Source organism: Dactylosporangium sp. NPDC049140 (assembly GCF_040648435.1).
The window spans coordinates 1-111,548 of record NZ_JBEZDS010000020.1 but is presented as its reverse complement, the minus strand read 5'-3'; the positions used below and the strand labels follow the sequence as shown (position 1 = coordinate 111,548).

Sequence of the window (111,548 nt, the reverse complement as noted above, 5' to 3'; positions counted from 1 at the left end):
CCGCGGACCACGTCGCCGACCGTCTCCCCGGTCGCGCCGCGCAGGATGGCGCCGAGAATGTTGCCGTACGTCAGCGCGTGCTCGCCCACCGCCGTGCCCGGCTCCCACTCCAGCGGCGAGGCGGCGATCGCGGCCGTGAACCGCGGCCAGTCCAGGCCCGCCGCGGCGTCGAGCGGCTCGGCGACCGCGGGCAGGCCGAGCTGGTGCGCCAGGGCGTGGCGGACGGTGCCGCGCTCGTGCCGGAACGCCGGCCAGTACGTCGCGACCGGCTCGTCGAGCCCGATCCGGCCGTCGGCGACGCGCGCGAGCACGGCCAGGGCCGCGACCGGCTTGCCGGCCGAGAACACCGTGGCCAGGGTGTCGGCCCGCCACGGCCGGGTGCGGGCGGCGTCGGCCCAGCCGCCCCACAGGTCCACGACGAGCGCGCCGCCGGCGTAGGCGGCGACCGAGGCGCCCGTCTCCGCGCCGGACCCGAGCAGTTCGCCGAAGACCTCGGCGACCGGCTCGAAACCCTTCGCGACGGTACCGCTGACCAGTTCGTGCATTCGCCCCGCCTCTTCGGCTCGCCTTCTCGGTGCGTTCATCCGCACTGTGCATGCTCCACGCGTGCGAATCGTGATCGTCGGCGGGGGCGTGCTCGGGACCATGCACGCGTGGCACGCGGTACGCCGCGGCCACGAGGTGGTGCAGCTGGAGCGCGAGGCCGAGGCCCGCGGCGCGTCGGTGCGCAACTTCGGGCTCGTCTGGGTCTCCGGGCGCGCCGGTGGGGCCGAGCTGGCGACCGCGCAGCGCGCCCGCACGCTGTGGGAGCAGATCGGCGCCGAGGTGCCCGGGGTCGGCTTCCGCGCCAACGGCTCCCTGACCCTGATCCGCACCGAGGCCGAGTGGGCGGTCGCCGCGGCGGCCGCGGCCGCTCCCGACGCGGCCGGGCGCGGGTGGCGGCTGGTCGAGGCTCGTGAGGTACAACTGCTGAATCCGGCGCTGCGCGGGGACTTCCTCGGGGCGCTGCACTGCGCCCGCGACGGTGCCGTCGAATCCCGCGTGGCGCTGCCGGCGCTGCGGGCCGCCCTGGCCCCGACCGGCCGCTACACGTGGCTGCCCGGGCGCGAGGTGCGCGCCGTCGCCGAGGGGTCGGTGCGCGACGACACCGGCGCGGTACACGGCGCCGACCACGTGGTCCTGGCCACCGGGGCGGCGCTGGGCGGGCTGGTGCGGGAGCTTGCGGCGGCGGTACCGGTCCGGCGCGTGTGGCTGCAGATGGCGCAGACGGCGCCGCTGGGGGAGCCGCTGACCACGTCCGTCGCGGACGCCGACAGCTTCCGGTACTACCCGGCCTACGACCCGGCGCCACTCGCGGCCCAGCCGCAGCCGCCGGTCGCCGCCGAGCACAAGATGCAGCTGCTCATGGTGCAGCGCCTCGACGGCGGGCTCACCATCGGCGACACCCACGCGTACGCCGAGCCGTTCCCGTTCGACGAGGTCGAGGCGCCCTACGACCACCTGACCGAGGTCGCGTCCGCGCTGCTGGGCCGGGCGCTGCCGCGCATCGAGCGGCGCTGGAACGGCGTGTACGCGCAGTGCCTCGACCCGGCCGCCGTCGCCTTCCGCTCGGCCGTCGCGCCCGGGGTCTGGCTCGTGACCGGGCCGGGCGGGCGCGGCATGACCTGTTCCCCCGCCATCGCCGAGCAGACCGCCGAGGAGCTGTCGTGGTAGCCGTCGACCTCGTGGTGCTGGACATGGCCGGCACCACCGTGCAGGACGGCGGGCTCGTCGAGCGCGCCTTCACCGCGGCCATCGGGGAGCAGGGCGTACACCCCGGCGACCCGGTCTACGCCGACATGCTCGCCCACGTGCGCGCCACCATGGGCGAGTCGAAGATCAGCGTCTTCCGGCACCTGCTCGGCGGCGACGAGGCCCGCGCCCAGGCCGGCAACGCGGCGTTCGAGCGCGCCTACGGTGAGCTGGTCGCCGAGGGCCACTGCGCCCCGATCCCCGGCGCCGCCGACGTCATCGAGCGGCTGCGCACCGCGGGCGTGAAGGTCGCGCTCACCACCGGCTTCTCGCGCGCCACGGCCGGCCGCATCCTCGCCGCGCTCGGGTGGCAGGACATCGCCGACCTCACGCTGGTACCGGCCGAGGCGGGCCGCGGCCGCCCGTACCCGGACCTCGTGCTCACGGCCGTCATGCGCCTCGGCCTCGACGACGTGCGCGCGGTGGCGACGGCGGGGGACACGACGTACGACGTGCAGTGCGGCCTGCGCGCGGGCGCCCGCATCGTCACCGGCGTGCTGACCGGCGCCCACGACGCCGAGGCCCTGCACGCGGCGGGCGCGACCCACGTCCTGGACTCCGTGCGCGACCTGCCCGACATAATTCTTTCGGCACGCCGATGAGTCCGGTGCGGCGCCGGCGTTACACGGGCATGACGAACACAGTGATCGCCGACATGACGATGTCCCTCGACGGCTTCATCGCGGACCCGCAGGACGGATGCGAGGAGCTCTTCGGCTGGTTCTCCAACGGCCCCGTCGCCGTACCCGCCCCGGGCTCGCCGGGCTTCGCCTTCCAGACGTCCGAGGCGAGCGCCCGCCACCTGCGCACCGGCATCGAGAACGTCGGCGCACTGGTCTGCGGCCGGCGCCTCTTCGACTACACCAACGGCTGGGACGGGTCCCATCCGATGGGCGTGCCGGTCGTGGTGGTGTCGCACCGCCCGGCCGCGCCCGGCTCCCCGTTCACCTTCACCGGCTCGGTCGAGTCCGCGATCGCGGCGGCGAAGGAGCTCGCGGGCCCGTCGAGGTGGGTGGGGGTGGCGAGCGCGTCGATCGCCCGGCAGTGCCTCGAGCTGGGGCTGCTCGACGAGATCCGGGTGTCGCTGGCGCCGGTACTGCTGGGGAAGGGCATCCCGTGGTTCGCGGACGTGGCTTCGGCGCCGGTGCGGCTGTCCGACCCGGAGATCGTCGCCGGTACCGGGGTGACGCACCTCTACTACACGGTGCTGCGCTGACGGGCAACCGTCGCACCGCGGTCGGCGGTTCTGCGCTCTTGGCCGGGCATGCTGTGGCCTGGTCCCGGCATGTCGGGTGCTTCGCGCCACCGCGCGTGGCCCTGCGCTCTTGGCCCGGCATGCTGTGGCCTGGTCCCGACATGTCGGGCGCTCCGCGCCACGACATGTCGGATTTATAGGTCGTCAGGCGATAAATGAGATAAGTCGCGGCGCGGAGCGCCCGACTTATCGGAAACGCCACCGCGAACCACCCGGCACCGGCTCAGTTCCAGGACGCCGTGGACCAGTCGTCGCTGGACCAGTAGTGCCCGGACCACGTGCCGTTCGACCAGTAGTGCCCCGACCAGTAGTGGCCGGACCAGTAGTGGCCGGACCAGTCCGGGTCGCTCCATGTCGACGCGCCGCCCCACGGGGAGCCCGTCCACGACGCCGCGGCCCACGTCTTCGAGGCCCACGACTTCCCGGTCCAGCCGTCGCCGGCCAGGCGGTAGCCCATCCAGAGCCCGCCGCTCCAGGCGTCCAGCGACGCGCTCTTCGGCGCCCAGGTCGCGCTCGACAGCGGGCCCCAGACCGTGGCCTCACCGCTCAGGGTGACGTTGTCGCGCACCACGTGGCTGCCGCCGCGGGCGTCCTCGATGCTGCCGGTGCCGCAGTGCCGACCTTCACCGAGGTGAGCTTGGCCTTCGGGGCCAGCCCGACGGTGCCGGTCGCGGTGTCGTTGCCGACGATGATGCCGGCCATGTGCGTGCCGTGGCCGTACGTGTCGAGGTACCGCAGATCCGCCGACTGCGACTCGAACGACAGGTCGGGGCCGTTCACGACCTGCGCCGCGGGCAGCCCGGCGACGGGGGCGACGCCGAACCATGTCTTCCGTAACATGATCACTACGGTGCGTCCCGGCGGGGCCGCCGTCATCGGTGCGCGGGCAACGCTCACTGAACCGCACCCGCCCCCTGTCAGCCGGTGCTGCGCGACATCATCCGTTCGCCCGGCACGACGGGCGCGTCGAAGTCGATCGGGTGGTCGAACTGCCAGGCGAACTTCTCCGGATCGCCGAACGCCTTCATCGCCACGGGCATGATCAGGTCGCGCAGGACGCGGGCGATCGGGCCGGCCGCCTTGTCGGCGTTGGTGCGCGCGGCCATCTTGATGATCCGCTCGACGCGCGCCCGGCGCAGCTGCTCGTAGGTGGCGAAGGCGCGCTCGACGGGCAGGTCGCGCAGGCACCGGGCCAGCTGTACCGCGCTCTCGATGGCCAGCGACACGCCCTGGCCCGAGCTCGGGGACGTGGCGTGGGCGGCGTCGCCGACCAGTACCACCCGGCCCCGGTGCCACACGGGAACGCTCGGCATGTCCTCCAGCCCGCCGGTGATGACGAGATCCTCCGGGCGCGTGCGGCGGACCATCTCCACGGCGGGGGTGCGGTCGTCGCGGAAGAGCTCGGCGATGCGGCGCAGCCACTCCTCGGCCGGGGTTGAGCGGGCCTCCGCGGCGCTCATCGGCGCCGGGTGCGGAAGGTTCGCGAACCAGCCGGCCTCGTCGGGCTCGATCTGGTACCCGAAGAACGCCCGCTTGCCGAAGACCATGTGCATCTTCGGGCCGGTCGGGGCCAGCCCGTCGCCCGGGCACCGTGCGCCGAAGCCGAGCAGCCCGGCGTACCGCGGCGACGGCGCCCCGGGGTCGATGGCGGCCCGCACGGTGGAGCGGATGCCGTCGGCGCCGATGAGGATGTCCCCGGCCGCCGTGCTGCCGTCGGCGAACGTGGCGGTCGCGTCCTGCAGCGAGACCAGGCGCTTGCCGTGCTCGATGCGGATCCCGCGCCGCCCGGCCTCGGTGTAGAGGGCGCGGTACAGGTCGGAGCGCCAGATCAGCAGCTGCTCGGGCAGCCGCTCGGGGGCGGCGAACTCGGCCAGGCGCTTGCCTGTCCAGCTCTGCATGACCATCGCGCGCATCGGCCGCCCGGCCGCGGCCACCGCCGCGTCGGCGCCGATCGCCGCGAGCGCCTGCCGCCCGTTCGGCGCGAGGCCGAGCGCACCGCCGACGCCGGTCGCCGTCCCGTCGTACGCCTCGTAGACCGTCGCCTCGATGCCGGCCTTCTGCAGCGCCATGGCCGCAACCGGTCCTCCGATGCCGCCACCGATGACGATCGCCCGCATGACGAACCCCCGCTCCTAGATTGGTTGGTACCAACTATCCAGGAGCGACTAGTCAGTGTCAACTATTCGGGCTTGAACTCCACGCCGTGCGCGCCGGCCCACATCGGGCCCCACTCGTTGATCCGGGCGAGGAACTCGTGCACGAAGGCGATCTCGGCGTCGAGCAGGCGCAGGCGGTACACCTCCTCGATCAGGAACAATGCGGGCACCCCCTCGGCCTCGGACTGCTCGATCTGCCGGCTCGTCTCCGCGCGCTGCGTCGCGAGCCCGTCCAGCCGGGCCCGCAGCAGCGGGATGACCTCGTTCGGGGTGAGGGCCGAGACCATCGACAGGGCCGAGACGAACGCCGGGTACTCGTGCTGGGGCTCCCCGACCAGCTCGCGCAGCCAGTCGTGCAGCTCGGCGCGGCCGGCGTCGGTGATCTGGTACACGGTGCGCTCGGGGCGCGCGCCCTCGCGGTTGACCTCCTGCTCGGCCACGAAGCCGGCCTTGGCCAGCTGCTGCACCACCATGTACAGCGAGCCGTGGTTGAACTTGATGCTGCGCTCGTCGCCGTGGCTGCGCAGCGTCTTGGCCAGTTCGTAGGGGTGCATCGCGGCCTGGCTCAGATAGCTCAGCACCGCGAGCGCGAGAAGGTTCCCGACCTTCCGTCGTTTCACGCGGGTGTACCCGTGACGCCCAGCGCGGCCCGCGCCTGCTCGTCGAGCTTCAGGTGTCCGGCCGCCATGTTCTCCTCCAGGTGCTCCAGCGACGCGGTGCCGGGGATGAGCAGCGTGTTCGGCGCCACGGCGAGCACCCACGCGAGCGCGACCTGCGCCGGGGTGGCGTCCAGGCGCGCCGCGACCGCCTTGACCTGCGGGTGGCCGAGCACCCGCTCGCGGCCGAAGGCGGCGCCGAGCGGGAAGAACGGCACGAAGGCGATCCCGCGCTCGGTACACAGCTCCAGTACCGGCCGCGACTGCTGGTCGACGAGGTTGAACGGGTTCTGCACGCAGACGATCTCGGTCCGGCCGAGGCCCTGGCGCAGCTGCTCCTCGTCGACGTTGCTCATCCCGATGCCCTCGATCAGCCCCTCGTCGCGAAGGGCGATCATGGCGTCGAGCTGCTCGTCCAGTACCGCCGGATCGCCCTTCGCGTGCAGCCGCAGGTTCACCGCGGCCAGCCGCTCGACGCCCAGGGAGCGCAGGTTCTCCAGCACGCCGGCGCGCAGCTCCTCCGGCCGGTCGGCCGGCAGCCACGCGCCCTTCGCGTCCCGCCGCGCCCCGACCTTGCTGACCAGGGCGAGCCGCTCCGGGAACGGGTGCAGGGCGCTGCGGAGGACCTCGTTGGCGACGTCGGGGCCGTAGTACTGGGCGGTGTCGATGTGGTCGACGCCCAGGTCGACGGCCCGGCGCACCACCGCGAGGGCCTCGGCGCGGTCCCGGGGCGGCCCGAAGGCGCCGCGGCCCGGCAGCTGCATGGCGCCGAACCCGACGCGGTGGACGGTGCGCTTGCCCAGCGGGTACGTTCTCACGCTCCTTAGCGTTTCACACGACCAGGTTCAGCCGCCGCTGCGCTACACCGATGCTCACCCGCTGCCCCCACGCCAGCTCGAGCCGGTCCGCCTCCAGCCCGTCGGCGAACACCACGAGCCGCTCGCCCTCGCAGGCCAGCTCCAGCCGCTCGTCGCGGGTGAGGCGCCCGGCGGTGAGCGTCGCGCCGGTGGCCGGGGACGGCCAGGCCTCGCGCACGAACCAGCACACCTCGGCCGCCTGGGGCTCGGGCAGCTCGGGCGGGTCGGCGCGCTCCAGCGCGATCGACGAGCACCAGCCGGTGGCGCCGGTGCCGGTGCCGACCACCACGCCCGACGACGACTGGCGTTCGCCCTGCCCGTCCGGAGTTGTGATGGTGTACCGCGCGGACTGGTGGCCGACGTGCCCGAAGTACACCTCGTTCAGGCCCAGCAGCTCCTGCCCGTCGTCGAGCCGGGCCGACACCATGGTGCGCTCCTGCGTGGCCCGGCTCCGCAGCGCCCGGCCGAGCGAGCTTGCCTCGTGCCGCACCAGTACCCCGGGATTGCGGCCGGGCTCCGGATCGACCCCGATCACGGGCTGGCCGTCGAGGTACTTGGCCACGTTCGCCACCAGCCCGTCCTGCCCCACCGCGATCACGACGTCCTCGGGCCCGAACAGGAACCGCGGCAGGTCCTCCCGGTCGATGTGGCCGCGGCGCCAGTCGGCCGGGACGGCCGCGCCCACCGTGGTGAGCGCGGCCTGCAGCGCCGCGTGCCGCCGCGCCACCTCGTCGAGGTCCCGCCCGCGCTGGCGCAGGTAGTAGTCGGCGGCGGCGCGGGTGCCGTGCCGGGCGAGCAGCTCGTCGAGCTCGCTGCGCCGCGACACGACGACGGCCCGGGGCGCGAGCGTGCTCATGCGCTACTTCCCCAGCCGGTTCAGCAGCCCGGTGACCACATCGGGCGTGACCGTGAGCTGCCCGATCTCCGGCAGCTGCCCGGCGAGCTCGCGAAGGGCCAGCGCCTGCAGCACCGCGGGCGGCAGATCCCGGTACGCCGCGAGCCGCGCCGCCTCGGCCTCGCCCTCGGCCAGCCCGACCGCCCGCACCCCGTCGGCACGCGCCAGGCTGCGCAGCCGGTCCGCCTCCGCCTCGGCCGCCGCGGCGACCCGCGCCCGCTCCGCCTCGGCCTCCGCCGCGAGCCGGGCCCGCTCGGCCTCGGCGACGGCCGCGACCTTGGCCCGGTCCGCCTCCGCCTGCGCCGCCACGAGCGCCGCGGCCGCGTCGAGCTCGGCCTGCCGCTGCGTGTTCGCGCCGTGCTGCTCGACGAGCTGCTGCTCCCGCCGCGCGAGCTCGATCTTGCTCTGCAGCTCGTTCTCGGCGATGGCCCGCTCCTGCTCGACGGCCCGCGCCCGGCGCGCGTACGTGGCCCGGTCGGCCTCCTGCTGTACCGCCTCCCGGGTCGGCGTCTGCAGCGCCCGCTCGAGATCGGGCTCCGGCCGGATCGCGACGACCCGCGCGGACACCACGCTGACCCCGGTGTCGGTGAGCCGCGGATCGCTGCCGAGCGCCGCCGAGACCGCCTCCCGCACCGGCGCGATGCCGGCGGTGAGCGCCTCGGTCAGCGGCAGCCGCGCGAGCAGGTCGAGCGCCGGCTGCTGCGCGAGCTCGGCCAGCAGCGTGGCAACCTGGTCGAGCGGCTGCGCCCGCCACTGCCCCGCCTTGGGGTCCACGGAGAAGTCGAGCCGCTCGGCCGCGGTGGCCGGGGCACTGATCCGGTACGTGACGGTCGCCTGCACCGTGACGTCGGCGAAGTCACTCGTGCGCGCGTGGAACAGCAGCGGCAGCTCCCGGTCGTCGACGGGCACCTCGGAGAGCACGGCGTTCAACGGCCGGTACCAGAACGACTGCCCGACCCCTTCGTGGCGCACCTTGCCCTTGACGTGGTGCCGCACCCAGCTGGTGGGCGCCCCGCGCAGGTGCCGCAGAAACAACCGCCGTGTCACATCCGCCATGGCGACCTTCCCCTCGGTTATCGTCATGACGACGATATAAGTCCGAGCAGTTTCTCGTCAATGTGGTGATAAATACATGCCTTTTGCCGTAACGGTCGACCTGGTCATGCTCACGGTCCGCGCGGACGCGCTGTGCGTCCTGCTCATCCGCCGCGCCATCCCCCCGCACGAGGGCGCCTACGCCCTGCCGGGCGGCTTCGTGCTGGACGACGAGGACCTGACCGACGCGGCAATACGCGAACTTTCGGAGGAGACGGGGGTGCACCACCCGGCGGCCCACCTGGAGCAGCTGGCCACGTACGGCGCGCCCGGCCGCGACCCGCGAGCCCGGGTGGTGACCGTCGCCTACCTGGCCCTGCTCCCGGAGGCCCCGACGCCGACCGCGGGCAGCGACGCCGCCGAGGCCGTATGGCTCCCGGTAGCGGAGGTCCCGCCCCTGGCCTTCGACCACGAGCGCATCCTGCGCGACGGCGTGGAGCGGGCGCGGGCGAAGCTCGAGTACTCCCCGCTGGCCGCCGCCTTCTGCCCCCCGGAGTTCACCATCGCCGAGCTGCGCCAGGTCTACGAGGCCGTCTGGTCGGCCCGGCTGGACCCGCGCAACTTCCACCGCAAGGCCACATCGACTCCCGGCTTCGTGGTACCAACGGGCCGCTCAACAACAGGCGACCGAGGCCGCCCGGCCCAACTCTTCAAACGCGGCCCGGCAACGGCCCTCTACCCCCCACTCCTACGGGCGGGCTGACCCCCGGACGCGCACAGCTTCACCCGCGTTCCTGCTTCGCCGCGCCGGAGGCCCCGCCCAGCCCAACTCCTCAGACCGGCCTCGGCAACGTCTACGACCCTTCGCTCCTGTGCGCTGGCTGATTCATCCCCAGCTCGCACGAGCGTCAGCCGTGGTGGCCTGCTCCTCGCTCCTGCACGCCGCTTGATCCCGGATCGCGCCCTTCAGCGGGAACAGCAGGGGCCGGAGGCTGCGGCGTCGCAAACGGGGTCTTCCACCCCGCGACCTGTGCGCAGGCTGATCCTCGGCTCGCACGAGCGTCAGCCGTGACGGCCTGGTCCTCGCCTTCTACGCGCCGGTTGAGCCCGGATCGCACCCTTCTGCGGGAACAGCGGGAACAGCGGGAACAGCGGGAACAGCGGGAACAGCGGGGGCCCGGAGGCTGCGGCGCGGCAACGGGGCCTCCACCCCTGACCCGCGCGCCGGCTGACCCTGATCCCCGGCCGGCGGGAGCTCCAGCCGTGACAGCAGGCCCGGACACCGCGACTCGGCAACGGCTATCTCCCTCGGGGCTTCTACGGGCCACCAAAACTGCGGGCTTCTGCGGGCCACCAAACCGCGGGCTTCTGCGGGCCACCAAAACTGCGGGCTTCTGCGGGCCACCAAACCGCGGCGCGCGGGTCGGCGTGGCGGCGTAGCTTGCCGGGGACGTTCATCCACGCATGCATCCGTTCGGCGACCCACCACCCGGCCCCAGCGGAAGCGCGACCACGGAATCTCTCAGCCGGCCGTGGAGCTTGGACAAGTCCACGGCCAGCCGAGACTTTGCCCGACCCAACCTCGTAGCCGGTGCCGATCTCCGCGATCGTCTCCCGCCGGCCGTTCTACGTCTCGGATCGCCCCCTCTGCCGTGGCAGCAGGAACCCGGCGGCGATGAGCCAGGCGATGGCGGTGAAGCGCGCGACCGGCAGCAGGTAGGCGGCCCCGTCCACCAGCAGCGCCAGCGTCGACAGCTCCGCGACGGCCGCGATCGCCAGCCCCGCCCAGGCCAGCCACCTCGGCAGCAGCCGGGCCAGCAGCCCCGGCACCGCGACGCCGGCCAGCAACAGCCCCAGCGGCACGACGTGGGCGACGCCGCCGGCGCCGAAGTTCAGCAGTTGCAGCGCCCGGACGAGCGCCGGGTCCTCGTGCACCTCGGGCCGCGACAGCACCCAGCCGATCACGCCCGACAGCGCCAGGAACCCCGCGGCGAGCAGCCCGCCGGCCAGCGCGATCGTCGGGCCGGGCACCCGGATGCCGAGCTGGTGCAGCCGTGCGCTCGCGGTCGCCGCGTAGATGGCGAGGGGGATGGCCGCCCCGAACTGGAAGGCCCCGCCGATCCGCACCGCGTCCGGGTTGTCGCGGAAGTACGCCACGATGCCCGCCCCGTCCCCGAACGGCGACGGGTACGGCTTGCCGCCCGCCAGCATCGTGCTCAGGACCAGCCCGACGAGGAACAGCGCCGCGAACACGATCGCCAGCGCCCCGAGGTGCGGCCCGCCCTGGACCCGCCGCCGCTCGGCCGTGCCTGCCGTGGCACTCATACGATCACCCGGCCGCCGGTGAGGTCGAGCGTGGCGCCGGTGATCCAGGAGGCGGCGTCGGAGGCGAGGTAGAGCACGGCCTCGGCGACGTCCTCCGGGCGGCCGATGCGGCCCAGCGGGAAGTGGGTGGCGAGCTCGTCGAGCTGCTCGTCGGTCATGTGCTGCCGCATGCGGCTGTTGAGCACGGCCGACGGCGCAAGGCAGTTGACCCGGATGCCGTGCCGGCCGACCTCGGCGGCCAGGTGCTTGCTGAACATGACCACGCCCGCCTTGGCCGCGGCGTAGGCGGCGCTCGCAAGGCCGGGCATGCGGCCGGCGGTGGAGGACATCGTGACGATCGTGCCGGTGCGCCGCTCGATCATGCCGGGCAGGACCTCGCTGACGGCGAGGAAGACCGAGGTCAGGTCGGCCTCGACGGTGGCGCGCCACTGCTCGGCGCCGAGCTCGTGCGTGGGCACCGGGCGGCCCTGCCCGCCGACGAACGGGGCCAGGATGTCGACCGGGCCGAGCGCGCGCTCGACCTCTTCGCGGATGCGGTGCACGACCGCGCCGTCGGTGGCGTCGCCGGGCACGGCCAGCGCCGTCCCGCCGGCCGCGGCTATCTCGCCGACGAGGCTCTCGACCGCGGCGGGGTCACGCCCGTTGACGGCGACGCGAACCCCGTTGGTGGCGAGTGCCCGGCATGTGGCGGCGCCGATTCCGCGCGACCCGCCGGTGACGAGGGCGACCTTGCCGGCCAGGTCGGGATGGCTGGTGAACGACATCGGACCACTCCCTTCTCAAGGCTGAATAGTTCAGTGGAGTGAATCGTTCGTTGTGGTGTACCATAGCGGCATGACGGACGGCGGGCAACCCAGGAGGCCACGAGGGGCGGCCTTCCTGCTGGCGCAGGTCGGCGCACACGCCTCGGAACGATTCGCAGACCGGGTGCAGCGGCTCGGGCTCTCACCGGCCGAGGTCGGACTGCTGCGGATGATCAACGGGCAGCCCGGGCGCAGCCAGCAGTCGGTCGCCGTCGACCTCGGCGTGGTGCCCAGCCGCGTGGTGGTGCTCATCGACAACCTCGGGCACAAAGGCCTCGTCGAGCGGCGCACCGGTGCCACCGACCGGCGGCATCACGAGCTCTATCTGACCGTCGACGGGGAGCAGGTCATGATGGATATGCGATCGATCGCCACCGAACACGACGACGAGCTGCTCACCGCGCTCGATCCGGACGAGCGCGCGCAGCTGACGGGGCTGCTGCAGAGGATCGCGGACCAGCAGGGATTGGTGCCGGGGGTCCATCCGGGCTATCGGCAGGCGACCGGGCGCCGAAAACCTGTCGCACCGGGGAAATGAGCCGTCTCGGCGGCGACAGGGCGCTGAGAACCTGCTGCGGCGGGGGGAGTGGAGCGTTGGGCGGTGACTGGGCGCTGGGAACAAGTCGCGGCGGGGAAGTGAAGCGTTGGGCGGTGACTGGGCGCTGGGAACAAGTCGCGGCGGGGAAGTGAAGCGTTGGGCGGTGACCGGGCGCTGGGAACAAGTCGCGGCGGGGAAGTGAAGCGTTGGGCGGTGACCGGGCGCTGAGAATCTGTCGCGGTGGGGGAGTGGAGGGTTGGGCGGCGACAACACGGCGCGGTGAGGAAGTGAACCGTCTCAGCGGCAATCGGGCGCTGAGAGCCCGTTGCGGCGGAGAAGTGAGGCGTTGGACCACTACCGGGCGACGAACGCCTCTCGCGGCGGCACTCGACGGTAGTCAATCGCCGGATAAGCCGTCGTTGCGGGGAAATGGCGTGACCGAGTGCCGAAAACCGTCGGGGCGGGGGCGGGAAGCGTTTCGACGACCATCGGCCGGGGCCGTGACTTGGCCGGTGCGCGACCACTACGGTCTACGGGCATGAATTCACCGCAGGACGCCGGGGTTGGGCCGGGCGAGGTTACGCCGCCGCCGGGGCCGACCACGGCCGGGCTCGGCAGCCGGATCGTGGCGCTCGCCGGGGCGATCGGGGCGCTGCTCGCGCTGGCGTTGCCGTGGGCTCGGGAGGACAACGCGGTCATCGTGGAGACGAACTTCGGCAACGCGACGCTGCTGCAGCGGGGCGGTGACGAGTGGAGCGGGTGGGTGCTCAACGGGGCCAGCCGGCTCGACGGGCATCGGCCGGTTACCGTGGCGATGGCGATGCTGATCATTACGGCCACGTTCGTGGTCGTGGGCGGGGCTTGGGCCACGTTCGAGCGGCCGCGGGCGGTCTGGGTTGCGCCGGCGCTGGCGGGGGTCGCGATTCTCACGCTCATCGTCAGTATGCCGGGGCTCGATGGGGTGGCCGGGCGGTACGGGGCCGGGCATGTCACGACCATGGAGTTCGGGGTTGCGGTGTGGCGGACGGCGCTGGCGGTCGTGGCTGTCGGGGCGATTCGGCTGGCGTTGCTGCAGGAGGCTGCCCGGCGGCGGTTGCGCTGATCCCGGCTGGGACATGCGAGCCGTGGAAACAGGGCGGCATCGTGCAGGCCGGCGCATCATGACCGCGCCGATGTGGGAGTCGATGTCGGAGTAGGGCGGCGTCGTGGAGACCGCGGCGCCGTCGCGCCCGGGCGGATGCCGGACTGGGTGGCCTCGTGAGATAGGGCCGGGGTGGCGTCTCGCTCGCGCAGATGCGGAGCTGGGCGGCGTCGTGGAATGGAGACGAGACCTGCGCGCCGGTGCGGAAAATGGGTGCGCTGTGAGGGCCGGTGCATCAAGACCGCACCGCGCGGGGGGGCGAAAGGCGCAACCGGCGAGCGAAGACCTCAGCGATCCGAATCCTCGGCGGCCCGCCTCGCGGCGGCGGCTCGGCGCTGGTTCTCGCGCATCTGCCGGTACTGGTCCCGCGCCTGCGGGCTCCACCCCTGCATGGCGCCCTCCACCGTCGGCGGCCCGAAGATCTGGAAGAAGAAGTTGCCCACGCGGTCCTTCTTCCCGGCGGCACGGTCGCGGCGCAGCAGACCGAACATGAGCGGCACTCCTTTGCGGTCCAATGGTTGGTGTACCAATTGTTGGCGTACCGCTAGTATGGCAGCCGACAGCGTCGAGAGGAAGGGCTGCCGTGGTGACCGAGGACGCAGGGGTGCCCGATCCGCTCGCGCTGGAGCATCAGGTCTGTTTCGCGCTCGCCGTGGCGTCGCGCAACGTCATTGCGCTCTACCGGCCGTTGCTGGAGCCGATGGGGCTGACGCACCCGCAGTACCTGGTGATGCTCGCCCTGTGGCAGCACGCCACGCTCTCGGTCAAGGACCTGAGCCGGCTCCTGCAGCTCGACCCGGGCACGCTCTCGCCCCTGCTCAAGCGGCTCGAGGCCGGCGGACTGATCCACCGGCGGCGGGCCGAGCACGACGAGCGGCTGCTCGAGGTCACGCTCACCGAGACGGGGCGGGCGCTGCGGGCCGAGGCGCAGAAGATCCCGCCGGCGGTGTTCGAGCGGCTCGGGATGCCGCTCGACGAGCTGCTGCAGTTGCACGCGGCGCTCACCCGGGTCATCGGCATCACGTCCGTGACGGAGTAGGTCTCAGCCGCGCACCTCGTACAGCTCGGCTTCGAAGCGGCGCTTCAGGGCCGGAATGCGGTCCGTCGCGCGCAGGAAGGTGCGCTGCGCGGCCAGGGCCACGCGGCCCACGACCGGTCGGTGCACGAGCTGGTCGCCGCCCGTCTGCTTCTTGGAGGCCTCGACGGCCTTGAAGCCGTACTCGATCATCTCCCGCTCGTAGTCCCGCACCGCGTCGAGGAGCGGGCGGCCGCCGGTCAGGGCCCGCACCAGGTTGTGCGCGTCGCGCAGGGCGGTGTTCGCGCCCACGCCCTGGCCCGGCGTCATGGTGTGGATCGCGTCGCCGAGCAGGGTCACGTTGTCGGTGGGCCAGGGCTCGACGCGCACCGACGTGCGGATGGTGATCGGGAAGCAGGTGCTCGCGTCCGTGAGGGCGAAGAGCCGGTGCAGCCGCGGGTCCCAGCGTGGCGTCATCGCGGTGACGAGCCGGGCCAGGTCGGCGCCGGAGCGCTGCATGACGTCGGCCGGGTACTTGTCCGTCGACGCCCAGAACCCCCAGTTCAGGTAGTCCCGCGTGTTGTCGAACAGCAGCCCGGGCCACGCCGCGAGCAGCTCCTGGTCGCTGCCGCCGATCCCCGACTTGGGCCGCCCGTCGGCGGTCCAGGGGAACTCCATCGAATGCAGGATGCACGCCATGCCGCGCGGCGCCAGCACCATGCCGATGCCCGGAAAGAGCCCTCCGGGCATGAGCGAAAGAGCTTCGGGCGTCGTCGGTACCTTCGCGGCCACCGCGATGATCCCCGCGTCCTCGAGCCGGGCGTGCGGCAGCCGCTGCCGGCGCACCGGGGAGTGCACCCCGTCGGCCCCGACGAGCACGTCGCCGGTGTCGCTGGTGCCGTCGGCGAAGTGGGCGGTGACGCGGCCGTCGGGCTCGTGCTGGTACCGGACAAAGGTCTTGTCGAAATGCAGCACGTCCTCCATCCCGGTGAAGAGCACCTGGCGCAGGGTCATGCGGCTCACGGACTTCTCGTCGTTCACGTCGTCGGTGGTCTCACGCAGCGTGAGGGTTAGCGTCGGGCGCAGGCGCTCGTCGAGGAACATGAAGCGCTCGGGGGCCTTGGCGCAGGTGGCGACGAACGTGCGGTACAACTCGGGCGGCAGGCAGGCCTTGAGCGCGCGCGATCCGTGCGGGTCGATGCCGACCCGGTATCCGTGGAGGCCGCTGGCGCGGGTGCGGTCGCGCTCGTACACGGCCACGTCGACCCCGGCCCGCCGCAGCCCGTGGGCCAGGCACATGCCGCCGGTGCCCGCCCCGATGATGATGACCTTCACGTCAGGTTACCTCGCTGATCTAGTCGCTAGAATTTCTAGTTACTTAGCGTACGAGTGATCCGGTAGGATCGCAAGGGTGAGTTCGGAACTGATCGCCGCGTTCGGGCGGGCGATGCAGGAGTACCAGCGGGCGGTCGACGCACTCGACCAGCGCGCGGCGGACCGGCTGGGCCTCAACCGCACCGACATGCGCTGCCTGGAGCTGCTGTTCGGCCCGGAGGCGGGGCCGCTGTCGCCGGGCGAGCTGGCGGTCGCGGCCGGCATGACGACCGGCGGGGTGACCACGGCGATCGACCGGCTGGAGCGCGCCGGGTACGTGACCCGCGAGCGGGACGCGGGCGACCGCCGGCGGGTGACGGTGCGCCCGACCCCGCTCGCCCTGCGGTCGGTGTACGAGATCTACGGCCCGGTCGTCGAGGAGGGCAACGCGTTCCTCCAGCGCTACGACGACACCGTGCTGGCCGGCATGATCGAGGTCCTGGAGTTCTCCACCCAGCAGCACAACCGGCACCTGGCGCCGGGCGGGGGATAGCGGCCGGCCGCGTACGACCGGCGGCGTGGACGACGAGCTCGGCTTGTCGCCCAGCCGACCTGACGTTGTGTGGGCGGCTGCTACGTTGCGTGACATGCGGCTCGCTACGTTCAACGTGGAGAATCTCTTCGCCCGGGCCAAGGCGATGGACAACACCGTGCGCGAGACCGGCCAGCCGGCACTCGCGGCCTTCGAAGCCTTCAACCGGATCGCGGCGCACGACGAGTACACCCCGGAAGACAAGGCGGCGCTGCTCGACGCCCTGGTGACGCTGGGCGTGCTCGTGCAGACCCGCGACGGGCGGCGGCTCAACCCGCGGCAGTTCGACACCGCATGGGCCCTGCTGCGCGAGAACCGCGGCGACTTCCTCGCCGCGCCCGCCGACCGGGAGCCGCACATCGTGGCGGCCGGCCGCGGTGACTGGACCGGCTGGGTCGAGCTCATCACCGAGCCCGTCGACGAGACCGGCACCCGGATGACCGCCCGCGTGATCGGTGACCTCGCCGCCGACGTGCTCTGCCTCGTCGAGGCCGAGAACCGGCCCGCGCTCGTGCGGTTCAACGACGAGCTGCTGGGCCGGCGGTACGAGCACGCGATGCTCGTCGACGGCAACGACCCCCGCGGCATCGACGTCGGGCTGCTGTGCACCGCGGACGTCGGCATCGACTGGGTGCGCAGCCACGTCGACGTGCCCGACCCGGCGGTGGCCGGCAAGCGGCTGTTCAGCCGGGACTGCCCGCTGTACAAGCTGCGGCTGCCCGGCGGCGAGGACCTCTACCTGCTGCTGAACCACCTCAAGAGCCAGTCGTTCGCGTCCGGCGACCCGGACCCGCTGCGCTCGCGGCAGAGCGCCGAGGTCCGCGCCCTCTACGACCGGCTGCGCGCCGACGGCGCCGAGTACGTCGCGGTCCTCGGCGACTTCAACAAGGGCCCGGACCGCCACGACCCCAAGCACCACCCGACCCTGGAGCCGCTGCTCGACGCCGGCTCGCCGCTGGTCAGCTGCTACGACCTCGACGCCTTCGGCGGGCTGTTCGACCCGAAGGACAGCGGCCAGGAGCGGCCCGGCACGTTCCAGTCCTGCACCATCTCCAACCGGCTCGACTACATCCTGCTCTCGCCCGGGCTGGCGGCGAAGGTGACCGGCGGCGGCGTGTTCCGCAAGGGCCTGTGGGGCAGCCCGGAGAACAAGAAGCCGCCGAAGCTGTGGGGCATCTACCCGGAGCTGACGGCGGCCAGGCACGGCGCGAGCGACCACGCGGCCGTCTGGGTCGATCTCGCTTTCTGAATGCACACACATCCGCCACCGCATGCGCCGAAACTCGTCCTAGCGTCGGGGGCATGCGGGTCCTGATGATTCTGCCGGCGCTCACCGAGGCCACGAGTCCGCTGTTCCGCCCGATCAAGTACTCCCTCTTCCCGCCGCTGGGGCTGGCCACCCTCGCGGCGTACCTGCCCGACGACGACGAAGTGCGGATCGTCGACGAGCACGTCGAACGCTTCGACCCGGCCGGCGGGGACCGGCTTCCCGACCTCGTCGTGATCCAGGTGTACATCACCTCGGCGCGCCGTTCCTACGAGCTCGCGGACTGGTACCGGGCCCGCGGGGTCTTCGTCGCCCTCGGCGGGCTGCACGTCACCTCGCTGCCCGACGAGGCGGCCGCGCACGCCGACGCGGTATTCCTCGGGCCGGGCGAGGACACGTGGCCCGTGTTCCTGGCCGACCTGCGGCGCCGGGCGCCGCTGCCGCGGTACACCTCGAAGCAACGCACGCTCGAGCGCCTGCCGCCGATCCGGCGCGACCTGATCCAGCGGCATCGCTATCTGGTGCCCAACTCGATCGTGGTGTCGCGCGGCTGCCCGCACCACTGCGACTTCTGCTACAAGGACGCCTTCTTCGGGGGCGGCAAGTCGTTCTACACCCAGGCCGTCGACGCGGCGCTGGCCGAGATCGACCGGCTGCCCGGCCGCCACCTGTACTTCCTCGACGACCACCTGTTCGGCAACCGCCGCTTCGCGCTGGCGCTGTTCGAGGGGATGCGGGGGATGGGCCGGGTGTTCCAGGCGGCCTCCACGGTCGACGCCGTGCTCGCGCCGGACCTGCTCGAGGCGGCGGCCGGCGCCGGGCTGCGCAGCCTGTTCGTCGGGTTCGAGTCGGTGAACGCGGCCAACCTCGCGGCCCAGCGCAAGCGGCAGAACATCGGGCGCGACTACGCGGCCGTGGCCCGGCGCATCCACGACGCCGGGGCGATGGTGAACGCGAGCTTCGTGTTCGGCATGGACGAGGACGGGCCCGACGTGTTCGACCGGACGGTGGAGTGGGCGGTCGCGCAGGGGATCGAGACCGCGACCTTCCACATCATGACGCCGTACCCGGGCACCGGGCTGTTCCGCCGGATCGAGGCCGAGGGGCGCATCGCGCACCGCGACTGGGAGTTGTACGACACCCGCCACGTCGTCTACGAGCCGCGCGGGATGACCGCCCGGCAGCTGGAGGACGGGTACTGGCGCGCGTACAAGGACTTCTACCGCTGGGGCGCGCTCTGGCGGGGCGCCGCGAGCCACGGGCGGGCCGGCGACCGGCTGCGGCACCTGGCGTACGCGGGGGCCTGGAAGAAGTTCGAGCGCGTCTGGGACGCCCTGATCCGCACCCGCCAGGTGCTGCACGCCCTGCCGCTGCTGGAGGCGGCGCTGGCCAGCTTCGGGGGGCGGCGCCCGGAGCGCGGCTCAGGCGCGCAGCAGCGACAGGACGGCGAGCACGCGGCGGTTGGTGTCCGGTAGCGCGGGCAGCCCGAGCTTCAGGAAGATGCTGCGGATGTGCGCCTCGACGGTGCGCTCGGCCAGGAACAGCCGCTCGGAGACGGCCACATTGGACAGTCCCTCGGCCATCAGGGCGAGGATCTCACGCTCGCGCTCGGACAGGGCGCCGATGCCCTCGTCGGCGCGGCGGCGCGGGCGGCGCATGACCCGCTCCACGACGAGCGGGTCGATCGCCGTGCCGCCCGCGAGGACCCGGCGCACGTCGGCCAGGAAGCGGTCGATGTCGGTGATGCGGTCCTTGAGGAGGTACCCGACCCCGGCCTCGCCCTGCTCGAGGATCGTGACCACGTCGCGGGTCTCGATGTACTGCGACAGCAGCAGGATCGCCAGCCCCGGCTCCTCGCGGCGCAGGCGCAGCGCGGCCCGCAGCCCCTCGTCGGTGAAGGTCGGCGGCATGCGGATGTCGACGATGACGGCGTCGGGGCGCTCCTTCGCGACGCAGCGCAGCAGCTCGTCCGCGTCGCCGGCCGAGCCGGCGATCTCGAAGCCCTCGGCCGCGAGCAGCCGCTCCAGCCCGGCGCGCAGCAGCAGGGAGTCGTCCGCGAGCACGATCCGGTCGGTCACAGCGGCTCCTCGGGGGTCAGCGGCAGTCTGGCGGTCAACCTGGTGCCGCCGCCGGGCGGACTGTCCAGCAGCAGGTGGCCCCCGCACGCCTCGACCCGGTCGCGCAGCCCCTCCAGGCCGCCGCCGGGCACGAACGCGGCGCCGCCCGCCCCGGTGTCGCGCACGAGCACGACGAGCTCCTGGTCCGCGGTGGTGAGCCGCAGCTCCAGCTCGTCGGCGCCGCCGTGCTTCTCGGCGTTCGTCACCGCCTCCAGGGCCACGTAGTACGCGGTCACGGCCGTCTCGTCGCTCAGCGCCGCGCCGCCGGCCCGGTCGTCGACGCGCACCGCCACCGCCGACCGCTCCGCGATGCTCTCCAGGGCCCCGGCGAGGCCGTGCAGGACCAGCGCCGGCGGGTTCATGCCCCGCGCGATCTCGCGCAGCTCCGCCACCGCGGTGTCCAGCTCGGCCAGGCCCTGGCCGAGCAGCGGCGAGGTCGTCCCGGCGGCCCGCTGGGCGCGGCGCAGCAGCAGCGACGCGGCGATGAGCCGCTGCTGTACCCCGTCGTGGATGTTGCGCTCGATGCGGCGCCGCTCGGCGTCCGCGGCCTCGACGATCCGGCGCCGGGAGCGCTGGACCTCGTCGAGGCGCAGCCGGTTGTCCAGAACCAGCGCGGCCATGCGCAGCACCGCGTGCAGCACGTCGGGCGCGGCGGCCAGCGCCGGGTCGTGGGCGAGGGCGCCGACCGCGCGGCCGCCGGCCCGCAGCGGGGTCACGACCGTGTCCGGGTGGTCCCGGGCGTGCGCGGCGACCTCGTCGAGGGCGAGCACCTCCAGGCTGGGGTCGCCGAGGGAGGTGCGCAGCGCGTCGCGCAGGGCGGCCGGGGCGGGCTGCTCGGCGCCGAGGGCGGCGACGAGCGAGCGGATCGCCGGCGGGGGCGGCCGGCTGCGGGCGAGGCTGAGCCAGGCGCCGACCGGGATCGCGGCGCTGCCGGCGTAGTAGACGATCTCGGGGACGGAGCCGCCGACGTACCAGTCGGCGCTGACCAGCGCGGTCGCGGCGACGTTGCCCAGGTTGGCGATCCAGAACGGGGTGTAGGCGGCACGGTACAGCGGGGTTGCCGCACGGTACCGATGGAACAGGAAGAGCAGCAGGAACACGCCCACGGCCGGGTAGGTCGCGGCCCGCAGCTGCAGCAGGCCGGCGGTCCCCGGCGGGTGCCCGGGCGTCAGCCACCACGCCAGGAGCGCGGCCGGCCAGAACAGGTAGCCGGCCAGGGCGGTGGCCCGGTCCAGCCGTCCGCGCAGCCGGCCGATCGGGATGACCAGCGCGCAGTGCAGCACCAGCGGCTGGTACACCATCCCCAGCATCAGGTCGTCGCGGAACAGCCCCGGCAGCGCGATCCGCCCCGCCCCGTCGGCGAGCCAGCACAGCCCGGCGGCGAGCATGAGCGGGCCCATCCGCGAGTCCGGCCGCTCCCGCCACATGCGCTGGCCGGCCTCGGTGTGCAGCACGCCGGTGGCCACGAAGCAGGCCAGCTCCCACGCGCCGAAGGCGTCTCGGCCCAGCACCGCGACGGCGACGGCCGCGGCCGCCGCCAGACTCCGCAGGGCTGTGCGCACCACCGTATCGTCGGGCACCCGACGTATCAGGGGAATACGTGCTGACACTGATGCCCGGGATCCGGGCCGATTTCTACCTTGAGCGGCATGCGAACCCTCACCGTTTCGGCCACGGCCGCCGCCCTGCTGCTGCTCGCGGCCTGCTCCTCCCCGAAGAACACCGCGGCCCCCGCGCCGAGCCCCGCCGCCCCCGCGCAGAGTTCGGCCGCGCCGGTGCAGACGACCGCGGCGGCCGGCAAGCTCACCCTCGACGTGGTCAAGTCGCAGGTCCAGCCCGTGTTCGCCAAGGACCCGGACTGCCCGAAGGGGGAGTGGGTCACCGACCCGGCCAACATCGACGCGAAATACCGCGCGAACGTGACGGCGTTCGGGGAGTACGACTGCCACCTGGCGGACGGCGAGATGATTCCGCACCGGGTGGCGCAGGCCGTCTACCTCACCTTCCGGGACTCCCACACGATGAACGACTACGTGGACAACGAGCTGGGCATCATCCCCTCGCTCGTGGACGGCACCACGGTCGTGGTGATCGGTTCCGGGCTGAAGACCGTGCCGACACGCCCGATGCTGCGCAGCATCTCGCAGGCGTGCGTCTGCGGTCACGTCACCTGAGCCGCGGACCCCGTGGCACGATCGAGGGCATGACACTGGCAGTACTGGGCACCGGGATCATGGGCGCGGCCGTCGCCCGCAACTGGCTCAGGGCCGGGCGCGAGGTGCGGGTGTGGAACCGCACCCGCACCCACGCCGAGCCCCTCGCGGCCGACGGCGCGATAGTGGCCGACAGCCCGGCCGACGCCGTCGCGGGGGCCGACCCGGTGGTGACCATGCTCTTCGACGACGCCTCGGTCGCCGAGGTCATGCGGGCCGCGGCCCCCGGGCTGGCCCCGGGCACCCTGTGGCTGCAGCTGAGCACCGTCGGGGCGGACGGCGCCGACCACCTGGCCGGGCTCGCCGACGAGCTGGGCCTGGTGTACGTCGACGCGCCCGTGCTGGGCACCCGCGGCCCGGCCGAGCAGGGAAAGCTGCATGTGCTCGCCTCCGGGCCCGAGGACGTCCGGGGCCGGGTCGAGGAGCTGGCCGGCCCCATCGCCGCGAAGGTCACCTGGCTGGGCGAGGCGGGCCGGGGCAGCCGCACCAAGCTCGTCGTCAACAGCTGGGTGGTGACCGCGACCGCCGCCCTCGCGCAGAGCGCCGCCCTGGCCGACGCGATCGGCGTCGACTTCCTGCCGCTGGTCGCCGGCGGGGCCCTCGACCTGCCGTACGCGCAGTTCAAGGTCCCCCTCATGCAGCGGCGCGACTACCCGGTGGCGTTCCCGGCGGAGGGCGCGGCCAAGGACGCCCGGCTCGTCGGCGAGCTCGCCGCGGCGGTCGGCGTCGACTCCTCGGTGGTGGACGCGGCCCGCGGCCTGCTCGACGAGGCGGTCGCCCGCGGGTTCGGCGAGGACGACATGGCGGCCGTGTACGAGGCCGTCCGCTCGCCCGAGTGAGGCTGACCCGGCGCGGCCTGCTGCTGCTGAGCGCCGCATCCGTGACCGCGGCGTGCGACGCGCCGCCGAGGACCGTCCACGCGCCGGCCGGGGCCGCACCCTCGGCCGGCACCTCGGCGTGGTCGATCCCGGTCGGGACGCCCGAGTCCTGGGCCACCCCGCCGGTGACCCGCTACGAGGCCGGGCTGCGCGCCGTGGTCGGCCGCTACCTGAGCACCACGCCGGAGAACCCGCAGCACCCGCTGTACCCCGGCGCCGTCGCCTTCGCCGCGCTCGACGGCCGCGTCGCCGCGCACTTCGCGGTCGGCGACGCGGTGCGGTACGCGGCGGACAAGACCGAGCTGCCCGCCGCCGACCGGGTCCCGGCCGACCCCGGCACCCTCTACGACCTGGCCTCGCTGACCAAGACGTTCACCGCCGTGCTCGCCCTGCGGCTGGTCGAGCGCGGGCAGCTCGACCTCGACGCGCCGGTGTCGCGGTATGTGCCGTTCTTCGAGGCCAAGCCCGGGATCACGGTCCGCATGCTGTTCACCCACACCTCGGGCCTGTCGAAGGACACGCCGCTGTCCGGCGACACCCCGGACGAGCGCCTCGCGTCGGTGCTCGGGCAGCCGCCGGTCGCCGCGCCCGGGTCCGGTTTCCTGTACGCCGACCAGAACTTCATCGCCCTGGGCGCGATCGTCACCGGCCTGCACGGCGAGCACCTCGACACGCTCGTGCGGCGCGAGATCGCGGCACCCCTGGGCCTGGCCGACACCGGGTACCTCCCGCCGCCCTCGCTGCTGCACCGCATCGCCGCGACGGAGGGCGGGATCCGCGGTACCGTCCACGACCCCGCCGCGGCCGGACTGGGCGGCGTGGCCGGCCACGCGGGCATCTTCTCGACCGCGGCCGACATGGCCCGGTTCGGAAGGGCCCTGCTCGACGGCGGCGGCCCGCTGCTCAAATCGTCCACAGTGGAGCGGCTGCGGACGAACCAGAACACGCGCTTCGGCGCCGCGGCGGCGCACGGGCTCGGCTTCGACATCGACCAGAGCTGGTACATGGGCCGCCTGGCGGGCCGCGGCGCCTTCGGCCACACGGGCTTCACGGGCACGTCGATGGTCCTGGACCCGCACCGCCGCGTGATCCTGGTCCTGCTGACCAACCGCGTCCACCCGGACGCGAGCCGGGGCAGCGCCAACCCGGCGCGCAAGGCCGCCGCGAACGAGCTGAGTTCCTAGCTCGCTTCGCTCGCGCCGGGGGAGCTGCGCTCCACCCGAACCCCCTCGACATCTACGGCGGCTCGCCCGGGCACCGGACAGTCGCGCGACGCCGCCGTTGACGGGTGTCCCAGCCGCGGCGGAACCAGTCCAGCACCGTACGGTCGGGCAGCCGCCGGATGTGCTTGCTCCACGGCCCTTCGTAGTGCGACCGGTGGACGAACAGCACCAGCTCAGTCCTCCGCGACGCCGGGGGTCATGACGACCGTCCACGTGCGGACGGTCACGGCGAGCAGGCCCGAGCGCACCGCCTCGTCGTCGGACTCGGCGAGGCGCCGCGCGTCCTCGAGGGTCGGCGCGGCCAGTACCGTCATGCCCTCGTCCACCGCGCCGTCCGTGTCGTCGAACGGTCCGGCCGCGACTAACGTGCCGTCCTCCGCCCGCCGGTTGAGAAACGCCAGGTGCTCCTGGAAGCCCGGCTGGTCGGTGATGCGGACGCCGGGGGTGGCGGCCGGGCCGGGACGGTGCTGCAGGACGAACCAGATGCGCGGGGTCATAACCACCAGGATCGCACCCGTCACACGGGCGGCGGCGGGGCGGTCGAGGAGCGCACCACGAGCTCGGTGGCCAGCTCGACGTGCAGGGCGTCGAGCTCGTGCTGCTCCAGCAGCCGGACGAGCAGCGACACGGCCATGCGGCCCATCTCCTGCAGCGGCTGGCGTACCGTGGTCAGGCCGGTCGCCTGGGCCAGGTCGAGGTCATCGAAACCGGTGATTGACAAATCCTCCGGCACGCGCAGGCCACGTTCGGCGGCGGCCCGCAGCGCGCCGACCGCGGCCTTGTCGTTGAAGCAGACCAGCGCGGTCGGGCGCGCCGGCTGGTCGAGCAGCTCGCCGGCGGCGCGGTGGCCGCGCCCGGTGGTCGGCTCGACGCTGCGCAGCAGCTCCGCGGCGGGCAGTACCCCGACGTCGGCGAGGGCCGCGTTGTGCCCGGCCAGGCGGGCGTCGCTGGCCAGCCACTCGGTCGGGCCGCCGATCACGCCGATGCGGCGGTGGCCGAGCTCGACCAGGTGGCCGGTGAGGCGCCGGGCGCCGGCGAAGTGCGCGGCCGAGACCGAGACGATGTCGCGGGGGAGGGTGGTGCGCGGGTCGACGACCACGAACGGCATCCGGCGCCGCTGCAGCTCCACGAGGTCGTCGCCGGGCTCCGGGGGCAGGATCACGATGACGCCGGTGACCCCCTCGCGCCCGTCGAGGTCGGCCAGCAGCGGGGTGCGCTGGCCCGCCTCGCCCGCGGTGAGCACGAGCTGGCGGCCGTGCAGGGTCAGCGTCTCGGCGATCGAGGAGACGATCAGGCCGAAGTAGTCGGTGAGCACGTACGGGCAGCGCACGAAGACGGCCCCGCCCTTGGACCGGCCGCTCACCCCGATGCGGGCCCGCAGCCGCTCGGCCGCCTCGTGCACCAGCGCCCGGGTCGCGGGCGTGACCGCGTGGTGGTCGTTCAGCGCGCGCGACACGGTCGCGATCGACATGCCCGTCTCGGCCGCGATGTCGCGCACCGTCACCCGTCGATGCCCCGCCATCGGCGCGCCTCTTTCTATAAGGACTCTTGACAGTCAATCCCCGCAGCGGTTTGCTGATGCCCAGCGATGTTACAGGACGTTTCATTCCGTTACATCGCCGTCGGCGTCCGCACCGCCTTCACACTGGCCGAGGAGGCCGCAATGCACCGCCCCCGCATCAGGTTTCGCTACGGGATCGCCGCGCTCGCGGCGGTGACCGTCGGCGTGGCCGGTTTCATCGCCGCGCCCAGCGCGCTCGCCGCCGGCGAGTCCGTCAACGTCTGGCTCACGACCACCAGCGACGCCGGTGGCCGCACCGTCACCCGCGGTCTCGCCCAGCAGTCCGCGATCAGTTTTTCCAGTGGTACCGGCGGCAGCGGTCAGAACATCACCGTCAACGACGCCACCAAGTACCAGACCTTCACCGGCGGCGGCGCCTCGTTCACCGACACCGCGGCCTGGCTCATGAACAGCTCCGGCGCGCTGTCCGCGAGCACCCGCACCGCCGTCATGCAGAAGCTCTTCGACCCGGTCAACGGCATCGGGCTGAGCTTCCTGCGCAACCCGATGGGCGCCTCCGACCTGGCCCGCAGCGGGTACTCCTACGACGACCGCCCGGCCGGCCAGACCGACCCGGGTCTCGCCAACTTCAGCATCGCCCACGACCTCGCCGACGTACTGCCGCTCACCAAGCAGGCCCAGCAGCTCAACCCGCAGCTCACGACCATGGCGAGCCCGTGGACGGCGCCGGGCTGGATGAAGGACAGCGGCAGCCTCAACGGCGGCTGGCTGCAGTCGCAGTACTACGCGGCCTACGCCCAGTACTTCGTGAAGTACGTCCAGGCGTACCAGGCCCAGGGCGTCAAGGTCGACTTCGTGACCCCGCAGAACGAGCCCACCTGCTGCGCCGGGTACCCGTCGATGAGCTGGAACGCCAACGGCCTGGACTTCTTCGTCGGCTCGAACCTGCTGCCCGCCTTCCATGCGGCCGGGCTGTCCACCAGGGTGCTGGTGCACGACTGGAACTGGGACGTGTACGACTCCTACGCCGCCCAGTCCGTCAACGACGCCGCGATCCGCAACGACTCCCTGTTCGGCGGCATCGCCTGGCACGGCTACGGCGGCGACGTCACCAAGCAGACGTCGGTGCACAACCAGTACCCGGCGGTCAACGCCTACAGCACCGAGCACTCCGGCGGCACCTGGATCGCGAACCAGCAGCAGGAAGACATGCTCAACATGATCGACTACGGCCGGAACTGGTCCAAGAGTTTCACCAAGTGGAGCCTGGCCGTGGACCAGAACATGGGCCCGCACTACGGCGGCTGCGGTACCTGCACGGGCCTGATCACCGTCCACAACGGAGACTCGCGCTCCGGGCAGGTCGACTACACCATCGAGTACTACACGATGGGCCACCTCACCAAGTTCGTCCGGCCCGGCGCCTCGCGGGTGGACTCCACGGCGAACGCGAGCGTGCCGAACATCGCGTACCTCAACCCGGACGGGACCCGCGCGCTCATCGCGTACAACAACACCGGCAGCACCCAGGCGGTGACCGTCAACTGGAGCGGCCAGCACTTCACGTACAGCCTGCCGGCCAAGACGTCGGCGACGTTCACGTGGAAGGCGGGCGCGTCGACGCCGACCCGGACGGGCCAGATCACCGGGCTCGGCGGCAAGTGCGTCGACGTCGCCGGCGGGGGCTCGGCCAACGGCACGGCGGTGCAGCTGTACACCTGCAACGGCACCGGCGCCCAGCAGTGGACGGTCGGCACCGACGGCACCCTCCGCGCCCTGGGCAAGTGCCTCGACGTGACCGGCGCGACCGCGACGGACGGGACGAAGGTGCAGCTGTACGACTGCAACGGCTCGGCCGCGCAGACCTGGACGGCGAACGCGGACGGGACGCTGCGGGCGCTCGGCAAGTGCCTCGACGTCACCGACAACTCGACGGCCGACGGCGCGCGGCTGCAGATCTGGACCTGTTTCGCGGGCGCGAACCAGCGCTGGAACCTGCCCGCATGAGGACGCCCGGGTCCCGGACGACGCCGGTGGGGTGGTCGTCCGGGACCCGGTCGCTACCGTGAGCACATGCTGTTCATGGTGGTCGAGACGTTCCGCGGCGGACAGGCGCGGCCGGTGTACGAGCGGGCCCGCGAGCAGGGCCGGATGATCCCGGAGGGCCTGCGGTACGTCGACAGCTGGGTCACGGCCGACTTCGGCCGCTGCTACCAGCTGATGGAGTGCGACGACCTGACCCTGCTCATGACCTGGGTCGCGCGCTGGAGCGACCTGGTCGACTTCGAGATCGTCCCGGTCGTTGCGTCCGCTCAGGCGTCGCCGCTGCTGTGAGCCGGCGCCAGCCCGGCCACTCCAGGCGCAGCTCCTCCCCGACGCCCAGCTCCGCCCAGGCCGCGGCGGCCCGGTGCAGCGCCCGAGCCGCGGTGCGCAGCTGCTCGACGGTCAGCGCCATGTTGGGCTCGCGCGCGGCGAACCGGGGCAGCTCGGCATCGGGCAGCGCGGCGGCGCGCTCGCACAGCCCGCCGAGGAGCTCGGCGCGCTGCAGCCGGTCGCGGTGCTCGCGGATCATGTCCTTGGAGCGCTCGGCCGCGTGCGGCGGCCGCCGGCCCGCGACGTGGTGCATGCTGTGGAAGACCACGCCGCCGGCGATCGCGCCCCAGATGCCGTCGGGCACCGCGAGGGCGTCCTCGACCGTGTAGTGCACGAGGTCGTGCGGCGTCTCCGGGCCGGCCGGGCCGGAGTCGAGCCGGTAGACGACGCCGTCGTCGCGCTCGACGACGACGTGCGCCCGCTGGTGGTCGGGGAACCGGATGAAGGTGACCCGCATACCCTCAGCTTGGCGCGCCACCGCCGGCCGCCTCAACCGATTAACCGGCGCGAAATGCCGCGGGCGGACGATGGTGCGCATGGTCGACGAACGCGCCCGGCTCGAGATCGCCCGGCTCGGCGAGGGGCGGATCGACTCGCCGCTCTCGGCCCTGCTGCGCCGCCAGGGCACGACGTGGCATTACGTGGACGAGGCCGACCGGGTGCTGCTGGAGGACACCGTCGCGCTGGTCGCCGCGCGCGGCGTGCCGGTGGCGGAGCTGCCCGGGTTCGAGCCCGGCGGCCCGCGCTCGAAGATCTACTTCGACCCGTCCAAGACGCGGGTCGGCATCGTCACGTGCGGCGGGCTGTGCCCGGGCCTCAACGACGTCATCCGGGCGCTGGTGCTGGAGCTGACGAACCACTACGGCGTGCGCCGGATCGTGGGGTTCCGCAACGGGTACCAGGGGATGACCGCCCGCTACGGCCGGCCCGTCGTGGACCTGGACCCCGACGCGGTGGCCGGCATCAACGAGTACGGCGGCACCATTCTCGGCACGTCGCGGGGCAACCAGGACCCGGACGAGATCGTGGACTGCCTGGAGCAGCTCAGCATCAACGTGCTGTTCGTCATCGGCGGTGACGGCTCGATGCGCGGCGCGCTGCGCATCGCCGAGACGGTCGCGGAGCGGGGCCTGCGCATCGCCGTCGTCGGGGTGCCCAAGACCATCGACAACGACATCCCGTACATCGAGCGCTCGTTCGGCTTCCAGACGGCCTTCGGCAAGGCGACGGAGGCGATCCGCGCCGCGCACGTCGAGGCGACCGCGTTCCCCAACGGCATCGGGCTGGTCCAGCTCATGGGCCGGCACTCGGGCTTCATCGCCTGCTATGCGGCGCTGGCCAACAACGACGCCGACTACGTGCTCATCCCCGAGGTGCCGTTCGCGCTCGACGGGCCCGGCGGGTTCCTCGAGCACCTGCGCCGGCGGGTCGTGGACCGCGGGCACGCGATGGTGGTCGTCGCGGAGGGGGCGGGACAGGAGTACCTCACCGCGAACGGCCGCGACGCGTCCGGCAACGTACGGCTGGAGGACTTCGGGCGCTACCTGCGGGGGCGCATCGCCGAGCACTTCGCCGCCGCCGGGGTCGAGGCGAACCTCAAGTACATCGACCCGAGCTACACCATCCGCAGCGTTCCGGCCGACCCGTACGACAGCGTGTACTGCATCCGCCTGGCCCACGCCGCCGCGCACGCCGCGATGGCGGGGCGCACCGAGATGGTCGTCGGCCGCTGGCGGGGCCGGTTCGTGCACGTGCCGATCGCCCTGGCCATCAGCTCCCGCAACCTGGTCGACCCCGACGGCGACCTGTGGCTGTCCGTGCTCGAGGCGACCGGACAGCCACCGGTCTTCGCCTGAACCGCTCAGCCGCGGCGGGCGCGCACGGCGGCGGCCAGGTCGTCCAGCAGCGCCTCGGTCGTGTCCCAGGACATGCACGCGTCCGTGACGCTCTGGCCGTAGGTCAGCTCGCCCCCGAGGTCCTGCCGCCCGGCGGCGAGGAAGCTCTCCAGCATGACCCCGGCGATACCCTCCTGGCCGGCCGCCACCTGCTCGGCGACCTCGCGGACCACGACGGCCTGGCGCACGTGGTCCTTGCCGCTGTTGCCGTGGCTCGCGTCGACCACGAGCCGGCGCGGCATCTGCGCCTTCTCCAGGCGGGCGAGCGCGTCGGCGACGTCGCCGGGGCCGTAGTTCGGGCCGGTCCGGGCGCCGCGCAGGATGATGTGGCAGTCGGGGTTGCCGGCGGTGGAGACGACCGCGGCCCGGCCGTCCTCGTCCACGCCGAAGAACACGTGGCGGCTCGCGGCGGTACGGCATCCGTCGATCGCCACCTGCACGTCGCCGTCGGTGCCGTTCTTGAACCCGACCGGCATCGACAGGCCCGAGGCGAGCTGGCGGTGCACCTGGCTCTCCGGCGTCCGGGCGCCGATCGCGCCCCATGACACGGCGTCGGCGATGTACTGCGGGCTGGTCGGCTCGAGGAACTCGCACCCGACGGGCAGGCCGAGCCCGAGCACGTCGAGCAGCAGCCGCCGGGCCAGGCGCAGCCCCCGCGGCACGTCGAAGGTCTCGTCCAGCCCGGGGTCGTTGATGAGGCCCTTCCAGCCGACGGTGGTGCGGGGCTTCTCGAAGTACACCCGCATCACCACGGCTAGGTCGGCCGACAGCCGGCCGGCCGCGGCGGCCAGGCGCTGCGCGTAGTCCACCGCCGCCACCGGGTCGTGGACCGAGCACGGCCCGACGACCACGAGGAGCCGGTCGTCGGCGCCGGTCACGATGCGGTGCACGTCGTCGCGGCCGCGCTGCACGACCGCGGCGCGCTCGTCGTCCATGGGCAGCTCGGCGACGAGCTCCCGCGGCGAGAACAGCGGGCGGTATCCGGTGACGCGCAGGTTGCTGGTTTCCATGCCTTGGGTCCTCACCGCTGAAATGGGAGGCGGGCCCGGTCACACCAGCCCGCCGTCTGACACGACGAAGGGCAGAGACTCCGACGTCTCTGCCCTTGCTGGCTCCGGGTGTACTAGGTCAGCGCAAGCGGCCGCCGGCTCCACCCGGAGCCACGGTAAACGCGCGATAACCCAGCATCACGCGGCCATGGTACCCCACGGACGGGTCCTTCGGCCCTACGACCCGGCTCCACGCCCCGCCTACGGTCGGGGCAGATGCGAAGGAGGCCCGGAATGAGCCGGTGGAATGTCGCGGATGTCATGACCTTCGGCGCGGTGTCGGTGACCCCGGACACGCCGTTCAAGGCGATCGTCGACCTGCTGGAGGCGCACGGCGTCAACGCGGTCCCGGTGGTCGATGCCGCCGATCGCGTGGTGGGGGTGGTGTCCTCCGCCGACCTGCTGCCCCGGATCGAGCACGCCGGCTCCGGCAAGGCCCACGCCACCGTGGCGGGCGAGCTCATGAGCGCGCCGGCCATCACCGTCGCGGGCACCGCCCCGCTGCCCACGGCGGCGCGGATCATGGAGTCGGCCGGGCTCAGGCGCCTGCCGGTCGTCGACGGCGCCGGTCGCCTCGTCGGCCTGGTGACCCGCCGCGACCTGCTCAAGGTGTTCCTGCGCAGCGACGAGGAGATCCGCCGCGAGGTCGCCGGGCTGTGCTCGCGGTCCGGGGTCGAGGTGGAGGTGGCCGACGGCGTGGTGACGCTGCTGGGCGCGGTCCGGCGCGAGGCGGCGATCCCGTCCTTCGTGCGGCGGGTCGAGCGCGTCGACGGCGTCGTGGACGTCGTCAGCCTGCTCGGCTAGCCGGCACCTCCAGCACCGACAGGTGTACCGGCCACTGCTCGAACGCGGTCCGCAGCTCGCACGAGGCGGTGCTGCCCGGGCCGACCACGTCGGCCTCGCCGAGCACCACCTGGGGCAGCGCCACGACCGACGGCTGCGGCAGAAGGCTCTTCACGTTGCCGGCGATGATGTTCATGAGCTCCCCGGCAGCGCAGGAGCACGTGCCCGTTCCAGGCGCCCGCGATCGACACGCCGGCCGTCACGTCGAACGGCCCGGCGTACGCATCGGCGGGCGGCGGACCGGCGGGTGGCGTCCCGCCCAGGTACGCGGTCCACACCTGCCACACGATCCCCTGCAGGGCATCAGCGCCGACCACCCCGTCGTCGAGTTCGGAGCGCATGAGTTGCCGATCGGCCGGCGGGCGGCCCGATTGAGCATTTGGATAGGTTTGCACCGCAAGTTTCACGAGAGGGGGCCTGTGTGGCCGAGGACGAGAACGCGTGGCTGCGGCGCAAGGCCGAGGAGCCGGGGCACGTCGGCTGGTACGTCCAGCGCTTCCGCGACCTCGCCGCCGGCGGGGCCGACCTGGCGGGGGAGGCCCGGCTCATCGACGCCATGGTGCCCCGCGGCGCGCGGATCCTCGACGCCGGCAGCGGCACCGGGCGGGTCGGGGCGTTCCTGCACGCGGCCGGGCACGAGGTGGTCGGCGTCGACCTCGACCCCGAGCTCGTCGCCGTCGCCGAGCAGGACCACCCGGGCCCCACCTGGCTCGTCGGCGACCTCGCCCAGCTGGAGCTGCCGGTGGCCGGCTTCCACGCCGTCGTCTGCGCCGGCAACGTCATCGCCTTCGTCGCCCCCTCGACCCGGGTCGAGATCCTGCGCCGGTTCAAGGCCCACCTGGGCGAGGGCGGGCGGGTCGTGGTCGGCTTCGGCGCCGGGCGCGGCTACGCCTTCGACGACTTCCGCGCCGACGCTGCCGCCGCCGGGCTGCGTGAGGACCTGCTCCTGTCGACGTGGGACCTCCGCCCCTTCACCGCGGCATCGGAGTTCCTGGTGGCCGTGCTCGGCTGACGCTAGGGTCATGCCGATGTGGGGGCTGGTGTTCGGGGCGCTGCGGGCGCGGCGGGTGCAGGCGCTGGTGATGCTGGCCCTGGCCGCGGTGACCGCCGTCGCGGCCGGGATCGCGGCCCGGGCCGCCGACACCGCCGCAGAGAACGCCGTGCGGGCGCGGGTCGCGGCGGCCACCGTCGCCGAGCGGACCCTGCGCGTGCGCGGCACCGTGTCGAGCGGCGACCGGCCCGAGGACACGCTGCGGCACATGTCCGCCCTCGTCGACGCGCCGGTCGACGGGCGCGCCGGCGGCCTGCGGGTCCCCGGCGACCTGGTCGACCCGGCCGGCCCCCGGCGGCAGAGCGCCGAGCTGCGCTCGGCCGAGCAGCTGTGCGGCAACCTGAAGCTGCGGCAGGGCCGCTGCGTCGGCGCCGACGGCGAGGTGGTGCTCCCGGAGGAGCTGGCCCGGCTGCTCGGCGTCGAGGTCGGCGCGAAGCTCGTGCACGAGACCGGGCTGACCGGCGTGCCGGTCGCCCTGGAGGTCGTCGGCATCTTCACCCCCGCCGACCCGGCCGGCTGGTTCTGGGCCGGGCAGGACGGCGTGGCCGCCTACACCACCGCCGCCACGGTCACCGCGGCCGAGGCGACCCTCACCGCCACGTTCGACGCGGTGCTGGAGCCCGGGGCGTTCGACGACGCCGCCGAGCTGCGGGCCGTCCTCGACCGGCTGCGCAACGCCCGCTTCGAGGTCACCTCCGGCGCGCCCGCCCTCGCCGAGGCGGTGGCCGCCGACCGGCGCTCGGTGCACCGCGGCGTCGGGCTCGAGGAGGCCCAGATCCTGCTCTTCGGCGGGCTGGCGGTCGCGGTCGCGGCCGCCTACGCGGCCCAGGAGCGCCGCGGCGACGCCGCCCGGCTGGCCGTGCGGGGCCTGCCCGGCTGGCGCATCCGGGCCGCGACCGCCGGGCAGAGCCTGGTGCCGCTCGCGGTCGGCTCGATCTGGTCGCCGCGGCTGTTCGCGGCCGGGGTCGTGATCGTGGCCGCCGCCGACTGGAGCGCCACCCGCGGCGGGGTCACCGACCTGATGCGCGACGTGCGCCCGCGCCGCCCGCTCGCCGCCGCCACCGCCGAGGTCTGCGCGCTCGGCCTCGCCGGCGCCGCCCTGTTCCAGATCGTCGCCGCGCCCGCGGCCGACGTGCGCCGCGACACCGGCTTCGGCCTGGCCCAGGTCGCCCCGCTGCTCGTCGCGGCCGGCCTCGGCGTGCTCGGCACCCGGCTGCTGCTGGCCGGCGCCGGCCTCTACGGGCGCCACGCCCTGGCCGCGGGCCGGCTGAGCGCGGCCCTCGCGGGGCTGACGCTGGGGCGGCGCCGCACGGCTTTCCGCATCGTCCCCGTCCTCGCCGCGGCCACCTGTGTGCTGGCCCTGGCCGCCCAGGACTGGCAGGGCGGGGCCGCCGCCCGGGCCGACCGGGCCCGGGTGGAGCTCGGCGCCGACCGGGTGCTGCGCGTCGCCCCGGTCCCGCGGGAGCGGCTGCTCGCCGCGGTCCGCGCGGCCGACCCGGGCGGGCGCGAGGCGATGGCGGTGGTCGTCACCGGCGCGGCCGGCCCCTCGCCCGTCGTCGCCGTCGACGCCGGGCGGCTGCGCGCGGTCGCGGGCGTCGACGGGGCCGCCCTGCACCCGGCCGCCCCGGCGCCGCTGCGCTTCACCGGCACCGACCTGGCCCTGCGGGCCGGCGGCGACGGCAACCGGGTGCGGGTCCTGCTCGCCGCCGACGGCACCGGCGAGCAGGCCGTGGCCGAGTTCGGGCCGCTGTCGCACCAGCCGGAGCCGTACACCGCCGTCGTCCCGGCCTGCGCGCGCGGCTGCCGCGTCGAGGCGGTCGAGGCCGACCGGGGGACGGTCGAGCTGCGCGAGCTCACCGCTGGCGGCGCGATGGTCGTCGCCGGGGACGTCTTCGCCGACCCGGCCCGCTGGCGCACCACGGTCGCCCAGGCCGCCGCCGGCATCCAGGTCGTGCAGACCGCCGGGGTGCTGCGCCTCGGCGACGCGCAGCCGCGCACCCAGCGGCCGGTCGACAGCCGGCTGTACGTCGTGGACGCCCCCGTCCCGCTGCCCGCCCTCGCCGCCGGGGGCGCCGCGGACAACGACCGCCACGACCAGCCCGCGGTGAGCGTCTTCGGCGCGTCGGTACCGCTGGCCCCGCGCCCGGCCGCGCTCGTCCCGCGCGGCGGCGGCTCCGGCATCCTCGTCGACCTCGAGTACGCCGCCCGGATCACGGCCGTGGCCGTCGGCACCGTCCCGTCCGCCGAGCGCCCCGAGGTGTGGCTGGCCGCGGGCGCCGGCGACGCCGTCATCGCCCGCCTGCGCTCGGCCGGGCTCGACATCACCGGCAGCGACAGCCTCGCCGCCGCCACCGCCCGCGCCGACCGGCTCGCCCCGGCCGTCACCGCGCTCGGCGACGTGGCCGGCGCCGGGATCGTGCTGCTGCTCGCCGCCGTGGCCGCGTTCGTGGTCGCCGCCGTCGACCGCCGCGACCGCGACGCGGAGCGGGCGGCGCTGCGCCGGCAGGGCCTCCCGCGGCGGCTGCTGGCGCGGGTCGAGCGGCGCACCGCGGTCGTCCCCGTGCTCGTCGCCGTGGTGCTCGGCGTCCTGGCGGCGGTACTGCTGCGGGCCCTTGCCCCTCCGCCCGTGCGGGCCTTCACCGACCCGTGGCCGGTGCCGACGCCCGCGGTCCAGCCCCTGGCACTGCTCGTCGCCGGGGCGGCCGCGCTGGTGCTCTTCGGCGCCGTGGCGCTCGTGCGGGCGGGCCGCCGATGACCGCGCTCGTGCTCGGGATGCTGCGCTCCCGCCTCGGCCGCGCCCTCACGGTGGCGCTGCTCACCGCGCTGGCCACCGTCGCCGCCGTGGCCGCGCCGGTCTACGTCGCCCGCACCGACCGGCAGATCGTCGACGCCGCCGTCGCCCAGGCCTCGGTGAGCGAGCGCAACATCCTCGTGAGCGGCACGGTCGAGTCCGGCAACGACGGCACGATCCCGAACACGTTCGAGCGCCTGGGCTCGGGCTGGCTCGACGCGCCCGGCTACACGTCGGTCTTCACCGCCCAGTTCGCCGCGCAGCCGGCCGCCGTGCCGGACGCCGATCCCGAGCAGCTTTCCCGGGTGGTGTACCGCGAGGGCCTGTGCGACCACGTCGTCGTCGTCGCCGGGCGGTGCCTGATGGGCACGGGCGACACCGTGCTCGGGGTGAACGCGGCCGAGCGGCTGCACCTGCGGCCCGGCGACGCGGTCGAGCTGACCGGCTCGATGTACGACTCGACGAACAACCGCTACCTCGCCGCCGGCCCGCCCACCCCGCTCACGGTCGTCGGGATCGTGCGCGCGACCGACGGCACCGAGCCCTACTGGGGCAGCGGCGGCGCGCTGACCGACGCCGGCGGGCCCGCGTACGTCGTCGACCGGCGGACCCTGGCCACCATCGCCCGCCCGGCCGACCTGCAGACCTTCGACGCGTACCCGGAGCCGGGCGCGATCAGCGTGGCCCACCTCGCCCAGCTGCGCGAGTGGGTGGACGAGTCCGAGCGGCGCAGCAACAGCGGCGCGCGGCTCACCACCGAGCTCGGCAATCTGCTCGACCGCATCGACGCGCGCCGGGCCGACGTGCGCCGGACGGTGCCGTTCGCCGTCGCGCCGGTCCTGGTGCTCGCCTGGGCCGTCATCATCCTCGCCGTGGCCGCCGCGACCCGGGCCCGCCGCTTCGAGCACGGCATCATCGCGCTGCGCGGCGTGTCCCGCCCGGGCCGCTGGTGGCTGGCGACCGGCGAGACGCTCGTCCCGATGCTGCTCGGCGCCCTGGCCGGGTTCACCGCGATCGGCGGCTGGAGCGCCCCCGGCGCCCCGCTCTACGCGGCCGTGGCCGTGCTCGGCGCGCTGCTGGCCGGCCTGGTGGTCGGCATCCGCACCGTCTCCGGCCCGGTCACCGCGCTGCTGCGCCGCATCGACGCGCGCGGCGGGCGGTGGGGCGCCCGGCTCGCCGCGTTCGCCGCCGTGGCCGCGGCCGCCGCCACGTTCCAGGTCCGCGGCTCCAGCGGCGGCGTGGCCGGCCTCGCCCCCGCGCTGGTCCTGCTGGCCGCCGCGCTGCTGGCCGCCGTCGCCGCCCCGCCCCTCGCGGCCCGCCTCGGCCGGCTGGCCCTGCGCCGCGGCCGGCTGACCGGCGCGCTCGCCGGGCTCGGGCTGGCCCGCCGCCCGTCGTCGGCCCGCCTGCTCGCCGTTCTGGTCGTCGCCCTGTCCTCGCTGGCGTTCGCGGCCGCGGCCACGACCACCGCCGGGCAGCGCCGCGACGAGCGCGCCGATCGGGAGATGGGCGCCGCGACGGTACTGTCGGTCAGCGCCCCGAGCCGCCGCGCGCTGCTCGACGCCGTGCACGCCGCCGACCCGGGCGGCCGCCACGCGATGGCGGTCGTGCCGTTCCCGGGCGGCCTGGCCGTCGACGCGCCGCGCCTCACCTTCGGCGACGGCCTGTCCGCGTTGCTGCACCCGGGCGACCTCGGCGAGCCGGCGGTCGTCCGCGGCGGCAGCCTCAGCCTCGACATCACCGTCACCCACCTGGACCGCACCGACGACGCGTTCTCCGCCGTCGTCGCCCCGCTCGACGGCCGCCCGAACGCCACCGTCGAGTTCGGCGCCGTCCGGCCCGACCGCCACACCTACACGGCGGCCGCGCCCTGCTCCGGCGGCTGCCGCCTGCTCCAGATCGCGTTCCGCCTGGCCACGTACGCCGGCCCGGCCCTGGAGCTGACCCTGCACAACGCCCCGGCGACGGCCTGGCAGGCCCCGGCCGGCGGGACCGCCACGGCCCAGGGCGCCGACGTCCTGCTGAAGCTGCCGCCCGGCCCGGGCGCCGGCACCGGGGTCCTGCGCCCCGACAACGGCCCGGCGGTCCTGCCCGTGGTGTCGACCGGCCCGCTGCCGCCGGACGGGCAGCTGACCGTCTTCGACCGCCAGCGCCCCCTGCCGGCGACGGTCGCCGCGACCGTGCCGCGCCTGCCCCGCCTGGGCACCAGCGGCCTGCTCGTCGACCTCGAGTACGCCGACCGCCTCTCCACCGACAGCTCCGCGACCGGCGCGCAGGTGTGGCTCGCGGCCGACGCGCCGCCGGCGCTGCTCGACGCGCTCGCCGCCAACGGGGTGACGGTCACCGAGCGGCGCACGATCGCCGACGCCCGGGCCGCCCTGGCGGGGGAGGGCTCGGCGCTGGGCCTGCGCTTCTACCTCGTGGCCGGCCTGCTGGCCGTGGTCCTCGCGGCGGCGGCCCTGCTCAGCGGTACCGTCGAGGGCTCCTCCGGCGACCTGCGGGCGCTGCGGGCCCAGGGCCTGGCGGCGCGGCGGGCCCGGGTCGTCGAGCCGCTCGCCGCCGTCCTGCTTGTCGCGTTCGCGGGGGTGGTGGCGGTGCCGGCCACGGTGGCGGCGTGGGCGGCCGCGGCCCCGCCCGAACTGCGCGGCGTGCCGTCGCTGGGGCCGCCGGCCCTGGCCCTGGGGGCGGCGCTGCTCGTGCTGGCCGCGGTGGCGGTGGTGACGGCCGCGCGCCCCCGCCGCCCTTGACGGTGCCGGGGTGACTACGAGCGGCGGCTGATGAACGTGTGGATGCGGGCCGCGATCTCCGGCAGCTCGCCCATGCCGTCCACCACGAGGTCGGCGAGCTGGCGGCCGGGCGCGACGGTGCGGGCGTGGGCCTCGCGCCCGCCGTCGAGGTACGCGCGCAGCACCTCCCGCGGGTCGTCCTGGCTCAGCGCGCGCCGGGCCAGGCTCAGGTCCAGGGGCGTGTCGACGTAGACCGTCCAGCGGGCCGCCCACCGGATCGGGGACAGCGCGAGCGCGTACACGCCCTCGACCACGACGAGCGGGGCCTCCTCGTGCGAGTCGAGGCGCTGCTGCAGGGACGGCAGGTCGACGCTGTGCTGGTCGGGGCCGGCGCTGTCGGCGAGCCCCACGACCGGCGCGTCGAGCAGCCGGGCCACCGCGTCGGCGATGGTGCTCTTGCCCGCCCCCGCCGGGCCGCCGATGACGAGCAGGGGCGGCAGCACGCGCATCACGAGGCGTGACCCTACCGTGCGGGCGGCCCCCGCACGAACCCGTCAGCGCGCCGGGCCGAGCGGGATGACGGTCGATGCGTCGTGGGCGCGCAGGACCTTGCCCAGCGCGGCCGTCACGGCCTGCGCCTCGGCGCGGGTCATCCGGCCGGTGAAGTGGCGCTCGATCCCGGCCAGGTAGGTGGGGGCGGCCGCCCTGAGCCGCCCGCGGCCGGCCGGGGTGAGCTTGGCGAAGGCCGAGCGCTTGTCGTCGGGGTTGGCGACCCGCTCGACCAGGCCCGCCCGCACGAGCTCGTCGACGACGCGGCTCACCCGGCTGCGGCTGACCACCGCGGCGGCGCCCAGGGCCGACATGGTGAGCCGGCGGCCGGGGGCGGCGCTGAGCTCGAGCAGCACGTCGTACCAGGTCAAAGGGAGCCCGTGGGCGGCCTGGAGCTCCTGGTCGAGCACCGGCGTCAGGGCCGCGTGCACGCGCAGCAGCGCCGCCCAGGCGGCCGTGGAGTCCATGCTCACACCGTAGCAGTCTTGTGCGCGCGCACGCACATGGCTAGCTTCTCCCTCAGAAGGTGCGTGCGCACGCACGTAACATGAGGAGGAGCAATGCCCAAGCTGCTGCACATCTCGGCGTCCCCGCGGGGCGAGCGGTCGGAGTCGCTGGCCCTCGCGGCCGCGTTCCTCGACGGGTACCGCCGGCTGAACCCCGGCGACGAGGTCGAGGAGTGGGACCTGTGGGACGGGAGCCTGCCCGAGTTCGGGCCCGCCGCCGCGGCCGCGAAGATGGACGCCTTCGCCGGGCAGGAGCCGACCGGGGCGGGCGCCGAGGCGTGGCGCCGGGCCCGGGCCGCGTTCGAGCGCTTCGCGGCCGCCGACAAGTACCTGTTCTCCGTGCCGATGTGGAACGCGGGCGTGCCGTACATCCTCAAGCAGTTCATCGACGTGGTGAGCCAGCCCGGGATGGTCTTCGGCTTCGACGGCGAGCTGGGCTACTCCGGCCTCGTCACCGGCCGCCGGGCCGCGGTGATCTACACCAGCGCCGTCTACGGCGAGGGGCGCGGCCCGGCCTTCGGCGCCGACTTCCAGGCCCCCTACCTGGAGAGCTGGCTGCGCTGGGCCGGCATCACCGACATCGCGTCCGTCGAGTTCCGGCCCAACCTGGCCACCACCGAGGTCGGGGCGCGCCGCGAGCAGGCCCGCGCCGACGCCGCCGACGCCGCGAAGAAGCTCTAGAGGAACTCGATCACCCGCCGCCACGCGTCCTCGGCCGCCGGGGTGGTGCCGTCGAGGAAGAACGCGTGCGGCGTGTCCGGGTAGACCACCACCTCGTGGCCGGGGATCGCGGCGGCGATCCGCGCGACCTCGGCCGGCGGTACCACGTGGTCGCGCTCGCCGACGAGGAACAGCAGCCGGCCGCGGATGTCCGCGGCGAGCGACAGCGTGGGCTCGGGCCGGCTCAGCGGGATCTCGGTGCCCGTGAGCCAGCCCGGGAACAGCACCACCGTCGCGTCGACGCCGAGGCGCGCCGCGGCCAGGAACGCGGCGTGCCCGCCGAGGCTCACGCCCAGCAGGCCCGTGCGGGGGCCGGCCCCGCCCGGCCCCCGCAGCCAGTCCAGGCACCGGCCCACGTCCGCGACCACCTCGTCGCGGTCCATCCGGTGCATGAGCGCGAAGCCGCGCCGCCGGCCCTCGTCGTCCTGCGGCAGCTCGGCGCCCGGCTCGGTGCGGTGGTACAGGTCCGGCGCCACGGCCAGGAAACCGGCGGCCGCGAGCCGGTCGGCGCCGCGCCGCACGCTGCCGTCCACGCCGAAGAGCTGGTGCAGGACCACCACCCCCGGGTGCGGGCCGGGCCCGTCCGGCCGGGCCACGTAGACAGGCATCCCCGCGAGACTCAGCATGCCCCGACGCTAGGCCCGCCCGCCCGGCCGCGGCCAATCGCGATCGTGATGGCACCGATAGCCGAACCCCCGCGAAACGCCCGCGCGGTGCGGTACCGTATCCGCCGTACCCGTCCAATCACCTGTGGTGAGGATGGATCCACTTTGCCGCGCGGAACCGCCTCCAAGCCGCTCCTCGTCGCGTCCGTGTCCGTGGCCGTCGTCGTCGCGCTGGGCGGCTCGGGCCTGCTCTCGCCGTGGTGGTCGCAGTTCGTCGACGACCTCGGCCAGTTCGGCGCCGGCCTCGCCGCGACCCTGGCCTGCTGGCTCACCGCGGCCCGCCACGCCGGCGCCCAGCGGCGCTGGCGGCTGTGGATGGGCGGCGCGGCCTGCGGCTGGACCATCGGGCAGTTCATCTGGAGCTGGTATCAGCTGTTCCGCGACGACGCCCTGCCGTCCCCGAGCGCGGCCGACGCCGGCTACCTGACCCTGCCGGTCTTCGCGCTCCCGGCCATTATCTCGCTCGCGGTGGCCCGCCCGCCCGGCGACGGCCCCCGCCGCCGCCCCGGCCAGCTCGTGATGGTGCTCGACGGGCTCATCGTGGTCGGCGCGCTCTTCGTGCTGACCTGGGGGACCACCCTCGGCTCGGTGGCGCGCGCGGGCGCGGCGACGCCGTTCGCGTACTCCGTCGCCATCGCCTACCCGGTCACCGACCTCCTGCTGACCGTCATCGTGATCCTGCTGGTGGCCACGTCCGCGCCCGCCGCCCGCGGCCAGCTGACCGTCCTCGGCGCGGGGCTGCTGTGCCTGTCGTTCTCCGACAGCTTCTTCGCGTACCTGGTCTCCAAGGGCGCCGAAAGCATGCCACCGCTGGCCGACGCCGGGTTCGTGGCCGGCATGGCGCTCGTCGCCGTCGCCGCGCTGACCCCGGGCCATCCGGCCGCGGCGCGCCCGGCCGCCCGGCACGGCCGCTGGGCCCACCTCATGCTGCCGTACCTCCCGGTCGCCGGCACCGGCGTGCTGCTCATCGTCCAGCTCGTGCGTGGCATCAGCATGGACGGCGTCGAGATCGCCGTGGAGACCGCGGTCATCTCGCTGCTCATCATCCGCCAGGCGGTGACGCTGATCGAGAACGCGGTGCTGCTCGACCGTGTCTCCGACAGCCAGGCGCGGCTGGCGTACCAGGCCTTCCACGACGCGCTCACCGGCCTGTCGAACCGGGTCCTGTTCCACGACCGGCTCGAGCACGCCCTCGCCCTGCACCACCGCGACGGCCGCCCGCTCGCCGTGCTCTTCTGCGACCTCGACGACTTCAAGGGCGTCAACGACCGTTTCGGCCACCACGCCGGCGACCGGCTGCTGCGCCAGGTCGCGACCCGGCTGCGCGCGGCCGTGCGCGACAGCGACACCATCGCCCGGGTCGGCGGCGACGAGTTCGCGGTGCTGCTCGAGGGCGGCGGCGACCCCGGCGAGCCGGCCGAGCGCATCATGGCCGCCATCGGCCGCCCCTTCGACGTCGGCGGCGAGACCGTCAACGTCGGCGTGAGCATCGGCCTGGTCGAGGCGGGCGGGCACGGGGCGGTGCCGAGCGCCGACGCGCTGCTGCGCCGGGCCGACGCCGCCATGTACGCGGGCAAGCGCCAGGGCAAGGGCGCGCTCGTGCGGTACCGTGTCGACCTCCCGGACGGCACGGGCAGCTCCGACCTGGCCGAGGCGCTCGCGGCGACCCTGCGCGACGGGCACGGCCTCGACGTGCACTACCAGCCGATCGTCCGGCTGGCCGACGCCACCGTCGTCGCCGTCGAGGCCCTCGCCCGCTGGAACCACCCGAGCCTCGGCCCGGTCTCCACCGACGTGTTCATCGCCACCGCCGAGGAGATCGGCCTCATCCGGCTCGTCGACGACTTCGTGCTCGACCGGGCCTGCCGCGACGCCGCCGCCTTCCGCGGCTCGTGGGCGAGCATCGCCGTGCACGTCAACACCTCGGCCGCGCGCCTGGGCCGCCCCGAGCACGAGGCGACCGTGCGCGAGGCGGTGCGCCGCCACGGCCTGGCCCCGCACCGCCTGCTCCTGGAGCTCACCGAGACCGCGCCGCTGCCGGATCTCTCCGCGGCCGCCGGGGCCGTGCACCGGCTGGGCCGCTTCGGGGTGCGCTTCGCGCTTGACGACTTCGGCACCGGGTACAACGCGCTCGCCCAGCTGCACGCGCTGCCCGTCGACGAGGTCAAGCTCGACCGGACGTTCACCGTGGCCGGGGGCCGCAGCGAGGCGATCTGCCGCTCGATCGTGCAGATCTGCACGGGCATGGGCGTGACGGTGGTGGCCGAGGGCGTCGAGAGCGCCGACCAGGCGGTGGCCATGGCCGCGATCGGCTGCCGCTACGGCCAGGGCCACCGCTTCGGGGCGTCGGGCCCGCTGGCCGAGGTCGCGCCGGCGGACGCGCTCGACTCGGCTACGGCGCCGACAGACGCTCCATCTCCCGCATGACCTCCTCGGCCGCCGCCGGGTCGAGGTGCGCCGCGTCCAGGTAGACGCTCAGCCGCAGCGTGCCCGGCACGTCGTCGATGTGCACGAACAGCGGCTCGAACGCCGGCGCGTCCTGGGCCGTGACCCACCGGAACGCGGACTCGCCGGGCTCGATCGGCTCGTCGCGGGACGGGCCGCGGCGGTCGTTGAAGTAGCAGCCCAGCTCGACGTCGTACCGGTCCATGAGCCGCTGCATCTCGCCGTGGTGGAAGTACGCGTACTTGTACGCCGCCATCGTCACCCGCCGCGCGCGCCCGAGCAGCTCGGCGAAGTCCCCGGCCGCGGCCGGCAGGCTGAGCAGCCCGGCCTGCGCGAGCGTGCACACGACCCGGGCGAGGCCGGGCCGGAACCGGTTGCTCACCATCGGCCGGATGACCACCGGGTCGGAGCCGAGCACGTTGTGCAGCGCGCCGGCGAAGGCCGCCAGCAGCACGGTCGAGCTGTCGAGGCCGGTGCTCTGCGCCCATTGCCGCGCGGCGATACCGAGAGCCGGGGACGTGTACTCGCCGTGCCAGTACCGCGGTTTCGTGGAGTTCCCGGTTGGTGGAAAACGCCGCGGCGGTACCGTGCGCAGGATTTCGTCCCAGTACCGCTGGGCCGCCGCGTTGTGCCGCCGCCCGGCCGGCGACGCCTGCCAGTGCGCCTGCGCGAGGGGCGGTAACCCTTCGACAGGCGTCTCGGTGCGCGCGGCGACCTCGGTGAGCATCGTGAGCGCGCCGGCCGCGTCGGTGACGAAGTGCGAGACGAGCACCGCCATGTGCGTGAGCTCGTCGTTCTGCCGCACGATCGCCATGCGCAGCGGCCACTCGGTGGCGAAGTCGAGCTGCTTGGCCCGCCAGGCGTCGCAAAGCTTCTCGGCGGCCTCGCCGGGATCGGCGGCCCCGGCGTCGACGATCTCGAGGTCGATCTCGCCGCTGCCGTACACCACCTGCGTGGGCGTGCCGTCGGGCGCGAACCGCAGCAGGGTGCGCATCGGTTCGTAGCGGGTCATGAGGTACCGCAGCTCGGCCGCCACCTCGTCGACGGTGGTGCCCGGGGGCAGCGGCTTCACGCCGCCCAGCGGCAGCCACGTGCCCTGTTTGACGATCGCGGACCAGTTCTCCAGCTGGCCCCAGGACAGCGGGCCCTCGCCCGCCGTACCGCCCTCGAACCCGACGCTGACTCGCTCCGGCGCAGCAGGCATCCGCCGGCCCTCCCATCCTCGTGACGGCAGTGCACGGCCTCCCGAGCCCGGCCGGCCTCGATGCGCGGCGGGCTGAGGCGGCCTGCGAGACGTGGCGGGTCGCAGCAGGACGCATCGGCGTTCGTCGTAGCGTACGGACGGGTGATCGCCGGCACCATGCGCCGGATGTAGGATTGCGCGCATGACTGCCGGGTCGGCCGTGGGCCGTTCACGGAAGGTGCGCCCGGCGCACTGTTGATCGGCCCTCGGGGCCCGCCCTCCCTCGCGCTCGCTCAGCGGAGTCTGCGTAGAAGGGAGGTGAAGTGCATGATCCGCTCTGCGAACTGGGACGCGTTCGTCGCGCGCCACGGCGTCGGCTCCGTCGTCTCCGGCGTCGTCACCCGGCTCACGCCGTTCGGCGTGTTCCTGACGGTGGCCGGCGACATTCCGGGCCTGCTGGTGACATCGCAGCGCCCGGCCGTCGGCAGCACGCTGGCCGTGCGAATCCGCGCGCTGGACTTCGAGAACGCGCGCATCGAGTTCTCCAGCTGATCTCCGACGAGCTGTCGTGAGGAACGCGGACTGGGACCGGTCGGGCTTTGCGGCCCGGCCGGGCCCGGCTCGGCGGGGCGGTGCCGGCGTGGGGTAGAAACATGTCGTGTTTGCGCACTTCACCACCGACGCCCGCGCCGTGCTGACCCAGGTGCCCGGCTTCGCCCACGCCGCGTCCCGCCCGAGCATGGAGCCGATCGACCTGGCCCAGGCCCTGCATGCCCACCGCAACGGCAACGCGGCCGAGATCTGGACGTCCCCCTGGCCGGCCACGGACTTACCGGCGTCGCCCCCGCAGATGTCCTTCGACAAGCCGACCAAGGTCGCGCTGGAGCAGTCCCTGCACATCGCCCTGGCCGCGGGCGCGGAGCACATCGGCACCGAGCACCTGCTGGCCGCCCTGGTCCGCACGGGCCCCGCCGACGTGAAGGAGTGGTTGTCGGAGCGCGGCGCGACCCCGGAGGCGGTCGACGCCCTGCTGACCCGCCTGGCGGGCGGCCTGCACCAGGAGAGGCCGGCCGAGACCCCGACGGCGAAGGACCGCCGCGAGTGGAAGCGGGCCAAGGCCCGGCAGGAGGGCCAGAAGCCGCCGGGGCTGCCCCCGGCTTACACGATCGCCCTGGTGGTGCTCGGGGTACTGGTGGTGCTGGCCCTGTGCGTCTGGAGCGGCCCGTAGCCCTCACCGCTCCGCGTCGAGCACGGCCTGCAGGAGCGCGGGCGGCAGGTGCGCGCGGGCCCCGATGATTTCGAGACCGAGGACGTGACCGCGGGCGTCGAGATCGAGGTTCAACATGCCGTGCCGGGAGTCGAACGTGATGGTCCGGTCGACCCCGGCGTCGGCGATGGGGTGCTGCAGATGGACGTAGGCCGCGTCGGCCTCGTCGTCGTAGGTGCAGACCAGCGGGATCGTCGCCTTCTTGTACACAGTCACCAGGCTGACATACGCCGGCCATCGGCGGCTCCACGACCCGCGCTAGCTCACGGTGTCCGTCGTGTGGCGGCCGTCCGCGGTGCGTCTGGTCGATCCCCGGCGGTGCAGGAACTCCAGCAGCGGTACCGCCACCCGCCGCGTCGTTCCCAAGGCCTGCCGCGCCTCGCTCAAGGTGAACGGCTGCGGCAGCCCCGTGAGGCGCTCCAGCGCGGCCGGCGGGGCGTCCGGCAGCAGCACGATGCCGTCCGCGATGCGCAGCAGCAGGCCCGCCTTCGCCGCCGCGCCGAGCTCCTTCGGGCCCAGGCCCAGGGCGGCCAGGCGGTCGGACTCCGGGGCGGCGAACGGGTTCGCCGCGAGGCCGGCCCGGACGGCGTCGATGGCGCGGGACAGGCGGGGTGGCAGGCCCGTGCCGGTACCGATGCGCCCGTTGCGGATCGTCAGCGGCGGGGTCAGCAGGCGCTCCACAAGGGACCGGTCGGGCAGGCCCAGGCGGCGGCTCATCGCGTCCACCGGCGGGTCCGGGTCCACCGGGTGCTGCGCCGCGTAGGCCCGGACCTCCGACGCCAGCCGGGCCCGCAGCGAGGCCGCGTGGTCCGGGTCCAGCAGCCAGCCCTCGCCGGGCGCCGGGATGCCCATGCGCCGCAGGGTGTCCGCGTGCACCAGGCGGCGGCGGTGCAGCTCGCCGGCCAGGTCGGGTGCGCCGTCCATCTTGGACAGTTCCAGGGACCGGGCGGCCGCGGCGCCGCGGCGGGTCAGTGGGGGTGGGGAAACGTCCAGGACCGTCACGCCGCCGGGGATGCGGTGGCGGCCCGGGTCGCGCAGGAGGGCGCGGTCGCCCAGGTGCAGGGGTAGCGGGCGGGCCAGGCGCAGGCGGGCGGTGTCGTGGCCCAGGGGGCGTACCCGCGCCGCGACCGCCGCCGATCCTATGTGGAACACGACCGAGGCCGGCAGGTCGGCGACCGGGTCGCCGTGGACGCGCACGTCGAGCAGGTCGGTGCGGACGAACCGGCCGGGCGTCACGAGCGCGTCGCCCCGGGTCACGGCCGCGCGTTCGACGCCGCGCAGGTTCACGGCTACGCGCGCTACGGCGTCCACTGTGGATTCGGGCGCTCCGAGCGACTGCAGGGCTCGTACGCGTACCGCCGAAGCATCCAGCTCCAGATCGGCGTCCGCGGTCAGGCGTCCGGCGCCCAGGGTGCCGGTGACCACGGTGCCGCTGCCGCGGATGGTGAAGGCGCGGTCGATCCAGAGCCGCACGGGCGCGTCGAGGTCGGGCGCCGGCAGCGCGGAGCCGAGGCGGTCCAGCGCGGCGCGCAGGTCGTCCAGGCCGGCGCCGGTGACCGCGCTGACCGCGACCGTCTCGACGGGGCCGAAGGCGGTCAGCCGGGCGCGGGCCGCCCGGGTCGCCGGGCCGGGGTCGGCGAGGTCGGCGCGGCTGACGACGAGCAGCAGATGGCGTACCCCGAGCGCCTCCAGCGCCGCCAGATGCTCCGCGGACTGCGGCTTCCAGCCCTCGTCGGCCGCCACGACGAGCATGGCGGCCGGCACCGGGCCGGCGCCCGCGAGCATGTTGGGCACGAAGCGCTCATGCCCCGGTACGTCCACGAACGCCACCGTCGCCCCCGACGGCAGCCGCGTCCAGGCGAAGCCGAGGTCGATCGTCATCCCGCGGCGGCGCTCCTCGGCCCAGCGGTCGGGCTCCATCCCGGTGAGCGCCCGCACGAGCGTGGACTTGCCGTGGTCGACGTGCCCGGCGGTGGCGACGACCCACATGCTCAGCGGCCCGCCGCGCGCAGGACGGCGGCCGCGACGGCCTTGTCCTCCGCCTCGGGCACGCAGCGCAGGTCGAGCAGCAGCCGGTCCCGCTCGACCCGGCCGAGCACGGGCGGCTCCCCGAGCCGCAGCGGTTGCGCCAGTACCGCCGGCAGCGCCAACCCCGCCGACGCCAGCTCGACCGCGGGCGCCCCGCCGCCGCCGACGACGGCCACGCAGTCGACGACCTCGGCGTCGAGGTCGCCCAGCTCCTGCCGGATCGCCTCCGCCCGCCGCCGCAGCTGCGCCACGTCGGCGCGCAGCCCGCGCCAGGTGGGCGTGTCCGGCCCGAGCAGCGTCGCCTCCAGCGCGGCGAGGGTGAGCTTGTCGACGCGCAGCGCCCGGGCGAGCGGGTGCCGCCGCAGCGCCTCGACCAGGTCGGCCCGGCCGAGCAGCAGGCCCGCCTGCGGCCCGCCGAGCAGCTTGTCGCCGCTGGCGGTCACGAGGTCGGCCCCGTCGCGCAGCACCGTGGCGGCGTCGGGCTCGTCGGGCAGCAGCGGGTCGGGCCCGAGCAGCCCGGAGCCGATGTCCACGACGAGGGGCGAATCGAGGGCCGCGAGCTTGTCGGTCGGTACCGCCGAAACGAACCCCCGCTGGAAGAAGTTCGACGGGTGCACCTTGAGGATGAACCCGGTCTGCGGCCCGAGCGCCGCCCGGTAGTCCTCCAGCGACGTCCGGTTGGTCGTGCCCACCTCCCGCAGCCGGGCCCCGGTCGACACGAGAAGGTCCGGCAGCCGGAACCCGTCACCGATCTCGACGAGCTCGCCCCGGCTGACGACGATCTCACGCCCGGCCGCGAGCCCCGTGGCCACCAGGACGAGCGCGGCCGCCCCGTTGTTCAGCAGGTGTACCCGCTCAGCCGCCGGCACCCGCCGGGCCAGCGCGTCCAGGGCCCCGCGCCCGCGCCGCGCCCGCCGGCCGGTCTCGAGGTCGAGCTCGACGTCGGTGTACCCGGCCGCGCCCGCGATCGCGCCGACCGCCTCGGCCGACAGCGCGGCCCGCCCCAGGTTGGTGTGCAGCACGACGCCTGTCGCGTTGAGCACGGCCCGCATGCTGTGCGCCCGGCGCAGCCGCCGCTCGGCCGCCTCGACCACGTCGCCGGCCCCGATCTCGCCGCGGCGGACCCGGTCGAGCTCTTCGCGTACCACCACCCGGGCGCGGTCGCGCGCGAACCCGGCGAGCCGCGGATCATCGAGCACCGTGTCGGTCCTGGGCACCGCCCGTCGCGGATCCAAGGCAGCCCTCACTCTCAGCGTCTGTGCCCTTCCACGCTAACAGCGCGGAGTTATCCACAGGCCGCGATCCGTACTGGCGCGCAGGGGGTGACGGACCGCATCCTGAGGGTGACATCGGCGCATCGAGATTCGGGAGTCGGCCGTGGCGATCCTGGAGTGGACGGGCAAGGTCCTGCTGGCCGTGGGCGTGGTGGTCGCGCACGGCGCCCTGCTCGCGGTGGTGCTGACGGCCCTGTTCGCCCGGCGCCAGCTCGGCACCGCGGCCGACGCCATGATGTGGGCGGGCTGGTGCCTGGGCAGCGCGAGCGCCTGCTTCTGGCTCCGCCGCCAGGTCGGCCGCGAACGGCAACAGCGATGACCCGGGCCCCGTGAGAAATGTGCGTGCGGCGGGCGCTCGGACGTGTTGCCATCGAGGGCGACCATCAGCAGCGCACCCCGGGGAGTGATCGTGGGCACCGACGGCACCGGTCTCGGCGACCGCATGAAGGGGTACGAGCGGGTCTCGAAGGCGATCCTGCCGGGCCGCACGTACAGTCTGCTGCGCGTCGACGGCCGGGCGTTCCACACATACCTGCGCGGCGCGGCCAAGCCCTACGACGAGGGGTTCATGGCCGGCATGGACGCCGTCGCCGAGGTGTTGTGCGCCGAGATCTCCGGCAGCGTGTTCGCCTACACGCAGTCCGACGAGGTCTCCGTGCTCGCCGTCGACTTCGCCACGCCCGGCACGCAGCCGTGGTTCGGGGGCGAGGTGCAGAAGTGGTGCTCGGTCGCCGCCTCGCTCGCCACCGCCGTGCTCAACGAGCGCCGGCCCGGCGCGCGGGCCCTGTTCGACGCGCGCGTCTTCGCGATCTGCGACCCGGTCGAGGTGGCGAACTACTTCATCTGGCGCCAGCGCGACGCGGTCCGCAACAGCATCTCCATGGCCGCGCAGGCGCGGTTCACGCAGCGCGAACTGCACGGCGTCAACTCGGCCCAGGCCCAGGAGATGCTGTGGTCGCGGCACGGCATCAACTGGAACGACTACCCGGCGGGGTGCAAACGGGGCCGGGTGACCGTCCGCGAGACGGGCGAGCGCTCGGTGACGTACACCCACCGACAAACCGGGGCGGAGGCCACGATTTCGGCGACGCGCTCCTGGTGGGAAACCCGCCCGGCGCCCCACTTCACGCCGGCCGGGTTCCTGGCCGCGACGATCCCGGCCCTGCCGGCCCTGGGCGCGGCCGCGTGACCACCCCGCCGGTCTGGCTGCTGGACGTCGACGGCGTCATCAACGTACGCAGGCCGCAGTGGCACGCCCAACCGCACCACGGCACCGCGTTCAGCGCCGGCATGGGCTGGAGGATGCGCTGGGCGCCGCAACTGATTGCCCGCATCCGCGCCCTGCACCGCACCGGCGCCGCCGAGGTCCGCTGGTGCACGTCCTGGTGCGCGGAGGCCGACCAGCTGGAGCGCCTGTTCAGGCTCCCGGCGTTCGGCCGGGCGTTCCCGGACGAGACGCCCGGCGACGGCCGGAAACTCGCCGCGGCGCGGGCGGTCCTCGCCGAGGGCCGCCGGCTGATCTGGACCGACGACGCCGAGGTGCCGGTGCCGCAGGAAGAGCCGGAGTTGTACTCCGAACTGACCGCCGGCGGGCACGCCCTGCTGATCAGACCGCACGAACGCGACGGCCTGCGCCCGGCCCACCTCGACCAGATCGAAGCCTTCGCGCGCGCCCCGAGTACGGCATGATCGGTGGGCGATGACCAGAACCGGGGCATCCAGCACCGCAGTCGAATGGCCTCCCTGACTTCCACGGGGGCGGCTCTGGCCCCGACCAGCGCCCATCCTGGAGTCAGGCCTCGCTGAGGGATGTGGGCGGCCCGCCTGCGCTGGTCACGCACCAACGGGCACCAGGGCGGGCACGCCCTGGTGCCGTCCAGTACGCTGCTGCGCGTCGCGCAGGGGAGGGGCAGCGCATGGGTGCGAAGGACTGGATGCTGTTCTACGCCGAAGGCGACGTACGCCCGGTGCTCCAGGCCGCGCCGCCCCTGGACCGGGCGGCGACCCGGAGCTTCGTCGAGCGACTGTATCCCGGGCACCGGCTGACCGAGGTCGAGGACGGCACCCTCGCACGCAACACCAACCCGGCCGATGGGTACGTGTACGCCGGCTGCTTCCCCGGGCTGTCCATCGTGTGCACCGGCGACGTCGCGCTGGACCGGCCCTCCGCACTCGACCGGCGCTTCCTGGGCGAGGCGAAGGGCCGGACGCTGTACCTGCACGCGATGCACAGCGTCGTCGACTGGCTCGCGTTCGCGGTGTGGACCGGGGACGGCCGGCTGTGGCGGTCGCTGAGCCTGTCGCCGGAGCACGGCGTCCAGGAGAACATCGGCCCGCCGTTCGCGTTCGAGGCCCCGTACTGGGCCGGCGAGCACCCGGTCGAGCCGGACGAGGACGAGGACCCGTACCCGTTGCCGTTCCACCCCCTGGAGCTGGCGGAAGACGTCCTGCGCGAGTGGTTCGGCTTCGTCCACGAGGGGCAGCCGTACGCCGACGACCCGGACCTGTACCGCATTCCCCTGGCCGGATTCCTCGCCACGGCACGATGAAGGGGTGACGTACGAGCCGCACGCCGATGGCAGGGACGACCGCCCGGTCATCGCCGTCAACGATCGCGGCCTGACCCTCGGCCGAGACGCCGAAGGCACCTGGATCATCTGGAACGAGGACGACACCGTCTGGCCCCGGCACACCGTGTGGCTCGCGTACGACCGCCTGCTCTGGCTCCTGCCGCTCCTGCAGCAGCCGCCGCAGCAGGACGTCGTCGACACGCTCTCGGCCGTCGAGGGCGGTGGCGAGCTGCTCGCCGCGGTGCTGCGTTACGCGCTGGGCTGCTGGAGCGACTACTGGGCCGGACTCGCACTCGGTTGGCTGGAAACCGGCTACCCGGCAACCGGGCTCCTCGACGCGCTCCGCGCCCTCAAGGACTCCACCCGGCAACCCGTCCGGCATCGAGCCCTGAGACTGTGGCGCAAAGCCACCAAAGCCGACCCCAACCCGGACCGGATCGTCTAGCCGGAGCTGTCACGGATCAAAGTCAGAACACCCCGGCTGGTTGGCGGAGACGGACGGGAATCGAACCCGCCTGGCCCGGGTTCCGGACCACACCAGTGTTGAAGACCAGGACGTTCACCAGAACGCGTACGCCTCCGGTGCCGAGCGTACTTACCAGCTCGCGGACCAGGTGTACCAGGGTCCGTCGAGCATTCGGAACCGCGGCCCCTCCCAGGCGCCGTTGCCGAGCCCGGTGCCGAAGCCGCCGGGGAAGTACCCCCAGCCCACATCGTCGAAGCCCAGCAGCGTCTCGTGTTCGCCGGCGTAGAAGATGTAGCCGCCGTCGACGGCGTACGCACTGCCGACCTTGCACGCCCCGATCAGGTTGGGCACCGTGACCGGATCGAACAGGTCATCCCCGCCGCGCGGCGCCGGCAGCCCCTGCACGAACGCATCGAACGCGTCCCGCTGGAAACACCCGGGGAACGCCTGCGCCTCCCGCGCCCGCTCCTGCGCCAGGAACAGCGCCCCGACCCCGATCATCGCGCCGACGAGGACCCCGAGGACCATTCCGACAATGATCAGCCAGCGAGCGACGCTCATAGCGCGCAGTCTGCCAGATCCCGTCCCGTCCCGGCGTCCCGCGACGCTCCGGCCAGGGCCGAGCCATGACGGGAATCGAACCCGCCTGGCCCGGGCTCCGGACCACACCGGTGTTGAAGACCAGGACGTTCACCAGAACGCGTACGCCTCCGCCCCACACTTTAGCCACTAGGGTCGTTGCATGACGTACGCCGAGGTGAACGGGGTCTCGCTGTGGTACGAGGAGCACGGCGAAGGTGAGCCGCTCGTCCTGCTGCACGGCGGGTTCTGGACCGTCGAGATGTTCGGGGCCTTCCTGCCCGCCCTGGCCGAGCGGCGCCGGGTCGTCGCCGTCGAGCTCCAAGGGCATGGGCACACCCCCGATGCCGGGCGGCCGCTGCGGTACGAGACCTGCGCCGACGACGTCGCCGCGCTGGTCGGGGTGCTCGGGTTCGACCAGGCCGACGTGGTCGGTTACTCGCTCGGGGCCGGCACCGCCATCCGCGTCGCCGTTCAGCACCCCGACGTGGTCCGGCGGCTCGTCGTGATCTCCACGCCCGTCCGGCGCGCCGGGTGGTTTCCCGAGGTGCTCGCCGGGATGGCGCAGCTCGGGCCCGAAGCGGCCGAGGGCATGAAGGCGTCGCCGTTGTACGCGGCTTACGCCAAGGTTGCGCCGAGGGTCGAGGACTGGCCGGTGCTCGCGACCAAGCTGGGGGAGCTGCTGCGGCGCGACTACGACTGGTCGCCCGAGGCGGCGCGGATCCGGGCGCGGACGATGCTCGTGTACGCCGACGCCGACTCGGTCCCGCCCGCGCACATCGCCGAGTTCTACGCGCTGCTCGGGGGCGGGCTGCGCGACGCGGACTGGGACGCGTCGAAGCGCGTCGCGTCGCGGCTGGCGATCATTCCCGGGCGCACGCACTACGACATCACCGAGGCGCCGTCGCTGCCCGGCCTGATCGAGGAGTTCCTGACCGATCCGCATTAGGCGACGTCGATGGGGCCGGCCGCGCTATGAACTGGGCTGACGCTGCGAACTCGGGCGCGCCGGCGAAGGTTTTGAGGGGGTGCGGGTGGAGCGGAGCTCCCCCGCCGCGAGCGTAGCGAGCTGGAAATACAGCCTTCCGGGAAATCGCTCTCCTGGCTTGACGTAGCAGGGTAGGGCGGGAGTAGCGTGCGATTCGAGAGAGCGCTCTCTATCCGCCTGCACCCCAATAGGAGAGCCATGCACTACCCCAGGCAACGCCGGATCAAGGGCTGGGCCGCGGGTGTCACCGCCGCCGCCACGCTCGCCCTGGTCGGGATCATCGCTGTGCTCAACGCCGGCACGTCCGACGCCGCTCAGCTCGCCGCCGCGGCCGCGCCCGCCCCGCCGCCCGGCTTCACGCTCACCTGGAGCGACGAGTTCAACGGTGCCGCCAACACCGGTGTCAACACGGGCACGTGGAAGTACGACACCGGGCCGGGCAGCACGTTCGGCACCGGCGAGATCGAGACCATGACCAACAGCACCGCCAACGTCTTCCAGGACGGCGGCGGGCACCTGGTGCTGCGGGCCCTGCACTCCGGTACCGACCCCCGGGCCGGCTGGACGTCGGGCCGTATCGAGACCCAGGCCGCCACCTTCGGCGCCGACGCCGGTGACGTGGTGCGCATGGAGTCCTCGATCCAGCAGCCGAACGTCACGACCGCCAACGGCGCCGGCTACTGGCCCGCGTTCTGGATGCTCGGCTCGACGCTGCGCACCGGCACGACGTGGCCGACCAGCGGCGAGGTCGACATCCTCGAGGACATCAACGGCCGCAGCTCCGTCTTCGGCACGCTGCACTGCGGCACCAACCCGGGTGGCCCGTGCAACGAGTCGACCGGCCTCGGCAGCGGCGAGCGCGCCTGCGCCGGGTGCCAGACCGGGTACCACACCTACGCCGTGGAGATCGACCGGTCCAAGTCGCCGGAGGAGATCCGCTGGTACCTCGACGGCGCGAACTACTTCACGCTGCCGGCCACCCGCGTGGACGCCACGACGTGGAACAACGCCGTGCACCACCCGTTCTTCATCATCTACGACCTGGCGATGGGCGGCGGCTTCCCCGACGCGTTCGGCGGCGGCCCCAACGCGGCCACCATCTCCGGCGGGCAGATGAACATCGACTGGGTCGCCGTCTACAACAAGAAGGGCGGCGGCACCACCAGCCCGCCCCCGGCCGGTACCAACATCGCCCAGGGCAAGCCGACCACGGCCTCCTCGAGCGAGAACGCCGGCACCCCCGCGTCCGCGGCCACCGACGGCAACGCCGGCACCCGCTGGTCCAGCGCGTTCAGCGACCCGCAGTGGCTCCAGGTCGACCTCGGCCAGTCGTACAACCTCACGAGCGTCAACCTGAACTGGGAGGCCGCCTACGCCAAGGCGTTCCAGGTCCAGACGTCCAACGACGGCACCAACTGGACGAGCATCTACAGCACCACCACGGGCACCGGCGGGAACCAGACCCTGAACGTCTCCGGTTCGGGGCGCTACGTCCGGGTGTACGGCACCCAGCGCGCCACCGCCTACGGGTACTCGCTGTACGAGTTCGGCCTGACCGGCACCCCCGGCGGCGGCACGGGCGGCGGCACGCTGCTGTCCCAGGGCAAGGCGACCACCGCGTCGTCGACGGAGAACGCCACCGGCGCCGCGGCCAACGCCACCGACGGCAACACCGGCACCCGCTGGTCGAGCGCGTTCAGCGACCCGCAGTGGCTGCGCGTCGACCTCGGCGCCACCCACACGATCAGCAAGGTGAACCTGAACTGGGAGGCCGCCTACGCCAAGGCCTTCCAGATCCAGACGTCCAACGACGGCACCACCTGGACGGACATCTACAGCACCACGACCGGCACCGGCGGCAACCAGTCGCTCAACGTGGCCGGCTCGGGGCGCTATGTGCGCATGAACGGCACCCAGCGCGCGACGGCCTACGGCTACTCCCTCTGGGAGTTCCAGGTCTTCGGCAGCTGATCGGAAAGGGGGCATCGGGAGGTGTACTCCCGGTGCCCCGACGATCACCGCGTGAAGAACGCGTCCACGTGCCGGGCCACGAGCTCCGGGGAGTTCAGGTCGGGCGCGTTGTGGTCGGCGCCGGGCAGGATCTCGTGCCGCGCCGCCGGCATGATCCCCGCCAGCCGCGGCACCACCTCGAGCAGGTACGGCACCGTCTTCGAACCGGCGAGCAGCAGCGCCGGGGTGTCGACGGCGGCGTAGCGGGAGCCGTCGGAGTCCAGCCGGGCGATCTCGCCGAGCTCGGCCGGGGACGTCGGCATCATCGCGAGCGTCTCGGCGCCGTCCCGGCCGCGCAGCAGCAGGAACGCCAGGGCGTAGTGCACCGCCATCGGGACGGCGGGGATCGGCAGCAGCCCGGTGCGCGGCGGTTGTTGCCGGGCACCACCACGAGCCCGGGTCCGTCGCCGGTGCTGCGGTAGCTGATCGCCGTACCGTCGGCGGAGACGGCGGCACTCGAGTCGGTCATACGGGGCAGTCTGGCCCGGGGCGCTGACAGAGCCCTGTCAGACCGCTGGCGTCCACTCGGAGCGCAGCAGGCCGAAGAGCGCGCTGTCCCGGAAGGCGCCGTCGTCCTCCCGCGAGTACTGCCGCAGCGTCCCCTCGTGGGTGAAGCCGAGCGACGTCAGCAGCCGGACCGAACGGTGGTTGATCGCGATCGTCTGCGCCTGCACCCGGTGCAGGCGCATCGCCGTGAAGCCGAACGCCAGGACCGCGCGGGCCGCCTCGGCCGCGTACCCCTGCCCCCAGTGCGCCCGCGCCAGGTCGTAGCCGAGCTCGGCCCGCCGGTGCCCGCGCTGCCAGCTGTGCAGCCCCATGAGCCCGACGACCCGCCCGCCCAGCTCCAGCGCCCAGTGCCGGCGCAGGTCGGCGGCGGCCTCGGCGAGCAGGTACTCCAGGAACGCCTCGGTCTCCGCGATCGTGCGCAGGGGCTCGTCGTTGAACCGCTGCACCTCGGGGTCGCCGCGGAACACGAGCACGTCGCCGGCGTCGGCGACGGTAGGCTCGCGGAGCACGAGCCGCTCCGTGTGGATCGGCTTCAGGGCCACGCCCGGCACCCTAGACCACGGCCGGCGCACGCGAACGGACGGGGAGAGACAATCGGCAGGGTGCGGATCGGGCTGCTCGGGCCACTCGAGGTGCACGCCGGGGACGGGGCGGCCGTCGAGGTCGGCGGCTCGCGGCTGCGCGTGCTGGTCACGCTGCTCGCGCTCGAGCCCGGGCGCGTCGTCACCGCCACGCGGCTGACCGACGACCTGTGGGGCGAGAATCCGCCGAACGGGGCCGGCAACGCGCTGCAGTCGCTGGTGTCGCGGCTGCGCCGGGTGCTGCCCGACGGGGTGCTGCAGGCGCGGCCGACCGGGTACCTCCTCGACGTCGAGCCGGAGGACGTCGACCACCTGCGCTTCGAGGCGCTCGTCGAGCGGGCCCGGGCCACCGCCGAGCCGGCCGCGGCCGTCGCGCTGTTCCGGCGGGCCGAGGCGCTGTGGCGCGGGCCGGCGCTCGCCGACGCCGGCGACGCCGCGTTCGCCCGGCCGTGGCGGGCCCGCCTCGACGAGCTGCGCTTCGCCGCGGTCGAGGACCGGCTCGAGGCCGAGCTCGGCATCGGGGAGCGGGTCGTCGCCGAGCTCGAGGCGCTCGTGGCCGCCCACCCCCGGCGGGAGCGGCTCGTCGGGCTGCTCATGCGCGCGCTCGCCGACGCCGGGCGCGGGGCCGAGGCGCTCGCCGCGTTCGAGCGGTGCCGGGCCGGCCTGGCCGAGGAACTGGGCACCGATCCGTCGGCGGGGCTGCTCGCGGTACACCTGCAGATTTTGCGGGGTCAGGAGAAGGAGCCCGCCGAGGGCAATCTGCGCGCGGGGCTCACGAGCTTCGTCGGCCGCGACGCGGACGTCGCCGATGTCGGCCGCCTCGTCACCGGCGGGCGGCTCGTCACGCTCATCGGGCCCGGGGGCGCCGGCAAGACGCGGCTGTCCGTGGAGACCGGCCGCACCCTGGCCGGGGCCGCCCCGGACGGCGTCTGGCTGGTCGAGCTGGCCCCGGTCACCGACCCGGGCGACGTCATCCAGGCCGTTTGGGGCGCGCTGGGCCTGCGCGACCCGGCCGGCAAGCCCACCACCGGCGGCCGCCGCGTCGACGCCGACGACGCGCCCCGCCGCCTGGCCGGCGCCCTGGCCCACCGGCGCCTGCTGCTGATCCTCGACAACTGCGAGCACGTCGTGGCGGCCGCCGCCGAGCTCGCCGAGCGGCTGCTGGGGGAGTGCCCGCACCTGCGCATCCTGGCCACCAGCCGCGAGCCGCTCGGGATCACCGGCGAGACGCTCTACGGCGTGGAGCCGCTCGGGGAGGACCCGGCGGCGCGCCTGTTCGCCGACCGGGCGGCGGCGGTACGCCCCGGGCTCGCCCCGGACCCGGAGGCGGTCGCGCGCATCTGCCGTGCCCTCGACGGGATGCCGCTGGCGATCGAGCTCGCCGCGGCCCGCTGCCGCTCGCTCACCCCGGCGCACATCGCCGACCGGCTCGACGACCGGTTCCGGCTGCTCACCCGGGGCAGCCGCACCGCCCGGCCCCGCCATCAGACCCTGCGCGCGGTGGTCGACTGGAGCTGGGACCTGCTGACCGAGCCCGAGCGCGCGATGCTGCGGCGCCTGGCGATCTTCTCCGGCGGCGCGACGGTGACGGCCGCGGCCGCCGTCTGCGACCCGGACGGGCGCCTCGGCGACCCGGACGAGCTGCTCACCACCCTGGCCGAGAAGTCGCTGCTGATCGCCGGGGACGACCTGCGGTACCGCATGCTGGAGACGATCCGCGCCTACGGCCTGGAACGCCTGGACGAGGCCGGCGAGACCGACGAGCTGCGCCGCCGGCACGGCGCCTGGTTCCTCGACCTGGCCGGGCGGCTCGAGCCGCACCTGCGCGGCACCCGCCAGCTCGAGGCGCTCGCCGAGCTCGGCGCCGAGCACGACAACCTGCACGGGGCGCTGCGGCGGGCGATCGCGGCCGGGGACAGCGACCTCGCGGTGCGGCTCGTCGCGGTCGTCGGCTGGTACTGGTGGCTCGGCGGGCACCGGGTCGAGGGCGCGGCCCTGGCCTCGGCGGCGCTGTCGATGCCCGGCCCGTCCGACCCCGACGCCCGGGCCATGGCCTGCGGGGTGGCCGCGGTCAACGGGTTCGACGGGCTCGGCGACGTGGAGATGCTCGACGAATGGTTCGCCGAGGCGGTGCGGTACCAGGGCGACCATCCGCTGTTCCGGCTCTTCCAGGCGGTCGCCGGCCTCTACCGGGAGGGCCCGGTCGGCGCCGTGCTGGAGCGGATCGCCGCCCTGTCCGACGACCCCGACCCGTGGATCGCCGGGCTCGGCCGGCTGCTCGTCGGCCACACGATGCTCAACACCGGCGCCCGCACGACCGAGTCGCGCGCCGCGTTCGAGGCGTCGCTGGCCGCGTTCCAGGGCATCGGCGAGCGGTGGGGCATGTCGTTCGCGCTCGCCGCCCTCGCCGAGGCCAAGGGCCAGGAGGGCCGGTACCGCGAGGCGATCGCGCACTACGAGGAGGCCCTGACCTATCTGCGCCTGCTCGGGTCGACCGAGGACCGGCCTATCACGGAGGTGCGGCTGGCGCAGCAGTACTACCTCATCGGCGACGATGCCCGGGCGGAGGCGACGCTCGCCGAGGCCCGCCGGACCGCCGAGCGCTCGGGGGTACCCGACAGCATCGCCTTCGTCGAGTTCATCTACGCCTACCTGGCCCTGCGCCTCGGCCGCCTCGACGAGGCCCGCACCCGCTTCGGCCGCGCGCTCGCGCTCGTCGGCGACAACCGGGTCTCGCCGCAGATGCTCGCCGTGCTGCACTCCGGCCGCGCGGTGCTGCTCGCCCACGACGGCGAGCACGCCGCGGCCGACGACGCGATCCGGGTCGCCGTCGGGCACGGGCGCGCCGCGTTCGACGCGCTCGCCGTCGCCACCGTGGTCGAGGACGCCGCCGAGGCCGCGCTGCTGGGCGGCGCCGCGGCCCGCGCGGTGACGCTGCTCACCGCGGCCGAGACGATCCGCGGCGGGCCCGACGCGACGCGGCCGTGGACCACTGACGTGTACACCCGGGCCTGCGCCGGGCTCGGCGCCGACGACGTGCGGAGCGCGGTCGAGCAGGGCCGCGGGGCCACCCTCGACAACGTGCTCGACTACTTCGCCGCCCGTAAATGCGTTGAGCCGCCCCCGGCTCCCGAGGCAGGCTGGAGGCACCGCAGCAAGTAACCCCGGGGGGCCCCGCCACCATGCGTCTGATCCGTGATCTCTGGGCCACGTCACCGCGAAGAACCGCGGTCGTGGCCTTCCTCGTCGTGCTCGGCGCCGCCGGGCAGGCCGCCGCGTCCGCGGTCGGCGGAGCCGTGCTCATCCATCGATCTTGGGTGATGTTCGGCGTGCTCGCGGCCGCCCTGGTCGCGGCCGTGCTCACCGACCTCGGCGTCGGGCTCATCATGGCCCGGCTCACCGCCGACTGGTGTGCCGACGTGCGCCGGCGCCTGTGCCGGGTCGCGTTCGGCCAGGACCTGCCGACCCTGGAGACCACCCCGGTCGGCGAGCTGCTCGACCGCATCGACAACGACGTCTACCAGGTCGCCTCCGAGATGCGCAACGCCGGCGTGCGCATCGCCCAGTCGGCCTGCTACACGGTGCTGTCGGTCGCGACGACGCTGTTCGTGTGGTGGCCGGCCGGCATCGCGATGATCGTCATCGCCGTCGCGCTCACGCTCGGGCTGCGCAAGCCGGCCGCGAAGATCGTCGCCAGCCGGATGGGCGAGGAGGAGGCCTGGAGCGACCTTGCCGCGGTCATGGAGGAGAGCATCCACGGCCAGGACGACGTGCGCACCTCGCTCGCCCGCCCCTACGTGCTGCGCCTCTACGCGCGCCGGGCCGCCGTCGTGCTCGAGCGCGGCCGCAAGGTCTGGGTCCGCTCGGCCGCCGTGACCTCCGTCGCCTCCGCCTTCGTGCGGCTCACCATCGCGCTCATCGTGCTCGGCGGCGTGTGGGCCCTCGCGACCGGCCGCATCGACGTGGCCCGGCTCAGCGCGGTCTGGCTGCTGGCGCTGGGCTTCGGCGCGACGGTCGAGCACACCAGCCGGATGGTGCCCGACCTGCAGTACGCGCTCGGCGCCTGGGCCCGGATACAACTCCTGCGCGACGCCAGACAGGAGCCCGTGGGCGGACGAACGCCCGCGGCCGGAGACCTCGAGGTGCGCGACCTGACCTTCCGGTACTCCGAGACCTCCCGCAAACCGGCCCTGCGCGGCGTGAGCCTCACGTTCGCCCGGGGCCGTTCCTATGCCCTGATCGGGCGCACCGGCTCCGGCAAGTCGACGCTGGCCAAGGTCCTCACACGCGCCGTGGACATCCCCCGCGGCACGGTGTTCCTGGGCGGCACCGACCTGCTCGACCTCGACGTCGAGGAGCTGCGCCGGTGGATCGCCGTGGTACCGCAGCGCACCGAGATCCTCGCCGGCACGCTCGCCGAGAACATCGCGCTGTTCGATCCCGGGCTGCTCGGCACGGCCGCGCGGGCGATCGACGAGCTCGGCCTGGCCGGCTGGGTCGCCGAGCTGCCCGACGGGCTCGACACCCGCCTCGGCGACGGCGGGCACGTGCTCTCGGCCGGGCAGGAGCAGCTCGTCGCGTTCGCCCGCATCGTGGTGCGCGACCCGCAGGTGGTCATCCTCGACGAGGCGACCGCGCGGCTCGACCCGGTGACCGAGGCCCAGGTGCAGCGGGCCACGGCGCGGCTGCTCGACGGGCGCATCGGCGTCATCGTGGCGCACCGGCTTTCGTCGGTACAGCAGTGCGACGAGGTCGTGGTCCTCGCCGACGGTGCCGTGGTGGAGGCCGGCCCGCTCGCCTCCTCGGCGCGCTTCGCGGCGCTGCTGGCGGCCTCGTCCGCGGCGCCGGTGCCGGTGCCGGGCCCGGCCGCCGCGCCGGTCGTCTCCACCGCCGCGGTCAAGGCCGACCCGCCGCCGCTGCCGAAGCTGCCGGCGGCCCGCACGATGTGGAACATCTTCAAGCTGGCCACCAACGACTGGCGGTACGGCCTCGTCGCCGTGGCCATGTTCGGGCTCATGACGCTCGCCGGCCTCGACGGCTCCGTGCTGCCGTGGCTGTGGGCCGACCTCGTCGACGGGGCCGGCGGCACGCTGTGGCCGGCGCTCGGCATCACGGCGGCGCTGCTGCTGCCGATGGCGCTGCCGTACTACACCGGCAAGTGGTTCCCCGAGTGGTGGGTCCGCCAGCTGCTGCGCATCAGCCTCCGGCTCGTGCACGGCCAGACCGGCGCCCGCCGCGTCAGCAAGCACACCCCGGCCGAGGTCGTCGCCCAGGGCGGCGACACCGAGCGGGTGGTCGTGCTCGCCGACAACCTCGTCGACCAGTGGATCTGCCTGTGGGTCCTGGTGTCGATGACGGTCGTGGCGGGCTCGTTCGTCCCGGCCGCGTTCATGGCCGCGACGATCGTGCTCTCGGGCCTGACCGCGACGCTGTTCGGCCCGGTGCTGAAGCGCTCGGCGCAGCGCACGGTCACGGCGCGGGCCGCGTTCGCCACGGCTCTCGTGTCGTCGCTGTCCGCCGCCCGTACCGTGAAGCTGGCCGGCGCCACCGTCCCGGTGCTCGCGCATCTGGCGAAGCTCGACCGCGTCCGCAGTGCCCGGGTCCGGCAGGAGATCGCGGTGAGCGTGTGGGCCCGCTCCACTCCGGCGCTGGCCAGCGGCCTGCTGCCGATCGGGGCCTGGGCGCTGCTGCTGTCCGGCCGCCTGACCGCCGGCGCCACCCTCGTGGCGGTGTCGACGCTGGGCTCGGCCCGCTGGTTCGCCTGGACGACGGCGTCGCTGATCTCGCAGCTGCCCTCGGCGCGGGTGTGGACGCGTCGGACCGTCGAGATGGTGGGCAACGGCGAGTACGCGGCGGCCGTCCCGGGCGTGGACCTGTCCGCGGGCACCGCCCCGGCGCCGCCGACCGCCCCGCGCCATCCGCTGCGGCGGCTGGAGCTGGACGGGTTCGCGGCCGTGCACGAGGACGGCACCGTGGCCGTGCGCGACCTCGACCTGTCCATCGAGCGCGGCGAGCTCGTGCTCGTCGTCGGCCCGGTCGGCTCCGGCAAGTCGTCGCTGCTGCGGGCCCTGGCCGGGATCGTGCACCACACGGGGAAGCTGCGCTGGAACGGCGAGCCCGTGACCGAGCCGGAGATGTTCCTGCGGCCCAACCAGATCGGGTACGTCGCGCAGCTGCCGCGCGTGCTCTCCGGTACCGTCGCCGACAACATCGCCCTGGGCCACGAGGTCGACGCGACGAGCGCCGTGTCGACCGCGCAGCTGGAGCACGACCTGACCGCCGCCGGCGCGGGCCTGGGCCTGCTCATCGGGCACAAGGGCACCCGCCTGTCCGGCGGGCAGCTGCAGCGCCTGGCCCTGGCCCGCGCCCTGGCCCCGCGCACGGAGCTGCTCATCGCCGACGACGTGTCCTCGGCGCTGGACGTGACGACCGAGCTGGCGCTCTGGCAGGCCCTGCGCGAGCACGGCGTCACGGTGATCGGCTCGACGTCGAAGCGGGCCGCCCTGACCCAGGCCGACCGCGTCGTCGTGCTGAAGGACGGCACCGCGGCGGCCCAGGGCACGTGGCGCGAGCTCGAGCCGGACTGGGGTCATCTGGCCGGCTGATGCGGGTCAGAGGGTCTGGATCAGGCCCCCGTCGATGGCGAAGTCGGCCCCGGTGACGTTGCCGGCCCGCCCGGAGGCGAGGAGGACGACGAGGTCGGCGACCTCGCCCGGCTCGGTGAACCGCCCGGTCGCCGAGCCGGCGGCGGCCCCGCGGGCCACGTCCTCGGGCGTGGCCCCGGCCGCCGCGGCCACGGTCACCGCGACGCCCTCGGCGCCGAGCCACAGCCCGGTGCTCACCGGGCCCGGGCTGACCGTGTTCACGCGGATGCCGTGCGGCGCCACCTCCTTGGACAGCGCCTTGGAGAAGTTGCCCAGGGCCGCCTTGGCCGCGCTGTAGTCGATCACGAGCGGGTCGGGCAGCCGCGCGTTTACCGAGTTGACGGTCACGACCGCCCCGCCGCCGCGCTCGATCAGGTGCGGCAGCGCGGCCCGGGTGGTGCGCACGGCGGCCAGGAAGTTGATGGTCAGGGTGGCGAGCCAGTCGTCGTCGGTGACTGAGGCGAAGCCGCCCGGGCGCGGCCGTACCGCACCCACGTTGTTGACCAGGATGTCGAGGCCACCGTGCGCGGCGACCGCCGCCGCGACGAGCCGCCCCGGGCCGTCGGGCGTGCCGAGGTCGACCGCGACCGGCTCGACCGCGGCCCCGGCGGCCAGATCCGACAGCTCGGTGGTGAGGCTGCGCGCGCCGGCGACGACCGTGGCGCCCTCGGCCGCGAGGGCGCGGGCGATCGCGAGCCCGATGCCCTTGCTCGCCCCGGTGACGACCGCGACCTTGCCCGTCAGATGCAGATCCATGACGTCTACAGGCCGTGCCGGGCCAGCCAGGCCAGGGTGACGTCGGCGACCTCGCGCCAGCCGTGGTCGATGGTCAGCGAGTGCGCCCGGTCGGCGAACTCGTGGATTTCGGTGACCGCGTCCGAGTGCCGGTACTGCTTCAGCGTCGCCTTGGTGACCGCCTCGGGCACGGTGTGGTCGCGCCCGCCCATGATCAGCAGCAGCGGGCCGCGCAGCTCGTTGGCCGTGTCGACCTTGGCCGGCGAGTGCGGGTCGAAGTTGGCCGCGGCCGCCTCGAACAGCGGCTTGCCGGGCGCCGGGATCGCCCACCGCTCGAAGAGCTCGTCGGACTCCTGCTCGCTTACCGCGTTGCCGAAGGCGTAGCGGAACTGCTCGGCGGTGAGGGACACGGCCCGGTTGCGGTTGGCCGGGTTCTTGAACACCGGGAAGGTCGCCCGCAGCGACGACAGGGGCAGCGGCAGCACGCCCTTGATCTGCGCGGCGTCGATGGCCACCGCGGCCGCGGCGCGGTCCTGGCCGAGCAGCTTCTGGGCGATCATCCCGCCGAACGAGTGCCCGACGAGGATCGGCTTCGCGCCCAGCCCGTCGATGATCTTCGCGTAGTGGTCGACGACGTCGTCGATGCCCTGGCCGGCGACGGCGTCCGGGTCGGCGCGGGCCAGCTCGACGGTCGGGGGCTCACCGGGCCAGCCCGGCGCCGCGGTCTCGTAGCCGGCGGCCGTGAAGAACTCGGACCAGGGGGCCCAGGAGGTGGCGTGCAGCCACAGACCGTGGATGAATAGGACAGGCGTGCTGGAAGTCATGGACAGACCCTACGGCGCCGCGGCCCGGCCCCGCTTGCGTCACATGACTTCATCATGCAGTCGGGCGCGCGAGGTGACGCCCGGCTCCGGGGTTGTGTCACACGACTTCATCACGCAGTTGCGCGCGCGAGGTGACGCCCAGCTTCGGGAAGATCCGGTGCAGGTGGGAGCCGATGGTGCGGTGGGACAGGTACAGCCGCTCGCCGATCTCGCGGTTCGTCAGCCCCTCGGCCGCCAGCTGCGCGATCTGCAGCTCCTGCGGCGTGAGCCGGTCGCGGGCGTCGGGCGCGCGGCGGCGGCTGGTCTCGCCCGCGGCGCGCAGCTCGGCCCGGGCCCGGTCGCCCCATGGGATCGTGCCCAGCGCGTCGAACGTATCGCGGGCCGCGCGCAGGTGCGCCCGCGACTCGGCCGCCCGGCGCTGCCGGCGCAGCCGTTCGCCCTGGACGAGCTGGGCGCGCGCCCGGGCGAAGGGCCACGCGCTCAGGTCGGCCTCCAGGTTGGCGTGGTCGCCGCCCAGCAGCGCCCGCGCGTGGCGCAGGCCGATGTGCAGTGCCGGCGACGGGGTCCGGCGCGCGACCGCCGACATCTGCGCGACCAGGCCGGCGACCGCCTCCGGCCGGCCGGCCCGCACCGCCGCCTCGACGACGTCGCCGAGGGCGAAGCAGCGGTGCCCGCCGTGGTACGCCGGATCGGCCGGATCGTAGATGCGCCGCAGGTCGGCGAGCGCGTCCGCGTGCCGCCCGGCGCCGAGCGCGGCCAGCCCGCGGGCGTGCTGCACGGCCGCGAGCACCGCCCGGGCCGCGACGGGCAGGCTCGCCCGCTCCGCGTCGCGGGCCAGCCGGTCGGCCGCGTCCTCGTCGCCGCGCAGCGCGGCCAGGACGGCCTGGGTGGCCCGGGCCGTCGCGGCGACGATCGGCTGCGACGTGTCCCGGGCCAGCCGGAAGGCCTCGTCGGCGGCCGGCATCGCGACGCTGAGGTCGACGAGCTGGGCGGACGTCCACGCCTGCAGCGTGAGCGCCCGGGCGAGCAGCCCCAGCCGGCCCTGGGCCCGCAGGTCGTCCAGCGCGCCGGAGTAGAAGGCGGCCGCGAGGTCGAACGCGCCGACCGCCATGGCCGCGTTGCCCGAGAGCCGGGCGGCCCGGGCGTCGCCGGCCAGGCCGGGGCGCCGCAGCCGCTCGAGCACGACCTCGCCGCAGTCGATCGGGGCGGTGTACGCGAGGATGACCAGCAGCCGCGGGTCGTCCCGGGCCACCGCCGTCTTCCCGGCCGCCGCGACCACGCTCGCCCGGGCCTCGGCCCCCGGCTCGGTCCACCAGCACCGCAGCGCCGCCCCGTGCAGCAGGTTCAGCGCCAGATCCGGGTCCTCGGCCGCCGCCCGCGCGGCCACCTGCGCCAGCGACCACGCCGCCTGCGCCCGGCCGAGCACGCCGTCGTCGAAACTGTCGCGGATCCACGCCCTCCGCCAGCGCTGGCGCTCCGAGAGCTCCAGCCGGTCGGCCGCGCCCAGCAGCCGCACGACCGCGTCGCGCCGCCCCAGCTCGAACGCCTGCTCCGCCGCGCGCAGCAGCCGCTCGCCGCGCACGCCCGGGTCGCGGCTCAGCGCGGCCGCGCGCTCGAGGGCGGCGACCCCGGCCGCGACACCGCCCCGGCGCTGGGCCCGCACCGCCGCCGCGTCCAGCTCCGCCGCGATCTCGTCGTCCGGGCCGGCGGTGGACGCGGCCCGGTGCCAGACCCGGCGGTCGTCGTCGGGAATGACCCGGGCGAGCGCGGCGTGCGTGCGGTGCCGCGGCCCCAGCCCGGCCCCCTGGTGGATCGCCGAGCGGATGAGCGGGTGGACGAACCGCAGCCGCGCGCCGTCGGCCTCGACCTCGACCAGCCGCGCCGCGATCGCCGGCGTCAGGTCGTCGGCGGTGCACGGGGCCCCCGTGGCCAGGCTCGCCGCGGCCAGCGCCTCCGACAGCGCCTCGCCGTCGTTGAGCGCGGCCGTGAGCAGCACCGCCCGCGTGGCCGGGGGCAGGCCCGACACCCGGGCCGCGAACGCCCGCTCCAGCCGCGCGGTGAGTGGCAGCACCGCCGTCGGCACCGCGGCGTCCCCGGCGTCGAGCACGGCGGGCAGCTCGACGAGCGCGAGCGGGTTGCCGGCGGCCTCCTGCAGGACCCGCTGCCGTACCGCGCCGGGCAGTCCGGGCGCCCGCGCGTCGAGCACCTGCTCCGCGGCGGCGGGTTCGAGCCGGGGCAACGGGATCTCGGGCAGCCCGCTGTCGGCGAACGGCCCGTCGAACCCGTCGCGCAGCGCCGCCACCAGGACGACCGGCTCGTACTCCAGCCGCCGCGCGACGAACACCAGCACGTCGGCGCTGGCCCGGTCGAGCCACTGCGCGTCCTCGACGACGACCAGGACCGGCGCCCCCATGGCGGCCGCGGCCTCGCCGAGCAGGCCGAGCGTGGCCAGCGCGACCAGGAACAGGTCGGGGACGGCCGCGTCGCCGCGCCCGAACGCCGCGAGCACCGCGTTGCGCTGCGGCCGGGGGAGCCGCTCGACCTGGTCGAGGACGGGGCGCAGCAGCTGGTACAGCCCCGCGAACGCGATCTGCGCCTCGCTCTGCAGCCCGGTCGTCGCGAGCACGCGCAGGTTCTGCTCGCCGGCCGCGCGCACCGCCGCGGCGAGCAGCGTCGACTTCCCGATGCCGGCCTCACCGCGCACCACGGCCGCGCCCCCGCCGTCGCGCGCGCGTCCGAGCAGGCGGCCGAGCGAGCGCAGTTCCGCCCCACGACCGACAAGCGACATGAGAATATGATCCACGGTGACCCCCGGTTCCGGGGCACGCGGCTTCCGGAATCGGCCCGATGATCGGCCGGCGGGTCGGCCGCAACGACCGGTACGGCATCCCTCATCGACCCCCAGCAAGGTGGTGTGACCGCTCTCGATCAGAGCGCCATACCTTGGGGGATGTCCAACCGATGCCGCGCAGACTCATTCTGTTCATCGTCGCCGCGTTGCTGGCCACCCTGGCCGTCGCCGCGCCGGCGCACGCCTCCGCGCGCTCCACCAGCCTGACGCCCGGAAGCCCCGTGACCGCCACGGTCGCCACCGCCGGCGCCGGCGTCTCATACACCTTCGCCGGCGCCGGCGGCCAGCACGTCGCGTTCGACGTGTCGGCCAGCGGCTGGGGTTCGGGCAGCGGCTACCTGACGCTGTACAACCCGTCCGGCGGCCAGTTCGGCTACATCGTCCTCGGCAACGGCGCCACCTATGGGGACTTCACGCTCAACAGCACCGGCACCTGGGAGGTGCGGGTCTCGGGCTACGCCGCCGCCACCGGTTCCGCGACCTTCACCCTGGCCTTCGACGTGACCGGGGGTGCGCTGACCGCGGGTGTGGCGGTGACCCAGCCGATCGGGTTGCGCGGGCAGAACGCCAACTTCACCTTCGCCGGCACCAGCGGCCAGTACGTCACCGTGGACGTGTCGGCCAGCAACTGGGGCACCGGCAGCGCCTACATCACCCTCTACAACCCGTCCGGCGGCCAGTACGCCTACATGCTCCTCGGCAACGGCACCGCGAACCGCCAGTTCCAGCTCAACGTGAGCGGCACCTGGACCCTGCGGCTCGACCCCTACGGCTCCGCCACCGGGGGCGCCACCTTCCGGCTCCTGACCCCCTGACGTTCCGCCCCGGCCGCGGCGGTGTCTCCACCGCGCCGGCCGGGGCGGTGGAGCACGGGCACCGGCGGCTCCGTCAGGCGGTGACGAGGCCCGACTCGTAGGCGAACACGACCAGCTGCGCGCGGTCGCGGGCGTGCATCTTCGTCATGGCGCGGCTGATGTGCGTCTTCGCCGTGGCCAGGCTGATCACCATCCGCCCGGCGATCTCGTCGTTGGACAGCCCCCGCGCCGCCAGGGCGACCACCTCGCGCTCGCGGTTCGTGAGGGCGTTCACCGCCCCGTGCAGCGGACCCCGCGGCGGCCGCGCCACGTACTCGCCGATGAGCCGGCGCGTGATCGCCGGCGACAGCAGCGCGTCGCCCCGGGCCGCGACCCGCACCCCGTAGAGCAGGTCGGCCGGCTCGGTGTCCTTCACCATGAACCCGGCGGCCCCGGCCCGCAGCGCCGCGTACACGTACTCGTCCAGCCCGTAGTTCGTCAGAATCACCACGTGCACGTCCGCGAGCGCCGGGTCGCCCGCGATCCGCCGCGTCGCCTCGATCCCGTCGACCCCGGGCATCTGGATGTCGACGAGCGCCACGTCGGGCCGGTGTTCGCCGGCGAGCTTGACCGCCTGCTCCCCGTCGACCCCCTCGGCCACGACCTCGATGTCGTCCTCGGCCGCGAGCAGCGCCCGGAACCCGGCCCGGATGAGCGCCTGATCGTCGACGAGCAGCACCCGGATCACGCGAGCACCGCCGTAACGGCCGGAGCGGCGAGGGGCAGGCGGGCCTCGACCGTGAAGCCGCCCGCCGGACGGGGGCCCGCGCACAGGGTGCCGCCCAGGGCCGTCACGCGCTCCCGCATCCCGGTCAGGCCGACGCCCGGGACCGGGGCCGCCGCCTTGGGGCCGTTGTCGTCGACGCGGATGGTGAGGGCGTCCGCGGCGTACTCGATGCACACCGTCGCCTCCGCCGGCCCCGCGTGCCGGGCCGCGTTGGTCAGGGCCTCCTGCACGATGCGGTAGGCGGTGCCGTCCACCGGCGGCGGCAGGTCGAGCCGCGCGCCCGCGATCCGCACGGTCACCGGCAGGCCCGCCTGCCGCGCGCCCTCGGCGAGCCGGTCGAGGTGCTGCAGCCCGTTGGCGTCATCGGAGGCGGCCGTGAGCGGGTCGGGGCCGGTGCGCAGGACCTCGAGCGTGCTGCGCAGCTCGCGCATCGCGTCGGTGCTCGCGTGCTGGATCGCCAGCAGCGCGTCGGAGACCGGCTCGTCGTGCTTGCGCGCGAGATGTACCGCGACCCCCGCCTGGATCTTGATGATGGAGATGCTGTGCGTCAGCGAGTCGTGCAGCTCGCGGGCGATGCGCAGGCGCTCCTCGACCGCGCGGCGGCGGGCCGTCTCCTCGCGTGTGCGCTCGGCCTCCTCGGCACGGCGCTCGACCTGCTCCAGATAGGCCCGGTGCTGCCGGGTCACCTCCGCCATCACGCTCGAGGCGACCATCCAGCCGATGATGAGGAACCAGCGCTGGAACACGTCCGCCGGCCGGGCCCCGGAGCTGATGGCGTCGCCCACGATCCCGACGACCAGGATCGCGGCGATGACGGCCCGGGCGGTCCGGCCGTGCCCGCGGTGCACGGTCGTGTAGAGCGCGATGAGCACCGGCACCGTGGGCCCCACGCCCGGATAGCCGAGCACCAGGTAGGCCAGCAGGCTCCCCGCCGCGAGGGCGAGCACCGGCCGCGGATGGCGCCGCCGCACCACGAGCGCGAGGCCGGCCACGACGAGCAGCGCCACACCCGGGGCGTCGAGGTCGGTGCGCCCGGCCGGGGCCGTCAGCGCCCCGCCGACCGCGACCACCGCGGCCCCGGCCGCCAGCGCGGGGTCGCGCCACGCTTGCCCGGAGTCGGAGCGCAAGGCCAGTTTCATGGACTCGAGGTTAGGCGGTCGGCGGCGGCGGCGCGTCGGCCCACAGTGGTATCCGGGTCGTCATTCCAGCGTGGTACAAGATCTAGACCCTGGTCTGACGACCTGATCTCCGCGGCGGAGCAGGATCGGCGGCCATGAACGCACGAACGGTCCACATAGCGCTGCGGGGGACCAGCGCCGCGCTCGCAGTCCTCGCCGCGGCTCAGGTGCTGCTGGCCGGAAGCTTCCTCAGCGGGCACTACGCGGTGCTGCGCTGGCACATGATCGCCGGCTTCTCGATGGTCGTCCTGGCCCTGCTGCAGGCCGTCCTGGTCTTCCTGCCCGGGCGCCGGGAACGGCCGCCGTCGCTGGCCCGCGAGGGCGTCATCCTGCCGGTCGTGCTCGCGGCGCAGGGCGTCCTCGGCGTGTTCCGCATCCTCGAGCTCCACGTCCCGATCGGCGTGCTCATGGCGGTCGGGGCGGCCCACGGGGCCGCCTGGGCGTGGAGGACGCCGCTGCCGGCGGCGAAACGCAAGGCGGAGACCCAGGCGGCCGAGACCCGGGCGGTGGCGGCGTGAAACGGCGCGCGCTGCTCGGGGCCGGGGCCGCCGCGCTCGGCGCCGCCGGGATCGGCTGGTCGCTGCTCACCCCGAAGCGGCCCGGGAAGCTGCTGCGCAGCCGCGCGCCGCTGCCGGAGCCGTTCGCGGCGCGGCTGGTCGTCCCGCCCGTGCTCACCGGCGAGGAGATCATCCAGCGGGAGGCCGACCTGCACATCCTGCCGGGGCTGACGACGCGCGCGTGGACGTACAACGGGAGCTTCCCCGGGCCGACGGTCGTCACGCGCTCGGGCCGGGCCGCGAGCCTGACGCACCGCAACCAGCTGCCCGAGTCCGTGGTCGTGCACCTGCACGGCGGCCACACGCCGGCCGACAGCGACGGCTACCCGATCGACGAGATCATGCCCGAGGGCGCAAGCCCGGGAACGACGCACCACGACATGGCCGCGATGGCCGGCGACATGTCCGCCGGCCGGCGGACCTACCGGTATCCGATGAACCAGCGCGCCGCGACGCTGTGGTACCACGACCACCGCATGGGCTTCACCGGCCCGGCGGTCTACCGCGGCCTGGCCGGCTTCCACCTCGTGCGCGACGACGAGGAGGACGCGCTGCCGCTGCCCCGCGGCGAGCGGGAGCTGCCGCTGATGATCACCGACCGGGCGTTCGAGGCCGACGGCTCGTTCCGGTACCCGACCGGCGACTCGGCGTACATGAACGGCGTCCTCGGCGACGTCGTGCTCGTCAACGGCCTCCCGTGGCCGGTGCACGAGGTCGACCCGGCCCGTTACCGGCTGCGGCTGCTCAACGCGTCGAACGCGCGGCGGTACCAGCTGGCGCTCGACCCGCCGCCGCCCGGCGGCAACGCGTTCGTGCAGATCGGCAGCGACGGCGGGCTGCTGCAGCGGCCGATCGGGCACGACTCGCTGGCGATCGCGCCCGCCGAGCGGTTCGACGTGGTCGTGGACTTCGGCCGCTACAAGCCCGGCGCCCACGTGCGGCTCGTCGACCGCGACGGCGGCCATGTCATGCGGTTCGACGTGACGGGGGCGGGGCGCGATGACGATTCGGCGGTACCGCAGGAGCTCAGCCGCACCGTGGAGCCGCTGCCGCCGCCCGCCCGCGTTCGCACGTTCCGGTTCAACCAGGGCCCCGACGGCACCTGGCGGATCAACGACCTCGAGTACCGGCCCGGCCGCGCGCTGGCCCGGCCGCGGCTGGGCGAGGTGGAGCACTGGCGGTTCGTGACCGACTTCCACCACCCGATCCACCTGCATCTCAACCACTTCCAGGTGGTCTCGCGCAACGAGAACGGGCTCGGGGCGTACGACCACGGATGGAAGGACACCGTCGACCTGCGGGCCTCGGAGGCGGTCGCGGTCGCCGTGCGGTTCACCGACTACACCGGCACCTTCATGCTGCACTGCCACAACCTGGAGCACGAGGACATGGCGATGATGGCGGACTTCGTTGTCGAGGCATAGCCCGGAAATTGGGCCCCGCGACTGGGTCTTTGGTCCCTGGACCCCGGCCGTACGGTGGGCGCGCCCTCGCCATCGTTCGCGCACGTCGCAAGCAGTTAGGAGATCCTCGTGCCAAACGTCAGGGGCCTCATCGCCGCCGCCGGGGCCGCGGCCACCGCCCTCCTGGTCGTCACCGCCGCCATGGTGACGACCGCCGACGCCGCCACCCCGGTCACCGTGCAGGCGGAGGCGTTCAGCGCGCAGTCCGGGGCGCAGGTGGAGAACACCGTCGACACCGGCGGCGGGCAGGCCGTCGGCTACCTCGCCGACGGTGACTGGCTGCGCTACGACGGCGTCGACCTCGGCGCGGCCGGCGCGCTGAGCATCGGCGCCCGCGTCGCGTCCGCCGGCACCGGCGGGACGGGCAGCATCGAGCTGCGCACCGGCTCGCTCACCGGGCCGGTGCTCGCCCAGATCACCGTCGCCCCGACCGGCGGCTGGCAGGCCTGGACCACGCTCACCGCCACCGCCGCGAGCCACCCGGCCGGGGCGCAGACCGTGTTCGCGGTCCTGCGCAACAGCACCGGCGGCCGCGACTTCGTCAACATCAACTGGTTCTCGTTCACGGGCGGGGCGGCGAGCACGCCCAGCGCGACCGGGACCTCGGGCGCCGGGTGGGTCGGCGTCGACCCGGCCCGGTGGAACGCGCAGCTGGCCGAGTTCAACGCGATGGCCATCGACCCGGCGCCGGCCAACGCGGTGCGGGTGTCGGAGTTCAACGCGTCGTGCACGTACAGCCACTCGTTCAAGGACGACCCGATCGTCTTCCCGGGGCTGCCGGGCGCGTCGCACATGCACAGCTTCCTGGGCAACCACAGCACCAACGCGTTCTCGACCGGCGACACGCTGCTGGCCAACGCGGGCACGAGCTGCGCGCCGGCGCCGGACCTGTCGGCGTACTGGGTGCCGACGCTCTACGAGCACGGCGTCGCGGTCGAGCCCAAGGGCGTCGTCGTGTACTACGGCTCGCGGCTGACCAGCCCGGCGGCGACGGTACCGTTCCCGCAGGGCTTCCGGATGATCGCCGGGGACGCGAAGCTGCAGCAGGCGACGCCGGCCGGCTCGGTCAACCAGTTCTACTGCGCCGGTCCGGGCGGGGAGACCGGGCGCAGCGCCGACGGCAACTGGCCGCTCTGCGCGCCGGGCGCCACGCTCATGTTCCAGCTCGTCTTCCCGGACTGCTGGGACGGCGTGCACCTGGACAGCCCCGACCACAAGTCGCACGTGTCGTACGCGTACACCGGCACCTGCGGCGGGGCGTACCCGGTCGCGATCCCGTCGCTGTCGTTCGTGCTGGCGTACCCGACCAGCGGTACCGCCGACGGGTTCACGCTCGCGTCCGGGATGGCGTCCTCGTTCCACGGCGACGCGTTCCTCGCCTGGGACAACGCGGCGCAGGGGCACCGGGTGAAGAACTGCATCGTCCAGAAGGCCAAGTGCAACACGGCCGGCACGTTCTGACCGGCGGCACCGGCCCCCGGCATCAGCGCAGCTCGATGCGGTTGATGTCGGGGGCGTCGCCGGCGTCGTTGAAGCAGCGGATCCAGGTGCTGCCGGCGGGCAGGAACACGGTGAGGGAGGTGCGGGCGGGAATGAGGTAGTCGCCGGCGCCGGCGAGCGTCAGGGTGTGCACGGGCCCGTCGGCCACGGCCACCTTCAGGGTGCGGAGAACCTCGGTCTCGTACACGATGACCAGGGTCCGCTCGCCGGCGGCGGGGACATCGGGGACGCGGATGGCGAGGGTGTTGGGGCCGCCGATGTACCCGACGCGGCTCCCGCCGTCGCAGGTGGGGCAATCGATGACGCGGGCGCCCTTGCGGAGGTTCGCGCGGTCCGCGGCGTGCACCAGGATCGGCGCGAACGCCGTTGGAGTCTCGGGGGACGGCCGCGCCGAAGCTGAAGGGGAAGCCGACGCCGTGGCCAGCCCCGCGGCGCCCGGAGGAGACTCGGACGGCAGCAGCAGCGGGGGGACGATCGCGACGACCGCCGCCACGCCCACCGCGAGCGCGGCCCACCCCCAGCGGCGGCCGGGCGTCATGTGCGGCCGGTCCAGCGCAGCAGGGCCTCGGTGCGGTTCGTCACGCGGAGCTTGGCGTAGGCGCGGTGGAGGTGGTTCTTCACCGTCTTCTCGGTCAGCAGCAGCCGGTGCGCGATCGCCGCGTTCGACAGGCCCTCCGCCAGCAGGTCGAGCACGTCCTGCTCGCGGCGGGTCAGGCCGTGGCGCGGGCGGGGGCGGCCGGCCGGGCGGGCCCGCATGGTGGCCGTCGCGACCGCGGCCGCGGCGGGGGAGAGCCAGCCGAAGCCGGAGGCCACGGCGACGACCGCGCGGTGCAGCTCGCCGGGGGTGAAGGCGCCGTGGATGAGGTACCCCCGGGCGCCCCCGTGCAGCATCTGCGCGATGAGCGCCGGGTCGGGGTCGCTGGTGAGCACGAGGACCGAGCTCAGCCGGGCCAGGTCGGCGAGGACGGACAGCCCGTCGGCGACCGGCATGCGGTGGTCGAGCAGGGTCACGGCCGGGCCGGTGCGGCGCGCCTCGGCGAGGGCCTCGAGGCCGTCGGCGGCCTCGGCGACGACCGTCACGTCCGGGGCGCCGTCGAGGAAGCCGCGCAGGGCGGCGCGCACGATCGGGTTGTCGTCGACGACGAGGACGCTGATCATGCGGGGATAGCGGCTTCGACCGAGGTACCGCCGCCGGGGGTTGATCGGACGCGCAGGGCGCCGCCGGAGAGCCTCGCGCGCTCGGACATGCCCAGGAGGCCGTAGCGGTGCTCGGTGCGCAGCGCCACGAGGCTGGGCGGCACCGGGAAGCCCCGGCCGTTGTCGGCGACGGTGAGCACCAGGCGGCCGGCGACCGCGGCCAGGCGCACGGTGACGGCGGTGGCGGCGGCGTGGGTGGCGGTGTTGCGCAGCGCCTCCTGCAGGATGCGGCACAGCTCGTAGCGCACCGGCAGCGTCGGGTCGCCCGGGGCGAGGTCGAGGCGCACCTCGATGCCGGTCGCGCGCTGCCACGCCGCGCACAGGTCGGTCACGACCGCGGCGAAGTCCCGGGTCGGCTCATCGGAGCGCAGGCCGTCGAGCAGGTCGCGGGCCTCGCGGGCGGCGGCCGCGGCGCCGGTGGAGACGGTGTCGGCGAGGCGCTCGGCGAGGCCGGGGTGGCGGCGCAGGCTCTGCGGCAGGGCCAGGGCCGCGAATGAGACGCCGCGCAGCGTCTTGGCCACCGAGTCGTGCAGCTCGCGGGCGAGCCGGGCGCGCTCGTCGGCGGCCGCGGCGCGCTGGGCCGAGGCGACGACCCCGACCGAGAGCTCGACGTGGCGGTGCAGGGCGGCCGTGGCCACCGCGGCGCCCGTGGCGGCCAGGATGCACGCGATCGGGAAGGCGAGCACGAACTCGGCGTGGGCCGGGTTGGCGGCGAGGACGCGGGCGGCGACGGCGTACCCGAGCGCGGCGTGCGCGGCGGCCAGCCAGAGGGCGTGCATCCCGATGACGACCCCGGCCAGCGCGGCGGCGCCGGCGGCGGCGCAGAAGTACGCGATGCCCGGGTCGACCGCGAGCAGCGCCAGGGTGAGCAGGGTGTCGGCGGCGAGCAGCGGCACGGGGTGGCGCACGACGTACGGGTTGCGCGCGAGCACGGCCAGCCCGGCCGCATGGGCCAGCAGCAGCACGGCCACGGACAGCAGCAGCGGGCGCGGGTCCGGGGCGAGCCGCAGCCCGGTCCCGGCCGCGGTGAGCGTGGCGGCGCCCCGGCCGAGCAGCACGGCCCGACCGAGGGCGGCGGGGGCCACCGCCCGATCGACGGTCATGCACGGAATGTACCGGGTTTCGGGACTTTTTAAATGACTCGAACCAACGCGAGCGGCTGCGACTCCCACATCAGCGCCGGGGTGCCGGCCGCCGTGGTGCCGTCGAGGACGCGGAAGATCGTCAGCGAAACCGACGAAGCGGACACCACGGTCGGATTCGCGTCGCTGATGGCGTCGATCGCCGTCACCGGCGGTACCGCCGCGGAGGGCGAACCCGTCCCGCGCACCGACATCGAGGGCGTGCGCGAGCGCACCACGCCGTCGCTGGACAGCTCCTCCGGGGCCTCGGTGCCGCCGGTGAGGACGGCCGTGGCCAGGCAGGCCGCGTAGACCGGGTCGGCGGCCGCGTCGTAGATCCAGCGCCGGCCGAGCACCGAGTGCTCCGAGGTGCCGAGCAGGTGCGCGTCGGCGCCCTCGAGCGGCGCGTCGCGGTAGGTCAGCGGGGTCTGGAACACCGGCCCGCCGGCCTCGGCCCGGACCAGGATCGTCTCCACGCCGACCGCGCCGGCCGGGTCGTCGAAGCGGAACGCGGACACCTTCTGCAGGTCCGGTCGCTCCGGCCCGGCGTACCAGGGGCGGCCCGGCAGCCAGGCGGCGAGGAGGTCGAGTTTGCCGGGGGTGAGATCCGCACGGTACAGCAGGGCCATGGGCTGATGGTACCGATCACACTCAGCCGCGGGCCCGGCCGGCCGGCGATGGTCGACGCCCTCATCTTCGCCACGGGCATCGGCCTGGTGCTGTGGACCTTCGTCATGCAGCCGATCGCCGACGACGAGACCTCGACCCTCACCGCGCGCGTCATCGCGCTGGCGTACCCGGCCGCGGACGTTTTGCTCGCGTACTCGGTCGTGACCTCCTACGCCGCGTACGAGAGCAGCGCCTTCGACGCCGGCTGGATGCTGTCCTACGTCTGCTGGGCCGCGGCGGCGCTGCACCCGTCGGTCCGCGGCTCGGACGCGGCGCCCCGCAACGAGGCCGTGCCCCGGGGCCGGGCCCGCCTGGCGGTCATGGCCGGCTCGTCGCTGCTGGCCCCGGCCGTGCTCGTGATCCAGGAGCCGCCCTGTTCCTGCTCTCGGCGCTGCGCATGGGGCCGGGCTCGTACACCAGGTGCGCACCCTCGCCATGCGCGACGAGCTCACCGGCCTGGCCAACCGCCGGGCCCTGGAGGCCCGCATCCGCGCCGAGCTCGGCCCGGACCGGCGCGCCCACATGGCCCTCATCGACCTCGACGACTTCAAGGGCGTCAACGACCGCCTCGGCCACAACGTGGGCGGCCGGCTCCTCGGGGCGGTAGCGGAGCGCCTCACCGGCCTCGTGCGCCCCGGCGACACCGTGGCCCGCCTCGGCGGCGACGAGTTCGCCGTGCACCTGCCGCGCACCTCGGCCGCGGTCGCGGACCGGATCGTCGCCTCCATGGAACAGCCGCTGGCCGTCGGCCCGCTCGTCGACGTGTCGGCGCACCTGGGCCTGACCGCGATCGCGCAGGGCGTGGAGACGGCGGACCAGGCCGACGCCCTGTACCGGATGGGCTACCGCTGCGGCCAGGGCTACCTGCTCGGCCGCCCCGAGGAGTCCCCGGCCTTCACGGAGGCCGCGGCGCTGACCGCCGCCAAGTAGGCCGCCGCCAAGTAGGCCGCCGCCAAGTAGGCCGCCACCCAGGCCTCGCCGGGAGTGGCACTTGCGACGAAGCGGGCTTATAGGGGATTTGCCTCGAAGCGGTCATGGAACGGCGTGCCGTCTCTCTGTGCAAGTGCTCCGTGCCGGTGGGAGCGTTTCCGGGCACGTCAGCGCGGCGTTTCGAAAAGATTTCGGCGCGGTCGAAACGTAGCGATGGCTGTCACAGTTGTAACAACCTTTCGAACGGCTGAAATAGACCGTTGACACCGCCGTAACGGGTTGCCACCATGCCCGAAAAGGTTTTCGTGGATTGGTGGTTATGTTTCGTCGCGTGCTGGCCGCGTTCGTCGCGGTCGTGGTCCTCGCGGGTTGCTCCGGGTCGCCGCCCAAGCCCGCGCCGCCCCCGCCCTCGCCGGCCGTCGACGGCGCCGACTCCGGTGGCCGGCTCGCGCTGTGGGTCCGCGCGCCGCTCGAGGTTCAAGCGACCCTCCTCGTCGACGCGTACAACGCGACCCATACCAACCACGTCGAGCTGACGCTCGCGCCCGACCTCCCCGCCCGCGTCGACGCCGCCGCCAAGACGGGGGCGCTGCCCGACCTGTTCGCCGGGGCCGTGGCCGACGTGCCGGGCTGGACCGGCCGCGGGCTCTACCGGGACCTCACCGCCGACATCGCCCGCCTGCCCTTCGCCGCGCAGCTCGACCAGCCCTCGGTGCAGGCCGGCGCCAAGCACGCGCTGCCGTTCGTCCTCAACGACCGGGGCGCCGACGACATCGGCATCTCCCGCGACTCCGAGCAGGCCGACCGGGCCTGGAACTTCATCGCCTGGGTGCTCTCCGACGAGGCCCAGGTGCAGGTGCTCGCCCGCAACGGGGACAAGGTCGCGCGGGCCGACCTGCAAGCCAACGAATTCTCGCAGAAAGGGGCCAGTTCGTGAGAACCCGCGCCGCGGCCGCCGCCGCGATCGCCGGCCTGCTGGTGACCGTCCTCAGCCCCGTGCCGGCGCACGCCGCACCCAACTCCGCCACCCCGTACCCGACCTTCACCGGCAGCGCCAACCCGGTGCCGGACGAGCGGACCGGGTACCACCCCCGCAACCAGCTCCAGGCGATCTTCGACGCCGACGTGGCGGCCGGGGCGGGCTCGAGCCCCGACAACGACTTCTGGATCGACCGCATGCTCGCGCGCACCGGCAACCAGCCGGGCGGCGCGAACGGCGACGCCAACCAGTACCTGTTCAGCCGCGGTCGCGCCGTGTTCATGAAGACGCACGCCCCGAACGTGCTCGGCTTCGGCGGCGAGGTCGCCTACATCGAGTCCATCGCGGGCGGCCAGGGCGCGTACACCGTCACCGCCTCGATCGACGGCGCCGACGTCGCGCTCACCGAGGACGTGAACCAGCGCAAGCAGACGCCGAGCTACTTCCGCACGGTGTTCGCCAACACCGGCAGCGGGCTGCGCATCACCGAGACGAAGTTCATCACCGACGCCAACGCCGCCGTGACGAACCTGGAACTGTCCAGCACCAGCGGCACCGCGAAGAACGTGACGCTCACCGCGAGCTCCGCTTTCGCGAAGACGAACGACGTGACCGAGCTGACCGGCGCGGTGCGCGCGTTCAACCAGCTCACCACGATCTTCCCGCGCTTCTCCGGCGACGGGTTCGCGCCGGTGGACGGCACGCTCCGGCAGACGATCGCGGTGCCCGCCGCGAGCTCCGCGACCACCAAGCTGCAGCTGGGCTTCATCACCAGGGAACAGCCGGCGTCCGGCACCGAGTACGCGCACGTCAAGGGCCTGAGCCCGGCCGCGGCCTACACCGAGCACGTCACCGACTACAACCGGTGGTGGGCCGACAACGTGCCCTACCTGGACACGCCCGAGAACAACATCGACAAGACGCTGTTCTACCGCTGGTGGCTCATGCGGTACAACTTCCTCGACGCCGACCTGCCGGGCAACGACTACCAGTTCCCGACGTCGATGGAGGGCGTGCTCGGGTACAACAACGCGATCGTGCTGAGCGCCGGCATGTTCGTCGACGACCTCAAGTACTTCCGCGACCCGGCCTACTCCTACGGCCCGTGGGTCTCGGCCGGCGAGGTGTCCAAGAGCTCGAAGTTCGTCGACAACCCCGGCGACCCGGCCAACTGGTCGAACTCCTACACGGAGTACATCTCCGAGGCGGCCTGGCGCTCCTACGAGCTGCACGGCGGGCCGAAGGCGATCGCGCAGAACCTCGCCGAGTACGCCGAGTACGACGTGAAGGGCCTGCAGCAGGCGTACGACTTCGACGGCAACGGCCTCATCGAGTACAACTGGGGCGCCATGACCGGCAACGACGCCGACGCGGTGTCGTTCCACTGGAAGCCCGGCTACATGGACCGCACCGAGAACGCCTACCTGTACTCCAACGCCAAGGCCTCCGCGGCCGCCTACCGCACCGCCGGCGAGACCGCCAAGGCCGACGAGATGGAGGCGTTCGCCGCGCGCATCAAGGCGGCTGTGCTGCAGTACCTGTGGGAGCCCGCCCGCAGCACCCCCGACGAGATGGGGCTCAGCGGCAACCTGCTCAAGCACCGCCTGGTCGCCGGCAACCAGCTCGTGCCGTGGAAGGAGATCAACAACTACTATCCGTTCTCGGTCGGGCTGATGCCGAAGCCGGGCGACCCCGACTACACCCAGCCCTACACCGAGGCGCTGCGGCTGTTCGGGGACAGCGCGCAGTACCCCATCTTCCCGTTCACCACCGCGAACCAGGCCGACAAGGCCGCGGCCGCGGCGGCGGGGGAGCCCGGCAGCAACAACTTCTCCGTCATCAACTCCACGGTGACGTTCCGGATGCTCTCCTCGGTGCTGCGCAACTACCCGACGAGCTACATCGACGCCGAGTGGTACAAGAAGCTGCTGTACTGGAACGCCTGGGCGCAGTACCAGAACAACGGTGACAACCGCTACCCGGACCAGAACGAGTTCTGGGCCGACGGCTCCGCCGACCCGCAGAACATCGGGTACCGCTCCTGGATCCACCACACGATCCTGGGCGCCACCAACTTCACCGTCATCGAGGACGCGATGGGCCTGCGCCCGCGCTCCGACGCGAAGGTGGAGCTCGACCCGATCGACATTGGCTGGGACCACTTCACCGCCAACAACATCCGCTACCGCGACCGCGACCTCACCATCGTGTGGGACGCGCCCGGCGGCCAGCGGTACTACGGCAACGACGTGCCCGAGGGCTACTCCGTGTACCTCGACGGGCAGCTCGCGTTCACCGCCGACAAGCTCGGCAAGCTCGTCTACGACCCGGCCACCGGCACGGTCGAGGCCGCGGCCGGCGTGCAGGTGCTGAGCCACGCCGCGATCACGGTGAATGCGCCGCAGGACGTCACCTACGGCCCCGGCGCGCGCATCGTCGACGTCATGGCCAAGGCGGGCGCGGACATCAGCCCGGCCAGCACCGGCTCGGAGAACTTCGCCCAGGGCCGCCCGGCCACCGCGACCTTCTCGGCCCCGGGGCGCGACCCGGCCGGCGCCGTCAACGGCACGACGATCAACGAGCCGTTCTGGGGTACCGCCGGATCGCCCAACGCCTCCGACTCGATCGACATCGACCTGCAGGGCGAGCGCTCGATCGACGACGTACGGGTGTACTTCTACAACACCAGCACGACCGCGACGGCCCCGGGCTACGCCCCGCCGGCCCAGTTCACCGTCTCCTACGACGACGGCAGCGGCTGGAAACTGGTGCCGAGCGAGTACCGGGCCCCGGCGTACCCGCGCGGCAACCTCAACCAGGTCCGGTTCCCGAGCGTCAAGGCCAGGAAGCTGCGCATCACCGTGCAGCACGCCCCGGGCGCGAAGACCGGCGTGAAGGAGGTGCAGGCGTTCGGCACCGGCGTCGCGGCCCCCGCGGCCGTGAACAACCCGCCGCTGGCCGACGCCTGGCTCGACTCGTCCTACAGCCAGGCCGGCTCGGCCCGCGTCATCGGCCTCGCCCAGGACGACGGCGACCCGGGCGCCGCGCTCTCCTCGGCGTGGACGGTCGCCGGCGCGCCCGACGGCGGCTCCGTGGCCTTCGAGCCGGCGAACGCGCCGGGCACGGTGGCCCGCTTCACCAGGTCCGGCCGGTACACGCTGCGCCTGACGGTCACCAACGGCCAGGCGAGCTCGACCAAGGACGTCGTGGTCAACGCGACCGCCCTGGCCGAGGGCGAGATCAACGTGGCCGCGACCGCGACCCCGTCGGCGAGCTTCACGGCCGGCTGGAACAACGTCAACGCGGTCAACGACGGCAAGCCCGCGCTGTTCAGCGGCGGCGCGCAGACCGACCTGTGGGGCACGTGGACCGGCAGCGAGCCGGCCACCCGCTGGCTGCAGTACGACTTCCCGGCCGCGGTGCGGGTCGACCGCGCGTCCGTCGACTTCTGGTCGGACAGCACCACGGGCGGCTCCGGGGTGGCGGTGCCGAAGTCGTGGAGCCTGCAGTACTGGGACGGGGCGAACTGGCAGAACGTGAGCAACCCGGCCGGCTTCGACCCGGCCGTGCGCGGGCGCACCAACGAGGTGACATTCGGCGCGGTCACCACGACGAAGCTGCGGGCCACGTTCAACGCGCTGCCCAACGCGGCCGGCACCGCCTACTCGGCGGTCGGCGTCTCCGAGTGGCGGGTCTTCGCCGCCGCCGCGAGCTCCGTGCAGGGGGTGGACGCGCGGACCCAGGCCGGCGTCGTGCCCACGCTGCCGTCCACGGTGGACGTCACCTACGCCGACGGCACCACGCTGCCGGTCGCGGTGGCCTGGGGCGGCATCGACCCGGCGAAGGTGGCCGCGGTCGGCGACTTCACGGTCTCCGGCTTCGTCGCGGGAACCACGCTCACCGCGACCGCCCACGTCTGGGTGCGCGGCCCCGACCCGGTGCAGATCAACACCGTCGACCCGGTCGCGGTGTCGACGAAGGCCGGGGTCGCGCCGCGGCTGCCGGCCGGGGTCACCGTCGGGTACAACGACGGCTCCCGGCAGAGCGGCGTCGCGGTCACCTGGGCGCCGATCGACCCGGCCAAGTACGCGGCGGCGGGCACCTTCGAGGTGAGCGGCCAGGTGGCCGGCACCGACAAGACGGCCACCGCGACCGTCACCGTCGGCACCGGCGGGCCGGGCGACACCGCCCCGCCGGTCGCGTCGCTGGCCGCCGACCCGGCCCCGGCGAGCGGCTGGACGACGTCCAGCGTCACGGTGACGGCCACCGCGACCGACAACGCCGACCCGTCCCCGAAGCTCGAGATCGCCGTCGGGACCGGGGGCTTCCAGGGGTACACCGGACCGGTCACGGTCACGGGCGAGGGCTCGACGACCGTGAAGGCGCGGGCCACCGACAAGGCCGGCAACGTCTCGGCGGTGACCGAGCGGAGCATCGGCATCGACCGGACCGCGCCCACGGCGACCGCGGCGCTCGACGCCGGCAGCCGCTCGGTGACCATCACCGGCACCGACGCGCTGTCCGGGATCGGGGCGGTGCAGTACCGCCTCACCGTCGGCGGCGTGGTGACCCAGGACTGGACGAACGCGAGCGGCGCCGTCCCCATCGGCTCGTCCGCCACCACGGTGGACTACCGGGCGGTGGACAAGGCCGGGAACACGTCCGCCGCCGGCACGCTGGCGGTCGCGGCGGGCCAGGCGCCGGTGAACGTGGCCCGCACGGCGTCGGCGTCGGCGTCGTACACCCCCGGCTGGGTCACCGCCGACAACATCAACGACGGGGCGGCCCCGACCGGGCCGATCGGGCCGAACACCGACGTGTGGAACACCTGGCCGCAGGTGGGCGAGCAGTGGATCCAGCTGGACTGGTCCGCGCCCGTCACCGTCGACCGGTCGCGCGTCTGGTTCACCCGGGACGTCGACGAGACCGGCGCCGGGGTGGCCCCGCCGAGCGCCTGGAAGCTGCAGTACTGGACCGCCGCCGGCACCTGGGCCGACGTCGAGCAGCCCACCGCCTACGGCACCTCCGCGACCGACTGGAACACCGTGACCTTCACCGCGGTCACGACCACGAAGCTGCGGGCCCTGCTCACCGCGAGCGGGACCGAGGAGGGCAAGGGCGCGCCCGGGGTGCAGGAGTGGGAGGTGTACGACGTGCCGGGCCAGACGGCGCCGCAGTACCACGTCGAGGTCCAGGCCAAGACCCAGTGCATCGCCGGCACCGCCTACGTCTCCGTCAACGCCCGCAACGCCGACAGCCAGACGCTGAACATCGAGCTGGTGACGCCGTACGGTTCGCGGACCGCGACCGGGGTCGCCCCGGGCAAGACCGCCTACCAGTCGTTCAACGCCCGCACCGCCTCGGTGCCGGCCGGCACGGCCACGGTGAGGGTCACCGGGCCCGGCGGCAGTACGGAGATCAAGGCCCCCTACACCGCCTCCACCTGTTAGGACGGCTCAGTTGCGACCCCTCCGCCTCACGGCGGTGGCGGGTCTGGTGCTGGCCGGGCTACTCGTCAGCCCGGCCGGCCCGGCCCACGCCGCCGACTCGTACACCTTCACCCACCCGGGCAACCCGATCCTCGCCGACGGCAGCTACTACTCGGCCGACCCGGCCCCGCTGGTCGCCGGCGACGACCTGTACATCTACACCGGCCACGACGAGGCCGGACCGGCCACCAACGACTTCCAGATGAACGAGTGGGGCGCGTTCCGCACGAGCGACGTCCCGAGCGGGCAGTGGACGCACTACCCGTCGCTGGCCCGCCCGGAGACGCTGTTCGCGTGGGCCACGGCCGGGCGCGCGTACGCCGGCCAGGTCGTCCAGGGCCCGGACGGGCGCTACTACTGGTACCTCCCGGTCAGCGAGCGCGTGAGCACCGCCGCGGACAAGTTCGCCATCGGCCTGGCCGTGTCCGACAGCCCGGCCGGGCCGTGGACCGACTACATCGGGGGCCCGCTGATCTCCCAGCGGGTGCCGGCGGCGAACGACATCCAGAACATCGACCCGACCGTCCTCGTCGAGAACAACCACGTCTACGTGTACTGGGGCACCTTCGGCCAGCTGCGCATGCTGGAGTACGCCGCCGACATGAAGACGCCCGTCGGCACCCAGAAGTCCGTCACCGGGCTCACCGGCTTCTTCGAGGCGCCGTGGCTCTTCGCGCGCAACGGCACGTACTACCTGGCGTACGCGGGCAACAACGCCGGCCCGACCTCGCCGTGCACCCCGGCGAACTACCACGCCTGCATCGCCTACGCCACCGCCGCGTCGCCGTCCGGGCCGTGGACCTACCGGGGCACGGTGCTGGCGCCGGTCTCCTCCACGACCAGCCACCCGGGCATCATCCAGTTCAAGGGCCAGTGGTACATCACCTACCACACCGCCGACGCGGCCGGGGGCGGGCACTTCCGCCGCTCGGTCGCCATCGACAAGGTGGAGTGGGACGACACCCAGTCCCCGCCGCGGATGAAGCCGGTCGTGCAGACGCCGGTCAAGGAGCGCGACCGCACCCCGCGGGCGAACATCGCCCAGGAGGCCAAGGTCACCGTCTCCAACGACCCGGTGCCGACGCAGTACTGGGTGAAGGCGCTCAACGACGAGATCGTGCGCGCCAACCCGCTCCCGCCGGACATGTGGGGCACCTGGACCGGGAACAACCCGGCGCAGCAGTGGGTGCAGTACACGTGGGACCAGCCGATGCGCATCGCGGGCTCGCAGATCGACTTCTGGAACGACCAGCCCCAGGGCAGCGGCGTCGGCGTCGCGGCCCCGGCGCGGTGGCGGATCCAGTACTGGAACCTCGCCGCCGGGCAGTGGGCCGACGTGGCGAACCCGAGCGGGTACACGACGTCGACGGCGGGCTTCCAGAACACCACCTTCGACCCGGTCACCACCACGCAGGTGCGGGCCGTGTTCGACGCCTCGACCAACGGCAGCACGTATTCGGCCGTCGCCGTCGAGGAGTGGAAGGTGCTCGCCGCGCAGCCGGCCGCGGTCACCGCCCCGGCCATGACGGTCGAGGTCGGCGAGACCGAGCTGCCGGGCACGGTGCCGGTGACGTTCGGCGCGGAAACACTCCAGGTGCCCGTGTTCTGGGACCCGGTCACCGCGGCAGAGCCGGGCCGGCTGACGGTCAAGGGCTCGGTGCTGGGCTACGCCGCCGGCCAGGTCTCGGCGGCGGTCACCGTGATCTCGCCCGGCGACACCGCCGGCGACGCGACCGCGCCCACGCTGACGCTCACCCCGAGCGGCAGCGCCGGCACCGGCGGCTGGTTCCGCTCGGCGGTCAAGGTGCGGGTGGCGGCCGTCGACGACCGCGGCGGGCGGATGACGATCCGGTCCACGGTGGACGGTGGCCCGGCCGCCGGCGGGTCTGCGGTGCGCTACGCCGACGTCACCGTGGCGGGCGACGGCCAGCACACGGTCACCGCGACCGCCACCGACCGCGCCGGGAACGTCTCGGACCCGGCGAGCCTGCCGGTGCGCATCGACGCGACCGGGCCGGCCACGACCTCCGCGGTGAACGGCCGGTCCGTGACCCTCACCGCGGCCGACGCCACCTCCGGGGTCGCCCGCGTCGAGTACGCGATGGACACCGGCGCGTGGGCCGCCTACACCGGCCCGATCGCCGCCCCCGACGCGAACAAGCACACGGTGTCGTTCCGGGCGACCGACAACGCCGGCAACGTCGAGAGCGCGAAGACGGTCATGATCCCGGCCGACCTGTCCGGGCCGCTCAGCGGCAACATCGGGCCGATCGCGACTCCGACCGCGTCGTACACGGCCGCCTGGAACAGCGTCACGGCGCTCAACGACAACGCCGACCCGGCGAACCCGGCCCAGGCCCAGCTCTGGGGGACCTGGTCCGGCAGCCGCCCGGCGACGCAGTGGGTGCAGTACGACTGGGCCCGGCCGATCCGGCTCACCGGCGCGGAGCTGAAGTTCTGGAAGGACTCCGAGCGCGGCACCGGCGACGGCGTGGCCGAGCCCGACGGGTGGCGGCTGCAGTACTGGGACGACACCGCCTGGCTCGACGTCCCCGGCCCCTACGGCACCTCGACGACCGCGTTCAACACCGTCACCTTCGCCCCGATCGTCACGTCCCGGCTGCGGGCGACCGTCAGCGCCAACGGCAACGGCACCACCTACTCGGCGGTCGCCGTCACCGAGTGGCGCGTCTTCGCCGACGACCCCGGCGCCGTACCCGTCACGGTGACCGCCCAGCCCCGGTGCATCGCCGGCAAGGCGTACCTCGCCGTGCAGGCGCACAACGGCCGGGACACGGCGGTGGACGTCGCCGTCGAGACCGCGTACGGCAACCGGTCCTTCGCGGCCGTCGCGCCCGGCGCGAACGCCTACCAGTCCTTCCCGGCCCGCGCCGCATCCATCCCGGCCGGCACCGCCACCGTCCGCGTCCCCGGCTTCGCACCCGTCACGGCCGACTACGGCACCCTCACCTGTTAGGAGCACCATGAACGCACGCGCTCGACTGCACGTGGCCACCGCCACGGCCGTGCTGGCGGGAAGCACCGCCTTCGCGGGCGTCGCCGCCGCCGATCCCGGCGACTCCAGCGACGTCCAGGTCACCGTCGACATCCCCGCCATCCACCAGCCCGGAGTGCTGGCCCTCACCGTCGCCGGCAACGCCGTCACGCTGGCGGAGAACGGCTCCACCGCCCTGGTGCGCCAGTTCACCGGCACCCTGCCGAAGGTCACCGTCACCGACACCCGCACCGCCCAGGAGATCCCGGCCGGGGCGAGCTGGGCGGTGCTGGGCACGTCGAGCAACTTCACCGGCACCGCCGGGCAGCCGGCGATCACCGCCGACCACCTCGGCTGGAAGCCGCACCTGATCGACGGCGGCGACACCGGCCAGGTCGCGGAGGGCGAGGAGGTCGTGACCGTCCTCGACGACCCGACCCAGCCGGGCAACAACGTCGGCCTCAAGGACCAGGAGCTGCTGGTGTCCACGTACGACTCGGCGGCCGTCACCGGCGGCTCGTACGACGTGAACGCCGACCTGTTCCTGCGCACGCCCTCGGACGTGGCGGCCGGCTCCTACCACGCGACAATCACCGTCTCCCTGTTCGAGTAGATGGGTGGCCTGCCGGGCCGGACCGCGGTGGTGCTCGCCGCGGTCCTGGCCGTGCCCCTCGCCCCGGTCCCCGCCTTCGCCGACGCCGTCACGTGGACGGTGCAGCCCGCCACCGAGGCCGGCCCCGACGGCCGGCGGTGGGTCGAGCGGACCCTGGACCCGGGCCAGGTCGTCACCGAGCACATGGCCGTGCGCAACATCGGCAAGGCGTCCGCGGTCTTCGCCCTGTCCGCCGCCGACGGGTACCTCACCGACAAGGGCCGCTTCAACATGCTCCCCGCCGACCAGCGCTCCAAGGACGGCGGCACCTGGATCGCCGTGCAGCGCAACGTCACCGTCGGGCCGAACGAGACCAAGGTGGTGCCGTTCACCATCACCGTGCCGCGCGACGCCGCCCCGGGCGACCATCCGGCCGGCATCGCCGCGTCGGTGCTCAGCAGCTCCGGCACGGTGTCGGTGGACAGCCGGGTCGGCTTCCGGGTGATGCTGCGGGCCGGCGGCACCGTCACCCCGAAGGTGTCGGCCGACCGCCTCACCGTGCGCTACGAGCGTTCGTGGAACCCGCTGCGCTCCGGCACCCTCCACATCGGATACTCGACCACCAACACCGGCAACATCCGGGTCGAGCCCCGCGCCCGCGCCGAGGTCACCGAGCTGTTCGGGGCCAACGTCCGGGCCCGCGACGCCGGCGGCGGCGAGCTGCTGCCCGGCGGCGCCCGCACCGACGGGACGACCGTCGGCGGGGTGTGGGCGCTGGGCCGCGTCCGCACGGCGGTCACCGTCACCGGCGCCGGCCCGCCCGTCACGGTCGCGGTGAGCTCCTGGCTCGTGCCGTGGCCGCAACTGCTCGTCGTCCTCGCACTGGTCGCGCTGTTCCTGGCCTGGCGCCTGCACCGCCGGCTGCTCGAGCGCGCCCGCCACGAGGGCCGTCTCTCCGCGGAAGGAAGCCCATGACCGCCATCAAACGCCGCACGCTCCTGCAGGCGTCCGCCCTCGGCGCCGCCACCGCCGCGCTGGCCCCCGAACTCTCCGGGGCCGCCGCCGCGGCCACGGCCGCCGCCGTCCCGCCCCAGCCGGGGCCGGGCGGCACCGCCCCCGTCCGCCCGTTCCAGCTCGGCGAGGTCAAGCTCGGCGGCGGCCTGTTCCAGGAGAAGCGCGACCGGACCAAGGCGTTCCTGCGCGCGTACGACGAGCGCCGGTTCCTGGTGCTGTTCAACAACCAGGCCGGCCGGGCGAACCCGGCGGGCGTCGCGGTGCCGGGCGGCTGGGAGGACGGCGGGCTGCTCAGCGGCCACTGGGCCGGGCACTACCTGACCGCCCTCGCGCAGGCGTACGCCGACCAGGGCGAGGCCGTCTACAAGGCCAAGCTGGACTGGATGGTCGGCGAGCTGGCCGCGTGCCAGGCCGCCATCACCGCCCGGATGGACGCCGGGCCGGGCGGCGGCGGGGAGCAGCCGCCGCCGTCGATCGGGCGGGTCCCGGGCCGCTTCGGCAACGCCCTCAAGCTCAACGGGGCGAGCAAGGCGCAGTACTGCACCCTGCCCCAGGAGGCGATCAACCAGCTCACCGACTTCACCATCGCGACCTGGATCAACCTCTCCTCCACGGCCAGCTGGACCCGGCTGTTCGACTTCGGCCAGGGCACCACCGTGAACATGTTCCTCACCCCGCGGGCGGGCGTGACCGGCAACGTGCCGCGCTTCGCCATCACCGTCGGCGGCTCCGGCCAGGAGCAGCAGATCAACGGCAACGCGGCGCTGCCGACCGGCCAGTGGGTGCACCTCGCGGTCACGCTGGCCGGCAGCACCGGCATGCTCTACGTCAACGCCCAGCCGGCCGGCACCAACACCGGCATGACGCTCAACCCGTCCCGCCTCGGCAACCCGGGCAACCGGTGGATCGGGCGGTCGCAGTACGGCGACCCGTTCCTGGACGCGACCGTCGACGAGTTCCACATCTTCGACCGCGCGCTGAGCCAGACCGAGCTGCTGACCCTGCTGGACTCCCCGTCCGGCAGCACCGGCGGCGGCAACATCGCGTGGTACAAGTTCGACGAGACGGACGGCAGTGCGCTCAAGGACGCCTCGCCCAACGGCCGCGACGCCGGCATCGTGGCCGCCTCCACCGCCGGGGCGGCGGACTGGGTGCCGACGTTCCCCGGCTACCTCGGCGCGATCCCGGAGGACGCGGTGCTGCGCCTCGGCCCGCCCCGGTGGGCCGTCTACGGCGGCAACGCCGAGACGAACACCTGGGCGCCGTGGTACACCCAGCACAAGATCATGCGCGGGCTGCTGGACGCGTACTACCACGCCGGCAACGCCCAGGCCCTCGACGTCGTCACGAAGATGGCCGGCTGGGCCCATCTCGCGCTCACCGTCGGCGACAAGAACCACCCCGACTACCCGGGCCCGCTGACCCGCGACGACCTCAACTACATGTGGGACCTGTACATCGGCGGCGAGTTCGGCGGGGCCAACGAGGTCTTCCCGGAGATCTACCAGCTCACCGGCGACGCCCGGCACCTCGAGACCGCCAAGTGCTTCGACAACCGCGAGTCGCTGTTCGGCGCGTGCGTGGACAACCGCGACATCCTCGTCGTCACGCCGCAGAACCGGCCGGGCCGCCGCCGCGCCGAGCGTCTGCACGCCAACACGCACGTGCCGCAGTTCATCGGCTACCTGCGCATCTTCGAGCACGGCGGGGGAGCGGAGTACTTCACCGCGGCCAAGAACTTCTACGGCATGGTGGTGCCGCACCGCATGTTCGCCCACGGCGGCACGAGCGGCAACTACCCCGGCTCCAACAACAACCTCGAGCTGTTCCAGAACCGCGACGACATCGCCGGCTCGGTGCCGACCAGCGGCGCCGAGACCTGCACCACGTACAACGTCATGAAGCTGGCCCGCAATCTCTTCCTGCACGAGCACGACCCCGCCTACATGGACTACTACGAGCGCGGCCTGCTCAACATGATCCCCGGGTCGCGGGCCGACACCGCGCCCACCGGCGACCCGCAGGTGACCTACTTCCAGCCCCTCGCCACCGCCACCGTGCGCGGCTACGGCAACACCGGCACCTGCTGCGGCGGCACCGGGCTGGAGAACCACACCAAGTACCAGGAGACCGTCTACCTCAAGTCCGACGACGGCGGCACGCTGTGGGTCAACCTCTACCTGCCCTCGACCCTCACGTGGGCCGAGAAGGGCTTCACCGTCACGCAGACGACGGCGTACCCGCGGGAGGACCACACCAGGCTGACGTTCGACGGCACCGGGCCCCTCGACGTGCGGCTGCGGGTGCCGGGCTGGGTCCGGCGCGGCTTCACCGTCACCGTCAACGGCACCGCGCAGAACCTGGACGCGCGGCCCGGCTCCTACGTGACGCTGAGCCGCACCTGGAGCCCCGGCGACGTGGTCGAGATCCGGATGCCGTTCAGCATCCGGGTCGAGCGGGCCATCGACCGGCCCGACACCCAGGCGCTCTTCTGGGGCCCGGTCCTGCTGCAGATCCTCGGCAGCCCGGGCGCCGGGGCGGCGTGGCGGGAGCTGTCGCTGTACCGGTACCTGAAGCTCGACGGCGACTACTCGCGCGCGGCGGTCACGGCCGGGGCGGTCACGGCGGCCGGGGACCCGGCGTTCACGGCGGGCGGGTTCGCGCTGCGGCCGTACTACGTCGCCGACAACCAGGCCGCGTCGTCGTACTTCCGCCGGGCCGAGCCGACGATCGTCTTCGGCTCGGCCGACACCGGCGTGCCCAACCGCAAGCGCAACGACGGGCTGCCCGCCTACGACGTGCCCGTCTCCGGCGTCACGTCCCCCGGCACGGACGGCCCGACCCTGCTCGACCTGCTGTGGGACCGGGCCCCGTTCGCGAGCCACGCCCAGTTCGTCGCCGCGGTCACCGAGCTGGCCGGCGCGCTGCTGAGCGCGGCCGAGCGCGACACCGTGGTCGCGGCGGCGGTCGCGGCCGAGCGGGAGCTGGCCACCGGGCCGGCGCTCGCGGTCGAGGTCGAGGCGCGCACCCAGCGCATCGGCGCGACGATGTACGTCTCGGTCAGCGCGCGCAACGCCGACAGCGTGCCGCTCACGCTCGAGCTCGTCACGGCGTACGGCGCGCGCACGGTTGCCGGGGTGGCGCCCGGCAAGTCGGCGTACCAGTCGTTCAACTCCCGCCTCGCGTCGATCCCGTCCGGCACGGTGACGGTGAAGGCCACCGGCGTGGTGGCCGGGCAGACGGTAACGGCACAGGTGGAGGCCGCGTACTGATGTAATTTTCGGGCCTGGAAGGGCCGTGCACCGGCTCTTCCAGGCCATCCTTGCGCCGAAAAGGTTTTCGGACCAGATTGCGGCTATGACCCCCATCCATCCCCGTCTACGCCGCCGCGTCTGGCTGGCGCCGGTGCTCGCGCTCGTCGTGATCGCCGGCGTACTCGTCGCCCTGCAGGCGCGGCCGGCCTCCGCCGCCACGAAGTCCGTCTACATCCCGGCCCGCTGGACCCAGACCGGCGAGGTGCCGTGGGCCCAGAACCGCACCAAGGAGTCGAACAACTTCATCCTGCTGTGGGGCGAGAAGTCCGGCACCACCCCGACCTCGGCGCCGTCGCCCTACAACTTCGACCCGAACAGCATCATCACGCAGCTGGAGAACCTGTACTCGTTCTACGTGAACACCATGCAGTTCACGCCGGAGCAGGGGCTGCTCGCGCAGTACAAGATCGTCGTCATCGTCACGAACACGTGGAACCGCACCGAGCTCAACGCCTGGGCGACCGGCGGCTCCGTCGACGGCAAGGTCGGCGTCATCAACATCGACCCCAAGGCCGCGCTGCCCGGCTCCTGGGGCCTCGCGCACGAGCTCGGGCACGTGTTCCAGAACTACACGTTCCTGGGCCGCTCCGGCTATGGCTTCACCGACGCCAGCGCGGGCACCTTCTGGGAGACCAGTGCCGAGTTCATGGCCATGCAGGCGCTGCCCACCACCGCCGCCGGTGACCTGAGCCGCTGGCTGCGCTCGGAGAACCTCTACTACAGCTCCAGCCGCCACCACTACGGCAACTGGATGCTCGCGCAGTACATCAAGGACCGCGACGGCCTCGCGATGTTCAACCGCATCTGGAACGAGGCGAAGAGCAACGAGCACCCGCTGGAGACGTACCGTCGCATCACCGGCATCACCCAGGCCGAGCTGAACCGGCGCGTGGGCGAGTACGCGACCCGCACGGTGACGTACGACTTCGGCAACAAGTCCACGCTGATGCCGTTCATCAACAACGTGTACGGCGCGGGCTTCCTCAACAACGCCTACAACGGCGGCAACGTCGAGGCGGTCGACGCCTCGCTCGGCCACTTCCGCATCAACTCGCGCGTCGCCCCGTCGGACTACGGCTTCAACAAGATCAAGCTGGTCCCGGCCACCGACGGCGGCCTGGTGAAGCTGCGCCTGCGCGGCCACGCCGAGACGGGCGCGACCGGCTGGACGTTCGGGCTGGTCGCGGTCAGGAACGGGACGCCGCGGTACTCCCCGCTGACCACCGGCACCGACGGTCAGATCGACTTCCAGCTGCAGGCCGGCGAGAAGGACGTGTGGCTGGTCGTCACCGCGACCCCGAGCGCCGTGCCGCACTACGCGTTCCTCGACGGGTACAACAAGGCCCGCCGCTTCCCGTACGAGTTCCGCGTCTCCGGCGCCACCCCGTCCGGCTTCGAGCCCGGCTACGTGAAGCCGGCCGCCACCAACGGCGGGCACTGGCACTCCAACGGCGGCGGCTGGGTCGCGGGGAACGCGAGCGTCGCGTCGACCGCCTACGTCGGCCCGAAGGCCGCGGTCTACGCCGGCACCGTGACCGGCAACGCCCGCATCGAGGGCCTCGGCTGGGTCAACGGCGGCACCGTCGGCGGCAACGCCGTCGTCAAGGACAACGCGCTCATCCAGGGCGGTGCGAACCTGTCGGGCAACATCGTGGTCGGCGGCGACGCCGAGTTCGCGATCGCCTGCAGCTCCGGCACCTACCTCGCGTTCAACCCCGACCGCAAGTGCGACGGCGGCGGTGGCGAGACCGACATCAACCCGTCCTTCACCGGCTTCAGCAGCGCCGACCTGGCCATCGGCGGCGGCACCACGACGCCGCCCCCGACCGTTGGCGTGAACGTGGCCGGCCAGGCGACGCCGTCGGCGTCGTACACGTCGTCGTGGGAGTCGGTGAACGCCATCAACGACGGGATCGACCCGCCGTCGTCGAACGACACCGTGAACCCGCGCTGGGGCACGTGGCCCAACAGCGGGCAGCAGTGGGCCGAGCTGCAGTGGTCCTCGGCGCAGTCGCTGAACAAGGCCCAGGTGTACCTCTTCGACGACAACCAGGGCATCGACGTGCCGTCGAGCTGGAAGCTGCAGTACTGGAACGGCAGCGCCTACACCGACGTGCCGGGCGCCTCGGGCTACACCGTCAACGCGAACGCGTACAACACCGTGACCTTCACAACGGTTTCGACGACCCGGTTGCGGGTGGTGCTGCAGTCCACCGGCACCAGCTCGGTCGGCCTCCTGGAGGTCAAGGCCTTCACCGCCTGACCCGCTCACCGGATCTCCCCCGCGACAAAATTCCCGGCGCGGGGGAGATCCGGCTGCTAAAAGCATCACCTATGCATGCTGTGCAGTTCACCGCGGAGACATCGGCCAACGGTGTCGTCGAACGCGACTTCGTCGTGGGCGACGTCCCCGGCGTGCTCTGGTCGCCCGCGTCCGGCCCCGATGGCGCACCCCTGGTGCTCATGGGCCACGGCGGCGGCCTCCACAAGAAGACCCCGGCCCAGGCGGCCCGCGCCCGCGACGCCGTCACCCGCTGGGGTTACACCGTCGCCGCCATCGACGCGCCTGGGCACGGCGAGCGACCCCGCACGGCCGGGGACGAACAGGCCCGCGCCGAGATGCGGGAGGCGGTCGCGACCGGCGACAACCACCGCTTCGAGAAGGTCAGCGTCGCCTACGCCCGGTCGCTGACCGAGCGCGCGGTCCCGGAGTGGCAGGCCACGCTCGACGCCCTGCAGCGGCGGCCCGAGATCGGCCCCGAGGCGCCGGTCGGCTACGGCGGCGGCGTCTCGCTGGGCACTGCGATCGGCATCCCGCTGACCGCGGCCGAACCCCGGATCACCGCCGCGATCTTCGGCGGCGGGTTCTTCGTGTACGACGACCTGCTCGCCGCCGCGCGGCGGATCACCGTCCCGGTCCAGTTCCTGCTCCCGTGGGACGACGCGTACGTCGACCGCCGCACCACCCTCGCCCTGTTCGACGCCTTCGCCTCGCCCGACAAGACGCTGCACGCCAAGCCGGGCGACCACCGCAGGATCCGCTGGTCCGGGGTCGACGACGGGTTCCTGCCCCGGCACCTGCGCCGATAAATCGCTGGAAGCCGGCGCGGCCCGGGGCGGATACTGCGGGCCATGCCGGGCTTCGCGGAAGAGCGGTTCGCGCCGCTGCGCAAGGTGTTCGAGGACAGCGTCGCCAGCGGGGCCGAGGTCGGCGCCGCGGTGTGCGTGACAATCGACGGGGAGACCGTCGTCGACCTGTGGGGCGGCCACGCCGACGCGGCCGCGACCCGCCCGTGGGAACGCGACACCATCCTCAACGTCTACTCGGTCACGAAGACCATGGCCGCCCTGACCGCGCTGCTGCTGGCCGACCGCGGCGAGCTCGACATCGCGGCGCCGGTCGCGCGGTACTGGCCCGAGTTCGCGGCCAACGGCAAGGACGCGATCACCGTCGCGCACGTGCTCAGCCACTCCTCGGGCCTGTCCGGCTGGGCGGAGCCGATCACGGTGACCGACCTGTACGACTGGGACAAGGTGACCGCGCTGCTCGCCGCGCAGGCGCCGTTCTGGGAGCCGGGCACGGCCAGCGGGTACCACGTCGTCACCCAGGGGTTTCTGATCGGTGAGGTGGTCCGCCGGATCACCGGCCGCACCCTCGGCACCGTCTTCCGGCAGGAGATCGCCGAGCCGCTCGGCGCCGACTTCCACATCGGCCTGCCCGCCGAGCACGACGCCCGGGTGGCCGAGCTGATCCCGGGCTCCACCGACACCATGCCCTTCGCCGACCCGACCGAGCTGCAGCGCAACGCGGCGCTGCCCAAGCTCGAGGTCGCGGACACCCGCACCCGCGCCTTCCGCGGCGCCGAGATCCCGGCCGGCAACGGCACCGGCAACGCCCGCTCGGCCGCCACCGTCCTGGCCGTGCTGGCCAACGGCGGCGAGGCCGCCGGCCGGCGCCTGCTGTCGGAGGCCGGCGCCCGCCGCGCCCTGGAGGTCCAGGTCGAGGGCCGCGACCTCATCCTCGAGATGCCGGTGCGGTTCGGCCTGGGCTTCGCCGTCAACGGCGGCATGATGCCGAACCCGAACACCATCTACTGGGGCGGCATGGGCGGCTCGATCGTCATCGCGGACCTCGACGCGCGCCTGACCTTCGCCTACACCCCGAACAAGATGGCCACGACGATCGCCGACACACGCGGCTTCACCCTGCTCATGGCGGCGTGGGAGGCGGCGGGTCACCTGTAGCGATGACGGGGCGCGGGTACGCGGCGGGCGGGGTCCCCGGCGGCTACCGCACCCCGAAGCGTCGAGCGCGGTTGAACGGCCCGGAGCGGGGAATGGTCCGACCGTGATTGCCGACCAGCGGACCCGCGCCGCGATCGAGGAGCACTGGCGGGCGTCGGAGGCGGGCGACCTCGCTGCGGAGCACGACCTGTACGCCGAGGACGCGATCCTCGACTACCCCCAATCGGGCGAACGGTTCCGTGGTCGCGCCACGATCGCCGCCCAGCGCGGCGCCCACCCCGCCGAGCGGCACTTCACCGTCCTGCGCATCAGCGGCGGGGGCGACCTGTGGGTGAGCGAGTGCGTCATCACCTACGACGGCACGCCGACCTACTCGGTGAGCCTCATGGAGTTCGCCGACGGCCGGGTCGCGCACGAGACCCAGTACTTCGCGAGCCCCTTCCCGGCGCCGCCGTCCCGCGCGGAGTTCGCGGAGCGAATCCCGGGCCGCCCGGCCGCGGTGAGGGGTCGCGTCAGGTCAGCCTGACGAGGGCCAGGTCCCACTGGCCGTGCGGGTCCTCCCATGCGGCCACGACCTCGCCGGACGGCAGCGCGCCGGCGTCGGGGTCCACCGGGTCGAGCTCGGTGCCCTCCTCGTCGAGCCGCGCGACGAGCTTCTCGGCGCCCGCGACGGTGTCGTCCGTGACCAGGCGCATGCGCACGACGCGCCAGCCGCCCGGCGGAGGCAGTTCGAGGTCGCGGCCGAGCACCCGCGCGCCGCCGGCCTCGAACAGCGAGGTGCTGGCGTCGATCTCGGCCGGGCCCTCGTCGGACAGGCACACGTCGTCGTGGACGAAGGCCCGCTCGCCGCGCAGGACCTGCGGGTCGAGCCAGGCCTCGAGGCGGTCCAGGCCCGCCTCGTGGATGAAGTTGCCCCAGGCGTACAGCGCGTACTCGGCCATGGTCGGCGATGTTAGCCGGACCGGGACGAGCGACGTACCGGCTCCTGCCCAACCTGATCGACCGGATCTGGGCGCGCCGGATCGGCCCCGGCAAGGTCTTCGACCTCGAGCTCCCGCTGGACGAGGCCGCCGCCGGGTATCGCGCGATGGACGGCCGCGACGCGATGAAGGTGCTGTTGCGGCCGTGACCCCGCCCGGCCGCCGGACGCTCACCGGCCGGTGAGGACGGTCCGGAAGGTCACCGAGACGCGGCGGGCGCGGGGCACGCGGCCGCCGTCCGGGGCCGGGTCGCTCTTGCGGGCCGCGATGGCGTGGCGCCACTCGTACCGCGACGGGCCCGTCATCACGCACAGGCTCCGCGCGGCCAGCGGCACGCCGACCCGCACGCCGCCGTGGCCGAACTCCATGACGCACGCCGAGCCCAGGCTCACCGCGGCCACCGCCGGGCCGAAGCACGGCACGCAGTCGGTGTGCGCGCTGATGCCCTGGCCCGGCTCGTACTCGTTGACGATGACCTGGTCGGGTGCGAAGTCGAGGCGGGCGGTCAGCGGCGCGGCCCACAGCGGCAGCGGGGTGCGCTCGCCGGCGGCCACGGCGCGGCTGGTGTAGTCGTAGCGCACGCCGTAGTGCTGGACGCGGCGGCGCAGCTCCGTCGACCAGGCGCTCGCGTCGATGGCGGCGAGCAGGGCGCGCTCCTCGTCGGGGGCGATCCAGTCGGGGGTGTACAGCAGGCCGGGCACCTTCGAGGCTTCGGACACGCGTTCGAGACTAGTCCTCCCGCGCCACCCCGTGCTCCCACGCCCACGCCGCGATCTCGACGCGGTTGCGCAGGCCCAGCTTGGCCTGGATCGTCGACACGTGGCTCTTCACGGTGCTCAGCGAGATGAAGAGCGCGGCGCCGACCTCCTGGTTGGTGCGCCCCCGCGCGATGAGCTGGACGACCTCGGTCTCGCGCTCCGACAGGCGTGACTCCGACAGGACCGTCCGCGCCGGGCGTTTCAAGTGCCGCAGCAGTCGTACCGTGATCGACGGCGACACCAGCGCGTCGCCCGCGTGCGCGGCGCGGACCGCCTCGACCAGCAGCGCCGGGCCCGCGTCCTTGAGGATGAAGCCGACCGCCCCGCCCTGCAGCGCGCCGTACACGTACTCGTCCAGGTCGAACGTCGTGACCACGATGACCCGCAGCGGGGCGGCCACCCCCGGGCCGGCCAGCGCGCGGGTCACCTCCAGCCCGTCGAGGCGGGGCATGCGGATGTCGACGAGGCACACGTCGGGCTTCAGCCGGCGGGCGGCCGCGATCGCCTCGACGCCGTCGGCGGCCTCGGCCACGACCTCGATGTCGCCGGAGTCCTCCAGGATCAGCCGCAGGCCGCCGCGGACCATGGCCTGGTCGTCGGCGATGAGCACGCGGATCGTCATCGGGGCAGCCTCGCCTCGACGCTCCAGCCGTGCGGCGCCCGCGGGCCGGCGCGCAGCTCGCCGCCGAGCGCCTCGACCCGCTCCCGCATGCCGATCAGCCCGAAGCCGCCGGGGCGCGGGGCCAGGCCGGCGCGGGCCGGCGAGGGAGCGTCGTCGGTCACCGACACCGTCACGCCGGCCGGGGACTGGGCGACGCGCACGCGCACGGTCGCCGCCTGGGCGGCGTGCCGGGCCACGTTGGTGAGCGACTCCTGCACGATGCGGTACACGGTGCTGGTCAGCTCGGGCGGCCAGGCCGTCCCGGCGTCGGGGATCTCCAGGTGCACCGCCCGCGCCTCCCCGTCCTCGAAGCGCCGCACGAGGGCCTCCAGCCGCTCCGGGCCGCCGCTGGCCGGGGCCGCGTCGCCGGCGTCGCGCAGCAGCGACACGATCCGCCGCATCGCCGCCAGCGCCTCCAATCCGGCCTCCTCGATCCCGGCGATCGAGCCCTCCAGCCGCTCCGGGTGCCGCCGCGCCACCACCCGGGCCGCCTGCGCCTGCACGACGATCCCGGTGACGTGGTGGGCGACGACGTCGTGCAGCTCGCGCGCGAGGGCGAGGCGCTCCTCCCGGCGTACCCCCTCGGCCAGCTCCTGCCGCCGGTGCCCTTCCAGCCACCGCCACAGCCCGCCGCCCACGCCCGCGACCCACGCGAGCACGTCGGCGACGGCGACGACGGTGGCCCCGCCGGACGAGTGGTGCGCCGAGAGCAGCGGCCCGGCCGCGAGCACGAGCAGCGCCCCGCCCGCGACCCCGGCGGCGGCCCGGGGCTCGAGCCGGCGCACGGCGTTGCCGGCGAGCACGGCGAGCCCGAGGGCCAGGGCCGGCTGCGGCTCGACCGGCAGCCCGGCGACCCGGGCCGCGACGACGGCCGCGACCGCGACGGCGAGCCCGATGCCGGCGGTCACCAGCGGCGCCCGCCGGCGCAGCAGCGCGACGGCGAGGACGGCCGCGCCGGCGAGCAGCCCGGGCGCCCAGTAGAGCCCGCCCCAGCTGGCCGCGAGCGCGAGCGCGGTGGCGGCGAGCAGTGCGCCGCCGCCCACCACGAGCGCCAGGTCGAGCACGCGATTCCAGGCCGTCACGCGCTCCAGGCTACGGAAGTGCGGATCCCGGCGGACCGGTCAAAAGTACGGGCGGCCGCTCCGCCCCCGGAACCGGGGGGCCGAACGGCTGTTCTGCACGGTCGCCGCGCGCCTCCACAATCACCAGGTGGCGGCGGTACTGCACACGCCCGTGCTGATCGTGGGCGCCGGCACGGCCGGGGCCGTGCTCGCGCTGGAGCTCGCCCACCACGGGGTGGCGAGCACGGTGCTCGACGCGCCCGGGGCCGAGCCCGCCGGGCTGGTGCACATCGGCGGCCGGAGCATGGAGCTGCTGCGCCGGCTCGGGCTCGCGGCCGGCATCCGCCGGGCCGGGCTCGGCGCCGACGAGGCCACCGACATGGTGTGGAGCCGCCGCCTCGACCGCCCGCCCGTCCTCGTCGCGCAGCGGCCCTCGGTGCATGAGCTGGTGCAGCGGTACGCCACCGTCAACGACGGCACCGCCCCGGCCGAGCACCATCAGCAGATCGCGCGGGGCCCGCTCGCCCAGGTCCTGCGCGCCGCGCTGCGGGCCGCGCCCCTCGTCGACCTGCGCGAGGGCTGGGCGTGCACGGCCGTGCGCGTCGGCGAGGACGGGGCCGCGGTCACGGCGGTCGGCGAGCCCGACGGCGTGCAGCACGCGATCCGCGCCCGGTACGTCGTGGGCTGCGACGGCCCCGCCAGCGTCGTGCGGCGCTGCGCGGACATCGGGCTCGACGCGCTGCCGGGGGCGCACACGGCGTACCGTGCCATCTCGTTCCGCAGCCGGGACCTCGCGCTGCACTCGCGCGGGCCGGGGCTGTCCACGCTCGTCGTCGGCGCACTCACGCTGCTGTCCCGCCCCGAGCGGCACGTCTGGGTGGGGCACCGGCCCGTCGGGGCGGGGGAGCCCGCCGACCCGGCCCGGCCGCTGTTCGAGGGCCTGGGGGCCGCGGTCGAGGTGCTCGGCGTGCGGGAGTGGGACGACACACTGCCGGTGGCGCAGGTGTACCGCCGCGGCCCGGTCTTCCTCGCCGGCGAGGCCGCGCACGCGTTCCGCCCGGCCGCGGACGCGGCCGACACGGGCATCGGCGACGCGGTCGACCTCGGGTGGAAGCTGGCCGCGGCGTGCCTCGGGTGGGGCGGCCCGGCGCTGCTGGACAGCTACGAGGCCGAGCGGCGCCCGCGCGCGCTGATGGACCGGGAGCTGCTGGCCCGCGGGCTGGAGACGGGGCGCCGCTTCGCCCGGCTGGCCGCCGCGGGCGCGCCGCAGGACTACCTCGCCGCGTTCCTGCGCCAGGAGCCGGCGCTCGCCGACGACATCGGGATCGGCTACGGCGGCCGGTACGCGTCCTCGCCCGTCGTCTGGCACGAGCGCGGCAGCCCGCCGGTGCCGCACGGGCAGCGCATCACGCCCAGCACCTGGCCCGGCGGCCGGCCCCCGGCCGTGCGCCTCGCCGACGGCGGGCAGCTCTTCGACCGGTTCGGCCCGCAGCTGACCCTGGTCGACCTGACCGACACCGGCGAGGGGCGGGCCCTCGCGGGCGTCGCCAGGACCCGCGGGCTGCCGGTGACCCACCTGCCCGTACACGACCCGGCGGTGCGCGCCTGCTGGGGCCGCCGGCTCGTGCTGGTGCGGCCCGACCAGCACGTGGCCTGGCGTGACGACGCCGTGCCGGAGGACTGGGACGCGGTCCTCACCCGGGTCTGCGGCCGACTCTAACCTTTTCCTACACGAATGCGCGTTTCTTTCGTATATGTGGGTGATTGCGGGGTTACGCCGGATACGTTCGCGCTCGGCGGTGGGGCGCCATCAACACCGCCGAGCCGGGTCAGGACATCGTGGTGATCGGCAACGGGTTCGCCGCCTTCTCGACGGCGACGATCACGCTCGGCACCGTGGTCACCGACGGCAACGGGAACTTCAGCAAGCCGGTCACCGTGCCGCGCTCCCTGGCCGCCGGCGTGCACACGCTTGTCGCCCAGGGCGTCGCGCCCTCGGGGAACCCGCGCGCGATGAAGCTCACCGTCACGGTGGCGACCGCGGCCGCCGCGGGCCGCCTGGCGGTCACCGCCGCGCCCTACCGGGACCGCGGTAACGCTGCCGGGGCGCCCCGGGGCTGCGTTTCAGCTCCGGGGCGTCGCGGCGGGGCCGGTGCTCCCGGCCGGGGTGAGTGCCGGCTTCAGCGCCGCCGCCCACACCCGCGCCATCTTGGCGAACCCGGCGGCCGTCGGGTGGACGCCGTCGTCGAGGTCGCCGGGCGTGAGCGCGTCGCGCATGTCGACGAAGTGCACCCGCGCGCCCTTGTCCCGCACGATGCCGGGCAGCGCCGCGTTGAACGCCGCCGCCCGCGCCTGCGCCGCCCGGTCGTCCAGCGGCAGCAGCGACGCGACGTACACGTCGGCGCCGGGCGCGGCCGCGATGACGTGGTCGATCAGCCCCGACATCCGCTGGGGCGCGTGCTCCACGTCGTAGTTCAGCAGCATGTCGTTGGTGCCCAGCTGCAGGAGCACGAGGCGCGGGCCGGCCGCCCGCACCCACTCGGTGGCGCCGGCGTCGATCTCGTCGATGCGGTAGCCGCCGTGCCCCTCGTGGTCGCGGTCGGGCAGGCTCGCGGGCCCGCTCTGCTTCGAGCCGACGAAGTCGACGCGCACGCCGGCCGCGGTGAGCTGCCGGTACAGCTCCGTGCGGTAGGCGCCGGGGGACTCGTCCCCGTCGGTGATCGAGTCGCCCAGCGGCATGATGCGCACCACCGGCCCGTTCGGCGCGGCCGATCCCGCCGCCCCGCCCGGTGGCGCGGCGTCCGCGCAGCCGGCGGTGATCAGGGCGGCGGCCAGCAGCATCGTCGTCGCGCGTCGCACGCCACGATTGTGCCCGCCGCCGCCCGATCTGTCCGACCCGGGACCGTCCGCCGGGCCGCCGGCCGGGTCAGGGGATCAGCACCAGCTTGCCCCGCAGGCCGCCGGTCTCGACCCGGCGGTGCGCCGCGGCCGCCTCGGTCAGCGGCAGGCGGTCGGCGACCCGGGTCACCAGCCGGCCCGCGGCGAGCTCGCCCAGCAGCGCGGCCAGGCCGGCCGAGGACGGCACCACGTGCACCGTCTCCACCCGGACGCCGCGCTCGGTGCGCGGCTCGCTCGGGTCCGTCACCGCGACGAACGCCCCGCCGTCGCGGACCGCGGCGAGCACACCCTCGGTGCCGGCCGCGTTCAGGGCGCCGTCGAACGCGCCCGCCGGCAGCTCGGCGCCGCGGGAGAGGACCTCCTTGGCCCCGAGGCCGGCCACGAACGCCTCGTCGCCGCCGGAGGCGACCGCGGTCACGTCCAGCCCCGCGGCCGCGGCCAGCTGCACCGCGAAGCCGCCGACGCCGCCGCTGGCCCCGGTGACGAGCAGCCGCGCCCCGGCCGGCAGGGCGAGCAGCTCCAGGGCCTGCTGGGCGGTGAGACCGTTGAGGGCGACCGTGGCCGCGTCGACCGGGTCGACGCCCGCCGGGATCGGAGCCAGCCACGCCGGGTCGGCGAGCAGGGCCTCCGCGTAGGTACCGGTGCGGCCGCCCTCGTCGAACCACGGCACCAGGCCGGCGACCGCGGTGCCGTCGGCGGTGGTCCCGGCGAAGTCCCAGCCGAGCAGGAACGGCGGGTTCAGGCCGGGCAGCAGGCCGGACATGGCGCCGGCCCGGGTCCAGACGTCGACGGGGTTGACGACGGCGGCGGTGACGCGGACCGGCACCCGGCCCGCCTCGGCCGCCGGCTCCGGACGCTCGGCGACCCGCAACCGCTCGGCGTCGCCGTACCCCGAGACCTCGACTGCGCGCATTGCTTCCTCCAAGGATGCTTGGTTTCCGACGTCGAAAGCCTGCCCCGGGGCAGGTACTGTCAGGAAGTAGGTACCTTTTAGTGCCTATACCACCCGGAGGGGCTCACGTGACCAAGACCGCCGAGCAGCGCCGTGCCGACGAGCGGATCATGTACGACGCGTTCATGGCCGCCTGCCCGACCCGCCAGGTCTTCGCCACCATCGGCGACAAGTGGGCCGGGCTGGCCGTCAACGCCCTGGCCACCGGCCCGATGCGGCACGGCGAGCTGCGCACCCGCATCGCCGGGGCGAGCCAGAAGATGCTCACCCAGACGCTGCGGACGCTCGAGCGCGACGGGTTGGTGACCCGCACCGTCACCCCGTCGGTGCCGGTGCGGGTCGACTACGAGCTGACGCCGCTCGGCCGCACCCTCGTGCCGATCCTGCGTGCCCTCAAGGACTGGTCCGAAACCCACATCGGCGAGATCCTCGAGGCCCGCGACGACTACGACACCAGGACCGTCTCCGCGGCCGGCTGAGCCGCCCCGACCCGGGCCCGGCCGAGCACCCGCCAGCCGGCGAAGCCCATCGCGGCGAGCATCGGCAGGGTGCCCACCGCGGGCAGGATCGGGGTGTCGTACGGCATGAAGAGCATCCCCGCGTAGCCGGCGACGATCGCGGGCACCGCCCACCAGCCCACGACCCCGGCCCGGGCGAGCCCCACGAACGTCACCAGCAGCGCCAGCGACACCAGCGGCCCCGGGTTGAACGCCAGCTGCTCGGCCGGGTGCGCGAGTACCTTGTCGGAGACGAGCACCGCCTGTTCGATCGGCAGGTTGCGCCCGATCTCCATGTGGAACCAGTCGGACAGCAGCGCCCCGGACATCTGCAGCAGCCCGAGCGCGCCGAGCAGCGCCCCGGTCACCGTGACCACGGCGCCGCGGCGGCCGCGCACCAGCAGCGGTACCGCCAGCAGCCCCGCCCCCATGAGCAGGTTGCCGTAATGCAGCAGCAGAGCCGACAGCTGGGTGGTGAACGGGTCTGCGGCGAGCGAGCGCAGGTAGGAGGCCTTGGTCTCGTCCACCTCGGGGGGCGACGTGGCCAGGCCGGCGAAGAAGCAGGCGGCGCCCGCGAGCAGGGCGGCGCCGGCGGCGAAAAGCATGACCCGCCGGGCGGGAGAGGTTTCGTTCGTCATGCCGGAAACGCTAGGGAGATCGCCGCCCGAACTCTGCCCGCGCGCGGCTCGACTCCCGTCCCCCCGGCGACGGACCCGGCGTCGTCACGGTGTCCGTCGTACGGCCGACCCGGCGACTGACCTGGGCCGTTTAGGCTCGCCGCATGGACGGCAAGATCGTGCCCCTCGGCCTGGCCGCGGCCCTCGCGGTGATCGGCACCGCCGAGATCCTGCTCGACGGGCAGTTCTCCGCCGCACCGGCCGCGCCCGCCGCCACCCTGGCCGCGGTGGCCGGGGGCATGGTGCTTGCCGCGTGGCGTCCCCTGGCCGGGGCGGCGGTGGTCGGGCTCGCCTTCCCCGTCGCCGTCCTCGGCGGGCTCGACGGCCCGACCGGGGCCGCGGTCCTGGGCTTCTTCGCCGCGCCGGGCTGGGCCGGGTACCGGGTCGCCCGCGCCTCCTGGCGGGCCCCGCTCGCCCTGCACCTGCTGGCCGGCGCCGGCACCTGGGTCGCGGGCCGCGCCGCCGGCTCCACCGTCGCCGGGCTGGGCGCCCAGGCCTGGGAGAACATGTTCTTCGGGCTGCTGGCCTGGGGCGCGTGGGGCGTCGGTCTCGTCGCCCGGCGGCTGCGCGACCGCGCGGAGCTGCTGGCCCGGCTCAACACCGCGCTGGACGCCGAGCGGGAGGCCCGCGCGCACGCCGCGGTCGCCGAGGAGCGCCGCCGCATCGCTCGCGACATGCACGACGCCGTCGCCCACTCGATCAGCGTGATGGTGCTGCAGCTCGGCGCCGTGCGCAGCACCCTGCCGGCGGGCACGCCGCAGGCCGAGATGCTAGAGGGCGCCGAGCGGCTCGGCCGGGAGTCGGTGCGGGAGATGCGGGCGCTCGTTGGCATCCTGCGCGACCCGGCGGCGGCGTCGCCGACGCTCGCCCGCGCCGAGGAGCTCGTCGGCGAGGTCCGCGCGGCCGGCCTGCCGGTCACCCTCACCGTGGACGGCGACCTCGACGACCTGCCGCGGACCCTCGACATCTCCGCCTACCGGGTGCTGCAGGAGGCGCTGACCAACGTGCTGCGCCACGCCGGACCCGTCCCGACCACGGTCGTGCTGCGCCGGGAGCCGGGGTGCGTCTCGCTGACCGTCGACAACGACACCCGGGACGCCCCGGGCGGCGACCCGCCCGGCTTCGGCCTGATCGGCATGCGGGAGCGCGTCGCGGCGTCCTCGGGCACGCTGAGCGCGGGGCGGCGGCCGGGCGGCTTCACCGTGCGGGCCGTGTTTCCCCTGGCGGCGGTGTGATCCCGGTGATCCGCGTGGTGGTCGCCGACGACGAGGCGATGATCCGGGCCGGGCTGCGCATGCTGCTCGACCACCAGGACGACATCGAGGTCGTCGGCGAGGCCGCGGACGGCCCGTCCGTGCGGGCGGAGGTGCGCCGCAGCGCCCCCGACGTCGTCCTGCTCGACGTGCGCATGCCGCGCGGGGACGGCATCGAGGCGGCCCGGCACATCCTCGCCGAGTCGGCCGCCCGGGTGATCATCCTCACCACGTTCGACGAGGACGAGGCGGTGCGGGCCGCCCTGCGCGCCGGGGTGAGCGGCTTCCTGCTCAAGGTCGCCCCGCCCGAACAGCTCGTGCACGCCGTGCGCACCGTCGCCGCCGGCCAGGCGCTGCTCGACCCGGCCGTCACGCTGCGGGTCATCGAGTCGTACGCGTCCGCGCCCGCCGCCGACCCCCGCGCCGCCGCCCGGCTGGCCGAGCTCACCGAGCGCGAGGTCGACGTGCTGCGCCTGGTCGCGCGCGGCCAGTCCAACGCCGAGATCGCCGCGACGCTCTTCCTCGGCGAGGCGACCGTGAAGACGTACGTCTCGCGGATGCTGACCAAGCTGGGCCTGCGCGACCGGGTGCAGGCGGTCGCGTTCGCCTACGAGAGCGGTCTCATCCGCCCCGGCGCCGTGTGATTGCTTGACTTCGGCGGCCTCGTGCCGATGTCCGGTCATGGCCGAGACCAGGGTCGAACCCGCCGACCGCGACGCGGCGCTCGAGGCGACGATCGCGCGGTACGTGCTACCGGCCCACCGTCTTCCCCTGACATCCTGACCGGATGGATCTTCCTCTGTCGGGCCGCGCCGCGCTGGTGACCGGGGTCAGCCGGCGGGCCGGGATCGGCTACGCCGTCGCCCGCCGCCTGGCCGCCCTCGGCGCGAGCCTGTACCTGCACCACTTCGTCCCGCACGACCGCGACCAGCCCTGGGGCGCCGACCCCGGCGGCCCGGACGCGGTCGCCACCGGCGTGCGCGAGGCGCTGGCCGGCCCGGACGCCCGGCTCGCCCACGGCAGCGCCGACCTCGCCGACCCGGCCGCGCCCGAGCGCCTCGTCGCCGCGGCGCACGCCGAGCTCGGCCGGCTGGACATCCTCGTGTGCAACCACGCCCGCAGCGGCGGTGACGGCCCGCTCGGCGCCCTCGACGCGGTGATGCTCGACATGCACTACGCGGTCAACACCCGCGCCACGATCCTGCTCGCCCAGGCGTTCGTGGCCCGCCACGACGGCGGGCCCGGCGGCCGGATCGTGTTCATGACCTCGGGCCAGGACCTGGGCCCGATGCCGGGCGAGGTCGCGTACGCGGCGAGCAAGGGCGCCGTCGCCTCCGTCACCCGCACCCTGGCCGACGAGGTGGCCGGCCGGGGGATCACCCTCAACACGGTCAACCCGGGCCCCGTCGACACCGGCTACGCCTCGCCCGACGACCTCGAGGCCGTGCGCCACCACTTCCCGACCGGCCGCTGGGGCGAGCCCGACGACCCGGCCCGCCTCATCGCCTGGCTCGCCACCGACGACGCGGCCTGGATCACCGGCCAGGTCATCAACACCGAGGGCGGCTTCCGCCGCTAGAGCTCCTCCGCCCGGGCCGTGAGCCGCTCGTAGCGCTGCCGAGCCGCCTGGGGACTGCCCAGCCCCAGGCTCAGCGCGATGTCCTGCCAGGTCATCCCGCGGTCCCGGGCGGTCTGCAGCAGGTACCGCTCGGTGAGGTCCAGCTCCGCCCGCACGTCCGGTAGCAGCGTCAGCGCCGCGACCAGGTCGGACTCGTCCAGCGGCGGCTCGCCGGGCTGCGGCGGCACCGCGCCCGCGGCCATGGCGGCGGCGACCCGCACCACCTCGTGCGGCGCGGGCACGCCGGCGTGCACGTGCCGCGACCGCAGCTCCGGCGAGCCCGCGTGCCGCGCCGTCAGGTGGGTCAGCGCCGCGTACACCCGCTCGGCGCGCCGAGCGGCAGGGTCGGGCCGGTTCAGGAGTTCGCTCATGCCGATACCGTATCAACGTTTAGTTTTCAACACAATGTTCAAACGACGCGGTGTGGTAGACCGGCAGGATGCGGATCGCGGCGCGGTACAACGGCCCACCCGGCTCGGGCAACGGCGGCTACAGCGCCGGCCTGCTCGCCACCCAGCTCGGCCTCGCCCCCGCGGAGGTGACGCTGCGCCGCCCGCCGCCGCTGGACGTCGACCTGCGGCTCGACGGTGCGCTGTTCCACGGCGATGAGCTCATCGCCGAGGCCCGTCCCGCACCGGCGGAACGGCCGGAGGTTGTACCGCCGGTGCCGCTGGACGAGGCCGCCGAGGCGACGAAGCGCTACGCCGGCCTCACCAACCACCCGTTCCCCACCTGCTACGTGTGCGGCACCGACCGCGCCGACGGCCTCGGCCTGCGCCCCGGCCCCGTGCCGGGCGACCGCACCGCCACCCCCTGGCTCGTCCCGGCCGGCGTCACCGACGTGACCATGTGGGCCGTGCTGGACTGCCCCGGCGGCTGGTCGGTCATCGGCGACGGCCGCCCGTACGTGCTGGGCCGCCTCGCCGTCTGGATCGACGCGGTCGCCCGGCCCGGCGACACCTGCCTCGTGATGGGCCGGTTCCTCGGCGGCGAGGGGCGCAAGGCCCAGGCACTGTCCACTGTGTACGACCCGGCCGGCACCGCGATCGCCGTCGCCCGCGCCACCTGGATCGCCATCTAGGAAACGAGGGGCCGCTGCCACGAGCCGTGTATCGCGGTGAACGCCAGGGGCCGCCCGTCCAGCGCCAGCACGTACGCGACCTCGTCCCGCGGCGGCGGCTCCGGCAGCCGCGCCGCGATGGCCGGGAACACGTGCGCCATCTCCTGCGACAGCCAGTGCCCGGGCAGCGTGCGCACCCGCGCCGCGAACGCGCTGCGCGCCGGCTCCGGCACGTAGTCCACCACCGCCGTGTGCAGCACCACCAGCGTCGCCCCGGCTGGCGCCTCGGCCGCGAGGGCGTCGAGGCGCTCGTTGAGGTCCCCGGCCACCACCCGCGGCGGGTCCCGCCGGGCCAGTTCGAGGGCCGCGTCCAGCCGGGCCCGCCGATCCCGCTGCTCCGGCCAGACCAGCGCCCGCAGCCAGCGCGCGTCCTCCTCGTCGGTGACGTCGAGCGGGTTCAGGTCGATCCCGGCCCGCCACGCCACCGCGACCGCGCCCGGCGTCACCGCCGGCGCCGGCCCGTCGACCCGGCAGCGCAGCACCGGCGCACCGTCCTCGGCGCCGCCCCGCGTGACGCTTCCATCGCTTCCCGTGTACTCGTACCCGTACCGGTCCGCCAGCAGGCACAGCCCCGCCGACGCCCCGACCTCCAGCAGCGCGAGCGGCTGCGGCAGCGCGGCGAGCGCCGGGTACAGCCCCGCGCACCGCCCCGGCTCGTTGGTCTGCGTCCGCCGGGCGAGCATCACCGCCACGACCTCGTCGCGCCGCCCGAACACGATGTCGCGCAGCCCGCGGTACCCCTCCGGCGTCCCCGCGACCAGCCGCGCCGCCGCGAACAGCAGGTTGGGCTGCCGCTTCTCCGGCGGCAGCCCCTCCAGCACCTCGAGCATCCCGGCGTCCCCGGCCACACCCAGCGCGAGCCGCTCGTACAACGGCGAACTCCCGCGGGCCATCACGTTCGCGAAGAACCGGTAATCCTGGGCCGTGCCGTCCAGGCTCATGCCCCCGAGGTTAGATCGGCCATTGCCGCGCGTCGAACCCGAGCGGCGCCCCTCTCGCTGTTGCAGCAAATTAATCCATTGCCGGGGTGGCATTTCCCGCGTACTGTTGTCTACGTCGAACCGCAGCGCCCAACATGCCGAAGGAGGAGCCCGAGATGAACACCCGACGAGTGGTTGTCATTCCGACTCCCCGACCGCATGTCATTCCCGTGATCCGTCCCACGGGCCGGTGGCGAGGGTAGGCTGACCAGCCTCAACCTCGACCGCCCGCCCCGAACAGGGACCCGGGCGGTTTTTTGTGCGCCTTCTCCCTGCGCAATTCTTTGTGCATTCTTTCTTCACCTCGGAAACGACCGGCGCGGTGACCGGACCTGGCTTGGGACCAGGAAGTGCGGGGTTCGACTCCCCGGTTTCCGACGATGCCGATGTAGCTCAGAAAGGAAGAGCGCTGTCCTGGTACGACAGAGGCCGCCGGTTCGACTCCGGCCTTCGGCTCCACCCCGTCGCGGCCTGCAGGTAGGGGCGCCTCGCCGATAACGAGGCGACAGTTTGGTTCGAGTCCAACCGACGGGACGATGCCCCGGTAGCTCAGCGGAGAGAGCAGCGGCCTACGGAGCCGCGTGTCGCAGGTTCGAATCCTGCTCGGGGTGCGCAGCGAGTTGGACCCTGGTAGCTCAGATGGCCAGAGCGCCGTCGTGACAGGACGGAGGCCGCCGGTTCGAGACCGGCCCGGGGTACGGCAAGGCAGGAAAGGTCCGCGTAGCTCAGCCGGAACGAGCGCCGCTTTCACACGGCGGAGGTCCCAGGTTCGAACCCTGGCGCGGACACGGTGACCATGGTGTACGGGACGGTGCACATCAGATTGTGGCTCTGAAGGTCCGGGTTCAAGTCCCGGTGGTCACCCCATACCCTCGTGGCTCAGTTGGACGAGAGCACCGGCATGCGAGGCCGGAGGTCGCAGGTTCGAATCCTGCCGGGGGTACCAAAAGAGCCGCCGGAACTGGGCTGTAAGAATCGGGAGCGGGCGCGCATTACCTCGTGACGAGACACCTTCGGCACGAAGGAGCACAGGGCCCGTGAAGCATCCTCCCGACGACAGCCGTCGGTTCACCAGCATCTACCACGGGCATCACCGGCAGGTGTATGCGTACGCGGTGAGCCGAGTCGGACGTGACCTTGCCGATGACGTTGTCGGCGACACCTTTCTCACCGCGTGGCGACGGCTCGACGCCGTGCCGGATGAGCGGCCGGCCCGTACCAGTCCTCGATCGCCACTGCCATGGTTGCTCGGCGTCGCGCGCAACGTGCTGGCCGCGGTGACAGCGGCGTCGAGAGCCAGCAGCGGCTCATCGTCGACCCGGCGACCGGTCAGGCGCTCGGCCTGGAGTCCTGGACGAACGGCAAACGCGGCAGCTACACGGCGATCCTGAAGGCGGAGTGGTCGAACGGGGCCCTGCCGGCCGCCACCGACCTGAACTGATCCTCCCCTGCCCGAGCGTCGCGGGCGTGCCACGGGGCCATGGCCCGCCGCCGCGAGCAGGCCCAGCGCTCCGAGGACCACGCCCGCCGGCTGGACAGCCTGACGCCCCGGGAGCGCG

General features: G+C 74.1%; 104 protein-coding genes, 9 tRNA genes and 1 pseudogene (1 of these 114 running past the window's edge). 64 read left to right on the top strand and 50 right to left on the bottom strand.

Annotation, left to right across the window (positions count from 1 at the left end):
• Window positions 1-545, bottom strand: partial view of a serine hydrolase domain-containing protein gene (locus tag AB0B76_RS29285; protein WP_360381560.1) — the 5' portion only. It extends 517 nt beyond the left edge of the window; the window shows 545 of its 1,062 coding nt (coding positions 1-545); it begins with the start codon at window positions 543-545; its stop codon lies beyond the left edge, outside the window.
• Window positions 546-606: 61 nt separating this feature from the next.
• Here AB0B76_RS29285 and AB0B76_RS29280 point away from each other — a divergent pair, with 61 nt between their 5' ends.
• The 3 genes from AB0B76_RS29280 to AB0B76_RS29270 are packed head-to-tail and all read left to right on the top strand — an operon-like array spanning window position 607 to window position 3,007.
• Window positions 607-1,713 (top strand): TIGR03364 family FAD-dependent oxidoreductase, encoded by a 1,107-nt coding sequence (locus AB0B76_RS29280; protein WP_360381559.1) that lies wholly within the window; start codon window positions 607-609, stop codon window positions 1,711-1,713.
• Complete coding sequence (locus AB0B76_RS29275; protein ID WP_360381558.1) at window positions 1,707-2,393, top strand: phosphonatase-like hydrolase; 687 nt, start codon at window positions 1,707-1,709, stop codon at window positions 2,391-2,393. Before AB0B76_RS29280 ends, AB0B76_RS29275 begins: the two co-directional genes overlap by 7 nt.
• A gap of 29 nt (window positions 2,394-2,422) precedes the next feature.
• A complete protein-coding gene (locus tag AB0B76_RS29270) occupies window positions 2,423-3,007 on the top strand; it encodes a dihydrofolate reductase family protein (RefSeq protein WP_360381556.1) in 585 nt (194 codons plus the stop codon).
• Window positions 3,008-3,269: 262 nt separating this feature from the next.
• Here AB0B76_RS29270 and AB0B76_RS29265 read toward each other — a convergent pair whose 3' ends face one another.
• From AB0B76_RS29265 to AB0B76_RS29235, 7 genes are all read right to left on the bottom strand, one after another.
• Window positions 3,270-3,614, bottom strand: a complete 345-nt coding sequence (locus AB0B76_RS29265) for a hypothetical protein (protein WP_360381555.1) — start codon at window positions 3,612-3,614, stop codon at window positions 3,270-3,272.
• Window positions 3,593-3,886, bottom strand: coding sequence for a S8 family serine peptidase (locus tag AB0B76_RS29260; protein WP_360381553.1), 294 nt, complete (start codon window positions 3,884-3,886; stop codon window positions 3,593-3,595). The genes AB0B76_RS29265 and AB0B76_RS29260 overlap by 22 nt, the downstream gene beginning before the upstream one ends.
• A gap of 77 nt (window positions 3,887-3,963) precedes the next feature.
• Window positions 3,964-5,163 carry an FAD-dependent monooxygenase gene (locus AB0B76_RS29255; protein WP_360381551.1) on the bottom strand — a complete coding sequence of 400 codons (1,200 nt, stop codon included), beginning with the start codon at window positions 5,161-5,163 and terminating at the stop codon, window positions 3,964-3,966.
• A 62-nt stretch (window positions 5,164-5,225) separates the two neighbouring features.
• Complete coding sequence (locus AB0B76_RS29250) at window positions 5,226-5,822, bottom strand: PadR family transcriptional regulator (protein ID WP_360381549.1); 597 nt, start codon at window positions 5,820-5,822, stop codon at window positions 5,226-5,228.
• Window positions 5,819-6,676, bottom strand: coding sequence for an oxidoreductase (locus AB0B76_RS29245; RefSeq protein WP_360381547.1), 858 nt, complete (start codon window positions 6,674-6,676; stop codon window positions 5,819-5,821). The genes AB0B76_RS29250 and AB0B76_RS29245 overlap by 4 nt, the downstream gene beginning before the upstream one ends.
• Before the next feature lie 13 nt (window positions 6,677-6,689).
• Window positions 6,690-7,571 (bottom strand): hypothetical protein, encoded by an 882-nt coding sequence (locus tag AB0B76_RS29240; protein ID WP_360381545.1) that lies wholly within the window; start codon window positions 7,569-7,571, stop codon window positions 6,690-6,692.
• A gap of 3 nt (window positions 7,572-7,574) precedes the next feature.
• Entirely contained in the window at window positions 7,575-8,693 is a 1,119-nt protein-coding gene (locus tag AB0B76_RS29235; RefSeq protein WP_360381543.1) for an SPFH domain-containing protein, read from the bottom strand.
• A 49-nt stretch (window positions 8,694-8,742) separates the two neighbouring features.
• Between AB0B76_RS29235 and AB0B76_RS29230 the strand changes: the two genes are divergently transcribed.
• On the top strand, window positions 8,743-9,408 hold the full coding sequence (locus tag AB0B76_RS29230; RefSeq protein ID WP_360381541.1) for an NUDIX domain-containing protein: 666 nt from the start codon (window positions 8,743-8,745) through the stop codon (window positions 9,406-9,408).
• 863 nt (window positions 9,409-10,271) lie between these two features.
• On the opposite strand, the gene AB0B76_RS29225 is transcribed toward AB0B76_RS29230, so the two are convergent.
• Both AB0B76_RS29225 and AB0B76_RS29220 read right to left on the bottom strand, forming a co-directional pair.
• Window positions 10,272-10,970, bottom strand: coding sequence for a DUF4386 domain-containing protein (locus tag AB0B76_RS29225; RefSeq protein WP_360381539.1), 699 nt, complete (start codon window positions 10,968-10,970; stop codon window positions 10,272-10,274).
• Window positions 10,967-11,734, bottom strand: a complete 768-nt coding sequence (locus tag AB0B76_RS29220) for an SDR family NAD(P)-dependent oxidoreductase (RefSeq protein ID WP_360381537.1) — start codon at window positions 11,732-11,734, stop codon at window positions 10,967-10,969. The genes AB0B76_RS29225 and AB0B76_RS29220 overlap by 4 nt, the downstream gene beginning before the upstream one ends.
• Before the next feature lie 70 nt (window positions 11,735-11,804).
• Between AB0B76_RS29220 and AB0B76_RS29215 the strand changes: the two genes are divergently transcribed.
• Both AB0B76_RS29215 and AB0B76_RS29210 read left to right on the top strand, forming a co-directional pair.
• Window positions 11,805-12,311 (top strand): MarR family winged helix-turn-helix transcriptional regulator, encoded by a 507-nt coding sequence (locus AB0B76_RS29215; protein ID WP_360381535.1) that lies wholly within the window; start codon window positions 11,805-11,807, stop codon window positions 12,309-12,311.
• 538 nt (window positions 12,312-12,849) lie between these two features.
• Window positions 12,850-13,413: a hypothetical protein gene (locus tag AB0B76_RS29210; protein ID WP_360381533.1), complete on the top strand. Its 564-nt coding sequence runs from the start codon at window positions 12,850-12,852 to the stop codon at window positions 13,411-13,413.
• 326 nt (window positions 13,414-13,739) lie between these two features.
• Here AB0B76_RS29210 and AB0B76_RS29205 read toward each other — a convergent pair whose 3' ends face one another.
• Entirely contained in the window at window positions 13,740-13,943 is a 204-nt protein-coding gene (locus AB0B76_RS29205) for a hypothetical protein (protein WP_360381531.1), read from the bottom strand.
• Between the two features lie 95 nt (window positions 13,944-14,038).
• On the opposite strand from AB0B76_RS29205, the gene AB0B76_RS29200 reads away from it, so the two are divergent.
• Window positions 14,039-14,491: a MarR family transcriptional regulator gene (locus tag AB0B76_RS29200; protein ID WP_360381529.1), complete on the top strand. Its 453-nt coding sequence runs from the start codon at window positions 14,039-14,041 to the stop codon at window positions 14,489-14,491.
• A 3-nt stretch (window positions 14,492-14,494) separates the two neighbouring features.
• On the opposite strand, the gene AB0B76_RS29195 is transcribed toward AB0B76_RS29200, so the two are convergent.
• Window positions 14,495-15,802, bottom strand: coding sequence for an NAD(P)/FAD-dependent oxidoreductase (locus tag AB0B76_RS29195; RefSeq protein WP_360381527.1), 1,308 nt, complete (start codon window positions 15,800-15,802; stop codon window positions 14,495-14,497).
• Between the two features lie 76 nt (window positions 15,803-15,878).
• Between AB0B76_RS29195 and AB0B76_RS29190 the strand changes: the two genes are divergently transcribed.
• The 3 genes from AB0B76_RS29190 (at window position 15,879) to AB0B76_RS29180 (ending at window position 19,115) form a co-directional block, all read left to right on the top strand.
• Window positions 15,879-16,334, top strand: a complete 456-nt coding sequence (locus tag AB0B76_RS29190; RefSeq protein WP_360381525.1) for a MarR family transcriptional regulator — start codon at window positions 15,879-15,881, stop codon at window positions 16,332-16,334.
• Window positions 16,335-16,428: 94 nt separating this feature from the next.
• Window positions 16,429-17,622: an endonuclease/exonuclease/phosphatase family protein gene (locus AB0B76_RS29185; protein ID WP_360381523.1), complete on the top strand. Its 1,194-nt coding sequence runs from the start codon at window positions 16,429-16,431 to the stop codon at window positions 17,620-17,622.
• Between the two features lie 53 nt (window positions 17,623-17,675).
• Complete coding sequence (locus AB0B76_RS29180) at window positions 17,676-19,115, top strand: radical SAM protein (RefSeq protein ID WP_360381521.1); 1,440 nt, start codon at window positions 17,676-17,678, stop codon at window positions 19,113-19,115.
• Here AB0B76_RS29180 and AB0B76_RS29175 read toward each other — a convergent pair.
• Together AB0B76_RS29175 and AB0B76_RS29170 are read right to left on the bottom strand one after the other, a co-directional pair.
• On the bottom strand, window positions 19,062-19,718 hold the full coding sequence (locus AB0B76_RS29175) for a response regulator transcription factor (protein ID WP_360381519.1): 657 nt from the start codon (window positions 19,716-19,718) through the stop codon (window positions 19,062-19,064). The two genes, AB0B76_RS29180 and AB0B76_RS29175, sit on opposite strands and share 54 nt — an antisense overlap.
• Entirely contained in the window at window positions 19,715-21,319 is a 1,605-nt protein-coding gene (locus AB0B76_RS29170) for a histidine kinase (RefSeq protein WP_360381517.1), read from the bottom strand. Before AB0B76_RS29170 ends, AB0B76_RS29175 begins: the two co-directional genes overlap by 4 nt.
• 87 nt (window positions 21,320-21,406) lie before the next feature.
• Between AB0B76_RS29170 and AB0B76_RS29165 the strand changes: the two genes are divergently transcribed.
• From AB0B76_RS29165 to AB0B76_RS29155, 3 genes are read left to right on the top strand one after another with little or no spacing between them, the layout of a single operon-like run.
• Window positions 21,407-21,931 (top strand): hypothetical protein, encoded by a 525-nt coding sequence (locus tag AB0B76_RS29165; protein WP_360381515.1) that lies wholly within the window; start codon window positions 21,407-21,409, stop codon window positions 21,929-21,931.
• A gap of 29 nt (window positions 21,932-21,960) precedes the next feature.
• A complete protein-coding gene (locus AB0B76_RS29160; RefSeq protein WP_360381513.1) occupies window positions 21,961-22,809 on the top strand; it encodes an NAD(P)-dependent oxidoreductase in 849 nt (282 codons plus the stop codon).
• Window positions 22,806-24,032 (top strand): serine hydrolase domain-containing protein, encoded by a 1,227-nt coding sequence (locus tag AB0B76_RS29155; protein ID WP_360381511.1) that lies wholly within the window; start codon window positions 22,806-22,808, stop codon window positions 24,030-24,032. The genes AB0B76_RS29160 and AB0B76_RS29155 overlap by 4 nt, the downstream gene beginning before the upstream one ends.
• Window positions 24,033-24,244: 212 nt before the next feature.
• On the opposite strand, the gene AB0B76_RS29150 is transcribed toward AB0B76_RS29155, so the two are convergent.
• Window positions 24,245-24,568, bottom strand: coding sequence for a YciI family protein (locus tag AB0B76_RS29150; protein ID WP_360381509.1), 324 nt, complete (start codon window positions 24,566-24,568; stop codon window positions 24,245-24,247).
• Between the two features lie 20 nt (window positions 24,569-24,588).
• Window positions 24,589-25,593, bottom strand: a complete 1,005-nt coding sequence (locus AB0B76_RS29145) for a LacI family DNA-binding transcriptional regulator (RefSeq protein WP_360381507.1) — start codon at window positions 25,591-25,593, stop codon at window positions 24,589-24,591.
• 141 nt (window positions 25,594-25,734) lie between these two features.
• On the opposite strand from AB0B76_RS29145, the gene AB0B76_RS29140 reads away from it, so the two are divergent.
• Both AB0B76_RS29140 and AB0B76_RS29135 read left to right on the top strand, forming a co-directional pair.
• Window positions 25,735-27,600: a ricin-type beta-trefoil lectin domain protein gene (locus AB0B76_RS29140; protein ID WP_360381506.1), complete on the top strand. Its 1,866-nt coding sequence runs from the start codon at window positions 25,735-25,737 to the stop codon at window positions 27,598-27,600.
• 66 nt (window positions 27,601-27,666) lie between these two features.
• Window positions 27,667-27,927: a DUF3303 family protein gene (locus AB0B76_RS29135; protein ID WP_360381504.1), complete on the top strand. Its 261-nt coding sequence runs from the start codon at window positions 27,667-27,669 to the stop codon at window positions 27,925-27,927.
• Here the strand turns inward: AB0B76_RS29135 and AB0B76_RS29130 are convergent.
• Complete coding sequence (locus tag AB0B76_RS29130) at window positions 27,839-28,423, bottom strand: hypothetical protein (protein WP_360381502.1); 585 nt, start codon at window positions 28,421-28,423, stop codon at window positions 27,839-27,841. The genes AB0B76_RS29135 and AB0B76_RS29130 overlap by 89 nt on opposite strands.
• A 79-nt stretch (window positions 28,424-28,502) precedes the next feature.
• Between AB0B76_RS29130 and AB0B76_RS29125 the strand changes: the two genes are divergently transcribed.
• Entirely contained in the window at window positions 28,503-29,822 is a 1,320-nt protein-coding gene (locus AB0B76_RS29125; protein WP_360381501.1) for an ATP-dependent 6-phosphofructokinase, read from the top strand.
• A 5-nt stretch (window positions 29,823-29,827) separates the two neighbouring features.
• Here the strand turns inward: AB0B76_RS29125 and AB0B76_RS29120 are convergent, their stop codons facing one another.
• Window positions 29,828-30,871, bottom strand: a complete 1,044-nt coding sequence (locus AB0B76_RS29120; RefSeq protein WP_360381500.1) for a 3-deoxy-7-phosphoheptulonate synthase — start codon at window positions 30,869-30,871, stop codon at window positions 29,828-29,830.
• Between the two features lie 273 nt (window positions 30,872-31,144).
• On the opposite strand from AB0B76_RS29120, the gene AB0B76_RS29115 reads away from it, so the two are divergent.
• Window positions 31,145-31,714 carry a CBS domain-containing protein gene (locus AB0B76_RS29115; RefSeq protein ID WP_360381498.1) on the top strand — a complete coding sequence of 190 codons (570 nt, stop codon included), beginning with the start codon at window positions 31,145-31,147 and terminating at the stop codon, window positions 31,712-31,714.
• Here the strand turns inward: AB0B76_RS29115 and AB0B76_RS29110 are convergent.
• On the bottom strand, window positions 31,698-31,889 hold the full coding sequence (locus AB0B76_RS29110; protein ID WP_360381497.1) for a hypothetical protein: 192 nt from the start codon (window positions 31,887-31,889) through the stop codon (window positions 31,698-31,700). The two genes, AB0B76_RS29115 and AB0B76_RS29110, sit on opposite strands and share 17 nt — an antisense overlap.
• A 285-nt stretch (window positions 31,890-32,174) precedes the next feature.
• Between AB0B76_RS29110 and AB0B76_RS29105 the strand changes: the two genes are divergently transcribed.
• Genes AB0B76_RS29105 through AB0B76_RS29095 form a run of 3 tightly spaced genes read left to right on the top strand, consistent with a single transcriptional unit; the run spans window position 32,175 to window position 38,339 of the window.
• Window positions 32,175-32,765 carry a class I SAM-dependent methyltransferase gene (locus AB0B76_RS29105; RefSeq protein WP_360381496.1) on the top strand — a complete coding sequence of 197 codons (591 nt, stop codon included), beginning with the start codon at window positions 32,175-32,177 and terminating at the stop codon, window positions 32,763-32,765.
• Between the two features lie 10 nt (window positions 32,766-32,775).
• Window positions 32,776-35,559: a hypothetical protein gene (locus AB0B76_RS29100; protein ID WP_360381495.1), complete on the top strand. Its 2,784-nt coding sequence runs from the start codon at window positions 32,776-32,778 to the stop codon at window positions 35,557-35,559.
• The gene (locus AB0B76_RS29095; RefSeq protein ID WP_360381493.1) at window positions 35,556-38,339 is read left to right on the top strand and encodes a hypothetical protein; all 2,784 of its coding nucleotides are present in this window, start codon (window positions 35,556-35,558) and stop codon (window positions 38,337-38,339) included. The genes AB0B76_RS29100 and AB0B76_RS29095 overlap by 4 nt, the downstream gene beginning before the upstream one ends.
• Window positions 38,340-38,353: 14 nt before the next feature.
• On the opposite strand, the gene AB0B76_RS29090 is transcribed toward AB0B76_RS29095, so the two are convergent.
• Both AB0B76_RS29090 and AB0B76_RS29085 read right to left on the bottom strand, forming a co-directional pair.
• Complete coding sequence (locus AB0B76_RS29090; protein WP_360381491.1) at window positions 38,354-38,830, bottom strand: hypothetical protein; 477 nt, start codon at window positions 38,828-38,830, stop codon at window positions 38,354-38,356.
• 42 nt (window positions 38,831-38,872) lie between these two features.
• On the bottom strand, window positions 38,873-39,334 hold the full coding sequence (locus AB0B76_RS29085; protein WP_360381489.1) for a MarR family transcriptional regulator: 462 nt from the start codon (window positions 39,332-39,334) through the stop codon (window positions 38,873-38,875).
• A gap of 93 nt (window positions 39,335-39,427) precedes the next feature.
• Here AB0B76_RS29085 and AB0B76_RS29080 point away from each other — a divergent pair, with 93 nt between their 5' ends.
• Entirely contained in the window at window positions 39,428-40,054 is a 627-nt protein-coding gene (locus AB0B76_RS29080; RefSeq protein ID WP_360381487.1) for an NAD(P)H-dependent oxidoreductase, read from the top strand.
• Here AB0B76_RS29080 and AB0B76_RS29075 read toward each other — a convergent pair.
• On the bottom strand, window positions 40,051-40,719 hold the full coding sequence (locus AB0B76_RS29075; RefSeq protein WP_360381485.1) for a dienelactone hydrolase family protein: 669 nt from the start codon (window positions 40,717-40,719) through the stop codon (window positions 40,051-40,053). The genes AB0B76_RS29080 and AB0B76_RS29075 overlap by 4 nt on opposite strands.
• A 144-nt stretch (window positions 40,720-40,863) precedes the next feature.
• Here AB0B76_RS29075 and AB0B76_RS29070 point away from each other — a divergent pair, with 144 nt between their 5' ends.
• Window positions 40,864-43,185, top strand: a complete 2,322-nt coding sequence (locus tag AB0B76_RS29070) for an EAL domain-containing protein (RefSeq protein WP_360381484.1) — start codon at window positions 40,864-40,866, stop codon at window positions 43,183-43,185.
• Here AB0B76_RS29070 and AB0B76_RS29065 read toward each other — a convergent pair.
• The gene (locus AB0B76_RS29065; protein ID WP_360381483.1) at window positions 43,151-44,407 is read right to left on the bottom strand and encodes a condensation domain-containing protein; all 1,257 of its coding nucleotides are present in this window, start codon (window positions 44,405-44,407) and stop codon (window positions 43,151-43,153) included. The two genes, AB0B76_RS29070 and AB0B76_RS29065, sit on opposite strands and share 35 nt — an antisense overlap.
• Before the next feature lie 306 nt (window positions 44,408-44,713).
• Here AB0B76_RS29065 and AB0B76_RS29060 point away from each other — a divergent pair, with 306 nt between their 5' ends.
• Window positions 44,714-44,938, top strand: a complete 225-nt coding sequence (locus AB0B76_RS29060) for a hypothetical protein (protein WP_360381481.1) — start codon at window positions 44,714-44,716, stop codon at window positions 44,936-44,938.
• Between the two features lie 106 nt (window positions 44,939-45,044).
• Window positions 45,045-45,614 carry a Clp protease N-terminal domain-containing protein gene (locus AB0B76_RS29055; RefSeq protein ID WP_360381480.1) on the top strand — a complete coding sequence of 190 codons (570 nt, stop codon included), beginning with the start codon at window positions 45,045-45,047 and terminating at the stop codon, window positions 45,612-45,614.
• 3 nt (window positions 45,615-45,617) lie between these two features.
• Here AB0B76_RS29055 and AB0B76_RS29050 read toward each other — a convergent pair whose 3' ends face one another.
• The 3 genes from AB0B76_RS29050 to selA are packed head-to-tail and all read right to left on the bottom strand — an operon-like array spanning window position 45,618 to window position 48,898.
• Window positions 45,618-45,869 carry a DUF2283 domain-containing protein gene (locus tag AB0B76_RS29050; protein ID WP_360381479.1) on the bottom strand — a complete coding sequence of 84 codons (252 nt, stop codon included), beginning with the start codon at window positions 45,867-45,869 and terminating at the stop codon, window positions 45,618-45,620.
• A 42-nt stretch (window positions 45,870-45,911) separates the two neighbouring features.
• A complete protein-coding gene (selB, locus tag AB0B76_RS29045; RefSeq protein WP_360381477.1) occupies window positions 45,912-47,642 on the bottom strand; it encodes a selenocysteine-specific translation elongation factor in 1,731 nt (576 codons plus the stop codon).
• A gap of 2 nt (window positions 47,643-47,644) precedes the next feature.
• Window positions 47,645-48,898: an L-seryl-tRNA(Sec) selenium transferase gene (gene selA, locus AB0B76_RS29040; protein ID WP_360381476.1), complete on the bottom strand. Its 1,254-nt coding sequence runs from the start codon at window positions 48,896-48,898 to the stop codon at window positions 47,645-47,647.
• Between the two features lie 160 nt (window positions 48,899-49,058).
• On the opposite strand from selA, the gene AB0B76_RS29035 reads away from it, so the two are divergent.
• The 5 genes from AB0B76_RS29035 (at window position 49,059) to AB0B76_RS29015 (ending at window position 51,970) form a co-directional block, all read left to right on the top strand.
• Window positions 49,059-49,274, top strand: a complete 216-nt coding sequence (locus AB0B76_RS29035) for a hypothetical protein (RefSeq protein ID WP_360381475.1) — start codon at window positions 49,059-49,061, stop codon at window positions 49,272-49,274.
• Window positions 49,275-49,364: 90 nt separating this feature from the next.
• The gene (locus AB0B76_RS29030; RefSeq protein WP_360381473.1) at window positions 49,365-50,144 is read left to right on the top strand and encodes a tRNA(His) guanylyltransferase Thg1 family protein; all 780 of its coding nucleotides are present in this window, start codon (window positions 49,365-49,367) and stop codon (window positions 50,142-50,144) included.
• Window positions 50,141-50,644 (top strand): HAD domain-containing protein, encoded by a 504-nt coding sequence (locus AB0B76_RS29025; protein ID WP_360381471.1) that lies wholly within the window; start codon window positions 50,141-50,143, stop codon window positions 50,642-50,644. Before AB0B76_RS29030 ends, AB0B76_RS29025 begins: the two co-directional genes overlap by 4 nt.
• A gap of 227 nt (window positions 50,645-50,871) precedes the next feature.
• On the top strand, window positions 50,872-51,504 hold the full coding sequence (locus tag AB0B76_RS29020) for a hypothetical protein (protein ID WP_360381470.1): 633 nt from the start codon (window positions 50,872-50,874) through the stop codon (window positions 51,502-51,504).
• Between the two features lie 4 nt (window positions 51,505-51,508).
• The gene (locus AB0B76_RS29015; protein WP_360381468.1) at window positions 51,509-51,970 is read left to right on the top strand and encodes a hypothetical protein; all 462 of its coding nucleotides are present in this window, start codon (window positions 51,509-51,511) and stop codon (window positions 51,968-51,970) included.
• Window positions 51,971-52,011: 41 nt separating this feature from the next.
• Here the strand turns inward: AB0B76_RS29015 and AB0B76_RS29010 are convergent.
• The 3 genes from AB0B76_RS29010 to AB0B76_RS29000 form a co-directional block, all read right to left on the bottom strand.
• A tRNA-Sec gene (locus tag AB0B76_RS29010) sits at window positions 52,012-52,106 on the bottom strand.
• Window positions 52,107-52,120: 14 nt separating this feature from the next.
• Window positions 52,121-52,552 carry a hypothetical protein gene (locus tag AB0B76_RS29005; protein ID WP_360381466.1) on the bottom strand — a complete coding sequence of 144 codons (432 nt, stop codon included), beginning with the start codon at window positions 52,550-52,552 and terminating at the stop codon, window positions 52,121-52,123.
• 66 nt (window positions 52,553-52,618) lie between these two features.
• Window positions 52,619-52,694 (bottom strand) — tRNA-Sec (locus tag AB0B76_RS29000).
• Window positions 52,695-52,733: 39 nt separating this feature from the next.
• Between AB0B76_RS29000 and AB0B76_RS28995 the strand changes: the two genes are divergently transcribed.
• A complete protein-coding gene (locus AB0B76_RS28995; protein WP_360381464.1) occupies window positions 52,734-53,519 on the top strand; it encodes an alpha/beta hydrolase in 786 nt (261 codons plus the stop codon).
• A gap of 237 nt (window positions 53,520-53,756) precedes the next feature.
• Window positions 53,757-55,529: a discoidin domain-containing protein gene (locus AB0B76_RS28990; protein ID WP_360381462.1), complete on the top strand. Its 1,773-nt coding sequence runs from the start codon at window positions 53,757-53,759 to the stop codon at window positions 55,527-55,529.
• A 44-nt stretch (window positions 55,530-55,573) separates the two neighbouring features.
• On the opposite strand, the gene AB0B76_RS28985 is transcribed toward AB0B76_RS28990, so the two are convergent.
• Together AB0B76_RS28985 and AB0B76_RS28980 are read right to left on the bottom strand one after the other, a co-directional pair.
• Window positions 55,574-55,900: a hypothetical protein gene (locus tag AB0B76_RS28985; RefSeq protein ID WP_360381461.1), complete on the bottom strand. Its 327-nt coding sequence runs from the start codon at window positions 55,898-55,900 to the stop codon at window positions 55,574-55,576.
• Window positions 55,901-56,074: 174 nt separating this feature from the next.
• On the bottom strand, window positions 56,075-56,617 hold the full coding sequence (locus AB0B76_RS28980; RefSeq protein ID WP_360381460.1) for a GNAT family N-acetyltransferase: 543 nt from the start codon (window positions 56,615-56,617) through the stop codon (window positions 56,075-56,077).
• A gap of 60 nt (window positions 56,618-56,677) precedes the next feature.
• Between AB0B76_RS28980 and AB0B76_RS28975 the strand changes: the two genes are divergently transcribed.
• Together AB0B76_RS28975 and AB0B76_RS28970 are read left to right on the top strand one after the other, a co-directional pair.
• The gene (locus tag AB0B76_RS28975; protein ID WP_360381458.1) at window positions 56,678-59,818 is read left to right on the top strand and encodes a BTAD domain-containing putative transcriptional regulator; all 3,141 of its coding nucleotides are present in this window, start codon (window positions 56,678-56,680) and stop codon (window positions 59,816-59,818) included.
• Window positions 59,819-59,838: 20 nt separating this feature from the next.
• Entirely contained in the window at window positions 59,839-63,261 is a 3,423-nt protein-coding gene (locus AB0B76_RS28970; protein ID WP_360381457.1) for an ABC transporter ATP-binding protein, read from the top strand.
• Between the two features lie 6 nt (window positions 63,262-63,267).
• Here the strand turns inward: AB0B76_RS28970 and AB0B76_RS28965 are convergent, their stop codons facing one another.
• From AB0B76_RS28965 to AB0B76_RS28955, 3 genes are all read right to left on the bottom strand, one after another.
• A complete protein-coding gene (locus tag AB0B76_RS28965) occupies window positions 63,268-64,056 on the bottom strand; it encodes an oxidoreductase (RefSeq protein ID WP_360381456.1) in 789 nt (262 codons plus the stop codon).
• A 5-nt stretch (window positions 64,057-64,061) separates the two neighbouring features.
• A complete protein-coding gene (locus AB0B76_RS28960; RefSeq protein WP_360381455.1) occupies window positions 64,062-64,859 on the bottom strand; it encodes an alpha/beta hydrolase in 798 nt (265 codons plus the stop codon).
• A gap of 97 nt (window positions 64,860-64,956) precedes the next feature.
• On the bottom strand, window positions 64,957-67,647 hold the full coding sequence (locus tag AB0B76_RS28955; protein WP_360381454.1) for an AAA family ATPase: 2,691 nt from the start codon (window positions 67,645-67,647) through the stop codon (window positions 64,957-64,959).
• Window positions 67,648-67,820: 173 nt separating this feature from the next.
• Here AB0B76_RS28955 and AB0B76_RS28950 point away from each other — a divergent pair, with 173 nt between their 5' ends.
• Entirely contained in the window at window positions 67,821-68,525 is a 705-nt protein-coding gene (locus AB0B76_RS28950) for a hypothetical protein (protein WP_360381453.1), read from the top strand.
• 73 nt (window positions 68,526-68,598) lie between these two features.
• On the opposite strand, the gene AB0B76_RS28945 is transcribed toward AB0B76_RS28950, so the two are convergent.
• Both AB0B76_RS28945 and AB0B76_RS28940 read right to left on the bottom strand, forming a co-directional pair.
• Window positions 68,599-69,252 (bottom strand): response regulator transcription factor, encoded by a 654-nt coding sequence (locus tag AB0B76_RS28945; RefSeq protein WP_360381452.1) that lies wholly within the window; start codon window positions 69,250-69,252, stop codon window positions 68,599-68,601.
• Window positions 69,249-70,430 (bottom strand): sensor histidine kinase, encoded by a 1,182-nt coding sequence (locus tag AB0B76_RS28940; protein WP_360381450.1) that lies wholly within the window; start codon window positions 70,428-70,430, stop codon window positions 69,249-69,251. The genes AB0B76_RS28945 and AB0B76_RS28940 overlap by 4 nt, the downstream gene beginning before the upstream one ends.
• A 134-nt stretch (window positions 70,431-70,564) precedes the next feature.
• Between AB0B76_RS28940 and AB0B76_RS28935 the strand changes: the two genes are divergently transcribed.
• The 3 genes from AB0B76_RS28935 to AB0B76_RS28925 all read left to right on the top strand — a co-directional run bounded on the left by AB0B76_RS28935 (window position 70,565) and on the right by AB0B76_RS28925 (window position 73,950).
• Window positions 70,565-70,987, top strand: coding sequence for a hypothetical protein (locus tag AB0B76_RS28935; protein WP_360381448.1), 423 nt, complete (start codon window positions 70,565-70,567; stop codon window positions 70,985-70,987).
• On the top strand, window positions 70,984-72,450 hold the full coding sequence (locus AB0B76_RS28930; protein WP_360381446.1) for a multicopper oxidase family protein: 1,467 nt from the start codon (window positions 70,984-70,986) through the stop codon (window positions 72,448-72,450). Before AB0B76_RS28935 ends, AB0B76_RS28930 begins: the two co-directional genes overlap by 4 nt.
• Before the next feature lie 108 nt (window positions 72,451-72,558).
• Window positions 72,559-73,950, top strand: coding sequence for a DUF1996 domain-containing protein (locus AB0B76_RS28925; RefSeq protein WP_360381445.1), 1,392 nt, complete (start codon window positions 72,559-72,561; stop codon window positions 73,948-73,950).
• Window positions 73,951-73,972: 22 nt separating this feature from the next.
• Here the strand turns inward: AB0B76_RS28925 and AB0B76_RS28920 are convergent, their stop codons facing one another.
• Genes AB0B76_RS28920 through AB0B76_RS28905 form a run of 4 tightly spaced genes read right to left on the bottom strand, consistent with a single transcriptional unit; the run spans window position 73,973 to window position 76,936 of the window.
• On the bottom strand, window positions 73,973-74,527 hold the full coding sequence (locus AB0B76_RS28920; RefSeq protein WP_360381443.1) for a hypothetical protein: 555 nt from the start codon (window positions 74,525-74,527) through the stop codon (window positions 73,973-73,975).
• Window positions 74,524-75,147 (bottom strand): response regulator transcription factor, encoded by a 624-nt coding sequence (locus AB0B76_RS28915; RefSeq protein ID WP_360381442.1) that lies wholly within the window; start codon window positions 75,145-75,147, stop codon window positions 74,524-74,526. Before AB0B76_RS28915 ends, AB0B76_RS28920 begins: the two co-directional genes overlap by 4 nt.
• Window positions 75,144-76,289, bottom strand: a complete 1,146-nt coding sequence (locus AB0B76_RS28910) for an ATP-binding protein (protein WP_360381441.1) — start codon at window positions 76,287-76,289, stop codon at window positions 75,144-75,146. Before AB0B76_RS28910 ends, AB0B76_RS28915 begins: the two co-directional genes overlap by 4 nt.
• 29 nt (window positions 76,290-76,318) lie before the next feature.
• Window positions 76,319-76,936 (bottom strand): hypothetical protein, encoded by a 618-nt coding sequence (locus AB0B76_RS28905; protein ID WP_360381439.1) that lies wholly within the window; start codon window positions 76,934-76,936, stop codon window positions 76,319-76,321.
• Between the two features lie 460 nt (window positions 76,937-77,396).
• Between AB0B76_RS28905 and AB0B76_RS28900 the strand changes: the two genes are divergently transcribed.
• The 11 genes from AB0B76_RS28900 to AB0B76_RS28850 all read left to right on the top strand — a co-directional run bounded on the left by AB0B76_RS28900 (window position 77,397) and on the right by AB0B76_RS28850 (window position 97,060).
• The gene (locus AB0B76_RS28900; protein ID WP_360381438.1) at window positions 77,397-77,906 is read left to right on the top strand and encodes a GGDEF domain-containing protein; all 510 of its coding nucleotides are present in this window, start codon (window positions 77,397-77,399) and stop codon (window positions 77,904-77,906) included.
• Between the two features lie 331 nt (window positions 77,907-78,237).
• A complete protein-coding gene (locus tag AB0B76_RS28895; protein WP_360381437.1) occupies window positions 78,238-78,843 on the top strand; it encodes a hypothetical protein in 606 nt (201 codons plus the stop codon).
• Window positions 78,840-84,335: an Ig-like domain-containing protein gene (locus AB0B76_RS28890; RefSeq protein ID WP_360381436.1), complete on the top strand. Its 5,496-nt coding sequence runs from the start codon at window positions 78,840-78,842 to the stop codon at window positions 84,333-84,335. Before AB0B76_RS28895 ends, AB0B76_RS28890 begins: the two co-directional genes overlap by 4 nt.
• A 10-nt stretch (window positions 84,336-84,345) precedes the next feature.
• Window positions 84,346-87,351: a family 43 glycosylhydrolase gene (locus AB0B76_RS28885; protein WP_360381434.1), complete on the top strand. Its 3,006-nt coding sequence runs from the start codon at window positions 84,346-84,348 to the stop codon at window positions 87,349-87,351.
• Window positions 87,352-87,358: 7 nt separating this feature from the next.
• Window positions 87,359-87,982, top strand: a complete 624-nt coding sequence (locus tag AB0B76_RS28880; protein ID WP_360381433.1) for a hypothetical protein — start codon at window positions 87,359-87,361, stop codon at window positions 87,980-87,982.
• A complete protein-coding gene (locus AB0B76_RS28875) occupies window positions 87,983-88,936 on the top strand; it encodes a hypothetical protein (protein WP_360381431.1) in 954 nt (317 codons plus the stop codon).
• Window positions 88,933-92,247, top strand: a complete 3,315-nt coding sequence (locus tag AB0B76_RS28870; protein WP_360381430.1) for a beta-L-arabinofuranosidase domain-containing protein — start codon at window positions 88,933-88,935, stop codon at window positions 92,245-92,247. The genes AB0B76_RS28875 and AB0B76_RS28870 overlap by 4 nt, the downstream gene beginning before the upstream one ends.
• Window positions 92,248-92,332: 85 nt before the next feature.
• Window positions 92,333-94,552, top strand: coding sequence for a DUF6055 domain-containing protein (locus AB0B76_RS28865; RefSeq protein WP_360381429.1), 2,220 nt, complete (start codon window positions 92,333-92,335; stop codon window positions 94,550-94,552).
• Between the two features lie 71 nt (window positions 94,553-94,623).
• Complete coding sequence (locus AB0B76_RS28860; RefSeq protein WP_360381427.1) at window positions 94,624-95,379, top strand: alpha/beta hydrolase; 756 nt, start codon at window positions 94,624-94,626, stop codon at window positions 95,377-95,379.
• A gap of 42 nt (window positions 95,380-95,421) precedes the next feature.
• Window positions 95,422-96,534, top strand: a complete 1,113-nt coding sequence (locus tag AB0B76_RS28855) for a serine hydrolase domain-containing protein (RefSeq protein ID WP_360381425.1) — start codon at window positions 95,422-95,424, stop codon at window positions 96,532-96,534.
• A 103-nt stretch (window positions 96,535-96,637) separates the two neighbouring features.
• Window positions 96,638-97,060: a nuclear transport factor 2 family protein gene (locus tag AB0B76_RS28850; protein ID WP_360381423.1), complete on the top strand. Its 423-nt coding sequence runs from the start codon at window positions 96,638-96,640 to the stop codon at window positions 97,058-97,060.
• Here the strand turns inward: AB0B76_RS28850 and AB0B76_RS28845 are convergent.
• Complete coding sequence (locus AB0B76_RS28845; RefSeq protein WP_360381421.1) at window positions 97,047-97,475, bottom strand: hypothetical protein; 429 nt, start codon at window positions 97,473-97,475, stop codon at window positions 97,047-97,049. The genes AB0B76_RS28850 and AB0B76_RS28845 overlap by 14 nt on opposite strands.
• Window positions 97,476-97,483: 8 nt before the next feature.
• On the opposite strand from AB0B76_RS28845, the gene AB0B76_RS28840 reads away from it, so the two are divergent.
• A complete protein-coding gene (locus AB0B76_RS28840) occupies window positions 97,484-97,663 on the top strand; it encodes a hypothetical protein (RefSeq protein WP_360381420.1) in 180 nt (59 codons plus the stop codon).
• Window positions 97,664-97,684: 21 nt separating this feature from the next.
• Here the strand turns inward: AB0B76_RS28840 and AB0B76_RS28835 are convergent, their stop codons facing one another.
• From AB0B76_RS28835 to AB0B76_RS28825, 3 genes are read right to left on the bottom strand one after another with little or no spacing between them, the layout of a single operon-like run.
• Window positions 97,685-98,233 carry an alpha-ketoglutarate-dependent dioxygenase AlkB gene (locus tag AB0B76_RS28835; RefSeq protein WP_360381418.1) on the bottom strand — a complete coding sequence of 183 codons (549 nt, stop codon included), beginning with the start codon at window positions 98,231-98,233 and terminating at the stop codon, window positions 97,685-97,687.
• 10 nt (window positions 98,234-98,243) lie between these two features.
• Window positions 98,244-98,894: a response regulator transcription factor gene (locus AB0B76_RS28830; RefSeq protein WP_360381417.1), complete on the bottom strand. Its 651-nt coding sequence runs from the start codon at window positions 98,892-98,894 to the stop codon at window positions 98,244-98,246.
• A complete protein-coding gene (locus tag AB0B76_RS28825; RefSeq protein WP_360381415.1) occupies window positions 98,891-100,015 on the bottom strand; it encodes a sensor histidine kinase in 1,125 nt (374 codons plus the stop codon). Before AB0B76_RS28825 ends, AB0B76_RS28830 begins: the two co-directional genes overlap by 4 nt.
• Before the next feature lie 127 nt (window positions 100,016-100,142).
• Here AB0B76_RS28825 and AB0B76_RS28820 point away from each other — a divergent pair, with 127 nt between their 5' ends.
• Window positions 100,143-101,714 carry an FAD-dependent monooxygenase gene (locus AB0B76_RS28820; protein ID WP_360381414.1) on the top strand — a complete coding sequence of 524 codons (1,572 nt, stop codon included), beginning with the start codon at window positions 100,143-100,145 and terminating at the stop codon, window positions 101,712-101,714.
• A gap of 109 nt (window positions 101,715-101,823) precedes the next feature.
• Here the strand turns inward: AB0B76_RS28820 and AB0B76_RS28815 are convergent, their stop codons facing one another.
• From AB0B76_RS28815 to AB0B76_RS28805, 3 genes are all read right to left on the bottom strand, one after another.
• Window positions 101,824-102,063 carry a hypothetical protein gene (locus AB0B76_RS28815; protein WP_360381412.1) on the bottom strand — a complete coding sequence of 80 codons (240 nt, stop codon included), beginning with the start codon at window positions 102,061-102,063 and terminating at the stop codon, window positions 101,824-101,826.
• 55 nt (window positions 102,064-102,118) lie between these two features.
• Window positions 102,119-102,853, bottom strand: coding sequence for an SGNH/GDSL hydrolase family protein (locus AB0B76_RS28810; RefSeq protein WP_360381410.1), 735 nt, complete (start codon window positions 102,851-102,853; stop codon window positions 102,119-102,121).
• Window positions 102,854-102,920: 67 nt separating this feature from the next.
• Window positions 102,921-103,805, bottom strand: coding sequence for an NADP-dependent oxidoreductase (locus tag AB0B76_RS28805; RefSeq protein WP_360381409.1), 885 nt, complete (start codon window positions 103,803-103,805; stop codon window positions 102,921-102,923).
• Between the two features lie 149 nt (window positions 103,806-103,954).
• Between AB0B76_RS28805 and AB0B76_RS28800 the strand changes: the two genes are divergently transcribed.
• Window positions 103,955-104,323 (top strand): helix-turn-helix domain-containing protein, encoded by a 369-nt coding sequence (locus AB0B76_RS28800; RefSeq protein WP_360381663.1) that lies wholly within the window; start codon window positions 103,955-103,957, stop codon window positions 104,321-104,323.
• Here the strand turns inward: AB0B76_RS28800 and AB0B76_RS28795 are convergent.
• Entirely contained in the window at window positions 104,290-104,979 is a 690-nt protein-coding gene (locus tag AB0B76_RS28795) for a hypothetical protein (protein ID WP_360381407.1), read from the bottom strand. The two genes, AB0B76_RS28800 and AB0B76_RS28795, sit on opposite strands and share 34 nt — an antisense overlap.
• A 143-nt stretch (window positions 104,980-105,122) precedes the next feature.
• On the opposite strand from AB0B76_RS28795, the gene AB0B76_RS28790 reads away from it, so the two are divergent.
• The 3 genes from AB0B76_RS28790 to AB0B76_RS28780 all read left to right on the top strand — a co-directional run bounded on the left by AB0B76_RS28790 (window position 105,123) and on the right by AB0B76_RS28780 (window position 107,850).
• Window positions 105,123-106,253: a histidine kinase gene (locus AB0B76_RS28790; RefSeq protein WP_360381405.1), complete on the top strand. Its 1,131-nt coding sequence runs from the start codon at window positions 105,123-105,125 to the stop codon at window positions 106,251-106,253.
• Window positions 106,254-106,258: 5 nt separating this feature from the next.
• Window positions 106,259-106,915, top strand: a complete 657-nt coding sequence (locus AB0B76_RS28785) for a response regulator transcription factor (protein WP_360381404.1) — start codon at window positions 106,259-106,261, stop codon at window positions 106,913-106,915.
• 143 nt (window positions 106,916-107,058) lie between these two features.
• A complete protein-coding gene (locus AB0B76_RS28780; RefSeq protein WP_360381402.1) occupies window positions 107,059-107,850 on the top strand; it encodes an SDR family oxidoreductase in 792 nt (263 codons plus the stop codon).
• On the opposite strand, the gene AB0B76_RS28775 is transcribed toward AB0B76_RS28780, so the two are convergent.
• Window positions 107,847-108,260, bottom strand: a complete 414-nt coding sequence (locus AB0B76_RS28775; protein ID WP_360381400.1) for a DNA-binding protein — start codon at window positions 108,258-108,260, stop codon at window positions 107,847-107,849. The genes AB0B76_RS28780 and AB0B76_RS28775 overlap by 4 nt on opposite strands.
• Window positions 108,261-108,328: 68 nt before the next feature.
• On the opposite strand from AB0B76_RS28775, the gene AB0B76_RS28770 reads away from it, so the two are divergent.
• On the top strand, window positions 108,329-108,970 hold the full coding sequence (locus AB0B76_RS28770; protein WP_360381398.1) for a hypothetical protein: 642 nt from the start codon (window positions 108,329-108,331) through the stop codon (window positions 108,968-108,970).
• Here the strand turns inward: AB0B76_RS28770 and AB0B76_RS28765 are convergent.
• Window positions 108,967-109,950: a DUF2332 domain-containing protein gene (locus AB0B76_RS28765; protein WP_360381397.1), complete on the bottom strand. Its 984-nt coding sequence runs from the start codon at window positions 109,948-109,950 to the stop codon at window positions 108,967-108,969. The two genes, AB0B76_RS28770 and AB0B76_RS28765, sit on opposite strands and share 4 nt — an antisense overlap.
• A gap of 344 nt (window positions 109,951-110,294) precedes the next feature.
• On the opposite strand from AB0B76_RS28765, the gene AB0B76_RS28760 reads away from it, so the two are divergent.
• The 9 genes and pseudogenes from AB0B76_RS28760 (at window position 110,295) to AB0B76_RS28720 (ending at window position 111,430) form a co-directional block, all read left to right on the top strand.
• Window positions 110,295-110,367: transfer RNA gene (locus AB0B76_RS28760), tRNA-Pro, on the top strand.
• Between the two features lie 4 nt (window positions 110,368-110,371).
• Window positions 110,372-110,448, top strand: a tRNA-Thr gene (locus AB0B76_RS28755).
• A 79-nt stretch (window positions 110,449-110,527) separates the two neighbouring features.
• Window positions 110,528-110,600: transfer RNA gene (locus AB0B76_RS28750), tRNA-Arg, on the top strand.
• Window positions 110,601-110,613: 13 nt separating this feature from the next.
• Window positions 110,614-110,687 (top strand) — tRNA-Val (locus tag AB0B76_RS28745).
• Between the two features lie 16 nt (window positions 110,688-110,703).
• Window positions 110,704-110,777: transfer RNA gene (locus AB0B76_RS28740), tRNA-Val, on the top strand.
• 2 nt (window positions 110,778-110,779) lie between these two features.
• Window positions 110,780-110,856, top strand: a tRNA-His gene (locus AB0B76_RS28735).
• 1 nt (window position 110,857) lies between these two features.
• Window positions 110,858-110,935: transfer RNA gene (locus AB0B76_RS28730), tRNA-Arg, on the top strand.
• Between the two features lie 91 nt (window positions 110,936-111,026).
• Window positions 111,027-111,197: pseudogene (locus tag AB0B76_RS28725) on the top strand (sigma factor); the annotation flags it as partial.
• A gap of 32 nt (window positions 111,198-111,229) precedes the next feature.
• The gene (locus tag AB0B76_RS28720) at window positions 111,230-111,430 is read left to right on the top strand and encodes a hypothetical protein (protein ID WP_360381666.1); all 201 of its coding nucleotides are present in this window, start codon (window positions 111,230-111,232) and stop codon (window positions 111,428-111,430) included.
• Window positions 111,431-111,548 lie beyond the last annotated feature (118 nt).

Excerpts from the sequence above, each read along its gene's own strand:
- AB0B76_RS29165 (WP_360381515.1), top strand. The coding sequence starts at position 21,407 with ATGCGAACCCTCACCGTTTCGGCCACGGCCGCCGCCCTGCTGCTGCTC.
- AB0B76_RS28970 (WP_360381457.1), top strand. The coding sequence starts at position 59,839 with ATGCGTCTGATCCGTGATCTCTGGGCCACGTCACCGCGAAGAACCGCG.
- AB0B76_RS28920 (WP_360381443.1), bottom strand. The coding sequence starts at position 74,527 with ATGACGCCCGGCCGCCGCTGGGGGTGGGCCGCGCTCGCGGTGGGCGTG.
- AB0B76_RS29085 (WP_360381489.1), bottom strand. The coding sequence starts at position 39,334 with ATGGACTCCACGGCCGCCTGGGCGGCGCTGCTGCGCGTGCACGCGGCC.
- AB0B76_RS28905 (WP_360381439.1), bottom strand. The coding sequence starts at position 76,936 with ATGGCCCTGCTGTACCGTGCGGATCTCACCCCCGGCAAACTCGACCTC.
- AB0B76_RS28915 (WP_360381442.1), bottom strand. The coding sequence starts at position 75,147 with ATGATCAGCGTCCTCGTCGTCGACGACAACCCGATCGTGCGCGCCGCC.
- AB0B76_RS29125 (WP_360381501.1), top strand. The coding sequence starts at position 28,503 with ATGGTCGACGAACGCGCCCGGCTCGAGATCGCCCGGCTCGGCGAGGGG.
- AB0B76_RS28965 (WP_360381456.1), bottom strand. The coding sequence starts at position 64,056 with ATGGATCTGCATCTGACGGGCAAGGTCGCGGTCGTCACCGGGGCGAGC.
- AB0B76_RS28910 (WP_360381441.1), bottom strand. The coding sequence starts at position 76,289 with ATGACCGTCGATCGGGCGGTGGCCCCCGCCGCCCTCGGTCGGGCCGTG.
- AB0B76_RS28775 (WP_360381400.1), bottom strand. The coding sequence starts at position 108,260 with ATGAGCGAACTCCTGAACCGGCCCGACCCTGCCGCTCGGCGCGCCGAG.
- AB0B76_RS28995 (WP_360381464.1), top strand. The coding sequence starts at position 52,734 with ATGACGTACGCCGAGGTGAACGGGGTCTCGCTGTGGTACGAGGAGCAC.
- AB0B76_RS28950 (WP_360381453.1), top strand. The coding sequence starts at position 67,821 with ATGCCGCGCAGACTCATTCTGTTCATCGTCGCCGCGTTGCTGGCCACC.
- AB0B76_RS28840 (WP_360381420.1), top strand. The coding sequence starts at position 97,484 with ATGTTAGCCGGACCGGGACGAGCGACGTACCGGCTCCTGCCCAACCTG.
- AB0B76_RS28865 (WP_360381429.1), top strand. The coding sequence starts at position 92,333 with ATGACCCCCATCCATCCCCGTCTACGCCGCCGCGTCTGGCTGGCGCCG.
- AB0B76_RS29240 (WP_360381545.1), bottom strand. The coding sequence starts at position 7,571 with ATGAGCACGCTCGCGCCCCGGGCCGTCGTCGTGTCGCGGCGCAGCGAG.
- AB0B76_RS29135 (WP_360381504.1), top strand. The coding sequence starts at position 27,667 with ATGCTGTTCATGGTGGTCGAGACGTTCCGCGGCGGACAGGCGCGGCCG.
- AB0B76_RS28770 (WP_360381398.1), top strand. The coding sequence starts at position 108,329 with ATGCGGATCGCGGCGCGGTACAACGGCCCACCCGGCTCGGGCAACGGC.
- AB0B76_RS28990 (WP_360381462.1), top strand. The coding sequence starts at position 53,757 with ATGCACTACCCCAGGCAACGCCGGATCAAGGGCTGGGCCGCGGGTGTC.
- AB0B76_RS28780 (WP_360381402.1), top strand. The coding sequence starts at position 107,059 with ATGGATCTTCCTCTGTCGGGCCGCGCCGCGCTGGTGACCGGGGTCAGC.
- AB0B76_RS29060 (WP_360381481.1), top strand. The coding sequence starts at position 44,714 with ATGATCCGCTCTGCGAACTGGGACGCGTTCGTCGCGCGCCACGGCGTC.
- AB0B76_RS29100 (WP_360381495.1), top strand. The coding sequence starts at position 32,776 with ATGCCGATGTGGGGGCTGGTGTTCGGGGCGCTGCGGGCGCGGCGGGTG.
- AB0B76_RS28795 (WP_360381407.1), bottom strand. The coding sequence starts at position 104,979 with ATGACGAACGAAACCTCTCCCGCCCGGCGGGTCATGCTTTTCGCCGCC.
- AB0B76_RS28830 (WP_360381417.1), bottom strand. The coding sequence starts at position 98,894 with ATGACGATCCGCGTGCTCATCGCCGACGACCAGGCCATGGTCCGCGGC.
- AB0B76_RS29220 (WP_360381537.1), bottom strand. The coding sequence starts at position 11,734 with ATGTCGTTCACCAGCCATCCCGACCTGGCCGGCAAGGTCGCCCTCGTC.
- AB0B76_RS28720 (WP_360381666.1), top strand. The coding sequence starts at position 111,230 with ATGGTTGCTCGGCGTCGCGCGCAACGTGCTGGCCGCGGTGACAGCGGC.
- AB0B76_RS29075 (WP_360381485.1), bottom strand. The coding sequence starts at position 40,719 with ATGCTGAGTCTCGCGGGGATGCCTGTCTACGTGGCCCGGCCGGACGGG.
- AB0B76_RS28805 (WP_360381409.1), bottom strand. The coding sequence starts at position 103,805 with ATGCGCGCAGTCGAGGTCTCGGGGTACGGCGACGCCGAGCGGTTGCGG.
- AB0B76_RS29145 (WP_360381507.1), bottom strand. The coding sequence starts at position 25,593 with ATGGCGGGGCATCGACGGGTGACGGTGCGCGACATCGCGGCCGAGACG.
- AB0B76_RS29005 (WP_360381466.1), bottom strand. The coding sequence starts at position 52,552 with ATGAGCGTCGCTCGCTGGCTGATCATTGTCGGAATGGTCCTCGGGGTC.
- AB0B76_RS29260 (WP_360381553.1), bottom strand. The coding sequence starts at position 3,886 with ATGTTACGGAAGACATGGTTCGGCGTCGCCCCCGTCGCCGGGCTGCCC.
- AB0B76_RS28870 (WP_360381430.1), top strand. The coding sequence starts at position 88,933 with ATGACCGCCATCAAACGCCGCACGCTCCTGCAGGCGTCCGCCCTCGGC.
- AB0B76_RS28800 (WP_360381663.1), top strand. The coding sequence starts at position 103,955 with ATGTACGACGCGTTCATGGCCGCCTGCCCGACCCGCCAGGTCTTCGCC.
- AB0B76_RS29110 (WP_360381497.1), bottom strand. The coding sequence starts at position 31,889 with ATGAACATCATCGCCGGCAACGTGAAGAGCCTTCTGCCGCAGCCGTCG.
- AB0B76_RS28955 (WP_360381454.1), bottom strand. The coding sequence starts at position 67,647 with ATGTCGCTTGTCGGTCGTGGGGCGGAACTGCGCTCGCTCGGCCGCCTG.
- AB0B76_RS28765 (WP_360381397.1), bottom strand. The coding sequence starts at position 109,950 with ATGAGCCTGGACGGCACGGCCCAGGATTACCGGTTCTTCGCGAACGTG.
- AB0B76_RS29235 (WP_360381543.1), bottom strand. The coding sequence starts at position 8,693 with ATGACGATAACCGAGGGGAAGGTCGCCATGGCGGATGTGACACGGCGG.
- AB0B76_RS29120 (WP_360381500.1), bottom strand. The coding sequence starts at position 30,871 with ATGGAAACCAGCAACCTGCGCGTCACCGGATACCGCCCGCTGTTCTCG.
- AB0B76_RS29255 (WP_360381551.1), bottom strand. The coding sequence starts at position 5,163 with ATGCGGGCGATCGTCATCGGTGGCGGCATCGGAGGACCGGTTGCGGCC.
- AB0B76_RS28875 (WP_360381431.1), top strand. The coding sequence starts at position 87,983 with ATGGGTGGCCTGCCGGGCCGGACCGCGGTGGTGCTCGCCGCGGTCCTG.
- AB0B76_RS29150 (WP_360381509.1), bottom strand. The coding sequence starts at position 24,568 with ATGACCCCGCGCATCTGGTTCGTCCTGCAGCACCGTCCCGGCCCGGCC.
- AB0B76_RS29020 (WP_360381470.1), top strand. The coding sequence starts at position 50,872 with ATGGGTGCGAAGGACTGGATGCTGTTCTACGCCGAAGGCGACGTACGC.
- AB0B76_RS29080 (WP_360381487.1), top strand. The coding sequence starts at position 39,428 with ATGCCCAAGCTGCTGCACATCTCGGCGTCCCCGCGGGGCGAGCGGTCG.
- AB0B76_RS28790 (WP_360381405.1), top strand. The coding sequence starts at position 105,123 with ATGGACGGCAAGATCGTGCCCCTCGGCCTGGCCGCGGCCCTCGCGGTG.
- AB0B76_RS29215 (WP_360381535.1), top strand. The coding sequence starts at position 11,805 with ATGACGGACGGCGGGCAACCCAGGAGGCCACGAGGGGCGGCCTTCCTG.
- AB0B76_RS28855 (WP_360381425.1), top strand. The coding sequence starts at position 95,422 with ATGCCGGGCTTCGCGGAAGAGCGGTTCGCGCCGCTGCGCAAGGTGTTC.
- AB0B76_RS28860 (WP_360381427.1), top strand. The coding sequence starts at position 94,624 with ATGCATGCTGTGCAGTTCACCGCGGAGACATCGGCCAACGGTGTCGTC.
- AB0B76_RS29095 (WP_360381493.1), top strand. The coding sequence starts at position 35,556 with ATGACCGCGCTCGTGCTCGGGATGCTGCGCTCCCGCCTCGGCCGCGCC.
- AB0B76_RS28960 (WP_360381455.1), bottom strand. The coding sequence starts at position 64,859 with ATGACTTCCAGCACGCCTGTCCTATTCATCCACGGTCTGTGGCTGCAC.
- AB0B76_RS29115 (WP_360381498.1), top strand. The coding sequence starts at position 31,145 with ATGAGCCGGTGGAATGTCGCGGATGTCATGACCTTCGGCGCGGTGTCG.
- AB0B76_RS29210 (WP_360381533.1), top strand. The coding sequence starts at position 12,850 with ATGAATTCACCGCAGGACGCCGGGGTTGGGCCGGGCGAGGTTACGCCG.
- AB0B76_RS29185 (WP_360381523.1), top strand. The coding sequence starts at position 16,429 with ATGCGGCTCGCTACGTTCAACGTGGAGAATCTCTTCGCCCGGGCCAAG.
- AB0B76_RS29065 (WP_360381483.1), bottom strand. The coding sequence starts at position 44,407 with ATGCCTGCTGCGCCGGAGCGAGTCAGCGTCGGGTTCGAGGGCGGTACG.
- AB0B76_RS28985 (WP_360381461.1), bottom strand. The coding sequence starts at position 55,900 with ATGGCGGTGCACTACGCCCTGGCGTTCCTGCTGCTGCGCGGCCGGGAC.
- AB0B76_RS29225 (WP_360381539.1), bottom strand. The coding sequence starts at position 10,970 with ATGAGTGCCACGGCAGGCACGGCCGAGCGGCGGCGGGTCCAGGGCGGG.
- AB0B76_RS29160 (WP_360381513.1), top strand. The coding sequence starts at position 21,961 with ATGACACTGGCAGTACTGGGCACCGGGATCATGGGCGCGGCCGTCGCC.
- AB0B76_RS28935 (WP_360381448.1), top strand. The coding sequence starts at position 70,565 with ATGAACGCACGAACGGTCCACATAGCGCTGCGGGGGACCAGCGCCGCG.
- selB (WP_360381477.1), bottom strand. The coding sequence starts at position 47,642 with ATGTGGGTCGTCGCCACCGCCGGGCACGTCGACCACGGCAAGTCCACG.
- AB0B76_RS28940 (WP_360381450.1), bottom strand. The coding sequence starts at position 70,430 with ATGAAACTGGCCTTGCGCTCCGACTCCGGGCAAGCGTGGCGCGACCCC.
- AB0B76_RS29130 (WP_360381502.1), bottom strand. The coding sequence starts at position 28,423 with ATGCGGGTCACCTTCATCCGGTTCCCCGACCACCAGCGGGCGCACGTC.
- AB0B76_RS29205 (WP_360381531.1), bottom strand. The coding sequence starts at position 13,943 with ATGTTCGGTCTGCTGCGCCGCGACCGTGCCGCCGGGAAGAAGGACCGC.
- AB0B76_RS28880 (WP_360381433.1), top strand. The coding sequence starts at position 87,359 with ATGAACGCACGCGCTCGACTGCACGTGGCCACCGCCACGGCCGTGCTG.
- AB0B76_RS29140 (WP_360381506.1), top strand. The coding sequence starts at position 25,735 with ATGCACCGCCCCCGCATCAGGTTTCGCTACGGGATCGCCGCGCTCGCG.
- AB0B76_RS29270 (WP_360381556.1), top strand. The coding sequence starts at position 2,423 with ATGACGAACACAGTGATCGCCGACATGACGATGTCCCTCGACGGCTTC.
- AB0B76_RS28845 (WP_360381421.1), bottom strand. The coding sequence starts at position 97,475 with ATGGCCGAGTACGCGCTGTACGCCTGGGGCAACTTCATCCACGAGGCG.
- AB0B76_RS29230 (WP_360381541.1), top strand. The coding sequence starts at position 8,743 with ATGCCTTTTGCCGTAACGGTCGACCTGGTCATGCTCACGGTCCGCGCG.
- AB0B76_RS29180 (WP_360381521.1), top strand. The coding sequence starts at position 17,676 with ATGCGGGTCCTGATGATTCTGCCGGCGCTCACCGAGGCCACGAGTCCG.